We start from the raw sequence: 112,696 nt of genomic DNA on the forward strand, positions 1-112,696 counted from the left end.
GCCGACCCGACGGTGAAGCGGAAAACAGGCTTTCTTGCTCCAAGTTTCCGCTATTCGGATGAAACAGGTTTCGGCGCGTCGATCCCCTATTTCATTGCTCTCGCCCCGAATGCCGACCTTCGGCTGACAGGTACAGGCATGACGCGCCAAGGGTTCCTCGGCGAGGCGGAATTCCGTCACCGGCTGACCAACGGCATGTACTCGTTGCAGATCGCTGGCATCCATCAGATGGCGCCGGGCGCATTCAGTACGCCGCAGGACTCATCGAATACCAATCGCGGCATGATTGGCACCAAAGGCCGGTTCGAGGTCAATCCGCGCTGGACCTTCGGGTGGGACGTGCTCGCCCAGACCGACAAGAACTTCTCGCGCACCTACGAGATCAAGGGCTTCACGGACAGGGTACAGCGCAACGACATCTACCTGACCGGGCTGAACGACAGGAACTTTTTCGACCTGCATGCGATGAGCTTCGATGTGCAGGAGAGCGACGCAGACGGCTCGGGGCGCGACGCTTTGCAGCCGTGGGTGTTGCCGACCTTCGACTACAACACGATCAGCGACTATCCGCTGGCCGGCGGCGAGTTGTCGTTCAACGTCAATGCGCGGGGGATCTGGCGCGACGACGAAGATCAGACCGCCAGCGCAACGCACGGCCTGGATGGCCAAAACACTCGGATTACCGCCGACACGGAGTGGCGACGCACGGTGGTTGCGCCGGGCGGGCTTGCGATCACGCCGATACTGGCGGCGCGGGGCGACTTTCTGACGCTTGATACGGATACGACAGGCCCCTACTCCGCCACGGGGGCGTCGCTGACGGGCAACGGTTCCGATTCTCGCTGGATGGCGACAGCCGGCGTGGAAGTGCGGTGGCCGGTTCTCTTCACCACCGCCCAGTCGAGCCATGTGATCGAGCCGATCGGACAGATTTTCGTGCGGCCCGACGAGACGGACGCCGGCATGTTCGCCAACGAGGACGCACAGAGCTTCGTCTTCGACACGACCAACCTGTTCGAGCGCGACAAATTCTCCGGCTACGACCGCGTCGAGGGCGGGACACGCGCCAATCTCGGCGTCAGATATACTGGCGCCGTGGGCGACGACATCGCGCTGTACGGAATGTTCGGTCAGTCCTATCACCTCGCCGGCATGAATTCCTTCGCAGCGCCGGATATGGTGAATGCCGGCGCCGACTCCGGTCTTGAAACCGATGTGTCCGATTTTGTCGGCATGGCGGGTGCATCCTATCAGGACACGTTCTCCACCGCTGTTCGCGGGCGTTTCGATGAAAAGACGTTCGATGTGCGCCGGGCGGAAGCGGAACTGGCCTACACGTCTCACGCGCTCGTGGCGTCTGCGGGCTACGCCTATATCGACGCGCAGCCGACATACGGATTCGCGACCGAACGCCAGGAGGTCAACGGCAGCGCCACATTGCGTTTCGAGGAGTTCTGGCGGGTCTCCGGCAACGCGACCTACGACATCACCAATCGGCGGCTAGCGCGAACCGGAATTGGCCTCGCCTATGACGATGAGTGCTTCGCCATCGGCCTGCACTGGCTGCAGACCCGCGACAACACGAACGTGAAAACGAACACGTTCGGCTTCAGGATCGCATTGCGCACGCTTGGCGATTTCGGGACCGACATCAACGATTCCAGCAACTACTAGAGTTTCGTGCCGTCATGCTTTCGCCCAAGATATGAGGCATCGCGACGATCAGAAGCCCGCATAACGGGGCGGCAACGACAAACAGAATGGCGGATTGGACATGACTGGCTGGACCAAAGCACTTCGCAAACCGAGAACCATGGCTGCCGTGCTCGCGCTGACGATGGCCATTCCCGCGACATCGCTCGTTTCGGTTCCCGCGGCCCAAGCCTCGGATATCAAGGTCGTTGTCAACGATCAGGCCGTAACGTCCTACGACATCGCGCGCCGCAAGGCATTCCTGCAGTTGCAGCGGCGCAAGGGCAACCTCACCCAGATGGCGACCGACGAGCTTATCGAGGAAGCGCTAAAGCGCAGTGCCGTCCAACGCGCCGGGTATCGCATTCCCGAGAACCGTGTGAACGAGGCCTTTGCGAATTTCGCGCGCGGCAACAAAATGTCGACGAAGCAGATGACGCAGATCCTGAATCAATCGGGGGTCACGGCGAAGCACTTCAAGGAGTTCATCAAGCTTCAGATCGGATGGGGACAACTCGTTCAGGCGCAGTCCGGCCGACGCGCCGGGCTGATGAACGAGCAGGAAGTCGTCGCCAAGATGCTGGAGCGCGGCGGTCCCAAACCGACTTCGACGGAGTACACGCTCCAAAAGGTCATCTTCGTGGTTCCGAAATCGCAGCGCGGAAGGCTGGCCCAGCGCCGTTCCGAGGCGAACTCCATGCGCGGCCGTATCGGCGACTGCTCGAACACGATCGCCGTGGCAAGCCAGTTGCGCGACGTGACCGTTCAGGATCTCGGCCGGGTGCTTGAACTGCAATTGCCGGATGGCTGGAAAGACGAGGTCAGCGGTTTGCAGGCGGGTCAGACCACCCGTACCAAGGATTCCGAGAACGGCGTCGAATTCCTGGTCGTGTGCCGTGCGCGGCAGGTCTCGGACGACCGTGTCGCACAGTTGCAGTTCTCCACCGAGGAGCTCAAGAACGGCGGCAACTCCGGCGAAGACCTGCTGAAACTGCTGCGCGAAAACGCCCGTATCCAGCGCCGCTGACAGATCAAGGCCAGGGGATGCAATGAACACGGTTTCACCGCTGCCGCTGGCCGTTTCGATCGGAGATCCCGGCGGCATCGGTCCCGATGTCATCCTCGCGGCCTGGAGAATGCGCCGCGAAGCGGAGCTTCCGCCCTTCTACGTCCTTGCCGATCCCTTTCAGCTTGCTGCGCGCGCGCATGAATTGGGGTTCGATCTCCCGATCATCGAGTGCGCGCCGAGCGACACAGCCGTGCATTTCGACACCGCGCTGCCCATTGTCGCCCTTCAGAACCGGTTTTCCGCCGTATCAGGCGCGCCGGACGCCGCCAATGCGCCGGGTATCATCGAAGCCATAGATAGGGCCGTCGCCGATGCAATGGAAGGCCGGGCGGCCGGAATCGTGACCGCACCGATCTCCAAGAAGCCGCTTTATGATGCGGGTTTTCGCCATCCCGGACACACCGAATATCTGGCGGCGCTGGCGAAGCAGCATACCGGCAGGGACGCGCTGCCGGTGATGATGCTTGCCGGACCGAAGCTGCGCGCGGTGCCGGTGACGATCCATATCCCGCTCCAGCGTGTGTTCGACGACCTGACCACCGAGCTGATCGTCGAGACCTGCCGCATCGTGCATCACGACCTCGCCGCGCGGTTCGGCATCGCCTCGCCCCGGCTCGCTGTCGCCGGCCTCAATCCGCATGCCGGCGAAGGCGGCGCGCTCGGCTCGGAGGACAACGACATAGTCCTTCCGGCGATCGAGCAACTTGTCGCTTCGGGCATCGATGCACGCGGCCCCCTGCCCGCCGACACGATGTTCCACGACCGCGCGCGTGCGACCTACGATGCGGCGATTTGCATGTATCACGACCAGGCGCTGATCCCGGCCAAGACGCTGGGTTTCGACGACAGCGTCAATGCCACGCTGGGGCTTCCCTTCATACGCACCTCGCCCGACCACGGAACGGCGTTCGACATCGCCGGCACGGGCAAGGCACTGCCCGACAGTTTCATCGCGGCCCTGCGCATGGCCGCCGAAATGGCCGAACACAGCCGGAGGGCGGAAGCGGCTTGACCGACGCGGCGGAACAGAAAACGGCGATCGACGGGTTGCCGCCGCTTCGCGCGGTAATCGAGAAGCACGATCTCGCGACGAAGAAATCGCTCGGTCAGAATTTCCTGCTCGACCTCAATCTTACCGGGCGTATCGCGCGGGCGGCAGGCGACCTTGCCGATCACACGGTCATCGAAGTCGGCCCCGGCCCCGGCGGACTCACGCGGGCTCTGCTGATGCATGGCGCGGCGGAGGTGGTCGTTATCGAACGCGACGCCCGTTGCCTGCCCGCGCTGGAAGAAATCTCAGCGCATTACCCCGGCAGGCTCGAAATCGTGGAAGGCGATGCGCTCAAGGCGGATTTCGCAACGCTCGCCGGCGAAAAGCCCGCCAAGATCGTCGCCAACCTGCCCTACAATGTCGGCACGCAACTGCTCGTGAACTGGCTGGAAACCGAGCCCTGGCCGCCGTTCTTCGACTCGCTGACGCTGATGTTCCAGCGCGAGGTCGCGGAACGCATCGTCGCGGCGCCCGGCAGCGGTTCATATGGACGTCTCGGCGTGCTCGCCGGGTGGCGAACGGAGGCGCGCATCCAGTTCGACGTGCCGCCGCAGGCCTTCTGGCCACCGCCCAAGGTCACGTCCTCGGTCGTGCATCTGGTTCCGCGCCAGGCCCTCATCGCTACGGATGCGCGTCGCCTGTCGCTGACGACGCAACATGCCTTCGGCCAAAGGCGCAAGATGCTGCGCCAGAGCCTGAAAGCGATCGGCGGTCAGGCGCTGCTGGACGCCGCCGGCATAGATGGGGCGCGGCGCGCAGAAACGCTGTCTATCGAGGAGTTCTGCCGTCTGGCGAACGCTTCGACCTGAGGAATCAGGGTTTCTCTTTCAGCAGGCCATCGACGAAGTCGAAGAGGCCGGGGCGGCGGTCCCGGCGCAGCCGCTCGGCCTTGACGATCGCGCGGACGTTATCGAAGGCGCGATCGAGATCGTCATTGACGATGACGTAGTCGTAGGTGCGCCACTGCTCGATTTCCGTGGCGGCATTGGTCAGGCGCTTCTGGATCGTCGCTTCGTCGTCTTCGGCCCTGCGGTGCAGGCGCGCTTTCAGTTCCGCCATCGTCGGCGGGAGCACGAAGATCGAGACCACATCGGCGCGCATCTTCTCGGCAAGCTGGTGCGCACCCTGCCAGTCGATATCGAACAGAATGTCACGGCCATCGGCCATGGCCTGCTCGACCGGGTCGCGTGGCGAGCCGTAATAATTGCCGTGCACCTCCGCCCATTCCAGGAGGTCGTCATTGTCACGCATCCGCTCGAAGTCGCGCGGTGTGATGAAGTGATAATGGACACCGTCGATCTCGCTTGCGCGCCGGGCGCGCGTCGTCACGCTGACAGAAAGTTCCAGCCCCCCATCCGTTTCGAGCAGATTGCGCGCGATGGTGGACTTGCCCGCGCCCGACGGCGAGGACAGGACCAGCATGAGACCGCGCCGCCGGATCGAGGCGGAAGGCGGTCGTTTGTCTCCGGCGTCGGTCATGATTTTCTTCTCACTGCAAATTCTGAACCTGTTCGCGAAACTGGTCGATGACCGCTTTCAGATCGAGGCCGATGGCCGTCAAGGCGGCGGACGACGATTTCGAGCAGATCGTGTTGGTTTCGCGATTGAATTCCTGGGCAAGGAAGTCGAGCTTGCGACCGATCGGGCCGCCTTCGGCCAGCATGCGCTGCGCTGACGTCGCATGCGCACGCAATCGATCCAGTTCCTCGCGGATGTCGGCCTTGGTCGCCAGAAGCGCCGCCTCGGCGTGCAGGCGTGCCTCGTCGAAGCCGGAGCCGTCCAGAAGCGCGCTGACCTGTTCCTTGAGCCGCTCCCGGATCGCTTCGGGCCGGCTGCCGGGATCCGCTTCCGCGCGATCGGTGAGATCGGAGATCGTCGCGACATGGCCAGAGAGAATGGAGCGCAAGACTTCGCCCTCGCCGACCCGTGCGATCACAAGCGCGTCGAGCGCTTCGTTGAGCGCGTCGAGGCAATGCTGCTCAGCGATCTCGGGATCGAGGTTCACTTCGGTGTCGTCGGACAGTACCACGCCGCGCAGCGACAGGAGGCCATCGGCTGTCGGCGGCGCGATCGCGCATTCGTCCGCCAGCTTCCTTGCGGTTTCCGCGATCAAGCGAAAGCGCTCTTCGTCAACGGGCGTGACGACTCCGCCGGACACCGGTTTGGCGGAGAGGAAAACCTGCACGCTGCCGCGCGCGACGCGCTCGGAGACACGTTTCTTGATCGCCGATTCCAGCCTTTCCAGGCCGGATGGCAAGCGCAGGCGGATATCGAGACCCTTGTTGTTGACGGAGCGGATATCGCACGCCGCCTCGACGCCATCGGCACGGCGCACGGCGCTGGCGAAACCGGTCATGCTCTGCACTTCGGTCATTGTTCGCTCCACGCCGCAATCGAACGCGCGCGCCGCAGACCGGTCATCAGTTCCCGGCCGGCTGGCTTTCGCCGTTCGCTGCCGCTTCCTCCGCAGCCTTCGCTGCCTCTGCCGCGCGCTGACGTTCGATCTCGCGCCAGCGGCGCACATTGGCGTTGTGCTCGGCCAGCGTCTTGGCGAAGACGTGCCCGCCGGTTCCATCGGCGACGAAATAGAGATCGTCGGTCACCGACGGGTTGGCGACGGCTTCGAGGGCGGCGCGGCCCGGGATCGCGATCGGGCCGGGCGGCAGGCCGACGATCTGGTAGGTGTTGTAGGGCGTCGGCTTGTCGATATCGGACCGATAGATCGGGCGATCGGACGGTTTGCCCTCGCCGCCGAACAGGCCGTAGATGATCGTCGGATCGGACTGCAGTTTCATGCCCTTGCGCAGACGGTTGATGAAGACTCCGGCGACACGCGAGCGTTCGTTCGGGACCGCGGTCTCCTTCTCGACGATGGAGGCCAAGGTGACGAACTCGTTGATGTCTTCGATCGGAAGATCGGCGCGCCGGTTCGCCCATGTCTCCTCGATGATCGCGCGCTGCTGCGCTTCCATCGTGCGGATCAGTTCGGCGCGTGTCGTGCCGCGAGAAAACTTTTGCGTGTCGGCGACAAGCATGCCCTCTTCCGGCAAGGTTTCCGGCATCTCGCCCGTCAGAAGCTCGTTTTCCGCGACGCGATCGAGCGCCTGTGCGACGGTCATGCCCTCGACCACGGTCAGAGGATGAAGGATCGCCCTGCCCGACACGAGGATATCCATGATTTCCTTCATGGAGGCATTCGCCTTGAACTCGTACTCGCCGGCCTTGAAATCGGACTCGTGACCGTAGACGCGGACGCCCGCCTCGAAGATGCGCGCGTTGGAAATGATGTTGCGGCTCTCGAGGCTCGACGCGATCTGCCCGAGGCTGGCACCGGGACGCACGGCGTGGGTGACGGCGAGCGAGCTCGGTCCGGCTTCCTCGAAACGCACTTTGCCATAATACAGCGCGCCGCCGATGGCGATCATGCCAACGACGACCAGAGTGATGAGGAAGTTGAAGAAAACGACGACCTGGCTGCGAGCCTGACGGGCTCGGCTGGGCGGACCTACGGCCGGTTCGGGGCGAAGCGCCTGTTTCGGCGATTGCAGGATAATGCGTTCGTCGCGCGTATCGCGAAAGCCGCCCGGCTGACTTCCATCCATCGGCCTGCGCCCAAATTGCTGATCGGTGCTCACGTCGAAACCCTATGCTGATCGCCGATTTTCACAGCGTAATCGTGTCGATACAAGTGTCCGGGCCGCGTCAGACGTATCTATCCATATGATTCATTACGCGCCGGAAGCCGGTACCGTGTAGAAATGAATATGGCGAAACCTTGCTGTGCGGTCACGCCTGATAGCGGCGCAGGACCAGCGAGGCATTGGTTCCGCCGAAACCGAACGAGTTCGACAGCGCCACATTGATCTCGCGCTCACGCTTGACGTGCGGCACGAGGTCTATCGCTGTCTCGACGTCCGGATTGTCGAGATTGAGCGTCGGCGGCGCGACATTGTCGCGGATCGCGAGCATGCAGAAGATCGCTTCGACGGCACCGGCCGCGCCGAGCAGGTGGCCGATCGACGACTTGGTCGATGACATGGAAACCTTCGAGGCCGAATTTCCGACGACCCGTTCGACGGCGCCGAGCTCGATCGTATCGGCCATCGTCGAAGTGCCGTGCGCGTTGATGTAATCGACGTCGGCCGCCTCGATGCCGGCGCGCTTGAGGGCGGAGCGCATGCAGCGTTCGGCGCCCTCGCCGTCCTCGGACGGCGCCGTGATGTGATAGGCATCGCCGGACAGGCCGTAGCCGATCACTTCGGCATAGATCTTCGCGCCACGCGCCTTGGCGTGTTCGAGTTCCTCAAGAACGACGATACCGGAGCCCTCGCCCATGACGAAACCGTCGCGGTCGCGGTCATAGGGCCGCGAAGCGGCGGTCGGATCATCGTTGCGGTCGGTCGAAAGCGCCTTGCAGGCCGCGAAGCCGGCCAGCGAAATGCGGCTGATCGGCGATTCCGTGCCGCCGGCGACCATCACGTCGGCGTCGCCCAGGGCGATCAGACGGCTGGCATCGCCGATGGCGTGCGCACCGGTCGAGCAGGCGGTGACGACCGAGTGGTTCGGACCGCGAAGCTTGTGGCGAATGGATACCTGGCCGCCGGCCAGATTGATCAGGCGGCCCGGAATAAAGAATGGAGAAACACGGCGAGGCCCGCGGTCGCGCAGCGTGTAGCCCGCCTCCACGATTCCCTCGATACCGCCGATGCCCGATCCGACAAGCACGCCCGTCGCGATCTGATCCTCGTCGGTCTCGGGATGCCAATCGGCATCGGCGAGCGCCTGATCGGCCGCAGCCATCGCGTAGAGAATGAAGGGATCGACCTTGCGCTGTTCCTTCGGCTCCATCCAGTCGTCAGCATTGAACGTGCCATCGGAGCCGTCGCCAACCGGAATGCGGCAGGCGATTTGAGCGGGCAGATCACTCACATCAAACTCGGTTACTCGACCGGCGCCACTCTGGCCGTCGAGAATTCGTGTCCATGTGTGATCGACATTTCCGCCCAATGGCGAAACCATGCCGATGCCGGTAACGACAACGCGCCGCATATTCATCGCACTACACCTGAAAACGCCGGCGGATCTGCCGCCGGCGTGGGTAAGCTACAACGCCGATCAGGCGTTGGCTTTTTCAATGAACTTCACGGCGTCGCCGACCGTCAGGATGGTCTCGGCCGCATCGTCGGGGATTTCGACGCCGAATTCTTCTTCGAAAGCCATCACGAGTTCGACGGTGTCGAGGCTGTCCGCGCCGAGATCGTCGATAAAGCTCGCGCTTTCGGTTACTTTCTCGGCATCGACGCCCAGATGTTCAACAACGATCTTTTTGACCCGTTCTGCGATGTCGCTCATGTCGGTTCCCTCGACTTTGGAGTTTTCAGATTGTGGTTATCTTCAAGGTTCGGGCTAATCAAGTCGCAACAGGCAGTTTGAGACAACTTTGTTAGCCCGAGGAAAGGGCAAAACGCCCTTAAATCATTGCCATTCCGCCATTCACATGGACAGTCTGACCGGTGACGTAGGCGGCTTCCTCAGCCGCAAGGAACGCAACGGAAGCAGCCACTTCCGGGCCAGTTCCCATGCGTTTCATCGGAATCGCACCCATGATCGCGTCTTTCTGCTTGTCGTTGAGCTTGTCGGTCATCGCGCTTTCGATGAAGCCCGGAGCAACGCAGTTCACGGTGATATTGCGCGAGGCGACTTCCTGCGCGAGCGACTTTGAAAATCCGATCATGCCCGCTTTGGAGGCGCAGTAATTGGCCTGGCCGGGATTGCCGGTGACGCCGACGACAGAGGTGATGTTGACGATGCGGCCGTAACGGCGACGCATCATCGGATGGGTGAGTTGGCGGGTCAGCCGGAAGACCGAGGTCAGGTTGACCTCGAGCACGGCGTCCCAGTCATCGTCCGACATGCGCACGAACAACCCGTCGCGGGTGATACCAGCATTGTTGATCAGGATGTCCACACCCTCGAGGGTTTCCTCGGCGGTTTCGCCGAGCGCCTTGACGGCGTCACGATCCGTCAGGTCGGCGGGAAAGACGTGCACGCGGTCGCCGAGATCGCCGGCAAGCGCATCGAGCTTCTCGCGGCGCGTTCCGTGCAGCCCGACAATCGCGCCCTGGGCGTGCAGCGTGCGGGCAATCGCCTCGCCGATGCCGCCGGATGCGCCCGTCACCAGGGCCTTGCGGCCGGTCAGTTCAAACATATCGTCGTCCTTCCGCTTTCGGGTCAGGCGTTCGTCTGGAGGAACGCTTCTATATCGGCGGGGGTGTTTATGGCAACGCCGGCAAGCGACCTGTCGATACGGCGCGCCAGACCGGTCAGCACCTTGCCGGAGCCGGCTTCAGCCAGTGTCGCAACGCCGTTTCCCGCGAACCATTCGATCGTTTCGCGCCAGCGCACCTGCCCGGTCACCTGCTCGACCAGCCGGTCGGCGATGGCCGCGGGTTCGGTCGCCGGGGCGACAGTTACATTGGCGACAACCGGCACCGAGGGGACGTTGATCGTCACGTTCGACAGCGCCTCGCGCATGGCATCTGCGGCCGGCGCCATCAGGGCCGAATGGAACGGCGCGGAGACGGGCAGCATCAGGGCGCGCTTGGCGCCCTTGTCGGACGCGAGCGCGGCAGCCCGCTCCACGGCGGCCTTCGCGCCGGATATCACGAGCTGGCCGCCGCCATTGTCATTGGCGATCTGGCAGACGCCGCCGGTTTCACCCGCTGCCGCTTCGCAAACGAATTCCACATCATCGACTTCGAGGCCGATGATCGCGGCCATCGCGCCCTCGCCGACCGGAACGGCGGCCTGCATGGCATTGCCGCGAACGCGCAGAAGGCGCGCCGTGTCGGCGAGCGAAAACGTGCCCGCCGCGCAATGGGCGGAATATTCGCCGAGGGAATGGCCGGCGACATAGGCCGCCTTTTCCGCAAGCGTGTAGCCATTCGCCTCAAGCACCCGCACGACCGCCACCGAAACCGCCATCAGCGCCGGCTGCGCGTTCGCCGTCAGGGTGAGCTTGTCTTCCGGGCCGTCCCACATCGTGGCTGTGAGTTTCTCGCCGAGTGCCTCGTCGACCTCCGCGAACACGTCGCGGGCTTCCGAAAAACTGTCGGCGAGCTCCTTGCCCATGCCAACGGCCTGGCTGCCCTGTCCGGGGAAGGTGAATGCGATGGTCATGTGCGGCCTCGTTTCGAAATTCGCGCCGGTTTGGTGAATACGCCTCGCCGTGTCAAGACCGGGATATGGTGGTCGCGGCATTGCGATTGCAAGGGAGCCCCGCGAGCGTATCATGCCGGACCGGTCCGGCGCGGGAGGAATTCTTGGACTCTTCATACGATGTCATCGTTGTCGGCGCGGGCCTTGCCGGCCTTGCCGCGGCCGCGGAACTGAGCGATCGCGGCAAGCGCGTCCTGATCCTCGACCAGGAGGGCGAACAGTCGCTCGGCGGGCAGGCTTTCTGGTCGCTTGGCGGCCTCTTCATGATCGACACGCCGGAACAGAGGCGCATGCAGATTCGCGACAGTCTCGATCTCGCGACCATCGACTGGATGGGGTCCGCCGGTTTCGACCGGCCGGAAGACCACTGGCCGAAAAAGTGGGCGCAAGCCTATCTCGATTTCGCCGCCGGCGAGATGCGGCCCTGGCTGCATGCGATGGGAATGCGGTGGTTTCCGGTGGTCGGGTGGGCCGAGCGTGGCGGCGCGTTCGCCGACGAGCACGGCAATTCCGTCCCGCGCTTTCATATTACATGGGGTACCGGCCCGGGCACGCTGGCGCCTTTCATCCGGCGGGTCAGGGAACACGAGGCCGCGGGTCTCGTCGCCTTCGCCTTCCGGCATCGCGTCAACGCAATCGAGACGACAGACGGCGCGGTAACCGGCGTCTCCGGGGACGTCCTCTCACCAACGGATGTCGAGCGCGGCAAGGAATCAAGCCGCGATGTCAGCGGCGATTTCCGTTTCACAGCTGCCAATGTGATCGTGACGACCGGCGGGATCGGCGGGGATTTCGAGGCCGTGCGCGAGGCGTGGCCGCGCGACCGACTTGGCGAACCGCCCGATCAGATGGTCTGCGGTGTGCCCGCCCATGTCGACGGGCGCGGCATCGCCATTGCCCGGGCGGCGGGCGGCGCGACTATCAACGAGGACCGGATGTGGCACTACACGGAGGGCCTGCGCAACTGGAACCCGATCTGGCCGAATCACGGCATCCGCATCCTGCCAGGCCCTTCCTCCATGTGGTTCGACGCCACGGGCAACCGCCTGCCCGCGCCGTGCCTGCCCGGCTTCGACACGCTGGCGACCCTGAAACATCTACGCAGCACCGGCCACGATCATTCATGGTTCATCCTGACCCAGAAGGTGATCGAGAAGGAATTCGCGCTGTCCGGGTCGGAGCAGAATCCCGATCTGACCTCCGGCAAGTGGGCGGCCGTATTGAAATCGCGGCTCGGCAAGGGAGCAACAGAAGCCGTCGAGGCCTTCAAGGAGCATGGCGAGGACTTCATTGTCCGCGACAATCTGGAGGAACTTGTTGCAGGCATGAACCAGCTTTCCGGCGCGCACCTGATCGATCCGGCGGCGATCCGGGCGCAGATCGAGGCGCGGGACGCGCAGATCGCGAACCCCTATTCGAAAGATGCGCAGATGACCGCGATCAACGGCGCGCGCAACTATCTCGGCGACAAGCTGATCCGAACCGCGAAACCGCATCGCTTCCTCGACCCCGCCAACGGCCCGCTGATCGCCGTGCGGCTGCATATTTTGACCCGCAAGACGCTGGGCGGACTGCACACCGATCTTTCCTCGCGCGTCTTTGGACCGAATGGCGAGCCGGTGCGGGGGCTTTATGCGGCCGGCGAAGCCGCCGGTTTCGGCGGCGGTGGTTATCACGGCTACAATGCGCTGGAAGGCACGTTTCTCGGCGGCTGTATCTTTTCGGGCCGCGCCGCCGGGCGGGCCGCGGGGTAAAAGGAGAAAATTTCATCTCCCGCTCCATCGGGACTTGAAATTGTCGTGAGGCAGGCGGAAATCTATCGACGCACAGCCCCGCGTGGTGGCTCTTTCGAGTATCAGACATGTCGCAACAGACCGCGATCACCCCTTCCCGTTCCCGGGACATTTCCCAATCCGACCCCCTCATGCCGCTTTCCCTGCCGATCCTGATCGGAATCACGGGGATGGTCCTCTTCGTCGTCTCGCAGATGCTGGTCGTCACGGGCCTCGCCATCTGGGCGATCGGTGGCTATTTCCACCTGCACCTCATCGGATTTTCCATCCTGATCGCGCTTGCCTCCATTCCGGTTGGCCTGGCGAGCTGGAAAGTCCTGATCATGGCGATTGCGGCGGAACGGGATCCCGCGAACAACTAGGGCTGCCGCGAGGCTTGCGCTTCGGGACGAATTCTGTATAAGCGCCCAATCTGCCGGTCAGCTGGGGGCTGAACGGAGGATGGCTTGTTGCCATAGTCGGGCCTGAAGGTCCGCGCCTCCGGTGTCTCCGCTCTCGACCCGTCAAGTTCGAAGCGCCTTTCTCTCCCTCTTCAAGAGGTCCGGGACAGTCGCAGAGGCTTAGCCGCTGACCAGCCGATGAAAGAGAAACGAAAGGCAAGAAACAATGGCTTATTACGAGCACGTGTTCCTTGCACGTCAGGACATCTCGTCCCAGCAGGCTGAAGAGCTTGTTGCGCATTTCAAGGGTATCCTCGAAGAGCGCGGCGGCAAGGTTGGCAAGGTGGAAAGCTGGGGGCTCAAGTCGCTCCAGTTCCGCATCAACAAGAACCGCAAGGCGCATTTCGCGCTGATGAACATCGACGCACCGGCAGACGCCGTGCAGGAGATGGAGCGCCAGATGCGCATCCACGAAGATGTTCTGCGCTACATGACCATCCGCGTCGACGAACTCGATGACGGCCCGTCGGCCATGATGAAGCGCAACGACCGTGACGACCGTGGCCCGCGCCGCGATCGCGACGATCGTGGCCCGCGTCGCGACCGTGACGATCGTCCGCCGCGTGACGACCGCCCTTCGCGCGAAGACCGTAACGAAAACCGTGGGAGCGCCAACTGATGGTCGACATCAACCAGATCCCGACCCGCCGTCCGTTCCACCGCCGCCGCAAGACCTGCCCGTTCTCCGGCGCCAATGCTCCGGTGATCGACTACAAGGACGTTCGCCTCCTGCAGCGCTACATTTCCGAGCGCGGCAAGATCGTTCCGTCCCGCATCACGGCGGTCAGCCAGAAGAAGCAGCGCGAACTGGCCAAGGCCATCAAGCGCGCCCGTTTCCTGGGCCTTCTCCCCTACGTGGTGAAGTAATTTTTCGAGGCCGGGGCGTTCGCGCCCCGGCTTTCGACCGCACGTCCGCAACCGGGTACGGACGTGACACGAAAATCCCGAGTTGGGGCCAAGACGCCTCTAACTGCTGAAGCGGCAGGACAGCGACCAGATGAACCAGACGCAGACATTGCAGATTTATGGCATTGGCGCGCTTGCCGGCGCGACAACGGCCCTTCTGTGTCTCGGTATGGCCAGCGGTTCGATGCTCGCCGTCATCATGTTCTTCATTTCTCCAGTCCCGCTGATGGTCGCGGGCCTCGGCTTCGGGCTGAAGGCCGCGCTGACCGGCGCATTGTTCGCCGTCGGGGGCACGTTCCTGTTCGCAAACGGCCTCGTCGCGGCACTTGTCGCGCTCGCGATCGCCGGACCGGCCTGCGCGACCGGCTACTGGCTCAACATGGCCCGGCCCGCGGAAGAGATCGGCGGACCGTCCGGACAACTCGCCTGGTATCCCCTTGCCGACGTCCTGTTCGCGAATGCCCTGTTTACAGGTCTCGCCTATGTGGTGCTCGGCGCGCTGATCGGTTTCGGACCGGACCTTGCCCGGGAACTGGCCGCGGAACTGATCGCGCGGTTTCGGGAAACCAATCCGGAACTCGTCTTCTCGCCCGAGGGCGAGGCCAGCCTGCGCGACTTCCTTCTGACGATCGTCCCCATTGCCCAGCCCTTCTTCTGGATGTTGACCCTGACGCTGTCGATCCGCATCGCGACGGCGATCGCGCGGCGCTCCGGTCTGATGAAGCGCCCGCAGGAGGACTGGCCGCTTGCGCTGCGCATGCCTCGCACGGCGACCTTCGCCTTCCTGGTTGCCGTTCTGATCAGCCTCGTACCCGGCGGCCTGGGTCTGGCCGGCAGCAGTATCGCCGGCGCGCTCGGCGCGGGCTTCACAATGGCCGGTCTCGCCGTCGTGCACGCCCGCACCCGCGGAATGAGCGGCCGCTTCGTGATCCTGCTGCTGGCTTATCTCAGCATCGTGCTGATCGGTTTTACCGTTCTCGCCTTTTTCGTCATCGGCATCTTCGGCGCGGGCCGGCATATCGCGCTGTCGAAGCCGGCCCCACCCAATCCAACACCCAAATCCTAGACACCGAAAGGAACCACAACCATGCAAGTCATTCTGCTTGAACGCATCGCCAAGCTCGGCCAGATCGGCGACGAAGTCGCCGTCAAGGACGGTTTCGCGCGCAACTACCTGCTTCCGACCGGACGTGCCCTGCGCGCCAATGCGGCCAACCGTGCCCGTTTCGAAGCCGAGCGCAGCCAGATCGAGGCACGCAACGCCGAGCGCAAGTCCGCCGCCTCGACCATCGCCGAAGGCCTCAATGGCAAGACTGTCACGGTCGTTCGCTCCGCCGGCGAAACCGGTCAGCTTTACGGTTCTGTCTCGACCCGCGACATCGCCGATATCCTCACGAGTGAAGGCTTCCAGGTTTCGCGCAACCAGGTCGACCTGAAGAACCCGATCAAGGCGATCGGCCTGCACGAAGTCGAAATCGTGCTTCACCCGGAAGTCGAGACCAAGGTGACGCTGAACGTCGCCCGCTCCTCCGACGAAGCCGAGCGCCAGGCCGCCGGCGAGGATCTGACCTCGGCCGAAGCGATCTACGGCGTCGATGAAGACGCGCAGCTCGAAACCTTCGACCCGGATGCGGAAGAATTCTTCGAGGAAGGCGCAGAGCCGACCAACGAAGAGGCCGAGGAAGCAGCGGACGAAGAAGACGCTTCCTGATCCCGGCAAGCTGCCGACCATGTCAATTCAAACGGCTCCGGTTTCACGACCGGAGCCGTCTTGACTCACGAGGGCCAAATTTCGTTCAATAACAGTCCTTTCGGACGAACGGCATGTCTACGTCGATACTGAAGCTTTTGCATCGGTTCCTCGACCGGCTCGACCTAAAAGGCTCGCTGCTGGTCACCTTTCCCGATCAGGAGACCCGCCGCTACGGCGACGGGACCGGTGACTCCGTCCATATCGAAATCCGGGAATGGCGTACCCTGTGGCGCATCGCGCTCGCGCCCGATCCTGCAGTCCCGGAAGCCTATATGGACGGCGATCTCGTCTTCCTGGAGGGCGACCCGATCACATTCCTCAAGATCGTGTATTCCGGTCGGACGATGGCGCCCGGCCAGGAAATCCACCCGGTGCTGCCGGCGGACAAGCTGCGCTTTGTGCTGCGACGGGTCCACCAGTTCAATCCGATCGGCCGCGCCCGGGCCAATGTTCAGCACCACTACGACCTTTCGCGCAGTCTCTACGACCTGTTCCTAGACGAGGACCGGCAATATTCCTGCGCCTATTTCGAGAACCCGAACGTCTCGCTTGAAGACGCCCAGATCGCCAAGAAGCGGCATATCGCCGGCAAGCTGTTGCTGGAGCCTGGCATGCAGGTGCTCGATATCGGATCGGGATGGGGCGGACTGGGGCTCACACTGGCGCAGGAGCATGGCGCGCAGGTGCGTGGCGTTACGCTTTCCGACGAGCAGTTCCGGCTCTCGCGCAAACGCGCCAAGGAAGCGGGATTGACGGACCGGGTGCAGTTCGACCTGATCGACTATCGCGAGATCGACGGCCAGTTCGACCGGATCGTCTCGGTCGGCATGTTCGAGCATGTCGGCGTCAATCACTATGGCGAATACTTCAACAAATCGCGCGCGCTGCTCAAGGATGACGGTGTCATGCTTATGCACACGATCGGGCGGACGGGACCGCCCAGCGTGACCTCGGCCTTCATTCGCAAATATATCTTCCCCGGCGGCTATATTCCGGCGCTGTCGGAAATCATGCAGCCGGTCGAAAAATCCGGCCTGCATGTCACGGATGTCGAGGTGCTGACCGACCACTACGCTGAGACGCTGAAGAACTGGCGCGAGCGCTTCATGGCGCGACGCGACGAGGCCGTCGCGCTCTATGACGAGCGATTCGCCCGGATGTGGGAATTCTACCTGGCAGCGTCGGAAGCCGCGTTCCGCTACCAGGACATGGTGGTGTTCCAGGTTCAGTTGGCGAAAAACAAGCTTTCGATACCGCGCACCCGCGACTACATCACCGAATTCGACCATGGCGGCACCGCGAAACAGGGCGAAATACGCGCCGCGGAATGATCCCCAAAAGGGGTTTCGAATCATCTAGAATCGTCAAGCGGAAAAAATAAATATTCCGAGTTTGTGCACCGGCTGTGAATCACGGGCGTGAAGCGCAATGCGTTCCCATCACCCGGGGATCAGAAGCTATAGGTGAGCCCCCAAGGCAGGAGACGCTAATGGCTGACGCAGCCCTTAAATTCGACGACGACACCAATTCGGGCGGCGAGCTGTATCGAGAGGCTCCCAACAATATAGAGGCGGAGCAGGCCCTTCTCGGCGCGATCCTCGTCAACAACGACGCCTTCTACCGGGTTTCCGATTTCCTGAAGCCGGAACATTTCTACGAGCCGTTGCATCGCCAGATCTACGCCGTTGCGGCCGACCAGATTCGCATGGGCAAAATCTCCAATCCGGTGACGATCAAGACCTTCCTGCCGTCCGAGGAGAAACTGGGCGATATCACCGTCTCGCAATATCTCGCTCGCCTTGCCGCCGAAGCCGTCACGATCATCAACGCCGAAGACTATGGACGCGCGATCTACGATCTCGCAACGCGCCGTGCGCTGATCGGCATTGGCGAGGACATGGTCAACATCGCCTTCGACGCGCCGGTGGAAATGGCCCCGCAGCACCAGATCGAGGACGCCGAACGCCGGCTGTTCGAACTGGCGGAGACCGGCCGCTATGACGGCGGGTTCCAGCCCTTCACCGACGCGGTTCGAATCGCCATCGACATGGCCAACGCCGCCTTCCAGCGCGACGGCCACCTGTCCGGCATTTCGACCGGCATCAATGCCCTGGACGCGCGCATGGGCGGGTTGCAGCCATCCGACCTTATCATCCTCGCCGGACGCCCGGGCATGGGCAAGACATCGCTTGCCACCAACATCGCCTTCAACATCGCCAATGCGTTTCACGGCGAGCAGCAGTCCGACGGTTCGGTCAAGGCCGTCGATGGCGGCGTGGTCGGCTTCTACTCGCTGGAAATGTCGTCCGAACAGCTGGCGACGCGTATCATTTCCGAGCAGACCGAAATCTCCTCCTCCAAGATCCGCCGCGGCGAGATCACCGAAAGCGACTTCGAGAAACTGGTCGCCTGCTCCAACATGATGCAGCGCTTGCCCCTCTATATCGACCAGACAGGCGGTATCTCCATCGCCCAGCTCGCTGCACGCGCGCGGCGCCTGAAGCGCCAGCGCGGCCTCGACGTGATGGTGATCGACTACGTTCAGCTGATGACCGGTTCGTCCGCCAAGGCCAGCCAGAACCGCGTGCAGGAAATCACGGAGATCACGACCGGGCTCAAGGCGCTGGCGAAGGAACTCAACGTACCGATCATCGCTCTGTCCCAGCTGTCGCGTCAGGTGGAAAGCCGCGACGACAAGCGACCGCAGCTTTCAGACCTGCGTGAATCGGGGTCCATCGAGCAGGACGCCGACGTCGTGATGTTCGTCTACCGCGAGGAATATTATCTCAAGAACAAGGAACCGAAGCCCGGCACCGAGGAATATGTGGCCTGGGAAGGCGAGTTGGCCGAAGCCATGGGCAAGGCCGAAGTGATTATCGCCAAGCAGCGCCATGGCCCGACGGGCTCCGTGCCGCTCGGCTTCCAGGCCGAATTCACGCGTTTCTCCGACCTTGCTTACGAAGACCGCCTGCCGGAACGGTTCGAGTAGCCGTGCAGGTCACCTCAACCGGAGCGGATCCGCGTCTCGCAGGCGCGCGCCTGACCATCGATCTGGACGCGCTCGTGGCCAATTGGCGCGACCTGTCGGCGCGCTCCCGCCCTGCCAAATGCGCCGCCGTCGTCAAGGCCGACGCCTACGGGCTGGGTGTGGAGCATGTCGTTCCAGTGCTGACGAAGGCCGGGTGCGAGACGTTTTTCGTCGCGCTTCCGGAGGAAGGCGTGGCCGTGCGCCGGATCGCGCCAAAGGCCGATATCTTCATCCTCAACGGCGTCCACGCGCAATCGGCGGCGACGATGGTCGAGGCCAGCCTGATTCCCGTCCTCTCGGGCATCGAGCAGATCGAATTGTGGGCGCGGTTCTGCCGCGAACGCTGGCTGCACGCGCCCTGCGCAATCGGCGTCGACACCGGCATGAACCGGCTTGGCCTGACCGTCGAGGAAGCCTTGGCCTTCCGTGCCCGCAATATCGCCGACCATCTCGTTTCGCCGGTGCTGGTGATGAGCCACCTGGCTTGTGGCGACGCGCCGGACCATCCGCTCAACAAGAAGCAACGCGAATCTTTTCAGCGGGTTGCGGCAGCTTTTGATGATATCGATTCAAGCCTCGCCAATTCGGCCGGTATTTTCCTCGGCGACGGTTTTCTCTTCGATGTGACGCGCCCAGGCATCGCGCTGTATGGCGGGCGGGCGTCGGGCACCGGGGAAAATCCGGTGCGCCCGGTGGTGAGCCTGCATGCGCGCATCGCGCAAATACGGCAGGTATCGAAGGGCGAGACCGTCTCCTATGGCGCGACGCAGACGCTTGCGCGCGACAGCAGGATCGCGACCGTGTCTGTCGGCTATGCGGACGGCTATCCGCGCGCGGGATCAGGCGCCGGCGTGCCCTTGCGCGAAGCCGTCACCGACGGACAATCCGGCTTCATCGGCGGCCGTCGCGTTCCGCTGGTCGGCCGGATCACCATGGACCTGACGCTCTTCGACGTCACCGATGTGGACGAGGAATCGCTCGCCGAAGGCTGGATCGAGCTGATCGGCCCAAACATTCCTTTGGACGAAGCGGCGCAAGTGGCCGGAACCATCGGCTACGAACTTCTCACCAGCCTCGGCAAACGCTATGAGCGGCGTTATCTGAAGTCCGCCGACGCCTGATTCCCGGAAAGCCGACTGCTTGGCCAAGGTCCGCACCCAATTCATCTGCCAGAACTGCGGCACCGTGCATGCCCGCTGGGCGGGCAAGTGCGATTCCTGCGGCGAATGGAACACAATCGTCGAGGAGGATCCGTCCGGCGGTATCGGCGGCGGTCCGGGGCGCCAGCCCAAGAACAAGGGCCGCGCGGTCGCGCTGACGACGCTGTCCGGCGATATCGAGGACGCCCCGCGCATCCTGACCGGCATTCCCGAACTCGACCGCGTCACCGGCGGCGGCATCGTGCGCGGTTCGGCTCTGCTGGTGGGCGGCGATCCGGGGATCGGCAAATCGACGCTTCTCATGCAGGCTGCCGCGGCGCTTTCCCGCAACGGACATAAGGTTATCTACGTGTCCGGCGAGGAAGCGGTCGCGCAGGTGCGGCTGCGCGCGCAACGGCTTGGCGCAGCGGACACCGACGTCATGCTGGCCGCCGAGACCAATGTGGAAGACATTCTCGCCACGCTGGCGCTCGAGCAGCGGCCCGACCTCGTCATTCTCGATTCCGTGCAGACGCTGTGGACGGATGCGGCGGAATCGGCGCCGGGCACGGTAACGCAGGTGCGCGCGGCATCGCAATCGATGATCCGATACGCCAAGTCGACCGGCGCGGCCGTTATTCTTGTCGGCCACGTCACCAAGGAAGGCCAGATCGCCGGGCCGCGCGTGGTCGAGCACATGGTCGATGGCGTTCTCTATTTCGAGGGCGAAGGCGGCCATCACTATCGCATCCTGCGCACCGTGAAGAACCGTTTCGGGCCGACCGACGAGATTGGCGTGTTCGAGATGGGATCAGGCGGGCTGCGCGAGGTGTCGAACCCGTCGGAGCTGTTCCTCGGCGAACGCAACGAAAGCGCGCCGGGCGCCGCGGTTTTTGCCGGTATGGAAGGCACGCGGCCTGTGCTGGTGGAAATCCAGGCGCTGGTCGCCCCCTCCTCTCTCGGTACACCGCGCCGCGCAGTCGTCGGCTGGGATTCGGCGCGGCTATCGATGATCATCGCGGTGCTGGAAGCCCATTGCGGTATTCGCCTTGGTCAGCACGACGTTTACCTCAACGTGGCGGGCGGATATCGCATATCCGAACCCGCCGCGGATATCGCCGTCGCGGCAGCGCTGGTCTCTTCCCTTGCCGGACTTGCCCTGCCGTCCGATTGCGTTTATTTCGGCGAAGTCAGCCTCTCGGGCGCAATCAGGCCTGTCGCACATGCCGCGCAACGCCTGAAAGAGGCCGAAAAGCTGGGATTCAAGTCCGCCGTAATGCCAAAAGGCAGTCAAGATGTTCCCGAGGCCAGCAAGCAGAGCTCTGTCGAGATCGCGGCTCTTCCCGATCTCGTTGCACGCATTGCCGGCGGAACTGTTTTGACTCGCGAGCGCGACGAGGACGATATTTAGTGGCGCGCAAGCGTCGGGGACAAACACGGCACGCGATCGGGTCAGGGGCCCAATAAACGCGTCTGCTTCGGAGACCAGAATTCATGCCCATTACCCTGCTTGACGGCCTCTTGCTGGGTCTGACGCTCGTTTCAGCGGTTCTTGCAATGGTTCGCGGCCTTTCACGCGAACTGCTCTCGATCGTTTCCTGGGGCGTCGCCGCTGTGGTCGCCTTCTTGTTCTACAAACAGGCGGCGCCGCTGGTGCAACCCTATGTCGATCATGAACTCATCGCCCAGCTCGTCGCCGGCGGACTGATCTTCCTGGTGACGCTGATCGTGGTGACCATCATCACGATGCGCATCGCGGACCTGATCATCGACAGCCGTATCGGGCCGCTCGACCGTACGCTCGGTTTCGTGTTCGGCGCGGCGCGCGGGGTCCTGATCGCGGCTGTTGCCGTGTGGTTCCTCGGCTTCTTCGTCGGTGACCGGGAAATCGCCTGGATCGAAGGCGCGAAATCGAAACCGTTCCTCGATTCGCTGGCGCAAAGCATCGTCAACATGTTGCCGGAAGATCTCGATAACATCATCCCGGGCGGAGACAACGCGGACAGCACCGAGGCATGACCTTGACCGACGCAGTCACGGCGGAAGCCGACGACCATTTCCATGACGAATGCGGCGTGTTCGGCATTTTCGGACGCGCCGATGCGGCCTCCTTCGTGGCGCTCGGACTGCACGCCTTGCAGCATCGCGGCCAGGATGCGGCGGGCATCGTCACTTTCGACGGTTCGCAATTCCACGCGGAACGCCATGTCGGCCTGATCGGCGACAATTTCACGAAAGCCTCGGTCATCGCCCGTCTCGACGGCGACCGCGCGATTGGCCATACGCGTTATCCGACGACAGGCGACACCGGCCTTCGCAACGTCCAGCCCTTTTTCGCGGAACTCGAATCGGGCGGCCTCGCCCTCGCCCATAACGGCAACGTCACCAACGCGATGACCGTGCAGCGCGAGTTGCAGCGGGCTGGCGCGATCTTCTCGTCGACCTCGGATACGGAGACGCTGTTGCATCTCGTCGCCGTCAGTCCCGAGAAGGACCTGCTCTCGAAGTTCATCGACGCGGTGAAGAAACTCGAAGGCGCCTATTCGTTCGTGGCCCTGTCGTCGAAGAAGATGATCGGCTGCCGCGACCCGCAGGGCATTCGCCCGCTCGTTCTCGGCGATCTCGACGGGTCATGGATCCTCGCGTCCGAGACATGCGCGCTCGACATCATGGGCGCGCGCTACGTTCGCGACGTCAAGCCGGGCGAACTGGTGGTGGTGACCGAAACCGGCATCACCAGCCATTTCCCCTTCGAGCCGCAAAAGCCCCGTTTCTGTGTGTTCGAGTATGTCTATTTCGCGCGGCCGGACTCCTATATCGAAGGACGCAACGTCTACGAAGCACGCAAGCAGATCGGCGTCGAACTCGCGAAGGAAAACGTCGTCGAAGCCGATATCGTCGTGCCCGTGCCCGATTCCGGCGTGCCGGCGGCTATCGGTTATGCCCAGGAAGCGGGCCTGCCCTTCGAACTCGGCATCATCCGCAACCACTATGTTGGGCGCACCTTTATCCAGCCGACCGACGCGATCCGCCACATGGGCGTGAAGCTGAAGCACAATGCGAACCGGCACTATATCGAGGGCAAGCGCGTGATCCTCGTCGACGATTCCATCGTCCGCGGCACGACCAGCCAGAAAATCGTGCAGATGGTGCGCGAAGCCGGTGCGAAGGAAGTGCATATGCGCATCGCCTCTCCGCCGACGGTTTCGTCCTGCTATTACGGCGTGAACACGCCGGAAACCAACAAGCTGCTCGCCTCGCGCATGAGCGTCGATGAAATGGCCGACTTCATTCGCGTCGACTCCCTCGGCTTCCTGTCGATCGACGGGCTCTACCGCGCGGTCGGTGAATCCGCCCGTGACGCCGAACAGCCGCAATTCTGCGACGCCTGCTTCACCGGCGCCTATCCGACCCGGCTGCTCGACCGCGACGGCACAGACAATGTCCGCCAGCTTTCGATCCTGGCCGGCGGAAACTGATCTCCGAACGAGCGATATGATGGATATGAAACCCGACCTCTCCGGCCGCCTGGCCCTCGTGACCGGCGCGTCTCGCGGCATCGGCCGCGAAATCGCATTGCAGATGGCGGCTCTCGGTGCTCACGTTATCGCCGTCGCGCGGACCGCCGGCGGGCTGGAGGAACTCGACGACGAAATCAGGGCCGGTGGCGGCGAAGCAACGCTGGTCCCCCTCGATTTGAGGGATTTCGACGGGATCGACCGGCTCGGCGGTGCGATTCACGAGCGCTGGGGAAAACTCGACATCCTGGTCGCCAATGCCGCGATCCTCGGACCGATCTCGCCGATTGGCCATATCAAGGCGAAGGATTTCGATCAGGTGATGGCGATCAACGTCACCGCGACATGGCGGCTGATGCGCACGACCGATCCGCTGCTGCGCGAATCCGATGCCGGTCGCGTGATCGTCATGTCGTCCGGCTCCGCTCACAGCTGCAAACCGTTCTGGGGCGCTTATTCGGCCTCGAAGGCGACCGTCGAGGCACTGGCGCGGACATGGGCCGCCGAAGCGCAAAACACGCCGCTGCGCATCAACAGCGTCAATCCCGGCGCGACGCGCACGAAAATGCGTGCGCAAGCGATGCCGGGAGAAGATCCCGAAACGCTGCCCACCGCCGCGGAGATCGCTTCGAAGATCGTTCCGCTTGCAGGATCCGGCATTACCGAGACCGGAAAATTCTGGGACGCGCCTACCGAAAAGTGGCTGGATTATATCCGGCCGGCCTGAGGCGAGATCGCTGAAAGCTCGAATTCGAGCTTGAAACACCTATATTTTTAACGATTGACCTATGGTGAGCAACCGCTATCGTTTTTTACGAAAGCGGGCGGGAAGATCCGCGTACATTCTCCGGGAGGAGCCATATGGGACTGGTTATCGCCTTGATCGTCGCGGTTTTGGCCGCCGGGCTGATCGCCGCTGCACTATACGAGACCTTTACACGCGGGATCAGATTCCGGCAGGCGCTGTATTTTGCGCCGCTGAAACTGCTCTACCGCATAGACACGCGCGCCATTCGCCACGCGCATGCATCCGGCCGTCCGGTTATCTACGTGATTTGCGAGCAATCGAAGCTCGACCCCGTGATTTGCCAGGCGATCCTGCCGGAAGACACGTTGCATGTTCTCGACCCGGAATCCGCGACCAGTTGGCTGGTCCAGACCTTCCGGACCCTCGCCAAGTCGGTCGTCTTCGACAAGGAACACATGGTGACGAACCGCCGCCTCGTCCGTCATCTCAAGGGCAAGGGGCGCATGGCCGTCTATCTGCCCGACGCGGTGGAACCGGACGCGGCCGGGATGCGGCTTTATCGGGCGGTGACCCTGCTTGCGCGCAAGTCGAATGCGCAAGTCGTGCCGATCTTTGTGCGGAACAGCCGGTTCCTTCCCTCCTCCTTCACGCCGGCCTCCATGGCGCCGCGCAAGCTGCTTCCAAAGCTCGTCGTCCACGCGCTGCCCGCCGAGCGAATCGACACGCTGGTCGAAAAGGCCGGACGCCGCTTCGTCACGCCGCCCAACGCCCTGTTCGACCACATGGCGCGTGTGCGCTACGAGGCGACGAATTACTCCGTTGGCCTGTTCGAGGCCTTCGTGGAGGCGGCGCGGACATATGGTCCCAAGCGAGTCATCCTCGAGGATACCGTCACGGGATCACTCTCCTACAAGATGATGCTGATCGGCGCGCGGGTACTCGGCAAGCGATTCATCGCCATGTCGAAACGCGGCGAAGCGATGGGGATTCTCCTGCCCAACGCAAATGGCGTCGTCGTCACCTTCCTGGCGCTGCAAACGGCTGGCCGGGTCGCCGCGATGCTGAACTATTCCGCCGGCGCGGCGAATATCGTTTCCGCGATCAATACGGCGAAGATCAGCACCGTGCTGTCGTCACGCGTCTTCATCGAAAAGGCTGAACTGCAGACGATCGTGGACGCGATCGAGGCAAACGGCACGACAATCATCTGGCTCGAAGATGTCCGTCAGACCGTGACAACCATGGAGAAACTCTCCGCGGCGCTGCAGTGGACGCGTCCGCTGGTCGCCGTCGATCCGGAAGAGCCCGCGGTCATTCTGTTCACATCGGGCTCGGAAGGAACGCCGAAGGGTGTTGTGCTGTCGCATCACAATCTGCGCGCCAATGCCGCGCAGGCGGAATCGCGTTTCTCGATTTCGGTCGAGGACACGCTGTTCAACGTGTTGCCCGTCTTCCATTCCTTCGGGCTTCTTGGCGGTACGATCCTGCCGCTTCTCTATGGCGTTCGGCTGTTCCTCTACCCCTCGCCGCTGCATTACAAACTCATCCCCGCCGCGGCGGCCAAGGTGCGCCCGACCATCATGTTCGGGACAGACACATTCCTGATGGGCTATGCGCGAACCGCCAAGGATACCGATTTCGAGAGCCTGCGTTTTGTCGTGGCGGGTGCGGAGGCGGTGAAGGCACAGACGCGCGACCTCTATCGCGACCGTTTCGGCTGCCGGGTTCTGGAAGGGTTCGGCATGACCGAAGCCTCGCCCGTCGTCGCCGCCAACACTTGCTCGCAGGACCGTCCAGGCACGGTCGGCCGGTTGTTCCCCGGCATATCGGTACGCATCGAGCCTGTTGAAGGTATCGACGAAGGCGGCCGCCTCTGGGTCAATGGACCGAATGTCATGCTCGGATACATGAAGGCCGATCGGCCCGGCGAGTTGCAACCGCTTTCCGACAAATGGCACGATTCCGGCGATATCGTCGCGATCGACCGGGAGGGCTATGTCGCGGTGCGTGGCAGGGCGAAGCGTTTCGCCAAGATCGGCGGCGAAATGGTGTCGCTCGGCGCGGTCGAGATGCTCGTCCAGTCCCTGTGGCCGGAGGACCAGCATGCGGCGGTTTCCGTGCCCGACCGTCGCAAGGGCGAACGCATCGTGCTGGCAACAACGAAGAAGGATCCGGACAAGAAGGAAGTCGTCGCCTACGGCAAGCGCAACGGGGTGACCGAACTCATGCTGCCTTCGGAGATCCTTCCCTTCCCGGATATCCCCGTTCTCGGTTCCGGCAAGGTCGATTACGTGACGACGCTGAAGCGCATCGAGCAGAAGCTGGGGAACAAGGACAAGGCGGCCTGAGGGTTCAGTCCGCGTTGTTCTTCGCGGCCGCGGCATGAGCCGCTGCCTGCTTGCGCCACATGCTCAGGCTGTATGGCAGGAAGGCGAGATAGGCGAGAACCGACAGGGTCAGTGTTTCCCAGGTGTATGTCGCCAGCATCGCGACGTAGAAAACCACGCCGAGGATAAGCGGCATCACCTGGGCGCGCGGGATGCGCGCGCCGAGCGTCTTGCCCGACCAGACCGGCAAGTTCGACACCAGAAGGAACGCGACGAGCAGCGTGTAGCAGGCCACGCCAGTTGCGTAGTACCAGTCGGGCGCGATGCCGAGAAAACCGAGATAGACCGGCAACAGGACGAGAAATGCGCCGGCGGGGGCCGGAACGCCCGTGAAATAGGCGCTCTGCCATTTCGGGCTGTCCTTGTTTTCCATCATCACGTTGAAACGTGCGAGGCGCAGGCCGCAGGCGATGGCATAAAGCAGCGCGGCGATCCAGCCGAACGATCGGGCCTGATCCAGTACGAAGGAATAAAGAACCAGCGCCGGCGCGACGCCGAAATTGACGATATCGGCCAGCGAATCCATTTCCGCGCCGAATTTCGAGCTGCCCTTGACCAGCCGGGCGACGCGACCGTCGACGCCATCGAGAAGCGCGGCGAGAAGGACCATCAGCACGGCGTCGTCGAAACGGTGCTCGAAGGCGAGCCGCACACCGGTCAGGCCGGCGCATATCGCGAGAACCGTGATGATGTTCGGCAGGACGAAGCGCAGCGGGATGTCGCGCAAGCGCTTGTTGTTGTTCGCCGACTCGCCGTTTTCTCCGGGACCATCGGGTTCGAACGGGGGAAACGGGCCCTCGATCTCCATGCCTTACCTCAACTCGTCCGGCTCAACGGGGTTTCCGTGTCGTCGCGATAATCCGCGATCACGGTCTCGCCCGCTATGGCGGTCTGACCGACAAAAACCCGCGTTGTCGCCGCTGCGGGCAGATAGAGGTCGACACGAGATCCGAAGCGGATCAGGCCGAACCGTTCGCCGGCCGAGAGATCCTCGTCGTGCTTGACCCAGCAAAGGATACGGCGCGCGACAAGACCGGCCACCTGCACCACGCCGAGCGGACCATGCGCGGTCTCGATTACCAGTCCGTTGCGCTCATTCTCCGTGCTGGCCTTGTCGAGATCCGCGTTCAGAAACTTGCCCGGGCGGTAGGCGATGGTGGTCACCTTTCCCCGCACGGGGGCGCGATTGATGTGGACGGAGAAGACGTTCATGAAGACGGAGACCCGGGTCATCGGCGTATCGCCGAGACCGAGTTCCACGGGCGGCACGGCAGGACCGACAGCCGACACAATGCCATCGGCGGGGCTTATCACGAGCGCATCATCGACCGGCGTCACGCGCTGGGGATCGCGGAAGAAATATGCGCACCATGCCGTCAGGACGAGGCCAAGATAGAAAAGCGGCGACCACAGCCAGCCGATGATGATCGTGCCGACCGCGAAGGCCGCTACAAAGGGCCATCCCTCGCGATGCACGGGCACCATAGTCTTCCTAATCGTATCAGCCAGGCTCACGGCCATCCTCCGGTAATTCTCCTGCACCAATATGGGCAAGCTTCCCACGATGCAATGCGCCGCATGAATCAGCGGCGGATGGAGCAGGAACAACGGCGTGCGGAACTGACATTACGACGCTTGTTTTAAGGTCGTGGACGGCACAAACTACCCTTAAGGCAAGCGGGGAGCCCATTCATGATCATTCTGGCAAAGATCATCCACTTCTTGTGCTTCAGCGTCGGCATCGGCGGTGGGGTGGCCGCGATGCTGGCCGGCATTCGGGCGAAGGGCGCGGCTCCGGACGCGGTGCCAGTTCTGCGCGGCATCCAGAAAACGCTCGGACGCATCTCCTTCGTCGCGATCATGCTGCTTTGGGTGACCGGTCTTTACATGGTCTACGCGATCCGGGACGGCTGGGCCGGGCTCGGCGTCTTTTTCTGGCTCAAGATTCTCGCCGTCCTGGTGCTGACGGGCGCATCGCTGACGGCGCAGTATTTCACGTTGACGGCGGCGAAGCGCGATCCGGCCGTGATGGGGCCGCGCATGGCGAAGATCGGCATGACCGCGAGCGGTTCGGCAGTCGTGGCACTGATCTTCGCCGTGTTCGCCTTTACCGGCTAGTTGTCCGAGCCCGAAGGCGTCCCGGTATCGCCGGGCAATGGAAACCGCTTTCGTACGACGATGCCCATCTCGTCGGTTTCGCGCGCCTCGCGCAGCTTGCGCTCGGCCTCGATGGCTTCGGACTGGCGCGCCCACATCTGCGTGTAGAGACCGTTCTGGTCCAGCAGGTCAGCATGCGTGCCGCGTTCGGCGATCAGGCCTTCCTTGAGCACGATGATTTCGTCGCAGCCGATCACCGTCGACAGACGGTGTGCAATCACGAGGGTCGTTCGTCCCTCCGACACGTAGTCCAGCGCCTGCTGGATTTCCTGCTCGGTCGCCGTGTCGAGGGCGGACGTCGCCTCGTCGAGGACCTGGATCGGCGGGGCTTTCAGGATGGTACGGGCAATCGCGACACGCTGTTTCTCGCCGCCCGAGAGCTTGAGGCCGCGTTCGCCGACCATCGTGTCGAACCCGTCCGGCAGAGAGCGGATGAAATCGCCGATCTGCGCCAGTTCGGCCGCCTGTTCGACCTCGGCATCGCTCGCGTCGATACGGCCGTAGCGGATGTTGTAGCGGATCGAATCGTTGAACAGCACCGTGTCCTGCGGCACCATGCCGATCGACGAGCGCAATGATTTTTGCGTCACCTCGCGCACATCCTGCCCATCGATCGTGATGGAGCCGTCCTGCACATCGTAGAAGCGGTAGAGCAGCCGGGAAATGGTCGACTTGCCCGCACCCGACGGGCCGACGATCGCCACGGACTTGCCTGCCGGCACCTTGAAACTGATGCCTTTCAGGATCGGGCGCTGCCGGTCATAGGCGAACTTGACGTCATCGAAGACGATATGCCCGTCCCGCACGACGAGGTCCTTCGCCTGAGGCTTGTCCGTTACCTCCGGTTTCACATCGAGCAGATCGAACATCTGCTCGATGTCGGTCAGGCCCTGACGAATCTCGCGGTAGATGAAGCCAATGAAATTGAGCGGGATGGACAGCTGGATCAGCATAGCGTTGATGAAGACGAAATCGCCCAGCGTCTGCTCGCCCGCCTGCACAGCGCGCGCCGACAGCCACATCATCGCCAGCATGCCGACGCCGAAAATGAAGGCCTGACCGAAGTTGAGCCAGCCAAGCGAGGTCCAGACCTTGGTGGCGGCCCGCTCATAGCCGGCCATGGCCCCGTCGAAACGGCGGGCTTCCATGTCCTCATTGCCGAAATATTTCACGGTCTCGAAATTGAGCAGCGAGTCGATCGCCTTGGTGTTGGCGTCCGTGTCCGAGGCGTTCATGTCGCGGCGGATCTGGATGCGCCAGTCGCTCGCGCGGATGGTGAACCAGCCATAGAGATAGATCGTCACGGCCGTCACCGCGACATACTGCCAGCCATAGACGAAACCGAAAATGATCGCGACCAGAACGAATTCGAGGATGGTCGGCGCGGTGTTGAGGATCGTGAAGCGGACAATGGCCTCAATGCCCTTGGTGCCGCGTTCGATGATACGCGACAAGCCGCCGGTGCGGCGCTCGAGATGGAAACGCAGCGACAGTCCGTGCATGTGCACAAAGGTTTTGTAGGCGAGTTGGCGAACGGCGTTCTGCCCCACGCTGGCAAACAGCGCGTCGCGCAACTGGTTGAGCCCGGCCTGGGCGACGCGAAACACGTTGTAGGCGACGACCAGCATGACAGGACCGAGCAGCAGCGCAGGCATCCAGCCGGGCGCCTTCATTTCGCCGTCGAGCGCGTCCGTCGCCCATTTGAACCCGTAGGGCACCAGCATCAGGACAAGCTTGGCAAGCACTAGAAAGACGGTCGCCTGGACGACCCGCAATTTCAGGTCCGGGCGTTCCGCCGGCCACATATAGGGCCACAGATTGCGAATGGTCTGCAGCGTCGATCCGCTTTCGGCGGAAACGGTCTTAGAGGGCAAGGATCACTCCGATCAGTCGTGTTTCGACGTGCAGCAATTGGCCGCGCAGCATTCGTCGATCATCGAGTTCAATTCCCGCGATACGCTGCGCAGCGCTTCGCGATTCAGGCGGTAGGTCGAACGCGGCATCCTGCGTTCATGGGTAATGAGCCCCGCTTCGAGCAGGACCTTGAGGTGCTGGGACACGGTCGACTGCGCGAGCGGCAGGCTGTCGACGACGTCACCGCAGCCGCAGCCTTCAAAACGGGAAAGATGGTTCAGAATTGCGAGACGCGCCGGATGGGATAGCGCAGCGAGGCGCCCGGCGATTTCTTCGTTTTGTGCAGGATCTGATTTCATCGTAGATCGACGATATACGATGCATTGGACCGACCCGCAACCCGTTCGAATGACAAACGGGCCGGATTTCTCCGGCCCGTCGCGTCAAATCAGTCTTGGGGCTCCGCGTTTTCGGGTAACGCGAAAATCTGACCCGGCCATATCCGGTCCGGATCCTTGATCTGGTCCTGGTTCGCCAGATAGATCGTGGTGTAGCGCGTCCCCTCGCCATAAACCCGGCGCGAGATGTGCCAGAGCGTATCGCCACGCCGGATGATTACGGATGACTCCGTTTGCCGCAATTTCCCCGTGACGGTGATGTCGTCCGACACTTCCGGCGGACCATCGGTCTCGGCTGCGGCAATTTCGGTTTCGGCCTCGACGGCGGGTTGGGCTGCGGTATCAGCCTCCCCTACTCCGGGCTCGTCCGGTGCAGTTTCCGATGCGGCGGAAGCCATGTCGGTCTCTGCAGCGGGTTCCGTGGTCGCCGCTTCCGGCGCGGATGCTGTTTCGGCGTCCGGTTCAGATGCAGAGCCGGATTCGGCGGTCGCGGAGGCAGGCTCGTTGCCGGTCTCCGCGGACGCGGATGCCGTGTCCGTTTCCGTGGATGCTTCCGCAGTCGCGGCTTCCGATGCCGGTTCATCGGCGGGTTCGCTTGCGGCGGCAGCGGAAACGTCGGCTTCCGCGCCCTCATCGCCGGAGGTTTCGGCCTCGGCCATTTCAGGGGCAGTTCCCTCCGTATCGCCGGCGGCGGTCTCGGACGTTGCGGCTTCGGACGGTTCCGTCACTTCCTGTTCCGCGCCGGACTCTGATTCCGCAGGTGCGGCTTCTTCGGGCTCAGCTTCGTTACCCGTCGAGGCGGCAGCGGTTTCCGTTTCCGCCATCGGTTCGCTCGAGGCTTCTTCCGCTTCAGCGGGTTCGGCCGCAGCGGCGGAGGGAGGCGTCGCATCCTCGGCAATCGCCGCGAGACGCTCGCCTTCGCTGCGCGTGAACGGCACCGCCGCACGGGCAATGACATCCGCCGTTGCCGGGTCGATCACGTCCGCACGGATGATGTAGTCGCCGATCGCCAGCTCGCGGCGAACCTCGACGAGGAACCGTCCGCCCGGGCTCGCGGTCGTGTCGCCTAGGAGGAACTCATTCGCATAGACGCGGACCTGCGCGCCGGGCGAAGCCGAGCCAGCAACAAAGACGATGTCGTTGTCAATCTCCACAGCCTCGATACGGATTGGCACGGCCGGTTGTTCCGGCGTTGAGCCGGCGGCATCACCATCTTCGGATGCTTCTGCTTCGGCCACCTCATCGGTGGCTTCGGGCGCCGCGCCGTCTTGCGTCTCGACCGCCGTGACTTCCGTTTCCTCTTCCGCTTCCGGAACGGCGGTAGGAGCCGGTGTCTCGGCACTGCCTTCCGGTTCGGAAGCGCTTTCCTGCTGCGTTTCCGCGGCGACTTCCTGCTCGCTGTCCGGCATTTCTGCCGCGGCAACTTCACTTTCTGCGGCTGCCTCTTCGTCGGCCTCGGGCGTGTTGATCAGGCGGGACGGAGCACCGGGCCGTTCGACCAGCGCCAGAAGCTCACCCTCGCGACCCGGTTCGGGAACCGAAACGATCGCCGTTTCCTCCGACATCGCCACGTCGCCATCTTCCTCGATCGAGCGCAGCACGATCTCGTAGTCGCCGGGCGGCAGTGGCTCATCGAGAACGGCGACGAAATCACCATTCGGCTCGGCCTTCGCCTCGGCAAGGGTTTCCGATCCGCTCAAGACCTCGACATCGGCATTGGGACCGGCCTGCCCCGCGACCAGCGTGGAGCCGTCCGGTTCGACGCGCAGCAATCCGAAGCTCGGAACCACCACTTCGGCTTGCTGGGCGGCATCGCCGTCATCGGGCGACTGCGTCGAATCCGTTTCGCCGGCGGGCGTGTCACCAGCGTCAGGCGTATCGGTTGCATCGGGCGTATCGGGAGCGTCGGCTTGCGCAGCTTCGTCTCCGGCTTCGGACGCTTCGTCCGTTTCCGCTTCGCCGGCCGGCGCGCTATCCGTCTCCGCTGCGTCCATTTCCGAGGAGTCGTCCGCCGGCGCGCTTTCCGCAGCCGGTTCCTCTTCCGTCGAAGCAGATGGCGCCATGGCCTGGTCTTCACCATCTCCGCTTTCGGCGTCTGCCACAGCCGGTCCGGAGAATTGGTCGAGATAGGCGTTAATCCGGCTCGAAATGCTCGGAGTGTTCGCAGCTGCAACAAGCGCCAGGACAGCGCCGAAAAGCCACACAGAAATCTTGTTGTTCATTGTTTTCTACCAGTTTGCAGACTCTTCCTTACCACCGCCGGTCCGGCAGGCTCAATGTTTGTCAACAGCAGTTTTGCTGCATTGCGTCATTTTACACAGAAGCCTTGACGCCGCCGCATGTCAAAGCAATAGGAAGGCATGACTTCCAAACCGATCCAATCCATCTGCGTCTATTGCGGTTCGTCTCCCGGCAACGACCCGGCCTATCTTGCCGCAGGCCGAACACTCGGCCGTGCCATCGGCGAGGCCGGGCTGCGGCTTGTCTATGGCGGCGGTACGAAGGGCATCATGGGCGCAGTCGCCGACGGCACGATGGAGGCCGGCGGCAAGGTGCTCGGCATTATCCCGCGTTTCCTGATGAACAAGGAAGCGACCGAGAAGGCGCTCGGCGCGCTCGACGAGTTGGTCGTCACCGAGGACATGCATGAACGCAAGCATCGCATGTTCGAGGAGTCGGACGCCTTCGTGACCCTGCCGGGCGGAATCGGCACGCTGGAGGAAGTGATCGAGATCATGACCTGGGGCCAGCTCGGCCGCCACACCAAGCCGATCGTGCTCGCCAATATCAACGGATTCTGGAACCCGCTGTCGACGCTGCTGGATCACATGGGGAGCGCCGGCTTCATCCATACGGCGCATCGCGTCAAACCGCTCGTGCTGGACACGGCCGAAGAGATCGTGCCGGCTATCCTGGTCGCGCAAAACCATGACGACGGCGACACGGCCGTCATCGAGAAGCTCTAGGGCTTCGCGAGACGTGTTGTGACCGGCAAGAAACACGCCCACGCCGGACATTTCCACGACCAAGCCGGCAAGCTCTATTCATACGCCATCGGCGCGGACGGCAAGATCGTGCCGGAAGACGGCGACGTCCGCTGGCGCTGGACCGGCTTCGCGCTGAGCGACGCGCGGGCCCGCACCGCCATCGCCGCGATTCCCGACCTGCCGGCGGAAGCGCAACGCTGCCTGCTGTCGAGCGGCCGGCGCGTCTACATGAAGCGGTCGGGAGACTGGCTGTTCGGAACCCTGCCGGATATTCACCACCGCCATTATGCAGACTCCGAGGAACTCGGGCTGTTCCACTTCGCGTTCAACCGCGAGACACTGCTGACCTCGCGCAAGAAGCCGCTGCAGACGATCGACGACATCAGGCGTAAACTCGAGGAAGGGCAAGACCCGCTCCCCTCGCCCGCGCGTTTTGTCGACGCGGTCATAACCCATCTGCTCGATCTGCTGGAAGACAAGCTCGAAGACTTGTTCGAGGCTCTCGACTCCATCGAGGACCGCATCATCGGCGGGCGCTGGGCGGGCGAACGCGAACGGCTCGCGCCGCTACGCCAGCGCGCCATCGTCGTGCACCGGCATTTGTTTCTTGTCACCGGGCTGTTCCGGCCGCTGACCTCGGCCGACATCGCCGCGACCGCGCCGGAGATCGCCTCGGCGCTCGACAACAACGCTGCCCATGCGAGCGCCCTGCTGCATGACAGCGAGCAAGTGCAGGCGCGCGCGCTGCTGCTGCAGGAAGAGATCATGGCGCGGCTGTCGGAACGCACCAACAAGCTCCTCTATCTCCTGTCGGTGCTAACTGCGGTGCTGATGCCCGCGACGATCATCTCGGGCCTGTTCGGCATGAACCTGCACGGTATTCCCTTCACGGAATCCCATGTGGGGTTCTGGAAAGCCGCGTTCCTCTCGGCTGTCGGCTCCGCGGCCGTGTTCCTGTTCGTGCGCCGGCTCGGCAAGAAGGACTAGGCCCGCTTCGGCGAACGGCGGAACAGGGAAATCGTATAGATTGCGACTGCCGCCCAGATGAACAGGAATGCGATCAGCTGCCAGTGCGAAAACGGCTCGCCGAATATGAAAACGGCGGTCAGGAAGATGAGCGTCGGCGTGATATATTGCAGGATGCCCATCGTCGCGTAGCGCAGTTCCTTTGCTCCGAAGGCATAGAGGATCAGCGGAACGGCCGTCACCGGGCCGGCAAGCATCAGGAGCCCCATATCGGCGGCGCCCGTCTGGCCGAAATGGCCCGTGCCGGTCGCGGTCAACCATGCGATGATCGCGAGCGCCGGGACAGAAAGCAGCATGACCTCCAGCATGAAGCCCTGCGTTGGCCCGATCGGCAGCGTTTTGCGCAGAAAGCCGTAGAGGCCGAACGTGGAAGCCAGGGCGAGCGATACCCATGGCAGTCCGCCCGCCTTGAAGGTCAGTATCGTGACGGCGATGACAGCGCAGGCGATGGCGATCGCCTGCAGCCGCGTGAATCGTTCGCCGAGAAAGATGGCGCCCAGCACCACATTGGCGAGTGGATTGATGTAGTAGCCAAGCGCTGTTTCGAGGGCGCGGTCGGCCGCGATTGCCCAGACATAGATGCCCCAGTTGATGGAGATCAGCCCCGCCGTCAGGGCCGCGAGCGCAAGCGTCTTCGGAGACCGCAATGCGTTGCGCAGATCCGCGGTGCGCCGAAGCGCGATCAGAAGCACTCCGGCCACGGGAACGGACCACAGGACGCGGTGCGCGACGACCTCAAAGGGCGGAATGTGGGAGACGGCCTTCATGTAGAAGGGTAACACTCCCCAAAAGAAGAAAGCGCCGAGCGCAAAGGCGAAACCGGCCAGCGGTTCGGCGGGCTGGGCGTTTGCGCCGGTGTTCTTGCTGGCCATGGTGTCGGACATTTCGGTGACCTACACCCTGCCCAAATTCCGGGCAATCGGCCGATTGTCACCGCGACAATCGGCAAGCGGCCAGATCAGTTGTTGGCCGAACCTATTCCGCTGCGGCCAGCCCGGCGTTGCCGCGGTTCTTCATCAGCTTGAAGGTGATCGAGTCCATCAACGCCTCGAACGAAGCGTCGATGATGTTCTCCGAGACACCGACGGTCCACCAGCGCATGCCGGACGCATCGGCGGATTCTATGAGGACGCGCGTGATGGCCTCGGTGCCGCCGTTAAGGATGCGCACCTTGTAGTCGACCAGTTCGAGGTCGGCGATTTCGGCCTGGTATTTGCCAAGGTCCTTGCGCAACGCCATGTCGAGCGCATTGACCGGACCGTTGGAGCTTTCGGCAACCGACATGCGCTCCTCGCCGTCGATATTCACCTTCACAACCGCCTCGGCGACCGTGATGATCTTGCCGACGGCATTGTGACGCCGTTCGACGAGAGACCGAAACGAAACGACCTCGAAGAAATCCGGCACTTCGCCCAGCGTGCGCCGCGCCAACAGTTCGAAGCTCGCATCGGCACCTTCATAGGCATAGCCGACCGCCTCGCGGTCCTTGACGATGGCGATCAACGTATCGAGACGGGGATCGGACTTCGCGACGACGACGCCTCGGCGGTTCAACTCACTGACGAAATTGGATTTGCCGCCCTGGTCGGACACCATGATGTGGCGGATATTGCCAACCTTTTCCGGTTCGACATGCTCGTAGGTCGACGGATCCTTGATCAGCGCGGAGGCGTGGATGCCGGCCTTGGTGGCGAACGCCGTCGACCCAACATAGGGCGCCTGTTGCGCCGGCGAGCGGTTGAGCAGCTCGTCGAACCAGCGCGACAGGCGCGTCAGGCCTTCCAGTTTCTCCGTCGAGACTCCGATCTCGAAACGCTCCGACCACGCCGGCTTGAGCGCCAGCGTCGCGATCAGCGTGACGATATTGGCATTGCCGCAGCGCTCGCCGATGCCGTTCAGCGTGCCCTGGATCTGGCGTACGCCGGCATCGACCGCCGCGAGCGAATTGGCGACAGCCTGTTCGGTGTCATTATGGGCGTGGATTCCGAGCCGCTCGCCCGGAACGCCTGCGGCAATCACCGTGGCGATGATCTCACGCACCTCGTGCGGCTGGGTGCCGCCATTGGTGTCGCACAGCACGATCCAGCGCGCGCCGGCCTCGAAGGCGGCCTTGGCGCAGGATAACGCATAGTCCGGATTGGCCTTGTAACCGTCGAAGAAATGCTCGCAATCGACCAGCGCCTCCTTGCCGGCGGCGACAGTCGCCTCGACGGATTGGCGGATGGATTCGAGATTTTCCTCGTTCGTGCAGCCGAGCGCGACGCGGACATGCAGGTCCCAGCTTTTCGCCACGTAGCAGACGGCGTCCGACTTGGAGCCGTTGAGCGCGGCGACGCCCGGATCGTTGGAGACAGAGACCCCTGCCCGCTTGGTCATGCCGAAGGCGACGAACTGCGCCCTTGCCGTGCGCTTGCGCTCGAAAAACGCGGTGTCGGTCGGGTTGGCGCCGGGATAGCCACCTTCGACATAGTCGAGGCCAAATTCATCCAGCATCTGCGCAATCGCAATCTTGTCGTCGACCGAGAAATCGATGCCGGGCGTCTGCTGCCCGTCACGCAATGTCGTGTCGAAGAGATAGATGCGTTCGCGTGTCATGTCTTTTCCCGTCACGGCCTTTCTGGCCCTTTACTTCCCAGCGAAACGATCCGTCGCGCGGATCAGCCGATCGAGGATGCCGGGTTCGGAATAGGCATGCCCCGCGCCCTCGACCAGGTGAAACTCCGCTCCGGGCCATGCCTTGTACAAGGCCCAGGCATATTTCGCCGGGCACGGCATATCATAACGGCCATGAACGATGACACCCGGAATTTCGCCAAGGCGATGTGCGTCGCGGATCAACTGATTATCGTCCAGCCAGCCTCCATGGACGAAATAGTGGCATTCGATGCGCGCGAAGGCTTCCGCGTAGTCCTCTGCCGAAAAGGCGGCGTCGAGTTCGGGATCCGGGAGAAGCGTGATGACGCCGCCTTCCCACGTGCTCCACGCCTTTGCCGCTTCCATACGGATGGAGCGGTCATCGCTTGTGAGGCGGCGGTAGTAGGCAGCCATCATTTCGTGGCGCTCGTCCGGCGGGATCGGCGCGACAAAGCGCTCCCACTTGTCCGGAAACATCTCCGAAACGCCGAATTGATAGAACCAGTCGAGTTCGGGCCGGGTGAGCGTATAGACGCCACGAACGATCAGCTCGCTGACGCGATCGGGGTGTTTCTCGGCATAGGCCAGCGCTAGCGTCGATCCCCACGAGCCGCCGAAAACCTGCCATTTCTCCACGCCGACCATCTCACGAAGGCGCTCGATATCGGCGACCAGATGCCAGGTGGTGTTGGCTTCGAGCGAGGCGCGCGGAACAGACTGGCCGCAACCGCGTTGGTCGAACAACAGCACGTCGTAACGTTCGGGATCGAACAGGCGGCGATGATCGGGTGAGAAGCCTCCTCCCGGGCCGCCGTGGAGAAAGACCGCCGGTTTGGCACCCGGTGTGCCCGATCGTTCCCAGTAGACGGAGTGACCGTCACCGACGTCGAGATGGCCTTTCGCATAGGGTTCGATGGCCGGATAAAGCCCGCGCAGATCGCTCATGCGCATCCTCCCGAGGGCTATGAAAAGATTCCGGCGTAGTACAGCACTGCGAGCACGATCACAACGACCAGCACGCCCTTGCCGATCAGGCCATAGAGCAGCCATTTGGGCATTTGTGTCTGCGGGTTGCGTTCCGTCATCGCGGAATTCCTATTCGGGCTTGTGGCACACGGCTTCGATGTTGTGGCCGTCGGGATCGCGCACGAAGGCGCCGTAATAGTTCTCGTGATAGTAGGGCCGCAGGCCGGGGGCGCCATTGTCGGTTCCGCCCGCGGCCATCGCCGCGGCATAGAACGCATCGACATCGGCGCGGCTGTCTGCGGTGAAGGCGATGTGGATCGGCGGGGTCTGTTTCTCGCCCTCGTGCAGCCAGAAGACCGGCCGTTCGCGCCCATAGCCGCCGACCTTGACGCCTCCGGTGAATTCCGGCGGGACCATCATGAGGAACGATGCACCGACGGGCGCCAGCGCCTGGTCATAGAATGCCCTCGCCGCCTCGAAGTCGGCAACGCTCAGCCCGATGTGGTCTATCATCGCATAATCTCCGTTGATTCATCGGCCCTTATATCGGGTCGGCAACCGCCTTGCGCCACGCGGCGAAACGTCCCGTCAGGCAGGCGGCCAGTCGTCGGTATCGTGATCAGGGTGCTGGTGGTTGCTGTCGCGGATCGCCTTCAGCTCCTCGCCGGTAAAATCGTTTTCGCTCACTTTCTGGCGCACGCCGGTCCATTCGGCGACGAAGGGCACCCGCGATTCTACCGAGTCTTCCGACACCGGCTTGTAGCGTGACGGATCGTCGAGGCTGCCGAGCGTTACGAGCATGTGCCCGCTGTCGACAGGATCGAAGAATAGCGGGGTGCCGCAATCCCGGCAGAAGCCGCGCCGGACGATGTCGGAGGAATGAAACCAGCCGGGGTCTCCGCGCGTGACCATAACGGCCTCGCGCGCCGCGCCCGCCAGCGGCATGAAATAGTTGCCCGCCGCCTTCTGGCACATGCGGCAATGGCAAAGATGCGGATTGTCGAGTTCCGTCTCGACGCGGTAGCGCACGGCGCCGCATTGGCAGCCGCCGGTGATTTCCTCAGCCATGATCATCCTCCGGTGGCCATGTGTCGGTGTCGCGATCCGGGTGCTGGTGGCTTTGCAGCGTCGCAAGGAACCCGGCAGCGTCGGCGTCCTCCATCGTGTGACGTTCGGGCAGCGAAGGGATCGCATCGCAGAAGGACAATTTGCCTTCCACCCCATAAGAGACAGTTGGCGGGCAGGCTTCGGGATCGTCGAGCGCGACCACTGCGAGCGACAAGCCATCCGGTGCGTCATAGGCAAGCGGCGTGCCGCAGGCGGCGCAAAATCCGCGCCGCGCCGCGTTGGAGGATTGAAACCAGGCCGGTTCGCCGCGCGTCCATTCGACCTCGTTGCCGCGCACCGAAACGAGGATCAATGCGTGGCTGACCGAGGCTTTCTGGCACATGCGGCAATAGCACACCGAGGATTCCCCCGGCTTGCCGTGGATGCGAAAACGCACCGCGCCGCACTGGCAGCCGCCCGACAGGGTTTGCGAGGTCAACGCCTGACTTCCCAGGTCGTAATACGCTCGCCGGTTTCGGAGTCCTTTCCGTCCTTTAGCTGGATTCCTTCAGACAGGAGTTCATCACGGATGCGGTCGGCCTCGGCCCAGTTCTTGTCGCGGATGAAGGCGAGACGTTCATCGATGCGCGTCTGGACGGCGTCCATGTCGATATCGCCGGTCGGCGCGGTTTCCGGCAGGCCGAACAAGGACAGCGCCGCCCGCAAGGGTGCCCCCGACAGCGCGTTCATAGCGCGGAAGGCATCGACCGTGTTCAGGTCGTCGGACAGGCTTTCGATGACAGGGCCAAGATCGCCGCTGTCGACCGTCTCCCCGGCCCGGCGCCACAAGCGCGCCATGACGGCTTCCGCCTCTTCCAGCCGACGCTGCGAGAAGTCGATAGGCTCGCGGTAGTGGGTCATCAGCATGGCGAGGCGGAGCACTTCGCCCGGCCATTTGCGGCCGCCGAAATTCTCCGTCGCCATCAGTTCGTGGATGGTGAAGAAGTTGCCCTCGGACTTGGACATCTTCTTTCCCTCGACCTGCAGGAAGCCGTTGTGCATCCAATAGTTCGCCATGCGGTCATTGCCGTGGGCGCAGCAGGATTGCGCGATCTCGTTTTCATGGTGCGGAAAGATGAGGTCGAGGCCGCCGCCATGAATGTCGAACACAGGACCGAGATGATGCTCGCTCATCACCGAGCACTCGATGTGCCAGCCGGGGCGGCCGTGGATGGTGAGATCGCCCTCGGCGGAGGGGAATTTGCCGTCCCAGCCGGGCTCGTTGGCTGCGGATTCTTTCCACAGGACGAAATCGGCCGGGTTCTTCTTGTGCGCCTCGACGGCGATGCGCGCGCCGGCCTGCTGCTCGTCGAGATTTCGCTTCGACAAGCCGCCATAGGCCGGCATGGAGGCGACGTCGAACAGGACTTCCCTGCCCTCGCTTCCCGCCGCGACATAGGCGTGGCCGCCGTAGATCAGCGTGCGGATCATCGCGACCATGCCCTCGATATGCTCGGTCGCGCGGGGTTGGACCGTCGGCTCTAGGCAGCCGAGCGCGGCGGTGTCTTCCAGATATTGCGCCAGCGTCTTCTCGGTCACCTGCCGGATCGCGGCGTTGAGGCTCATGCGGCCGGCGTCGATCTCGTCGGAATAATCACGCAGGGCGCGGGCGTTGATCTTGTCGTCGACGTCCGTGATGTTGCGGACATAGGTGACATGATCCGCACCGTAGACGTGGCGCAGCAGACGAAAGAGCACGTCGAAGACGATCGCGGGACGCGCATTGCCGATATGAGCGTAGTCGTAGACCGTCGGGCCGCAGACATACATGCGCACATTCGCGGGATCGATAGGCGTGAACCGCTCCTTTTGGCGCGTCAGCGTGTTGTAAAAGGTCAGGACTGGCGTCTCGGTCATTTTGGGTGTGTCCCGGGGTTTCCTGCAATCGCAGAGGTCATTGACAAGGCTTGGACGCAAACGCAACCCGTCCGCCTCGCGATGCGTGACAGGGTGAGGCCGCCGGTCATCAATCCACGTTCATTTTCGCTTATTAGACATGGCGAAAAAGGAATGCGGGCAGACTACAATAAGTTGCCTTCTCGAAGGCACGGCAACGGGTATTCGCCTCGGCATGTCTCCGGCATCCTTTGCGACCGGCCTTCTCCACGCCCGCGGACCAGGGGAACAAGGAAGGTCGGGCCCGTCGCCACCCTCACCAGGCAAGTTTCCGCCCACAAAATGTTGCGGTTAAGCAAGGTGCGCGCTTTGGGTGCCTCGCCGACGGCAATCTGCGGGTTCCGCTGAACTGATCACCTCAGCAGGGTGATCGCCAGCGCGAACATGACGAGGGCGATGGCGACGTCGAGGACGCGCCATGCCTGCGGACGGGCAAAAAGCGGCTGCAGCAGCCTTGCGCCGTAACCGAGTGCATAAAACCACACGAAGGAGGCCGAAACCGCACCAATCCCGAAGGCGAGACGCGCAATGCCTTCGAAGCCCGCCGAGATTCCACCGACCAGCACGACCGTATCGAGATAGACATGCGGATTGAGGAAGGTGAAGGAAAGACAGGTCGCCACAGCCTTGGCCAGTGACGTACTGCCGCTGCGTTTCGCGGTCATCGCACCCGGGTTCCAGGCGCGGCGAAGCGCGATCAACCCGTAGACGGTCAGGAAGGCCGCGCCGGCCCATGTCACCAGCCGGATGGCGGTGGCGCTCGTCGCGATCAGCGTGCCGAAACCACCGACGCCAAGCGCGATCAGGAGCGCATCGGACAGGCTGCATATCAGGCAGAGGACGAAAACATGCTCGCGCAACAGCCCCTGGCGCAGGATAAAGGCGTTCTGCGCACCGATGGCGATGATCAGCGACCCGCCGAGCAGGAAGCCGGACAGTCCGGCGGACAGGATCGGCAGCTGTGTCATGGAAAATTCTCAGAGAAACGACATCTGGCCGTCATCGGACGACGGCGTGCTATCGCCCGGTTTGTCGCTCTTCGCAACGAATTCCTTGGGCTCTACGCGGTCCTGAACGTCGGGGCTCGTATTCGCCACCTTGTTGACCTTGTCTGAGACAGGGATCGCTTCGAAGTATCCCAGGGGCGCGGGCTTGATCAGGTCCGCGACGTGGCGCGGCTCCTGTGTTCGGCAATCGAGCCAGCGTGCGAAATCCTCAGGCATGATCGTGACCGGCATACGGTCGTGAACGAAAGAGACGTCGGCATTCGCGGCGGTGGTGATGATCGCCGCCGAGTCCATCTCGCTGCCCTCCGGCGCCATCCAGTTTTCCATCAGGCCGGCAAAGGCGCAAATTCCGCCGCCGGCGGGGCGCACCCAATAGGCCTGCGACTGGCCCGTGGCCTTGTCACGCTTCCATTCATAGAAACCGGAGGCCGGTATCAGGGCGCGCTTGTGACGCATCGCCGTGCGGAAGGAGGCCTTGGTCGCCGCGGTCTCGCCGCGCGCATTGATCAGCAGCGGGAAGTCCTTCGGATCTTTCACCCATGACGGCAACAGGCCCCAGCGCACGAGATGTGCTTCGCGGTCCGGCCGGTTCGAGCCCGGTTCGAGCGGCGGTCCCGCGGTGACGACGAGGATCGGCTGCGTCGGCGCGATGTTGTAGCGCGGCGGAAACGCCTCCAGCCCGTCGAGGGCAAAGAAAGCCTCCACCTCCTCGGGTGACTGCAACAGGGAAAAGCGGCCGCACATCAGCCGGACGTCGCGAGCCGAAGCTTGTACAGGTCGGCTTTCCGCTCGGCGCGGTTCAGACGGTTCTGCGCCCGGAACAGTTCGCTGCGCTTCAACTCGATCTCCACCTGGGCCGCCTGCCGATCGTCAGGTCCGGCCACGGCCAGCGCCTTAATGGCATCGTCCAGTTCATCCTCGAGGCGCTCGACGTCTTCCTTCGCCCAGTGGACGTCCCGCCCGATATCGTAGGCCTCGCGATAGGCAAAGGCGAGGTCGGCGGGACAGGCGCTCGAATACCCCCTGCCCTTCAGGCCGATATCCAGACCGTTGCGCGGCGTGCAGTGGCGGCGGATACCGTCCTGCCATCCCGCCTGCCAGGCGGTCACGTCGACGGTGATGCCGAACCGGTTGCACGCTTCCTGGTGTCGCGCGACGTGGGATTGCTGGCGTCCGGCGAAGCCGTCCGTCGCTCCGAGCGTGCGCCAGTCGGAAGACGTGCATTCCTTTTCGTTCAGTGTCTGGCAGGATGCCAGTGCAAGCGCCCCGACGAATGCCAGGATCAGAAAACTCAGTCTCGCAATCATCGTTAGCCCCTTTTCACCCACTGCACCTTGCGCGCCGACGATGCTACATACGTGCCCCAGCCGGAGTACGAATTGCAATATGAACGACACGCAACCCTTGCCACGTATCGCCGTTTCCGTGGCGGCGCGACACCCTGAAACGGGGAGTTTCCTGCTGGTGCGGCGGGGCCGCCCGCCCGCCAAGGACCTTTGGGCCTTCCCGGGCGGACGCCTCGATTTCGGCGAGACGCTCGCCGACGCGGCGCTGCGTGAGTTGCGGGAGGAAACCGGCTTGTCGGCGACAGGCATCGTTTTTCACACGCTCTATGAACTGATGAGCGACGGCTCGGACGGCGACACGCCGCATCATTACGTTCTTGCCGTCCACCGCGCGACGGCGAGCGGCGAGCCGGTCGCCGCGGACGATGCGGACGATGCCGGCTGGTTCACCGTGCCGGAAATGCAGGAGATCGACATCACCGCCTCGACACTCGCGGTCGCGCGGGAGATCGACGCGGAGTATGAATAGCGTCTTGGCGCAAGCCGGCGATATCGGATAGGAAACAGGCGGAGCGCGGGCCGTCATCACCCGCGCCGTGGAGCGAGATACGTGTTCACCGCCCGAAAATACATTGGCGCCATCGCGGTCGCCGGAACTCTGTTGTCGTCAGCGACACTGCCGGCGCGCGGCCAGATTTCGGCGACCGTCCCCTATGACGAAAAGCTGACGCGGCTCGCGGAGGTGCTGGGATCGATCCACTATCTGCGCAATCTGTGCGGCGAGATTTCCAACGACTGGCGCGACGAGATGCAGGATATGCTCGTTGCCGAAAATCCCGAGCCGTTTCGGCGCGCGCGCCTTATCGCGAGCTTCAATCGCGGCTACCGGACCTTCGACAGCATATACGTGACTTGCACCGATCAAGCCCTTGCCGCTATCGAACGCTACATGGCCGAGGGGCTCGGCCTTTCGCGCGAGATCAACAATCGCTACGGCGAATAGCCGAATGTGATCGGCAATTAAGCCCCCATTAACGGTTTTGCCGCTTGCCACTTTTTTTCCTGCGCCAGTGCCGATATGTTAACGGCTAGTAAATGGGGTGTGCCAAATTGGCGTGGTGTGACAGAGTATGATGGACGTTACGATCAACGAGATGGATGAGATCATCGAGCGCGAAAAGAGGATCGCGGCGCTCGAATTCCACAGCGAAGCCTGGGCCGACGGGGCCATGGAAGGCATCGAGCCGTCCATTCTCGCGGATGCGGCGATCGCGACGGCTCTCGAAGAAACCATCCGCGAACAGGGCGAGGACGCCGCTCTGACCTTGGTCGAATCCTTGCGCGATCGGATCCTTTGCGGAGAATTCACGCCGAACCGGACGGTGCAGTAGACTTCGTATCGGGCGGCCAACGGGGGCGACATGGCGGTCTTCGCACAATGTGTTCGCAAACGAACGCGCCGCCTTGCGCCGCCGGTCATGGCTCTGGCGCTCTTCCTTCCAGCTTTCGCGTTCGCGCAAACCGGCGATCTCGCACCGCCGCCTTCCGACGCCGTTCCACTGCCCGACCCCATCATGCGACCGGCGACGCCCGATCCCGATAACCCGCTTGCTCCGCCCGGCGGCTCGCAGGGTGGCGTATTGCAATCGGCAGAACCCATCATCGGCGGGTCGGTGGAAGATCTTCCCGTCCCTGTGCAGCGCATGCGCAGCCTCATCATGGAGGCGGCGCGCAACGCGGATTTCGAGGCGTTGCGTCCACTGATCGGAACCGGCCAGAACAGGACGCAACTCTCTTTCGGGGTCGTCGATGGCGATCCGATCGAGTACATCCGCAGCCAGTCCGGCGATCCGGAAGGTTACGAGATCCTCGCGATCCTCCATGAGGTATTGGAGGCCGACTACGCGATCTATGACCCCGGCACACCAAACGAGTTTTTTGTCTGGCCCTATTTCATGGCGACTTCTCTCGAGACGCTGACGCCCGTTCAACGCGTCGAACTTTTCAAGCTCCTGACGGCCGGCGACTACGAGAACATGCGCGAATTCGGCGCATATATATTCTATCGCGTCGGTATCACGCCCGACGGCCGCTGGCGCTTCTTCGTGGCGGGCGACTAGGGCGCCCCGCCGCGAACGACCGTCGGCGGCACACCGGACAGGGAGGCCCTTCGATCCGGGAACAGGAAACCGGTCCGGCGGCCTTGAGCGGCGCCGGGCCGGAATGGTGTCATAAACTTAGACCTATTGCCGCGAAACGCATGGCTGCGCGCCGTCATTCAGCGGCGACAAGCTGCGGCTCGATTGCGTTCGCGCGCTTCAGGAAACGCGCGTTGACCGGACTATGCGGCTTCACGGCGAGGCGTTCGTTGCTCAACGCTTCCGCAACTCCGCGATTGCCCGACCGCACCGCGGCTTCGGTCAGCGTCCAGTCGATGATGTCACGCTGCGCGTGGCTGCCCCCGAAGGAGTTTACCACAAATCTTGCCCGGTGGAGCTTTTCGACGGCATCGCCGTACCTTCCCTCCCAGAACGCCCGGAAGCCCTCGATCAAAGGCAGGCCGGTCGCCTTGGCCCAGCGGGCGGTCTCGTCGCGGCTCTCCGGCGCCGAGCGATACTGATTCAGGATCCGGTCCACCTCTTCGGTGCGCCCGGCTCCAAGATAGGCCATTGCGGCGTGCCAGTCGTTGAAAGGATAAAGCTTTCCATCAGCATGATTGCGCCAGCTTTCTGCGACCCCGGACCAGCGATCGCCGACATCGTGATCGTCCAGGTGCAGACGCCAGAGCAGTGCGGACGCATCGACCAGGTCGAGCGCCACCTGGCTTTCCTCGCCGCGAACCCTGGTGTCGTAGAGCTCGATCACCTTGTCGGACTGGCCGAGATCCAGGTGATACAGCGCGTTGTGCCACCAGTTGTGCACCTTGAAGAAATTGTCATCGCCGGTCCAGTGAGGTTCGCGCGACGCCATCCATTCGATGCCGTCCTCGGCGCGGCCCTGCATTTCAAGGACATGCGCGACGGCGTGATGCGCCCAGCAGTCCAGCGGTTCGCGCTCGACCGCTTCACGGCCGATCTCTTCGGCGCGGGCATAGTCCCCGGCCTCCTCCAGACCAAACGCATACATGCCGAGCAAAACGGCGTAGCCCGGCTGGTCGGCCGACCACTGCGGCAGCACCCGCGCAATCCGGTCACGCAGGTTGCGTGCGTTGGCGCGGTAAAAGTCCATCAGGTGCCCGGCCTGCAAACCCAGGATGTCGTGCGGAAAATCCATGCTATGGCGATCCAGCCGGACGGCCGCCTCGGTCCAGTTGTTGGCGAGAAGCGCCTCAAGCGCCGAAACATGCGATGTCTCGATATCGGTCTTGGCGAAGTTGCGAGCGGTCGACAGTATCGACCTTGCCTCGGACGCCGCCTCGGGCTCTGTCGCCAATCCGAACAAATAGGCCTTCAGGATGTGGGCCATGGCGTATTCGGGCGCGATTTCGACCGCCTGATCAACCAGCGCAACCGGGTCACCGCGATAGATGTTAAGGGCCCGCACAGCGGCGTTGAAATGCTGCGCGGCTTCGGCGTTCGAACCGCTTGCATCGGCGGAAAAAATACCATCTTTCATGTCCGTCTCCTTCATCAGGGTCTTGTGTTTCCGATCCGGCGAATGGCCGCTGAAACCTCGATGGGCGCGGCAGCATCCGGTCCGAATGTGCAGCAACCCAATACCGGCTTTTGCAAACGGAACGCAGTGAACTCATGGGTCAGTCGTAGATCTTTATTTTTTTGTATAAAAACCAATATCTTATCAACTCCCAACCTAGCGGCCGGCGACGAGAACGGCAATAACGCTCCAGCAAACTGGACCGCAGGTACAGTACCTGTGGTACAGTTTCGGCAAGTACTACCGGCGTCAAGGAATGACTGGATGGCAAATCTGGACGTGCCAAAGAAGCAGCAAATCCTGGAGGCCGCGCAGGCGGCCATCCTGGCGAAGGGATTTTCGGCAACGTCAATCGACGAACTGATCGCCGAAGTCGGAATTTCGAAAAGCGGATTCTTCTACCACTTTCGCGACAAGACGATTTTGGCTCGTGCCCTGCTCGAGCGGTACATCGAACAGGATGACGTGGTTTTCGACCGCGCTTTCGACGAAGCCGACGCGCTGAGCGAAGACCCGTTGCACAGCTTTCTGATTGCGCTGAAGCTGCTGGCGAAGGTCTTCGACGACATGCCGAACGGACACCCTGGCTGCATGGTGGCGTGTATCTGCTATCATGAACAGCTGTTCGACCAGGAAGTCCGGAACATCAATGCCAAGGCGGTGCTGTCGTGGCGCACCCGCTTTCGAAAGCGCATCGAGAGAATTGCCGAGCGCTACGAGCCCAGGATCAATATCGATCTGGACGACCTTGCCGATATGTTCTCGGTCGTGGGGGACGGCGGAATCATCCTGTCCAGGGTGGTTGGCGACAAGTCCCTGCTGCCCCGGCAATTGCTACTATACCGCGATTTTGTCCGGCTCATTTTCGAACCCGTGCAGGTCTCGGACAAACCGTAGGTTCGGCTGGCGAAATTTCGCCGCTTCGGCGCGGATCGATGGCCAAGAGACAGATTATCGGAGTGGATCGGACGTCGCCAAATGCCGTATCGGGGCATAAAGACCGGAGCGCCCTTGGATTCCGGACCCGGTGCTCTGATATAAAGCGGAGCGGACGATACGGAGGGGTATCATGACGACCATGCCACGGCTGACCGGGCGGGATTTCGACATTGTCAGGAAAGAGCGTTCGTCGCGCTGGTCCCTTGTCCGGCGACTCCTCATCTTCCAGGTCAAGCTTTTCACCGATGGACTGCGGGACCTGTTCCTCAGCCCGATCTCGTTTTTGTTCGCCGGCATCGGCATCGTTTTCGGCGGCCGCGATCCTCACGCCGCCTTCAACCGGCTGATGAACGCGGGCCAGATCACGGACAATTGGATCGATCTGTTCAGCCACCACGCGCGCGAAGGCGACCGTCCGAGCCTCGAACGCATGATCGACGAAGTGGAAAATGCGTTGCGCGCCGATCATGCGCGGGGCGGCGTCACGGCGGAAGCCGAACGCCGGTTCAGGACGCTTGCCGAGGAACTGATGCGCCGCGCTCAGCCGGGCAGAGCCTCGGAGAACTGAACCGGCTCGCCGCGTGACGGCGTCGCGATTTCGCCTTCCCACATCACCCGTGCGCCACGAATGACCGTGCCAACGGGCCAGCCGGTCACCTGCTTGCCGTCATAGGGCGTCCAGCCTGCTTTCGAACCGGCCTGCTCGTTGCGGAGCGTCTCGACGCGCTTCATGTCTACAATTGTGAAATCGGCGTCGTAGCCGGCGGCGATGCAGCCCTTGCGTGCAATGCCGAACAAACGGTTCGGGCCATGCGAGGAGAGATCGACGAAGCGCTCCAGCGTCAGTTTCCCCGCGTTCACATGGTCGAGCATGATCGGCACCAGCGTCTGGACGCCAGTCATGCCGGACGGCGATGCGGGATAGGGTTTTGCCTTCTCTTCCAGCGTGTGCGGCGCGTGATCCGAGCCGAGCACGTCGATCACGCCCTGCTCCACGCCGCGCCAGATGCCGTCGCGGTGGTGCGGCGCACGAACCGGCGGGTTCATCTGGATCAACGTGCCGAGCCGTTCGTAGTCGTCGGCGGTCAGGGTCAGATGGTGCGGCGTCGCTTCGGCGGTGGCGACATCCTTGTGCTGCTGCAGAAACCCGATTTCCTCGGCGGTCGAGATATGCAGGACATGGATGCGCGCACGCGTTTCGCGGGCGATGCGGACAAGGCGCTCGGTGCATATCAAAGCCGCGACCTCGTCACGCCAGACCGGATGGGACGACGGGTCGTCATGAACCCGCAGGTCTGCCCGGTCTCGCAGACGGAACTCATCCTCGGAGTGGAATGCTGCCCTTCTGCGCGTGTTGCGCAGTACGGCGGCGACCCCTTCGTCGTCCTCCACCAGGAGATCGCCGGTCGAAGACCCCATGAAGACCTTGATGCCCGCCGCGCCGGGAAGACGCTCGAGTTCGCCAACGATGCCAGCGTTCTCGCGCGTGCCGCCGACCCAGAATGCGAAATCGCAATGCATGCGGTGGCGCGCACGCGAAACCTTGTCGGCAAGCGCTTCCTCGCTCGTCGTCAGGGGGGTGGTGTTCGGCATCTCGAAGACAGCCGTGACGCCACCGAGGACGGCCGCGCGCGAACCGCTTTCGAGGTCTTCCTTGTGTTCCAGCCCCGGTTCACGGAAATGCACCTGGCTGTCGATAACGCCCGGCAGGATGTGCAATCCGGTGCAGTCGATGGTTTCCCCAGCGTCAGCCGCCGATAGCGAACCGATTTCCGCGATACGTCCATCGCGCACGCCGATATCACGTTGCCCCTGCCCGTCGTGGTTCACCACGGTGCCGTTCTTCAAAACGAGGTCGAATGTTCCGCTCATGCCTGTCCATCTCTTGCCGCGCCGATGCCCCGGGCTTACGTAGCACATACCCTGAAAGCAAGCGCGCGAAGCGAATCTGGTACCATGCCCTTCTATTATCCAACGGATCGGAGCGTCTTTTCGATAAGCGGCGAGGATGCGGAGCATTTCCTGCAGAACCTCGTCACCTGCAATATCGAAAGCCTGCCTGAAGGTGTCGCGCGGGCGGGTGCCCTGTTGACGCCGCAAGGCAAGATCATGTGGGACTTCCTCGTCCTGCGGGACGATGCAGGCGGCTATCTCATCGACCTCCGCTCCGACCTTGCAGACGATTTTGTTCGCAGGCTCACGATGTACAAGCTGAGGGCCAAGGTCGAAATTGCCGAGTCCGCGAAGGCGCTTGCGGCGATTTCCTGGCAAAATGATTCAACGGCGTCCGGCCTCGTGGCGCTCGACAGCCGGTTCCCGGAAGGCCTCCAGGTCATGCGGCACTATGGATCTGCGCCCGACGGCACCGACGACCGGGACGGATGGACCGCCTTGCGCATCGCCCATGGCGTCGCCGAAAGCGGTCCGGATTTCGAACCGGGCGACGTGTTTCCGCATGATGTCTCCTACGACCAGAATGGCGGCGTCGATTTCCGCAAGGGCTGTTATGTCGGACAGGAAGTCGTGTCGCGCATGCAGCATCGCGGAACCGCGCGGCGACGGCTGGTGATCGCGTCCTCCGATGCTCCGCTTCCCGCTCCCGGAACAGTGCTTGAAGCCGGTGGCAAGACGGTGGGCGCACTCGGTTCGGTCGCGGGCGAGACAGGGCTCGCCCTGGCGCGGCTGGACCGGGCCAGGGATGCGATGGACGCCGGCACGCCGATCACGGTCGACGGACATGCCGTCGCCCTGTCGCTGCCGCCCAATGTCGGCTATCGGTGGCCGGACGAAACGGCCGACAAGGGAGACTGAGCATGCCGGATCGCGAGGGGGCGCCTCCGCGCGCATGGCAACGGATGCTGTCCGGGCGACGGCTCGATCTGCTCGATCCCTCCCCGCTCGACATCGAAATCTCCGACATCGCGCATGGGCTTGCCCGAGTGGCACGCTGGAACGGCCAGACACATGGCGATCATGCCTATTCCGTCGCCCAGCACTCGCTACTCGTCGAGGAGATCGTCGGGCATCTGTCGCCGGGATGCTCCGCCGGCCTTCGGCTCGCGGCGCTATTGCACGATGCACCGGAATATGTGATCGGCGACATGATCTCCCCGTTCAAGAAGGTGCTTGGCGGAAATTACAAGGCTGTCGAAGCGCGGCTAGAGGCATCGGTTCACATCCGTTTCGGGCTTCCTCCAAATCCGGCGAAAACAATCAAGACCAAGATAAAGCGGGCCGATCAGGTCTCCGCCTATTTCGAGGCGACGATTCTGGCCGGGTTTTCGGACAAGGAAGCGGTGACCTATTTCGGCGGGCCGCGCGGTTTCGCGCCGGACGGGCTGGACCTGACACCATTGCCGGCGGCCGACGTGCAGGCCGCTTATCTCGAACGTTTCGCGGCAGTGGAAGCCGATTTCCAGGCCGAACAAGCAAACAGGAAAAGAGCCTGACATGCCCTATCTCGTCGTCTGCCCGCTTTCCAGGGTGCGAGACACCGCGACCGCCACCGGCGCGAGGCGCATGCTGACAGTCATCAATACCGGCACACCGGTGGAAAGGCCGCAGCAGATCGACGAGGACCAGCATCTGTTCCTCGGGTTCAACGATATTGCGATGCCGATGGAAGGCATGACCCTGCCCGGTGAGGAACATGTTCGCGCGATCCTCGACTTCGGCGCGGCGTGGGACCGGGCAACGCCGATGATCGTGCATTGCTTTGCCGGGATTTCACGCTCGACGGCATCGGCCTACATGATCGCGCTGGCGCTGAACCCGGACCGCGACGAGCGCGAACTGGCACAGGAACTGCGCTTCCGCGCGCCGTCGGCGACTCCCAATCCGAAACTGGTCGAAATCGCCGACGCCGTGCTCGGGCGGCAGGGACGGATGGTCGACGCGATCCGGGAAATCGGACGCGGAGAGGATGCTTTCGAAGGCGTGACCTTCAAATTGCCGCTCGCAGCCGACGATACGGATTACTGACGCGAAAAAGCGCCGAGGGGCGGCCGAATTCGACCGCCCCCGGCACTTGCGGACCGGTCCAGCCTCGTGGTCATGCCCCTGAACCACGCTGCCAGACTGTCCTTTGAAAATTACCAGCCGAAGACGAGCGTCGCGCCGGTTCCGCCATTGCCGTTCTGGACGACATCGGTGTTTGTGTTCTCGCCGAACTGGAACACGCCGTAGGCGTTGTCGTTTCCGTTCTGCTGCAAGGTGCCGGAATGTCCGTTGCCCTGCTGGTGCACGACGCCAAAATTGCCGCCGCCGTTCTGGGCAATGCCGGCCATGTTGTTGATGCCGAGCTGGTTGATGTTGGCGCCGTTCTGCAAGCCGTTGACGATCGAGTAGATCTGGAGGCCGGCGCGCATCGCCTGCTCTTCCTCGGCGCTGCCGGGCACGATGTCGATGGCGATCTGTCCACCGGCGTGGGCCGGAGCGGTGTAGCCGGAAACGGCGATGAGAGCGGCGGTAAGGCCTGCGATCAGTGTGTTGCGGGGCATTGTCATTCTCCTCTTTGAATTGCCAGGCTTGGCCTGTTTTCTGTTTTGAGAATGCCCGAACCGCGCTGAACCGAATTGGAATCGGCCGTTCAGGAGCCGTTCATCGCCACCGCCCGCCCAAAGCGAAACGGGCCCCGCCGAAAGCGGGACCCGTTTGGCATCGACGTGCGGGGGAGGTCAGATGACGCCGCCGACGCGCTTCTCGCAGACATAGGACTGGCCGCCGGCCGAGATATCGACGCGGACGTCATAGACGCCGCCGCGATTGCCGAGCATCAGTTTGCCGATGCGCGCATCGTCGCCCGGTCCGGCATTGAAGCCGCCTCCCTGGGAGACGTTCGCGCTGCCGCCGGAGCCGCCGCCATTCACCTGGAAGCGGTAGGAGCCGGTGACGTCGCGATCGGCATGAATGACCGCCTGCAACACGAGGGTGCGGCCGGACGCATCGGCGTCGATCTCGCAGCTGACGGAATCGCCGGACATGGCGGTTTCCGTGGCGCCCGCCGAACACCCGGCGACGGCGACGAGGGCGAGAAGCGCAGCGTGCGCGGGCTTGAACTTACTGGTCTTCAACATGGCTTTTCTCCTCTTGGAGGGAACGGGACGCTGCCGGGCGGAGATCATTCCGGCCCGGCAGCGGTTCGCGGGTGTTTCGCGATTACGGGCAGGTCTGGACGAAGGCCGCGACGTTGCCGCCACCGGTCTGGCTCACGCCGGCCGAGCAACCGTCACCGACCTGGACACCGGCGGCGATGTTGCCGTTGCCGTCCTGGCTCATGATCGCGTTGTGGTTGGTACCGAACTGGCCGACGCCGGCGGCATTGCCGTTGCCCTGCTGCCAGGTCTCGCCGTAGTTGTTGAAGCCGTCCTGGCCGACGGCTGCGGTATTGCCGTTGCCGTACTGCTCGCTGACGGCGCCGTTGAAGATGCCGTTCTGCATGATGCCGATCTGGTTGCCGAAGCCGGTCTGTGCGCCGCCGGCCTGGTTGCCGAAACCGAACTGGTCAAGGAACACATCGTTGGCGGAAGCCGGGACGGAAACGATTCCGATCAGGGCGGCGAAGGTGGTTGCGATAAGGGTCTTGCGGGGCATGTCATTTCTCCTCTTGGATGCGGCTCCAGACCGCGTTTCGATGCCCCAGTTGTAGAAAGCCGCCTCCGAACCGACGCTGAACCCTGCGTTCACATGGCGTTCAGGAAAAAACTCGGCATCGGTCCACAGCGGAATCCCCTTTCCCGCCGCCGGAATGAAACCGATGCGGGTGGAATCGCGTAGTATCGACTGTGGTTCAGTCTGGAATGAAGGAGACCCTCTTGGAAAACGAAGCAGCAACGCAAATCGGGGCCGCGGCCGCGACCATCTGGGAAAAGGCGAGCGCTCTCATCATCGAGTATACGTTTTCCGTCATCGGGGCGATCGTGATCCTGATCATCGGCTTCATCGTCGCGGGCCTGGTCAAACGCTGGGTACAGTCGGCGCTGTCGCGGCTGAGCCATAGCGACGAAACTCTGACGATGTTCCTTGCCAAGGCGGCGCGCTACGCGGTGCTGGTGCTCGTCTTCGTAATGGTGCTGACCCAGTTCGGAGTGCAGACGGCCTCGATCATCGCCGCGCTCGGCGCCGCCGGCCTCGCCATCGGCCTGGCGCTGCAGGGCACGCTGCAAAATATCGCCGCCGGCATCATGCTGCTGTTTCTCAGACCGTTCCAGGTCGGCGACTTCATCTCGACGTCGAGCGCCAGCGGCGTGGTCAAGGAGATCGGCCTTTTCGCGACCGAATTCGAGACACTGGACGGGCTCTATCTATTGGCGCCCAATTCAGAGATCTGGAACAGCGCCGTGACCAACTATTCGCGCAAGCCGAAACGGCGCTTCGATCTGGTGGTCGGGATCGGCTACGACGACGACATCAACAAGGCCTTCGCCGCCTTCCAGTCGATCGTCGATGGCCATGAGAAGGTGCTGCAGGATCCAGAACCCTTCATCTATGTCTCCAATCTCGGCGACAGCGCGGTGGAAGTGACCTGCCGCGTCTGGATGAACACGGCCGATTGGTGGACCGTGTCGCGCGAGCTGACCAAGATGGCGAAGGAACGCTTCGACGCCGACGGGCTGTCGATCCCCTTCCCGCAACGCGACGTGCATTTGTATCAGGCGGCCTGAGGCAGTCTCTCCCCGTTATTCCGGGGCGCGTCGGGCTGGGTTTATCCGATCCGGATATCCAGCCCGACATCAAGCGTCGGGGCGGCCATGGTGATCTTCGAGGTTGAGATGTAGTCGACGCCCGTTTCCGCGATGGCGCGGATGGTTTCGAAGGCGACGTTGCCGGAAGCTTCGAGCGCAACGTGGCCGGCATTATCGGCCTGGTTGATGGCGACGGCTTCGGCCAGTTGATCGTTGGTCATGTTGTCGAGCAGCACCGCGTCGGGCGACGCGGTAAGCGCTTCGCGGAACTGGTCAAGCGTGTCGACCTCGACCTCGACCTTGACCAGATGGCCGGCATAAGCGCGCGCTCTCTCGACGGCCTTGGCGACACCGCCGCAAACGGCGATGTGGTTGTCCTTGATCAGGATAGCGTCATCGAGGCCATAGCGGTGGTTGGAGCCGCCGCCGCAGCGCACGGCATATTTCTCGAAGGTGCGATGGCCGGGGATCGTCTTGCGCGTGCAGGTGACCCTGGCCGAGGTGTGGGCGATCTCGTCGGCGAAGCGGGCCGTGTAGCTGGCGATGCCCGACATGTGCATCAGGAAATTGAGCGCGACACGTTCAGCCGACAGGATCGCGCGGGCATTGCCGGAGATCGTCGCGACGGCGTTGCCCGGTTCCACCCGGTCGCCATCCTTGACCTTGGCGTCGAAGACGAGCGTCGGGTCCATGAGCCGGAACGCCGTTTCCGCAAGGCCGAGGCCGGCGATCACGCCGTCCTCGCGCGAGGCAAGTTCGGCAGTGGCGGTGGCGGCGGGGGCGATGGTCGCGTTGGTGGTGATGTCACCCGCATGGCCGAGATCCTCCAGGAGCGCCGCGCGCACGGCATCCTCGACCATCAGGCGCGGAAGGCTGGGCATCAGGGCTTCGACGGGCATGATCAGCTCTCCAGCAAGGCGGGAATGGTCGCTTCGGCCTGTTCCAGCGTCACGAAGGTGCGCCGTTTCCAGGCCGGGTCTTCATTTGGATAGTCGGTTCGGAAATGGCCGCCGCGGCTTTCGGTGCGGTTGAGTGCGCACACGGCGACGAGCTTGGCTGTCGCGAGCACGTTGTGGAAGCGCTCGGTATTGGCATCGCGCTCCAGCTCCATGATCGTACGCAGCGCGTTCCTCATGCCCTCCCCGTCGCGCAGCACGCCGAGATGGGCGCTCATGGTTTTGCGCAGCAGCTTCATAGGCTCGGAATCGGGGCGCGGCTCGATGCGGCCGCTGTCCTTGGACCCCTTCGACCAGTCGGCCGGGGCATCCGCCAGCGTCTCGCCGCCAAGCGCGGCGGCGACGCGCGAGGAAAAGACCACTGCCTCTAGCAGCGAATTGGACGCCAACCGGTTGGCGCCGTGGGCACCTGTGGAAGTCACCTCCCCGCAGGCCCAAAGGCCGGGAAGCGAGGTGCGGCCATCCATGTCCGTCCAAATACCGCCCATAAAATAATGCGCCGCTGGGACAACGGGGATCGGCTGGACGACAGGGTCGATACCGGCCTCCATGCAGTAGCCGTAGACGGTCGGGAACTCCTCGGCGAAGGTCTTGCCGACGGCCTTGGTGCAATCGAGGAATGCGCCGCGACCTGCCTGGACCTCGCGGAAGATGCCGCGGGCGACGACATCGCGGGGGGCCAGTTCGGCGTCGGGATGGAGCGGCACCATGAAGCGCTCGCCATCCTTGTTGAGCAGCGTCGCGCCATGGCCGCGCAGCGCCTCGGTGGCGAGCGGGGCCGGATCCTTGCCGACATTGATGGCGGTCGGGTGGAACTGGACGAATTCGAGGTCGGCCATGCGGGCACCGGCGCGCGCCGCCATGCCGACGCCGCCGCCGCGCGCTTCCGCGGGATTGGTGGTCACCTCGTAGAGATGGCCGATGCCGCCGGCGGCGATGACCACCTGCGAACCGTAGATGGCCGTGATCTCACCGTCATGCTCGCCATTGCCGTTGCCAAGCGCCTCAAGACCTACAATGCGGCCGTCCTCGACCAGAAGCCGTTCGACGACATAGCCGCCGAGGACGCGGATGGATGGTGTGTTCTTCACCGTCTCGACCAGCGACTGCATGATGGCGCGACCCGCCATGTCGCCGCGAACGCGCACGATGCGGCTTTCGGAATGCGCTGCCTCGCGACTGACCTGCAAACGGCCTTCAAGATCGCGATCGAATGGCACGCCGTAGTCGAGAAGGTCGTGGATGCGATCCGAGGCCTGCGAGGCCATCATGCGGGCGACCGCCTCGTCGACGATGCCGTCGCCAGCGACCAGCGTGTCGGCGACATGTTTCTCGACGGTGTCACCCTCGCCCACCGCTGCAGCGATACCGGCCTGCGCCCAGGCCGACGAGGCGCCGCGCCCGATCGGCGCGGCGGTGATGACGGTTACCGCCTTCGGCGCCAGCTTCAATGCGCAGAACAGGCCGGCGAGCCCGCCGCCGATGATCAGCACGCTATCGTCTTGTCTATCCAATCGCCTTCCATCCCCTCGCCGTCACGCGCTCGATGCGCGTGACATCAAACTGTCATGTTCCCCATACGCCGGAGACGCATGACTGCGCCAGCCCCTACACGGCCGGCGACCTGACCCTAGTGCTTCAGGTTGACCATACGCTCGACGGCGAGACGTGCGCGGTCGGCGATGGCGGGATCGACGAGGATTTCCTCTTTCATCTCGCAGATCGAATCGAGGATCTTTGGCAAGGTGATGCGCTTCATGTGCGGGCACAGGTTGCACGGCTTGACGAACTGCACCTCGGGCACCTCGGACTCGATGTTCGAGGCCATCGAGCATTCCGTCACCAGAAGCACCTTGGGCGGTTTCTGGTCCTTGACGTAGTTGATCATGCCGGAGGTCGAGCCCGTGTAATCCGCGACCTCGACAACTTCACGCGGACACTCGGGATGGGCGACGATCTCGATCTCGGGGTCGGCTTCCTTGTAGGCCAGGAGTTCGGCGGCGGTGAAGCGTTCGTGGACCTCGCAATGGCCCTTCCATGTGAGGATCTTCACCTTGGTCTGGGCGGCGACATTCTGTGCCAGATACTCATCGGGAATGCACAGGACCGTGTCGACACCGAAGGATTCAACCACCTGCACCGCATTCGAGGACGTGCAGCAGATATCCGTTTCGGCCTTCACCTCGGCGGAGGTGTTCACATAGGTGACGACCGGTACGCCGGGATAGCGCTCGCGCAACAGGCGGACATCGGCGCCGGTGATCGACTCGGCAAGGCTGCAGCCTGCCTTCATGTCCGGTATCAACACCGTCTTGTCCGGATTGAGCAGCTTCGACGTCTCGGCCATGAAGTGAACGCCACACTGAATGATGACCTCGGCGTCGACCTTGGTCGCCTCCTTGGCGAGTTGCAGCGAGTCGCCGACAATGTCGGCGACGCAGTGATAGATCTCGGGCGTCTGGTAATTATGCGCCAGAATGACCGCGTTGCGCTCCTTCTTCAGCCGGTTGATGGCGGCGATGTAGGGCGCGTAGACCGGCCACTCGATCTTCGGGATATGATCCTTGACCTTTTCGTAGAGATGGGCGGTTTCTTCCGCGATCTCGGGGGTCCACTCCAACTCGGGGCGCTCGATGACGCCGAAACGCTCGGCGGCACTCGGCGTTGCGGTTGTCCGCTGTTCAGTTGCGGTTTCGGTGGATTGACTCATCGCATTCTTCCCGTCGGGGCCGGTTTTACGGCCCGTTTTCCATTGCGCGCCCTCGGGCCACAAGCGTTTTACGCTCTGCGAAAGGGTTTTGGCCAGCGCTTACGCAATGTAGTTGCTCACAAACTCGCGCGATTTCAATCCTTTCCCCTTCGCATGGGCAGCAGCCATGCGTGCTAACCGGCAAGGGCCCAGAGAAGCAGGCTGACGGTCACGAAGGAGACCACCGTGGTGGCCAGCAGCGCGATAGCGCTGAACCCTTCGCGTTCGTATTTCTGCGCGAGGATCGGATAGATACCGAAGATCGGCATGGCCGCCGACAGGATGACCGCCTCGCGGAACGGTGACGGGATCGGCGCAAGCCCCGATAGGGCGACAAGCGAGACCGAGGCGAGCATGATCAGCGGATGAGCCACCAGCTTGCCGATTACCACGGGGACGACCCGGCCCGCCATCCCGGCCACGGGAAGCCCGACCAGGGTCCCGCCGATAAAGAACAGCGAAAGCGCAGCGCTGGACGACGCGAAGAGATCGACCGATTTGACGAACGGCTGCGGGAGCGGAAGGCCGGAGATGGAGACAGCGAGACCGGCCGCGAGCGCAATCACGATCGGATTGACCGCGAGCCGCTTCAATGCGCCCCACAGCACGGCCAGTGGATGCGCTTCGGCGCCCCTCGCCCTTTCCGCCAGCATCAGGAGCAATGGCACAATGAAGACATTCTCGACGAACATGTTGAGCGCCAGTACCGTTCCGGCGATCTGCGGAAACGTCAGCAGGAGAATGGGATAGCCGACGAATCCACTGTTCGGGCAGGACATCCCCATCGCCGAAAATGCGGCGGTGGCGCGGTCCTGGCCCAGCACCTTCCGGGTGACGAGATAGCCCAAAACGACCATCGCCAGCGTGCCGCCGAGATAGGCGGCCACGTAGGATGTATTCACGATTTCGGTGAACTGGCGCTGCGAGAGAGCGCGGAAAAGCAGCGCGGGCAATGCCAGAAAAAGTACATAACGGCCAAGGACCCGCATATCGGACGCTTCAAACAGGCCGAATCTTGTAGCCAGATAGCCGACAGCGATTGTTATATAAATCGGACCGGTTACGGAAAAAACTTCAAGCACTGTTCGACACGCTTCGCGGAAACAAGGATGACCAACCTCTGCATGGCATTGCTGACGGGTTCAAGCGCTATGTCAAGCGAACCGCCTGAACAGACCGGCAACGGCCGGAATGTATACGCATGACGGGGCTGGCCGTTTATGCCGGGCTTTTCGGTATCGCCTTTCTCGCGGCGACGATTCTGCCCGCGCAATCGGAACTCGGGCTGGCGGGCCTTCTGGCATCCGGCGATTATCCGGCCTGGGCCCTTCTCGCGGCCGCGAGCACGGGCAACACGCTTGGGGCGGTGGTCAACTGGTTTCTGGGCGGCGCAATCGAGCGGTACGGCACGCGGCGGTGGTTTCCCGCGAGCGCGAAACAGATCGAACGCGCCAGGCGCTGGTACTCCAAATGGGGCCGCTGGAGCCTTCTTCTGAGCTGGATGCCGATCGGCGGCGATGCGCTCACCGTGGTGGCCGGCGTGCTGCGCGAGCCGCTGCCCTCTTTTCTCGTGCTGGTCGCGATCGCCAAGACCGTTCGCTATCTCGTGGTCGCCACCATCGTGCTGCGATGGATGTGACGGATCACATCATCCATGGGACGAGCCGCTTGAGCAGCCGCAGCGGCATTTTGTAGGGCGGGTATTTAAGCGAGGGGTCGATGCGGGTCGAACGCCTGACCACGGCGCGCATATGCGAGAAGGTTTCGAAGCCCACCTTGCCGTGATAGGCGCCCATTCCGCTTGCGCCAACGCCGCCGAAAGGCAGCTCCATGTTGATGAACTGGGCGAAGACATCGTTGATCGCAGCGCCGCCGGACGACAGCGTTTCGAGGATCTTGTCGGCACGGGCTTTGTCCGCAGTGAAAGCGTAAAGGGCGAGCGGCTTCGGACGGGCCTGCAACGCGGCGATCTCCGTATCGAGGTCGTCAAACGGGATCACAGGAAGGATCGGCCCGAAGATCTCGTCGGCCATCACCGGATCGTCCCAGCCAATCCCCGACAGCACGGTCGGCGCGATGTAGCGCTGCTCGCGTGAGGTCTGGCCACCATGAACGGCCCTGCCACGTTCGAGAAACGTCTCCAGCCGATCGAAATGGTGTTCGTTGACGATACGGGCATAGTCCGGGCTTTGCACCGGGTCCGTGCCGTAGAAATCGCTCAACGCCTCGCCGATCGCATCCAGCAATGTCTTTTCGACCGATCTCTCGACGAGAACGTAATCGGGGGCAATGCAGGTCTGGCCGGCATTGTAGAACTTGCCCCAGACGATGCGCCGTCCGGCGGTCTTCAGGTCGGCGTCAGCCGCGACGATACACGGGTTCTTGCCGCCCAATTCGAGCGTGACGGGCGTCAGGTGTTTCGCAGCCTCCGCCATCACGATCTTACCGACCCGCGTGCTGCCGGTGTAGAACAGATAGTCGAAATCCTGCCTGAGCAACGCCTGCGTCGGCTCTATGCCTCCCTCGACGACCGCGAGAACCTCCGGATCGAATGTCCGGCCGATCATCTCCGCGACAAGCGCGGACGTGGCCGGCGCGAGTTCGGATGGCTTGATGACCGCGCAATTGCCCGCCGCCAGCGCCGAGATGGCGGGCGCGAGAAGGAGAAGCAAAGGATAGTTCCAGGGACCGATGATCAGCGCAGTGCCATAGGGTTCCGGCACGATCCGGCTCTTGCCGGGAAAGATGAGCCAGGGGGTCCCGACCCGTCTGGGCCGGGCCCAACCTGCGAGCCGTTTGAGCGCGACATCGATTTCGAGTGTCACGACCGCGATTTCGCTGGAAAAGGCCTCGAATGCCGGACGGCCAAGATCGTGACGCATCGCTTCGATAACATCATCTTCGCGCGACGCGAGCATGTCCCGCATTGCCTGGAGCTGGCGTCGGCGAAACGCGAGATCGCGGGTCGCGCCAGTCCGGAAAAACCGGCGCTGTCTTTCGGCGATATCATCAATTGCGATCGCGTCCATCATCCAATCCTCCCCGCGGCCTGCTTCTTGTCATCGTCAAGATAAACTGCTCGGCCCGCGCATACGGATGCGGGGCGCGCACTCGCCCACTGCTATCAGCAGTTGTTGACTTTTCCCAATATATCAATATTTCTTGAAATATGGATAAATCAAATGCAATCGAAGCGCTTCACGCGCTCGCCCAGGATACACGGCTCGATGTCTTTCGGCTGTTGGTGAAACAAGGCGCCGAAGGCATGGCGGCCGGCGATATCGCGGAGGCGCTCGGCGTGCGCCAGAACACGATGTCGGCCAACCTCTCGGTCCTGGCCAAGGCCGGCATGGTGCGAAGCGAGCGCGAGGGCCGCGTAATCCGGTATTTCGCGAATTTCGACGGCATGCGCAGCCTGCTCGCCTTCCTGATGGAGGATTGCTGCGGCGGAAATCCGGAGCTGTGCAAGCCCGTTTTGGATGAAATCGTCTGTGCCTGTTGAGGAAAAAAGGAGGCCACCATGGCCGCTGACATCTACAACGTCCTGTTTCTCTGCACCGGGAACTCCGCCCGGTCGATCATCGCCGAGGCCATTCTCAACCGGGAAGGCATGGGGCGCTTCAAGGCCTACTCGGCGGGCTCGCATCCGAAGGACGCGGTGCATCCCTATACGCTCGATCTTCTCGGCGGACTGAACTTCGACACATCGTTTGCCCGCTCTAAAAGCTGGGAGGAATTCACCGCCCCCGATGCGCCGGTGATGGATTTCGTCTTTACGGTATGCGACCAGGCGGCGGCCGAGGCCTGCCCGGTCTGGCCCGGACAGCCGATGTCGGCGCATTGGGGCGTTCCCGATCCGGCGGCGGCGGAGGGCAACGAGGCCTTCAGGCGGCTCGCATTTTCCGACACGTTCCGCATGCTCAACAACCGTATCTCGATCTTCACGAGCCTGCCGCTTTCGTCGCTGGACAGCCTGTCGCTGCAAAAACATCTCGACGAGATCGGCCAGAAGTCGGACCACGCAAACCCTTCGGAACCTGCATGAAAAACATCCTGATCCTGTGTACCGCCAATTCGGCGCGGTCGATCCTCGGCGAGGCGATCCTTGCGAAACTGGGCGTCGGCCGCGTGCGGGCATTTTCGGCCGGGTCGACGCCGCGCGGTACGCCCAATCCGGACGGGATCGCCCTTCTGAAGGAATACGGCCACGAGACATCCGGCCTCCGATCGAAGAGCTGGGACGAGTTCGACGGCGCTGACGCGCCGAAGATGGATGTCGTTATCACCGTCTGCGACAATGCGGCGGGCGAGAGCTGCCCGATCTGGCCAGGCGCGCCCATACAGGCACATTGGGGCATCCCCGATCCGGCAGGCCGGGGCGAGACCGAGGAAGATCGCCGCGCCGCCTTCGCCGAGACCTACCGGCTGCTCGAAATGCGAATCACGGCGCTGATGGCTCTCCCCTTCGAGGAGATGAATCCGAAAGACCTGAAGGTGGCTCTGAACACGATCGGTCGTCTCGAAGGCGCAACCGACCTCGCCATTTCCTACGCAAGCTGACTTCATGACCTGGAAAGACGATTTGAGCCTGCCCAACGTGCAGGACGACCTCCTGAACGCGATCGATGTCGACGCGCTGACCGGCCCGAATGCCTCCACTCACAAGCCGCGAGTGCTGATGCTCTACGGCTCGCTGCGCGAACGCTCCTATAGCCGTTTCATGACCTACGAGGCGGCGCGGCTGCTGGACCGGTTCGGCGCGGAGGTGCGGGTGTTCGAGCCGCAGGGGCTGCCGATGCTCGATTCGGAGCCGGCGGATCATCCGAAGGTGCAGGAGTTGCGGGAGCTGTCGCTCTGGTCCGAGGCGCAGGTGTGGTGCTCGCCGGAACGGCACGGCGCGATGACGGGCATCATGAAAACCCAGATCGACTGGCTTCCGCTCGCGCCGATCGGCGGCATCCGGCCGACACAGGGGCGAACCCTGGCGGTAATGCAGGTCAATGGCGGCTCGCAGAGCTTCAACGCCGTCAACCAGATGCGCATTCTCGGCCGCTGGATGCGGATGATCACGATCCCGAACCAGTCCTCGGTGCCGAAAGCCTGGCTGGAATTCGACGATGACGGCCGGATGAAGCCCTCCTCCTATTACAACCGTGTCGTCGATGTGATGGAGGAACTGATGAAATTCACCATCCTGACGCGCGACCGCTCCGCCTATCTGACAGACCGCTATTCAGAACGCGTCGAGAGCGTCGAAGAAGTGCACAAGCGGGTCGGCCTGAAGAACATCTGACGCGAAGGCTGTCGAATTCGCGGCGGTCGATGACGCGCGAACTCATTGTCACGGGCTTCGCGTTTCGATAGGATTCGCTTGTTCGGGTTCCAGGGAGGCCAAGCCTCCCGGATGAAAAGGGAACACGGTAGGGATGACCCAAAGGGGGCCTGATCCGTGACTGCCCACGCAACTGTGAGCGTGAGCCGCATCCATATGCCACTGGGTTTGACCTGGGAAGGCGGATGACGGCGACGAAGCGCGAGTCAGGAGACCTGCCCGGACAGACCTGAAACGGTGACGCATTGCGTCGCCAACTGCACGATGGGTGCAAGAAAGGAACTGTCATGCATATCGAACCCGGCGTCGTCGACGGCGCCAAGATCGTTTTGTCCTACGCAACTGCGGCGGCCTCTCTCGGGCTGGCCGGCAAGATGGCGCTCGACACTATCCGCAAGGATGGCGGTGTCGTATCGCTGGCCGCACGCTCGGTGATCACCACCGCGCTGGTCTTCACATTCTTCGAGGTGCTGCCGCATCATCCGGTCGGCGTCTCGGAAGTCCACCTGATCCTCGGCTCAACGCTGTTCCTGATCTTCGGCGGCGGTGCTGCAGCGATCGGCCTTGCGCTCGGCCTGCTGCTCCAGGGCGTATTCTTCGCGCCCTTCGACCTGCCGCAATATGGCATGAACGTCACCACATTGCTGGTTCCGCTTTATGCGATGAGCCTGCTGGCCCACAAGATCATCCCGGAAAAGACGGCCTACAAGGACGTGAAGTACCTGCAGGCACTGGCGCTCTCGACGTCCTATCAGGGTGGCATCGTCGTCTGGGTGGGTTTCTGGGCGCTCTACGGCCACGGCTTCGCCGCCTCGAATCTCGCGCAGGTCGCCTCCTTCGGCGCTGCCTACATGACCGTGATCATCCTCGAGCCGCTCGTCGATCTCGCGGTGCTTTGGGTCGCAAAGAACACCTCGAAGCTGACTGACAATGGGCTCTTCAACGGCAGGCTGCATAACGCGCCCGCTTGATCGGATATCCTGATCTGACATGACGGCCTTCGGCGGCATACGCCGGAGGCCTTTTCACGCGGCGACCTCACCCTCGCCTTCCGGCGTTCCAAGCCGGACAAGACCGCGCGCAAGCGCTTCCACGCAATCCCCGTCGAATGCCGCGCCGATACCCTGCCTGAGGATGGCAAGCGCCCTGGCGACCGGCATAGCCGCACGGTAGGGCCGTTCCGCGGCCAGCGCGTCGAAAACATCCGCGACGGTGAGAATGCGCACTTCCAGGACGATTTCGTCTCCCCGCAACCGGTAGGGATAGCCTTCGCCGTCGAGCCTTTCATGATGCGCGCCAGCGATCGGTGCGATGTCGGCAAAGGCCGATACGCGTTCGAGGATGCGTTCGCTGTGCCAGGGATGGCTGCGCACCGACTGCCATTCCTGATCGTCGAGCTTGCCCGGCTTGTCGAGGATCTGGTTGCTGACGGCAAGCTTGCCGATATCGTGCAGCAGCGCGGCGCGGCGCAGCCAGCGGCGATGGTCCGGCGCGAGGTCCAGTTCCTCGGCGATCATGTCCGCGTAGAACATGACCCGGCTGGAGTGATTGGCGGTAAAGGGGCTCTTGGCGTCGACCACGTCGGCGAAGGCCGACGCGACATCATCGAGATAGTCCTCGTCTCCATCCACTTCGCGATTTGCGGGGTCCATCGAATAGACCGCCTCGGCGAGGTCATCGCCAACCATCGCGGTCCAGAATTCCTCATCCTGCTGGACCGCGACAAAGGCTTCCACCAGCTCGGGATCAAACCAGACCCCGGAACGCGCGGTGATTTCGGTGATCGCGGCCTCTCGCCCCTGCTCCCACGCAAAAACATCGGCCACCTGCGCGAGCAGCGCGATATTCGCTGCGCGGGGAATGGCGTCCGCCGCCAGCCGGTCCGGCTTGCCGGAGCCGTCCCAGCGCTCGTCGAGCGAGCGGATACCGTTCTGGACACGCTTTGAGAATCCCAGCTTGGCGGCGATGTCGGCACCGCGATGGCAGCGCGTCTCGATCAGTTCGCGCGAAATCTCGCCGCCATTGCGGAGGATGTTGACGATGGCGCGGATGCGTTCCGTCAGGCCGGATTCGAGCCCGGTCCTGGCGAAAACGAACCGAAGCGCGGCCGAAAGGCTGCCATCGACGGTCTTGAAATCGCGTTTGAAGCCGATGTCGTCGCTCAAATAGAGTTCGCAAATGCGCGCCGCATTGCTCGAACAGCCGAGATCCTTCAACAGAAGCGTGTAGTAGAGGTCGCCAAGTTCCTCGGCATCCATCCCGACCGCCCGGCCGATATGGGTGCCGATCCAGCAACAGCGCAGGCAATGGCCTGCGGGCTGTCCCTCCGTCATGTCGAGCGCGTAGGACAACGCGCCCAGGATCTCCGAAAGGCGGAAGCTTGCCGTGCCGGCGCGTCGGCCGAGTTCGAGGTAACGCGATTTCACGCCGCCAGTCTCCATGGTCGGAGGCAAAGTAGACAGCGACGTGTTAAACAATCGTGAGGCCCCAATGGGCTCAACAGAATTGTAACGGGCACATTTGCCTGCTTGGCGCTTACGGCGAAGCCGAATAAATCTCTGCAGGTCTACGGGCCCAGAGGAGAATGCGGGATGAGCACCGCGACAGTTTCCAGAAGCGAACCGGGATTTCCCTGGCTGATCATCGCCAGCGGCTGCCTGATTACGGCGCTGACTTTCGGCCCGCGCTCGGCGATGGGGTTCTTCCAGCTGCCGATGCTGGCGGATACCGGATGGTCGCGTGCCGATTTTGGTCTCGCCATGGCAATCCAGAACCTGATGTGGGGCCTTGGGCAACCTCTGTTCGGCGCGCTTGCCGACAAGAAGGGTACATGGCGTGTCCTGGCGCTTTCCGCCATACTCTACGCCACCGGGCTCGCGATGATGGCGGCACCCCAGAGCATCTGGTTCCTACACGCAGGCGGTGGCGTTCTCGTCGGGCTGGGCGTTGCGTCCGGCTCCTTCGGCATCATCCTCGCCGCCTTCGCGCGCAATGTTACGGCGGATCAACGTTCCCTGGCATTCGGAATGGGCACCGCAGCGGGTTCGGCCGGCATGTTCCTTTTCGCGCCGATCAGCCAGTCGCTGATCGACTCCTTCGGCTGGTCGGACGCGTTGCTCGTCATGTCCGCGATGATGCTGATCGTCCCGGTCCTGGCGGTGCCTTTGCGAGGCAATTCATCCTCCGGCACGCAAAAGCAGACCGACATCGACCAGTCGATCGCCGAAGCACTGCGCGAGGCATTCGGGCACCAAAGCTACCTTCTGTTGACGGCCGGTTTCTTCGTCTGCGGTTTCCAGGTGGCATTCATCACCGCGCATTTTCCCGCCTATATCGGCGACATCGGTATCGACGCGCGCTACGCGGTGATCGGGATCGCGTTGATCGGATTCTTCAACATCATCGGTTCGCTGGCCTCGGGCGTGATCGGTCAGAAATACTCCAAACCGATCTTCCTGACACTGATCTATATCGGCCGATCCATAGCGGTGACGGCCTTCCTGCTGCTGCCGCAATCGGCGACGTCGGTCATCATCTTTTCGGCGGTGATGGGCATTCTGTGGCTCTCGACAGTGCCGCCGACCAATGCGCTGGTCGCGATCATGTTCGGCACGCGCTATCTCGGCATGCTGGGCGGGATCGTTTTCCTGTCGCACCAGATCGGCTCGTTCCTCGGCGTGTGGCTCGGCGGTTATCTTTATGACATTTTCGGCACCTACGATCCCGTCTGGTGGCTCGGTGTCGCGCTCGGCCTGTTCGCGGCCGCGGTCCACTGGCCGATCAAGGAGCAACCGGTTCCCCGGCCGGCTCTCACCGCAGCGGAGTAGTCTCTCATGCTAAAATCCATGTTTGCCCTTGCCCTCCTCTGCTTGCTGCCGGGCGTGGCGCGAGCCGATGGAGCCTTTGTCATGAGCGAACCACGCGTCGTCTCCAGCGCGGATGTCGACGTGGTCAACGAGATCGGGCGGACGCATGTGCTTGCGGATTTCCTGCCGTTCGGCAAACCCGGCATCCTGCATTTCTGGGCCACATGGTGCGGCCCGTGCCGCGAAGAATTGCCAAGTCTCGACGCCTATTCGAACGCACTGACAGAAGACGAGCTCGCAACGCGCCTGATCGTCGTGGCCGTGGAGCCCTCGCCGCGTGAAAAGATCGACCGTTTTCTCGACGATCTGGGCCTGCCCGATTTCGCGACCCTGCAGGATGCCGGAAACCGGTCAGGCGCCGTTTTCGGCCTGTTCGGTATGCCTGCGACCATTCTGATCGATGCAGAGGGCCGCGTGGTCGGGCAGCATTCAGGCCCGCTCGACTGGAGCGACGAAGCCGTGCGCGCGGAACTCGCCGCCCATCTGGACGGCTGAGGCTTAACCGCGATCAGTGCTGGTGGCCGACATGGCTGTGATGGCGCGCGTCGGAGGCTTCGACCTGGAAGAACATCTCGATATGGCCGAAATCGAACTCGATCTCGATTTCATGTTCCTCGCCCTGAACCAGCGGCATGGACAGGCCGTTCAGGCGCAGGACAAGGCCATCGGGCGTCAGCGTCATTTCGGTGCCGGCCTTGATCGGCACCGGCGGCAGGACGACATAGTCTGGCTCGCCATCCTTCAACTGAAAGCCCACCAGTTCGACCGATGAGGCGATCTCGCTCTCGCCGCCGGTGATGGCGATGTCGCGGTCCGACTCGTTCTCGATATCGACGAAGACAAATGCCGTCTTGCCGGTGGTGGCGCGTGCCCATGCGTGGACAGTGCGCACGCCGTCCACCTCGCCTTCGTGATGCGAATGGTCTTCGTGGTCCTCGGCGAGCGCCGTCGCCACAAAGACCGGCTGGGAAAAGCAGATAGATGCCGTCAGAACGGCGGAAAGCACACGGATCATGAAACGCCCCTTGATGTAATATTGTTACGCCCGCAGGTCAGTAGCGATGTTGCGTGACAGAGCCATGAAGGCAGGCGTCAGGGCGAGAATGACCGTGAGGCTGACGAAGCCGGCAACGAGGTGGAATTCCGGCCAGCCGAGCGTCGCGGTGACCAGAATGTCGGTGCGCGCGGTGACGACGCGCGAAATCGCGCCGACCGCCGCAAAGCCCACGGCGACACCCAGCAGTGCACCCGCCCCGATCAGCACCGCCGCATAGGACCAGACGACGGAGAAGACGAAACGGTCCGGCGCACCCAGCGCGCGCAGCAGCGCGAGACGGCGGGCGTAAAGGCGGGTCAGCACGACGAGCCCGGCGAGCACGCCGGCGGTCACCAGAACCTGGGTCAGAACCGCCATGACGCTCATGACCTGACGGACATCGCCAAGCATGGAGTGCAGCCCGGACAATACGGCGCCGGGGAAGAAGGCCATCGTCTTGTCGGTGGTGAATTCCGAGCGCAGCGCGTAATTCGCCCAGAGCTGGTCGGCGCGCACGAGGACTGCGGGCGTGCCCGGGAAATAATCCGGATCGAAGGGCGGGCCGATCTGCCCGGCATCGCCCGGCGCATGGCCGGATGCAAGGCCGTGGACAGCCCAGACATCCTCCACCGGCACGAGGATCGCCTTGTCCCACGGGCTGCCGGTCAGCCGCATCTTGCCGACGACGGTGATGTCATGACCCTCATGGGCGTCGTGCTCGGCGGCTTCGCCAACGCCGTGGGCGGGCACGAAACTGTTGCCGACCTGCAAGGGAACACGCGCACCCGCGACTGCCTCGCCCATGGCCGCGAACATGCGACCCTCTACGAGTTCGCCGGCCAGATGCGTGACGAATTGCGGCGTCGTGCCGATGACCGGCGACGCCTGATAGCTGTCGCCATAGGCGATCGGCGCGGCGAGCGAGACATTCTCGTGGGTGGCGATGCGGTTGTAGGTGGGGCCGTCGATCAGGGGCACGTCGACGGGCTGCAGATAGACGGCGGCCATCAGCATCTGCACTTCGGATCCGGGCGCGGCGACGACAAGATCGAATTTCTCGGCGGCGCGCGCCGTGCCCTTTCGCAGCCCGCGCTCCTGCGCGATCAATCCTACGCCGATGCCAACCGAAATGGCGATCAGCGCGATGAAGAGCGCATTTGTCCAGCGGTAGCGCCACATCATCGCCCGCACGAGGCCGAAGGGGCGGTAGCCGCGCGTGACGATGAGGCCGGTCACGAGCGCGGGCAGCAACAGGACCACGAACCAGAGCACGTCCTGCGCGGAGGCGGGCAGAGAGTTCCAGAGATCGGTTACCGACGCGAACACGAATCAGCCCTCGCCCGTCCAGCAGCCATCGACGATATCGATGACGCGATCCATGCGTTCATGCAGGGCGGCGTCATGGCTGACCGCGATCAATGTCTTGCCGCGCGTCTCGGCCAGCTCCGCGAGATCGCCGATCAGCCTGTCGGCTGCGGCCCGGTCGAGGCTGGCGGTCGGTTCGTCGGCGAGAATGACCGGCGGATCGGCCGCCAGCGCCCGCGAGACCGCGACGCGCTGGCGTTCGCCGCCCGAAAACGTGTCGACTGCGCGGTCGGCGTGGTCGCCGAGGCCCAGATGGGCAAGCATCGCGGCCGCGCCACTGGCGATGCGGTCACGTTCGGACCTTGCCGCATAGGACGCCGCGAGCGCGGCGTTGCCGAGCGCCGGCAATTCCTCGAACAGGAGGAAGTCCTGGAAAATCATGCCGACGCGCTCGCGCCGGAACCGGGCGCGTTGGGGGGCGTTCATGGCGGAAATCGCCTCATCACCCCATGTCACCGTCCCGGCCTTCAGAGCGATGAGGCCCGCGATCGCGTAAAGAAAGGTGGACTTGCCGGCACCCGACGGGCCGCGTACGCCGATACAGCTTCCAGCAGGAATGTCGAGCGCGCCGATGCGCAAAAGCCGGCGTCCGCGGTCGCCCTCGACGACGAGGTCGCGGACAGACAGGGCGAGACCCATCAGCCGAATCCTTTTTCCGGTTTCGGGGCGAAGCAGCGCCCGGCTCGGGCCTGCGATGGCGCGCGCTGATCGCGCGACGCCCGGTCGGGCTTGCGAACCTCGCGGTTCGCGGAAACACCCATCAGCCTCTCCCGTATGTGGCGTCGACCAGCCGCACGCGGCTGACGAAACCCAGTTCCGGATCGGTGTAGGTGCCGAGCGCGAGTTCGCCGCTTGTAACGATGCGGATATTGAAAGGCACCGTCTTCAGGGTGCGTTTGGTGTAGACGGCGAGGATGTCATCCGGCCACTCGGCCTCGGTCTCGCAAAACGGGCAAACCGCCATCGGCCGCTTGGTCAGCACGAAGAATGACGATTCGGCCTTGAGCGGCGGCGCCATGAAACCCTGAACGGAAATGCGGCTGCCCTCCATGGATTTCGCGTAATCGGAAAAGGACAGATCCTTGTTGTAGAGATCGCGCATGCGCACGACGCCATCGTCCTGCGCCAGCGCGTGCGGCGCAAATCCAACAGCGAGGCTCGCGCCGAGAAAGGTTCTCCGGTCCATTCGTGTCCTCACTTCAACGATCGTTTCAGCTTAAAGCCATATCAGTCGGGGACGAGGAAAGGCCCGCAACGTGGCGGGCCTTTCCCCTTCGCGTATGCGCCGGTTATTCGGCGGTGACCGCCTGGTGCATCACGTGGAAGATCACGTTCTGCTCAAGCGTGCCGGTCAGCAGATGCGCCCAGGGGCCCTTGGCGAAGGAGACAACGTCCTCGCCCGAATGGGTCTCGGAAGACATCGGGATCAGCGCCTGCTGCAGATATTCCGGGTCGGTCGCGGTTTCTTCGTCGACATTCGGGCGGGTGCCGAAATAGTCGCCGTCGGCCTGTTCGGTCATGACCGAGCCGGCGCCGTTCAGGTAGCCGATGACGGTGTAAGGCTTGCCGTCGGCGCCGAGCAGCGGCTCGCCGGAGTTCTCGACCTGGCCAGCCTTGATGCCCATGCAGAGGCCCAGAACGCTGGAACCGCGGCCGCAATAGCCGTTGAAGGCGATCGCGTGTTCGTGGTCGGCGGTGACGATGATCAGGGTGTCCTCGTCATCGGTCAGCTCGTCCGCCAGAGCGACGGCCTTGGCAAATTCCTGACCGTCCGTGAGGGTGCGGTAGGCGTTGCCGGCATGGTTCGCGTGGTCGACGCGGCCCGCTTCGACTTCCAGGTAGAAGCCGTCGCCGTTCTGGCTCAGTTGCTCGATGGCGGCCTTGGTCAGGTCGGTCAGGGACGGCTCGTCATCGTCGGCGCGGTCGTATTCGTATTTCATGTGGCTGTCTTCGAACAGGCCGAGAACCGGCGTGGAGCCGTCGAGCTTCAGCGCGTTGAAGGACGCGGTGTCGTAGGCGTATTGCGCGCCGGCGGCCTGAGCTTCCTCAATCAGGTTGCGGCCGTCGATGCGGCGCCCCTTGCCGCCATCCATGGTCTCGACATCCTTCGGCGCGAAGTAGCGCGAGCCGCCGCCGAAAGCGAGATCGACCGTGCCGGCGGACATGGCGTCGAACAGCTGCTGGGCGATATCGGTGCAGCCTTCCGGGGCTTCGCCTTCCCAGTTGCGGTCAGCCGTCTTGGCGTATACGGCCGCAGGCGTGGCGTGGGTGATGCGCGCGGTGGAGACGATACCGACCGACTTGCCCATGCCCGTGACGATTTCGGAGAAGGTGGTCAGCTTGTTGCCTTCCTCGGAGGCGCAATCCTTGTTCACGCCGGCTTCGGAGAGGTTGATCGTGTTGAAGATCTGCTTGACGCCAGTGTTCATCGAACCGGCGGTCGGGGCGGAATCCGGTGTCTGGGCGTTGATGTTGTAAGTCTTGATCAGCGCGGTATAGGGATAGGTCTCGTAGGGCAGGACGTTTTCGGAACCGAGCATACCCTTGGACTGGCCGTCGAACAGGCGGACGGCGTAGTTGGTGCCGACACCGTTTCCGTCAGCCACGAACAGAATGACATTCTTCGCCTTCTTCGTGTTGGGCTGTGCGGCAATCTTTTCCTGAATGACTTTCAGTGCCGAGGTGAACCAGTCGCTGCTGGCTTGGGGCAGGTCCTGGGCGAAGGCGGCGGATGCGGAAAGCGTCGCGAGAAGCGCCGCGGTGACGGTCGTTTTCATGGGTGTCTCCCTGTGTGATGGATGACGGTGGTCGTCTTCCGCCTCGTATCCGCCGTGCATGACAATTGAATAACGGCGACAGGGAAAAGTCCTTCGATTTCAATATGTTATTTTATAACATTTCGCTCTCATCAAGGTTACGATACGGAATGAGAGATAAGAAATTTCGAGGTGTTTCAGGACTTTGCGCGCGCCGGGAAGATCGAGCAGGTTTCGGTGCCGAAGGCGAGCAGCCGACCTCGGCTGTCGGTCAGGCGGGCTTCTGACACGCCGATGGTGCGCCCGCGGCTGACGATATTCGCCTCGCAGGAGAGCTCGCCCATATCCGGCAGGACCGGGCGCAACATGTTGACCTTGAACTCGGTCGTTGCGAGCGCCTCGCCCTTCTTCAAAACGGAGTGGACGACGCAGGCAAGCGCGGAATCCATGATCGTCGCTGTCCAGCCGCCATGCACTGTCCCGCCGGGATTGAGGTAGTCGGTTTTGGGCACACCCCTGAACACCACCCTGCCCTCGTCGGCTTCCGTGAGGGCGAATGTCAGAACCTTCGAGATGGGGGGCGCGGGCAGATCGCCGGAGATGATGGCCCGCAGGATCTCCAGCCCGGTCATTTCGTGATAGGCAGCGATAGGTATCGGGCCGAAGCCGCCGATTGCCGCTACGCCCGGCATGATCTCGTCATTCGATACACTCACGTACTGTGCTCCCTGCTATCCGAAAAAGCCCGACCGACCGCGTTGATGAAGCCTGCGCGTGCATCGGGCTCCTTGATGGCGCGCGGCTCATAGACATGCCGGCGTAGAAAAAAGGCCGTCAGATCGAAGGCGGCCGCCATTTCCGCCGCCGTCGGCACGGCGGAGGGCTGGCCGCCAAGGAAAGCCGGCAGCGCCATGAGCTTGTCTTTCCAGGGGTCACCGGCCAGACGGCTGACCGCGCGGCCGGTTTTCGGCGACACGTAGATCAGGTCGTTGCGCTGGCCGGTTCCCGCGCAGGCGGTGAGATCGAGACCGAAGCCCAGCTCCTCCAGCAGGCGCAATTCGAAGCGAACCATCAGAGGACCAGCGAGTTCCGGTTCGCACAAATGTTCGATGATGACTTCCATCGCGCGGAACAATTCCGAGTGTCGGTCGCGTTCCGGCAACAGGCGCAGATGGCCGGCGAGCAGCTGGATACCGTAAATGCCGGAGGGGTGTTCCATCAGCCGCGCCGCGGCAAGCGCCATGGGCTCGACCTGGAACGTACCGAGATGGTCCTCAAGGCGTGCGCGCCATGTGAGATCGACTTCGTTGCCGGGCTGTAGCACAGGCTGCTGGCGGCGCGAGCGCCCGCCGCGGACCAATCCGAGGTGCCGGCCGCGCTGCTCGGTCATCACTTCGAGGATCAGGCTGGTCTCACCATGCCTTCGTGTGCCGATAATGATGCCGCGGTCCCGCCATTCCATGGCGCGGAGATTGCGTCAGTCGGCGGAAAAGTCCAGCCCCATCTCGCGATAACGCTCCGGATCATTGCCCCAGTTCTCGCGCACCTTGACGAAGAGGAAGAGATGGACGGGCTGCTCGAGGATCTCCGCGATCTCCTTGCGTGACGCCTGGCCGATTGCCTTGATCGTCTCGCCCTTGTGTCCGAGCACGATCTTCTTCTGGCTGTCGCGCTCGACAAAGATCACCTGCTGGATCTTCACCGAGCCGTCCTTCTTTTCCTCCCACGTTTCCGTCTCGACGGTGGAGGAATAGGGCAATTCCTGGTGTAGGCGCAGATAGAGCTTCTCGCGGGTAATCTCGGCCGCGAGCTGGCGCATCGGCAGGTCGGAGATCTGGTCCTCCGGATAGTACCAGGGCCCCTCCGGGACAGTCTCCGCCAGTTTCTTGAGAAGATCCTTGCAGCCGTAACCTTCCGAGGCCGAGATCATGAACGTCTCGGCGAATTCCGCGCGCTCGTTGATTTCCTTCGCCAGTTCAAGAAGCCGCGGCGGCTCGACGGTGTCGATCTTGTTGAGCACCAGATATTTCGTCTGACGGATATCCGGCAGCACCTCGAGGATGCGTTCCTCGTCCTCGCGGATGCCTTTGCGCGCATCGACAAGCACGAGGACGATGTCTGCATCGCGGGCACCGGACCAGGCCGACGTCACCATGGCGCGGTCGAGGCGGCGCTTCGGTGCGAAGACGCCCGGCGCATCCATGAAAACGAGCTGGGTGCGATCGACGGTGGCAATGCCGCGAACCAGCGCGCGCGTCGTCTGTACCTTGTGGGTGACAATCGACACTTTCGTGCCGACAAGCTGATTGACCAGCGTGGACTTGCCGGCGTTCGGGGCGCCGATCAGCGCGATGAACCCCGAACGTGTCGGGGCTTCTTTTGTCTCAGTCATTTTCACGCACTTTCTCACGCTGAAGCAGCCGTTCCGCGGCCGCCTGCTCGGCGATACGTTTCGAGCGCCCTTCGGCGATCTCGGGTTTCAATCCACCGACAGTCACCGAAACCGTGAAGACGGGATCGTGATCCGGACCGACGCGCGAAACGACTTCATATACGGGTGTCGCAGCGTGCGCGCGATGCGCCCATTCCTGCAATTCGGTCTTGCCGTCGCGGCGCGCGGCCTCGGCTTCCGCCGCCCGGCCCTTCCAGTAACGGCGGATAAAAGGCCGTACGGCGTCGAGACCGCCGTCGAGATAGATCGTCGCGATGAGCGACTCGACAACGTCGGCGCGCAGATTCTTGCGGTGGCTGTCGCGAAGCTGGCGGACATCTGATCCGGTCCGGATGAAATCGCCGAGCGACAGTTCATCCGCCACCGCAGCAAGCGTGTTCGCGTTGACCAACTGGTTGAGCCGCACCGACAATTCGCCCTCGTCAGCCGACTGGAACTCCTCGAACAGCATTTCGGCGACGCAAAGGCCAAGCACCCGGTCGCCGAGAAATTCGAGACGTTCATAGTCGCGCCCGGCGCGCCCGCGGGCGCTGGCATGCGTCAGAGCGCGGTCGAGGCGGGCGGCATCGACGAAACGATGCCCCGTGATCTCCTCAAGCCGCCGCAGCATTTCGGGCGAAACCGCCGCCTTCGTCATTTCGAGGCGGAATGGAAGAACCGGTCGAACCGCAATTCGGACGGCCAGCGCCAGATCTCGAGCGGCGACGCACCGCCGGCGATGGAGAAGAAGATGATATTCGCCCGTCCGACGAAATTCTCCAGCGGGACGTAGCCGACGCCAAAGCGGCTGTCGTTGGAGTTGTCGCGGTTGTCGCCCATCATGAAATAATGGCCTTCCGGCACAATGAATTCGCGGGTGTTGTCGGCGCTCGAATTGGGCGACAGGTCAAGCGTGCGGTAGCTGACCCCATTGGGCAGCGTTTCGGTGTAGACGTCGACCGGACCGAATTTCTCCGTCACGTCAGGATCGTCGATCTGGCCGGCGGATTCGCGCTTCACCGCTTCGCCGTTGATATAGAGCTGCCCGTCGCGCATCTGGATGGTATCACCCGGCAGGCCGATCACGCGCTTGATGTAATCGACATTGGAAACGGGGTGCTTGAACACCGCGACATCGCCGCGTTCCGGCGTACCCGACCAGATGCGGCCGGAGAAGATGTTCGGCGAAAACGGCAGCGAATGGCGCGAGTAGCCATAAGCGAATTTGGAAACGAACAGGTAGTCGCCTTCCAGCAGGGTCGGGCGCATCGAGCCTGACGGGATGGAAAAGGGCTGGAACAACAGCGTGCGGATGAGCAGCGCGAGAATGAGCGCCTGGACGATGACCGAGACGATCTCGCCCAGTGAATTTTGTTTGGTTTCGGTCTTTTCAGCCACGAAATTTCATCCCGTTGTCGTTATTTTCCCGGTCGTGCGACCGGTCTTATCCTTTCGGACCCAAGGCCGCAATTCCAGATGCGGGAACACGCCGGCGCGAATCTACTCCGGCACAGCCTCAATGATGACGAAGGCCTGCGCAAGCGGCATATCGTCCGTGATCGTGACATGGATGACGGGCTTGTGCCCCTGCGGCATCATGGCGTGAAGACGCTCCGCCGCACCGCCCGTCAGTTGCATTGTGGGTTTGCCGCCCGGAAGGTTCACGACGCCCATGTCGCGCCAGAAAACACCACGCGAAAGGCCCGTTCCCAAAGCTTTTGCACAAGCCTCCTTGGCAGCGAAGCGCTTGGCGTATGACGCGGCCCGCAGGCGACGGCGATCCGACTTGGCGCGCTCGACTTCCGTGAAGACCCGCTCGGTGAAGCGCGTACCGAAACGTTCGAGAGATTTCTCGACGCGACGGATGTCGATGAGGTCGCTGCCAAGCCCGATAATCACGCTTCGAACTCCGGATTTTCTCCCGCAGCGCGGCGATGCGATTCGAAATGCATGCTGCGGCGGCTCTGGAAGGCAGTCACGGCAACGCGCGTCAGAACGTAGAGGAATGCGGCGACGAGCAGCCCGAGCGGCACGCCGCCGATCAGCATCGGCTTGAGGATCGGATCCCAGATCGCGAGGATCTCACCATTGTGCAGGAGCGAGCCGACATTGACGGGCTTGGGCGATGCCCCCGCTTCCGCCATTCCGAGGATCGCGGTTCCCGCGCCGTGCGTTGCCGCCCAGATCGCGGGGAACGTCAGAGGATTGCCGACGGCTGTGCCGAGTGCCGCAGCGATCATGTTGCCCGCGAGAAGCCAGGCCAGAACGAAGGCGAGAATGAAGTGCAATCCCATGAAGGGTGTGAAGGATGCGAAAGCGCCAGCCGCGACACCAGCGGCGATGGCATGCGGCGTCGCCTTGATGCGAAGCATCCGCTTCCAGTAGTAGCGGAAGGAACGCGCGTAGTTGCGGCGTGGCATCATCCAGACACGCAGTCTGCTACGCCAATTCTCGCGTTCCCTGCGTCCAAAAATCATAGAGGCCACACCTGTCGAAAACCGGTCTTCCCACGCGTAGCGGCGAAATCTCTACGCAAGGTAACCGCCCATGAGATAGTCAGCCCCGCCCCCGGCATCAAGCTTCGCTGTGCGGGCCGCAACGGTCACAGGCTCCGGCTGCCCGGCTTGATCGCCGGTATGGCAGCCAAATCCGGCGGCAATTTGTCTGCCGGATAGGCCGGCACCTCGTATTCGGCCAGCGCGATGAGCGGGACGCCGACATCGGCCTTGCCTGCGGACCGGTCAATCAGGCAGCCGGCCGCCAGCACCTCCGCACCGAGCTCCTTCAGGCTTTCCACGGTCTCGCGGATGGACAGGCCCGTCGTGACGATATCCTCGATGATGACGACGCGTGCGCCCTTCTCCATCTCGAAACGGCGCAGCTTGAAGACCCCTGCCTCGCGCTCCACCCAAATTGCCGGCGCGCCCAGATGGCGCGAGGTTTCATATGCGGGGATGATCCCGCCGACCGCCGGGCCAACAACATAATCAATTCCGCCCAGTCCCGCGGCTTCGATCTTCGCGGCGAGCGCCTTGCAGAGAATCTCGGTCTTGTCCGGATGCATGAAGACACGCGCCTTTTGCAGGAAGACCGGGCTTCGGAGGCCCGACGTGAGAATGAAGTGCCCGTGCAGCACCGCTCCCGCACTCTCGAAAACGTCAAGCACGTCCTGCGTTGTCATTTCATGCGTCATGCATCGTCCCCGTTTTCCGTCTCGTATCCTGACCAGCGACCGTCATCCATTCGCGCGCTCGACCGTCGATACCGCCTCCGCGTCCCGCAGCCGCGCAATCAAACCATTGAGATGCTTCAAATCCCAGACCTCGAGATCGAAATTCATCTCCGTGAAATCGGGCGCGGTGCGAACCATGGAGAGCGTGTGAATATTGGCATCCATATTGCCGATGATCTGCGCGATTTCGGCCAGCGAGCCCGGCGCGTTGATCGCCGTGACCACGATCTGGGCGGAAAAGCGCTGGCGGTCCAGGCCGTCGAGATCCCAGCGCACGTCGATCCAGCGCTCAGGCTGGTCGTCATAAGCCGCCAGCGAGGGAGACTGGATCGGATAGATCGTGATTCCCTTGCCCGGCGTGGAAATCCCGATGATGCGGTCTCCGGGAACCGCACCTTCGGGCGAAAAACGCACCGGAATATCGCTCGCAGCACCGCGGATCGGGACCGCGCGATCGATCGCGTCACGCGTCGCCACGCCCTTGTCGTCCTCGGGGCCCGTATTGCCCGGGATGCGGAACATCATGCCTGTCGCGCTGGTGAGATTGAACCAGCCGTCGCCTTCGACGCCGCCAGCCGGGAGAGCGGAACTGCGCGCATCCTGGTAGTCGGGGAAGACGGCGCGCACGACATCATCGGAGGGGATCTCCCCTCGCCCGACCGCAGCCAGCACGTCGTCGACCTCCTTCTGGCCAAGCCGTCTGACACCCTGTTTCAGAATGTCTCGGGAGAACTCCTTGCCGGCCCGCTCGAAGGCGCGCTCAAGGATGCGATGGCCAAGGCCGGCATATTGCTTGCGAATCGCCATGCGCGAGGCGCGGCGGATTGCCGACCGGGCCTTTCCGGTCACGACGACATGCTCCCACGCCGCCGGTGGCGTCTGGGCGTTCGAGCGCACGACCTCAACCTCATCGCCGTTTTGCAGGCGCGTGACCAGCGGCATGATGCGGCCGTTGATCTTGGCGCCGACGCAGGAATTGCCGATGTCGGTATGAACCGCATAGGCGAAATCGACCGGGGTCGCACCGCGCGGCAGCGCGATCAAACGGCCCTTCGGCGTGAAACAGAAAACCTGGTCCTGGAACAGTTCAAGCTTGGTGTGCTCCAGGAACTCCTCGGGATTGTCACCTTCGGAAAGCGACTCGATGGTCCGGCGCAGCCATGCGTAGGCATTCGAATCACGCGACAGGGCGACACCGGCCTCGTCGTGACCGTTCGTCTTCGCCGCGGCGGACTTGTCCTTGTAGAGCGCATGCGCGGCGATGCCGTATTCGGCGACCTCGTGCATCTCGCGGGTCCGTATCTGCAGTTCGACGCGCTGTTTCGACGGGCCGACAATGGTGGTGTGGATCGACCGGTAATCGTTTTGCTTCGGCGTCGAGATGTAATCCTTGAAGCGGCCGGGCACGGTGTTCCACTTGCGATGGACGATGCCAAGCGCGCGATAGCAGTCATCGACCTTCTCGACGATGATGCGGAAGCCGAACACATCCGACAATTGTTCGAAGGACAGCGCCTTCGATTCCATCTTGCGAAAGACCGACCACGGCTTTTTCTGACGGCTGTAGACCTCGGCATTGATGCCGTTCGCGGCAAGCAGGTTCTGCAGGGTCTCGGTGATCTCACCCAGCGTTTCGCGGTTGTATTCGCCCAGTTCCGCGAGCCGGTCGGTGATGGTGCGATAGGCCTCCGGATTGATATGGCGAAATGCCAGTTCCTCCAGCTCCTCGCGCATGTCCTGCATGCCCATGCGGCCGGCAAGCGGCGCATAGATGTCCATCGTCTCCTCGGCAATGCGTGCGCGCTTGTGCGGCGGCACGAAATCGAGGGTGCGCATGTTGTGGAGACGATCGGCGAGCTTGACGAGCAGGACGCGCACGTCATCGGCGATTGCGAGGAGGAGCTTGCGGAGGTTCTCCGCCTGCGCGGCGCGCTTGGAAACGAGATCGAGCTTCTTGAGCTTGGTCAGCCCATCGACAAGGCGACCGATATCTTCGCCGAACATCTCTTCGATTTCACGGCGCGTCGCGGATGTGTCCTCGATCGTGTCATGCAGCAGACCGACAGCGACCGTGCTCTCGTCGAGCCGCATGTCCGTCAGGATGGCGGCAACTTCGAGCGGATGGGAGAAATAGGGATCGCCGGACGCCCGCTTCTGGTCGCCATGCTTCTGCATGGCATAGACATATGCCTTGTTGAGCAGCGCCTCATTGACCTGCGGCTTGTAACGCTGGATGCGTTCGACCAGTTCGTACTGGCGCATCATTGACGCAAAATCCCAAAAGAAAAGACGCGCGGACCGATCCGTCCGCGCGCCTTGAAAAAACCATCCATGGCAATGCCTTGAAGGTCGGCGAACCGATCAGAGATCGTCGGATTTTTCCGGCGGGACAAGTCCCTCGATTCCGGCGAGCAGTTCTTCTTCCGACATCCGGTCGAAGGTGATCGCTTCGGGAGCATCCTCGGATTCCGCGGCCTCGGCGGTGTCGACGACATCGCTCTCCGGCTCGTCCACTTCGACATGCTTCTGCAGCGAGTGGATCAGGTCTTCCTTCAGATCGCCCGGAGAAAGCGTCTGGTCGGCGATTTCGCGCAGTGCGACCACCGGATTCTTGTCGTTGTCACGATCGACCGTGATCGGCGCGCCCTGCGACACCTGGCGGGCGCGATGCGCAGCCAGGAGTACGAGATCAAAACGGTTCTCGACCTTGTCAATGCAGTCTTCGACGGTAACGCGAGCCATATTGCGTTTCCCTTACGTCAATAATTATGTGGAGGTTCATATCCATCAGGACTATGATGGCTATACCGCTTTATGGCGGACAGCGCAACTCGAATGGCAGCAAGCCCGCGAATGCGGCGCAATCAAGGCGGCAGACACAAAACAGCCCGTTTTCCGGCGCATGAGCCAAATTGCAGGGTTTGATTCAATCCGGCATTCATGGGATGCCGATACTATTCGCACAACAACAATTTTCGGGCAAAGGCCTACAAGATGTTTGATCCACGCGAGAAGATCGCATTGTTCATCGACGGTGCCAACCTTTACGCTGCGGCCAAGTCACTCGGATTCGATATCGACTATCGCAAGCTGCTGAAGGCGTTCCAGTCCCGCGGCTACCTGCTTCGCGCGTATTATTACACCGCGCTCGTTGAGGATCAGGAGTATTCCTCTATCCGGCCGCTGATCGACTGGCTCGATTACAATGGCTACAAGGTCGTCACCAAGCCGGCGAAGGAATTCACCGACTCCGCGGGCCGTCGCAAGATCAAGGGCAACATGGATATCGAGCTGACAATCGATGCCATGGAACTCGCCGATTCGGTGGACCATTTCGTGATCTTCTCCGGCGACGGCGACTTCCGCTCGCTCGTCGAGGCGCTGCAGCGGCGCGGCCGCAAGGTTTCCGTCGTTTCGACGATGTCGACACAGCCGCCGATGATCGCCGACGACCTTCGCCGCCAGGCCGACCATTTCATGGACCTGAAGGGATTGCAGGGCGAAATCGGACGCGACGCGTCGGAACGCCCTGCCCCGCGGCAGTCGGTCACCGCGCGTGACCACGACGAAGACGACGATACAGACTACTGACCGAAGGCTCCTTGACTGTCTCCGCCGCCGAGCCCGATAGGGACTGCGCGCTTTGTCCGCGCCTGCACGACTTCATCGCCGAATGGCGGGTGCGCGAGCCCGACTGGCACAATGCGCCGGTTTCCGCATGGCTGCCGCCGGAGGGCCCGCAAAGCGTTCGTCTCCTGATCGTCGGTCTCGCACCCGGCCTGCGCGGCGCAAACCGGACCGGACGGCCGTTTACCGGCGATTTCTCCGGCGACATGCTTTACGCGACACTCAAGGCGCACGGATTTGCGACCGGAACGTTCGAATCCCGCTCTGACGATGATCTGCGCCTCTCTGGAACAGCCGTCACGAATGCAGTTCGGTGCCTGCCGCCGGGGAACAAGCCCATTGCGGCGGAAGTCAATACCTGCCGGCAGTTCCTGACGGCGACGATCGATCGGTTCGCAAACTTGCAAGCGATCGTGACGCTCGGAAAGATCGCGCATGACTCCACGATCCGGGCCTTCGGCGAACGTGTCGCCGCGCATCCGTTCAAGCATGACGTGGCGACTGAAATCGGCGAAATTTCAATCATTTCCAGCTATCATTGCTCGCGCTACAACATCAATACCGGTGTGTTGACGCCGGCGATGTTCGACGCCGTGTTCGCCCGGGTCAGGAAACACCTCAACGGGTAGACATTCGACCCGACGGACGAGCCTCAGCCGTGTTCCTTGAGAATTCGCGCCTTCTGGCGGTCCCAATCGCGCTTCTTGACTGTTTCACGCTTGTCGACGGTCTTCTTGCCCTTGGCGATGGCGACCGCCAGCTTGGCGCGGCCGCGATCGTTGAAATAGAGCTTCAGCGGAACCAGGGTCATGCCTTCCCGGTCGGCCGCCTGCGCGAACTTCGCCATTTCCCGCTTGTGCAGCAGCAGTTTCCGGCGGCGGCGCGGCTCGTGATTGAAGCGGTTTGCCTCGAGATATTCCGGGATGTGGGAATTGATCAGCCAGATCTCGCCGCCTTCTTCCGAGACGTAGCTCTCGGCAATATTGGCTTCGCCATTGCGCAACGACTTGACCTCGGTGCCATGCAGCACGAGGCCCGCCTCAACCGTATCCTGGATATCGAAGTTGAAGCGCGCTCTGCGGTTTTCGGCGACGACCTTGTTCGCCGGATCTGTCTTTTTTCTGGGTGCCATTTGCGAAAGGTGTGGTTTCGCCGGCTCAGTTCAAGAGACCGGCGTGCCGCATCGCCTCGTCGATGGCGTTCGCCGTCGATTCCTCGACCGGCACCATCGGCGAGCGCAGCCGGTTCTTGACCCGGCCCAGCCGCGAAAGTGCGTATTTTGACCCGGCCACGCCGGGCTCGATGAACAGCGCCTTGTGCAGCGGCATCAGCTTGTCCTGGAGTTCCAGCGCCTTGGCGTAGTCCCCTGCCTGGCAGGCCGCCTGGAATTCCGAACACAGCCGTGGGGCGACATTGGCCGTCACGGAAATGCAGCCGACGCCGCCATGGGCGTTGAAGCCGAGTGCGGAACCATCCTCGCCGGAAAGCTGGATGAAATCATGCCCGCAGGTGATGCGCTGTTCGGAAACCCGCTCCACCTTGCCGGTCGCATCCTTGACGCCCCAGACATTGGGAAAGTCAGCCACGAGCCTCCCCATGGTCTGCGGCGTCATGTCGATGATCGAACGGCCGGGAATGTTGTAGATGATGATCGGAACGTCGATCGCCTGAGCGACAGCCGCGAAATGCTCGTAGAGACCGCGCTGGTTGGGCTTGTTGTAATAGGGCGTAACGACGAGCACCGCGTCCGCGCCGGCGCTTTCGGCATGCATCGCCAGATCGACGGCTTCATGGGTGTTGTTGGACCCGGCACCCGCGATGATCGGGGCGCGGCCAGCCGAAGCTTCGATGCAGACCTCAATAACGCTCTTGTGCTCGTCATGGCTCAGTGTCGGCGATTCGCCGGTCGTGCCGACCGGAACCAGGCACTTGGTGCCCTCCGTCACCTGCCAGTCCACCAGTGCACGAAACGACGCCTCGTCGAACGCGCCGGACGTATCGAACGGGGTAACCAGCGCGGTCATAGACCCGCGCAACGCCGAACGCTCAACCATAAAAACCCGTCTCCCGCATGCACTTGCGCGCTTTGCCGCGCATCTGTCTTGAAATTTCGGCGCACCATAGTCGGGCGGCCTGTCGGCGGCAAGCGCCGAGATCACGCCGAATTGTGCGCTTCTTCACTGTCCGTTCACCATAAACGGGTCATTGTTGTAGAATATCTGCAAGGAGGAACCGGAGCCGGGAAGAGCCATGCCATTGTCACGCCGCCCAGCCATATTCGCCGCAGTCGCAGGTCTGCATGCCGCCGTGATCGGAGCGCTGGTTTTCAGCGATTCGACGCCGGGGGTGGATCAGCGCACGACCGCCTCCATCGCGATGGACGGACCGGAAGAAGCTCCGGCACGAACACATCTCGTCGAAGCGCTCGAAGCGCTGGAGGGAGGCGACTTCGAAAGCCTACGGAAATTGAGGCGCAACCTGCCGGAAGACAGCCTCGACGGGCGGATCGTCGATTGGGTCGCCGCGTATTCCGGTCGCGCAGCGATCAGCTCGGATGAAATTGCGGCTACGATGCGCGCCCTCGAAGGCTGGCCGGACATGTCCCGGTTGCGCGCCAATTACGAGCGGGCGCTGGCACGCGAAGATCATTCTCCGAAGGAAATCGCCACCGCCTATGCCGACAAGACGCCACAAACGCTGGCCGGCGCGATTTCCTTGGCGCGCGCCAGCATCAGCCTCGACGACGTCGAGGGCGCCCGCGCGGCGCTGCTGCCCTGGTGGACGACCGAGCCGCTCGATGTGCGCAGCGAATTGCAGATATTGTCCGAGTTCTCCGAAGTTCTGACAGAGGACGATCACCGCCGACGTTTCCTAGCGCTGATGTATCGAGACCGTATCCGGGCCGCCGAGCGGGTTGCGCAATCGGCCGGAATGGCGCCGTTCCTCGATCCGTGGTCGGCGGCGATCCGCCTCCACAAGAATGCGCTCGAACTCCTCGACGAAGCCGACGAGAGCGTGCGCAATTCGCCGCATCTCCTCTTTGCGAAGATCAAATGGCTGCGCCGCAAGGAACGCGATGACGAAGCCGCCAAACTGCTGCTCGAATCACCGGTCGAGCCGGACGAACTGGTCGATCCGGACGAATGGTGGACGGAACGGCGCATCATCTCGCGCGACGCATTCGAGCACGGAAACCACGAGGCGGCCTACCGGATCGCCTCGATGCATCGCGGCGGCTCTGCGGAGACGCAGGTGGAAGCGGCTTTTCACGCCGGCTGGTACGCGTTGCGCGGCCTGAAGGATCCAAAGAAGGCCGCAGCCCATTTTGCCCTGATCGAGAATCTCTCCAGCGGCGCGATCTCGCGGGCCCGGGGTGCCTACTGGCTCGGCCGTGCCTATGAAGCGATGGAATCGCCGGAGGCGGAAACGCACTACAAGCGCGCGGCCGAATTGGAGATGACCTTTTACGGCCAGCTCGCCCGCCAACGCCTCGGCCTTGACCTTTCCGGTATCAAGCGGCCTTCGGTGACACCCGACGACACCAGCCGCTTCCGTTCGACGGAACCTGTAGCGGCCATGCAAAGGCTGCAGGAGATCGGGCGCACCGATCTCGCCCGCAAGATGGCCTATGGGCTCGGCCGCAAACTGGAAAACACGCCGTCGGTCACGCAACTGGTCGCGCATTGGGAGAAGATAGAAGAGCGCTTCACTGCCCTGCGCATCGCCAAGGCGGCCCAGTGGCGTGGCGTCGAAACGGGAGCACTGACGCATCCCATCGGCGCAATTCCGGCCTCGACCCCGATCAAACCGGAGGAAAGGCCCCTCGCCTATGCCATCGCGCGCCAGGAAAGCGAGTTCAACGTCGCCGCAAGATCGCGCGCGAACGCACTCGGTTTGATGCAATTGCTGCCGGGGACGGCCAAGGAGGTCGCCCGACAGGCCGGACTTGCCTATCAGCCGTCACGTCTCAATTCGGACGGCGCCTACAACGCGACACTGGGCACGGAATACCTGAAGCGCCAACTCGATCGCTTCGGCGGCTCCTATATCCTGACCTTCATCGCCTACAATGCCGGCCCCAGCCGCGTTGGCCAGTGGATCGAGCGTTTCGGCGACCCGCGCGGCAAGCCGCTGGACGAGGTGGTCGACTGGGTCGAGCAAATCCCCTTCACGGAAACTCGCGGTTACGTGCAGCGCGTGATGGAAAACCTGCAAGTCTACAAGGCGCGCTTCGGCGAACCCACGGATATTGCAAACGACCTCCGGTTCGGTTGGACAGATTGATTCCGAAAATCTTCGCAACCGGCTGAAAACCATAAACAATCGGCCTCATCTCGCGCCTGCCCCCGAAACCTGTAGACAATCACTTCGTACAATGGTCATCAACGAAACGAAGCGCGGCAAGAGTGTCTTCTATCCCGCGCCCGACGGTCTGAAACTGCATGCGGTCGATTACGGCGTGCGAAACGACGAGACGCTGCCGGTTATCTGTCTTGCCGGTCTTAGCCGAAACGCGCGGGATTTTGCCCGTCTCGCGGTTCATCTCGCAGAAGACGCTGCGCCGCCACGCCGGGTCATCTGCTTCGACTATCGCGGCCGCGGATTGTCCGATCATGACAGCGACTGGACGCGCTACAACATCCTGACGGAAGCCGAGGACGTGATTGCCGGTCTCGACGAGTTCGGTATCGATCGGGCAACGCTCATCGGCACCTCGCGGGGCGGCCTGATCGCCATGGCGATCGCCGCGATGCGACCCGGGCTCCTGCGCGCCGTCATCCTGAACGATGTCGGCCCGGTCATCGGGATCGAGAGCCTCCTGGCCATTCGCGCGATGCTCGCAAATCCGCCCGAACCGAAGGACTGGTCCGAGGCCATCGCGATCCAGAAATCCCTTATGGGCAAGGCCTTTCCCGCGTTGAATGAAGAGGACTGAATCTACGAGGCGCATGCGAAGTTCAGGCAGATCGGAGACACGCTAGTGGCCGATCACGACCCGGCGCTCGGGAAAACGCTCGACGCTCTGGTACCCGGTGAGGAACTGCCGGCACTCTGGCCGCAATTCGACGCGCTACGCGATATACCCGTGATGGTTCTTCGGGGAGAGAATTCCGGACTGCTGTCGCAAGAGACCGTCGATGAAATGGCGGCGCGCCACCCCGGGCTGCAATGTGTCGATGTCGAAGGCCAAGGGCATGCGCCTCTGCTCCACACGGCAGGCTTGCCTCAAATGATTCAGCGTTTTCTGGATCAGGCCGGGACATAGCCCGCCCGATCAATTACCGCTCGCAGCTGTCAGCCTTCGGGCCGTTTCAGGTTTGCGAGAGAGCCAATGGCCTGTTCAGGCGGCGGTACGGCAGCAGGCCCCTTTCCGCGACAGAGGACCGGATAGGTCGCGCGGAAAACGGTGTCATCGATCGCGACATCGGGATCGAAACAGGTGACGCGCCCTTCCCCATTCGCCCAGAGGCGATGCGGATCGATCGGGATCAGCCCGCGTCCGCCCGGCTTGATCTGGCGGCGAATTTCGAAATGCAGATGCAGGATACCAGCCGCCAGTGCTCCCGTGCGGCCCAGCGTTCCGATCTGATGCCCGCGAACCACAGTGTCTCCGACAGAGACCATCCGCTTGTCCAGATGCTTGTAAACCGTCTGGGTCCTGCGCCCGGTGCCATCAATGCCGTGATCGATGACGACCTGATTTCCGTACATCGGCTCCACATAGGAACGGGTCACGCGCCCGGGTGCTGCGGCAAGAACCGGCGTACCGATCTTCGCGACGACATCGATGCCTTCGTGACTATAGGGCACGCCGTTGTCGGATCCGGGGATATTGCCAATCCGGAATTCCTGCCGGATCGACGGAGCGTTGGCCGGCATAGAGACCGCGATCTTGGCTTTCACGTCGCCCAGATACTTCGCCGCATCGCCGTATTCAGAGACGCAACTGCTGACACAAACGCAACACGCGAATATTATCGCTATTTTTATTCTTTCTGTACACATTTTTCCTACATTCGTGATATCTGATCCCTAATTTGCACCATCACCTCCTCTCGCTTTACTTTACCGCCGGCAGTCCGAGGAATCTCTTCGACGCTAAATAACGTACGTATTTTAAATTTATAATTCAGTTCCAATATTTTCTTATTTATAGTCTCAACTTCCGGCCTTTCTTCCGAACAAACCAGAGCATATATTTCGTCAAATCCAGATGACCCGGTGACACCTGCGACAGCAATATCAGATACCAAGTCCAATTGCCTCAGCAAATCTTCTATACGCTCCGGATCATGCTTATTCCCCCCAATATTGATCACGTTCTTTTTCCGACCGGTCGTCACCAACAAACCGCTCGATTCGATATGACCGAAATCACCAGGGCTAAACCAATCCCCATCCATGATCTCTATTCGGCGATTATTCTGGAATAATCCCAGCGGCGCAGCCGAGGGCGGCCTAATCCGAATCTCCCCTACCTGACCTTCTGGCAGCCGCTTACCTGCATCATCCACAATCTCGACCTCCATTCCCGATACAAGCTTGCCGACCGCCCCTTCGATACCCTCGATCTCCCTCAGGGGAGACATCGCAACCAAGCCCAATTCCGTCAAACCATACGCCGGAACAATATTATCGGTAATTAATTCATTCGCAGCAGCGAGAATTTCGGGCGCACAATAAGACCCACCCGTATATAATTGATCTATCTTTCGCATTTTTCGCGGGTATTTTCTAATAATTTCAACCATTTCTGTAATCGTAAATGGAGATGCTGCAACATAGTTGGGCTGATAAATGGCGACAGCATCTAACGCCTGTGCGGAAGACATGGAAGGCAGATAAATTACCTGACCACCTTTCGCTAGCGTAATCATGATATCAATAACACTGACCATTGAACTAGAAAGCATTAGGGGAAGGTAGCGAGGAACCCCTTCAAAAAATTTTTCCGAAGCCTTCAGGTTTATTCTAAAATCTATGTTCTTCTTGTTCGCGTGATATAGCTTATTCGTACCGGTTGACCCTGAGGAAGCGAAAAGCGCGCCGAACGGTTTGCTTTTTATAGGACGTCTCGAGAACTGATGCGGCTGAGTCCAATCCTTTGTAAACGGCAATCTTTTTCTGAATCCGAACCTCTGATCAGGGGGCGGAACGACATCAGATATCAACACATCAAAAACAATGTCGTGACTGATGTAAGCGGACGGACTGTTGCTGAAGGCAACGGTCATACCCGCTTTCATCAATGCGAGATTTGTCAATAAATCTATGTTGGGGTTTCTTGAATGAACGGCGACAAGACTGCCCGGCTCAATTCCGAGCGATAAAACCCGTGTGGCTATATTATTAATCGACTGCGACAGACCTTCATAGCTGAGATGAATACCCGGCCCTATCAGCGCTATCGATGCCGGAAAATGCTTGGCCTGGCGATTGATTTCACTGAAAAAGTCGATCATTTTTTGGCTCATATGGCTCTCGTGCTCCCGCGAAATTACTTAATAGCAATTTCTGAAGCAGGCTAAAAATCATTTCGAATTCCGTACACGGGTCTCATAGCAATCATAGCAGCAGTCAAGGTAGCGCCGAAATCCCACCACCACTAAAAACACAGGTACCACGCCACAAAAAAACCCGGCGGTTGCCCGCCGGGTTTCATCAACTGACTTGCGTCAGACGATTAGAACGAAGCCTGGAAGCGCAGGAAGCTGTTCCAGCCCGTGCCATCTTCCGGAGAGCCACGGTTTCCATCGCGGAAATCGTAGTACTCCACATTGGCCTTCAACGCCAGATTGGCCGCGATCGTATAATCGGCGGTCAGGCCGGCAGTCCACATGCGATCTTCCGAGGAATTGCCGTTAGCGTCGTACCACTGCACCCAGGAGAAACCAGGGGTCAGCGTCAGCTTGTCGCCAACCTGAGCAGCGTAAGAAGCCTCAGCAACCCAGTGGAGATTGCCGTTGTCGTCCGGGCTCTGCGCGCCGCCGGTATAACCAGTAGCGACATTTTCAGCCCAGGTAAAGCGCCCCTGCAGCGTGCCCATACCGATATCGGCAGAGCCGCGAACCACAAAACCACCACCGTCAGCGCCAAAGTCATAGAAACCTACGACAGACGCACCGATTGCTCCAGAGGTGAAACCGAGCATGCCTTCGAGGCCGAATTTGGCGCCATCGTCCTCAGCCCAGACAACACTTTCTTCGAACTGATCGATCTGAGCACCGAAGCTGATCGCACCAGCAGTACCCATGTACTGGATCGAGTTAAACTTGTCGGCGAGACCATTATTGTCGGTTTCACCGTTGATGCCGTTGTCCAGGAAGCCACCGAAGTAACCCATGGTCAGGCCAGCGAACGACAGCTTCACAACGTCGAGATCGACAGTACCGCCACCTGCGGTTTCAAACTCGACATAGGTTTCGATCGGGCCGATTTCGCTGTCGGTCCAGGACGAGATATTGAACTGACCGGTCGATGCGAACGAAACATGGCCATCTTCATGAGGATCGTCGTAACCAATCCAATCTTCGCTATTTCCGTCCATGTGGTCGAAATCGTAGCTATTATGGTTGATCTGGAAACGCGCCCAGCCTGCGATCTTCAGGCAGGTTTCGGAACCCGGGATGTAGAAGTAGCCGGCGCCGGCCGCGTCGCAAACGCGAACATATTCGACCATTTCCGGTTCCGGAATGATCACGGCGTCGGCAGCGCGAGCGCCGGAGACAGCGACGAGAGCCGCTGCGGAGCCGAGGAGAAGGCTCTTGATTTTCATTGTCTGACCTCCAGTCAAAGTTAAAAACGGGTCTGGGTAATTTGCTGAAGGACAGCGACCTGTCCCATCCCCTGGTTCGAAAGAAGCACACTTCCATGTCCAACTCTCGAAACGATAAATACCGAAAGCAGATTCCTGCGCAACAGGCTAAGGCCTTGAAAATGCGGATCGGCACACCTTCCTTGAGGTAATGTTGCAGAAATGACACGGCTTTCGCAGGCACCTCCGCGCAAAAACGCCGGAATCCGGTCAAACCCTAACAAACAGATAATTTGTCAGACGAAAGAGTTCGTAAACGATTCGATTCGAAACGGCAGTCGAGCTGCGGGCCGTCAAAACGACTCATCATAATAAACTCCGCTGACGGCGACTCTCTTTCGTTCATCCTGCGGGAATGAAGAAATCAGATCGTGCGCAATCGACATCAACCGGATGCAGCGCGGATTGCCCCCGCAAATTGGCACGGGAGCCTCGATCTAAATTCAAACCACTCAATTCCCCCTGACCGAGCTCCTGAACTCGGGCCGATTCGGCCGAATTACGAACATCTATCGGCATTGCGATCCGGGATGGGCGAAGTTCGTCGATCTTTCAACCATGGGGTGAAGTTGCTAATGCCGGCTGGGGGCAACCCGTTTGATAAAGCATTGGCGCCTTGATCCGTCGAAACTTTGACTGGAGGTCAGACAATGAAAATCAAGAGCCTACTTCTCGGCTCCGCAGCGGCCCTCGTCGCTGTATCCGGCGCTCGAGCTGCCGACGCCGTGATCATTCCGGAACCGGAAATGGTCGAATACGTCCGCGTCTGCGATGCGGCCGGTGCCGGCTACTTCTACATCCCGGGTTCCGAAACTTGCCTGAAGATCGCAGGCTGGGCCCGTTTCGAGATTGGCCATGTGTCCTTCGACAGCGAAGTCGGCGATAACTGGGCTACCGAGGTTGGCGACGAAGCCGAGGTTTCCTTTTCTTCGACCGGCCAGTTCAACATTTCGTCCTGGACCGACAGCGAAATCGGCCCGATCGAAACCTATGTCGAGTTCGAAACCCCGGGTGGCGGTGATGTCGATCTCGACGTTGTGAAGCTGTCGTTCGCTGGCCTGACCATGGGTTACTTCGGTGGCTTCCTGGACAACGGCATCAACGGTGAAACCGACTCGAACGGCCTGACCAACAAGTTCAACTCGATCCAGTATTCCGGTACTGCCGGTGCGATCAGCTTTGGTGCGTCGATCGACCAAGCTGCAGATAGTGTTGTCTGGTCTGATGACGATGGCGCCAAGTTCGGTGTGACCGGCATGCTCGGCTTCTCGTCGGGTGCCATCGCAGCGACTGTGGTCGGTTACTACGATCTCGGCATGGAATCGGGCGGCGTAGTCGTTCGCGGTTCGGCCGATATCGGTCCGGGCACGCTGCAGGGTCGCTTCACCTGGAACCAGGGCGGCAACCTGACCGGTACGGGAACGTCCATGTACGCCACAGCGACGTCTGACAGCCCTGATCCGGGCGACGATGGTCACCTGCATTGGGTCGCCGAGGCGTCCTATGCGGCCCAGGTCAGCGACAAGATGACTGTTACTCCGGGCTTCTCCTGGGTGCAGTGGCGCAACGACGAGTTCGGCAGCGAGTCTGACGACCGCATGTGGACCGCCGGTGTGACCGTCGATTACGCCCTGGCCGCCAACCTGGCGATCAAGGCCAATGTCGAGTACTGGGATTTCCGCGACGCCAATCGCGTTGCCGGTCCGGGCGGACTTGACGACGGCACGGGCTGGAGGAACTTCCTCCGCTTCCAGGCTTCGTTCTAATCGCCTGACGCAAGTCAGTTGATGAAAACCCGGCGGGCAACCGCCGGGTTTTTTTGTGTACGCTTCATACCGTCTGCGTGATTGGAGCCCTGTCTACGGAATCGGCGTGACACGCACCTTTCCCCGCGCTAGTCTCCAACCAGCTCACGGGTTTCGGCCCGGTCCGTCAGTGGGAGAGCGCCGAAAGGCCGCCGAAGGGGAAATCGCCCGAAATCTCTCAGGCAAAAAGAACCGCTGACTGATCAAGGCACTCTGGAAAGTCGGGGCATATGCCCCGCGCCGAAGGTGTAAGTGTTCCCGACAGAGTTCCGGGAATGCGAGTCTCTCAGGCTTCCGACAGAGGGGCACATCCCGCCATCGCCGATGGCCGGGTCGTGCTGACTGACGGAAAGGTTGCCGATGACCGAGAGTGATTCGCCGAAACAACTGCCACTTCACACGCTGCATGAACGCGCGGGCGCGAAATTCGGCCCGTTTGCCGGATGGTCCATGCCCCTCTCCTATCCGCTTGGCGTGATGAAGGAGCATCTGCACACGCGGACCCATGCCGGATTGTTCGACATTTCGCATATGCGGCTTTTCGAGGTGGCTGGCGCCGACGCCGCGGCGTTCATTGCCCGAATCTGTCCGGTGGACGCCAGCTCACAAGCGATCGGGGCGAGCAAATATACCTTTCTGCTCAACACCGAAGCAGGAATCCTCGATGACCTGATCGTCACCCGCCTTGCCGACGACCGCTTCATGATTGTCGCCAATGCGGCGCGTGCCGAAGCGGACGAAGCCTGGATGCGCGATGCGCTCCAGGGCATGAATGCGACGATCGAACCGCTCGATCGGGTGTTTCTGGCGCTACAGGGGCCGGACGCGGCCGAGGTCATGGCCGATTCGGGTTTCGACATTACTGGAATGTCCTTCATGAGCGGGATGGAACCGCGGCCCGGCTGGTTTCTGACGCGCTCCGGCTATACCGGCGAGGACGGATTCGAGATCGCCCTGCCCCATGACCGCGCGGAGGCCTTCGCCGACAATCTCGTCATGGACGAACGCGTCGAATGGATCGGCCTTGCCGCGCGCGACAGCCTGCGCCTCGAGGCCGGTCTTTGCCTCTACGGAAACGATCTCAACGAATCGACCGACCCGATCAGCGCGGGACTGACTTGGGCTGTTCCGAAAAGCCTGCGCGAGGGTGGCTCCTATATCGGCGCCGAACGGCTGGCGGAAATCCACGCCTCCGGCCCGGTGGAAAAGCGCGTCGGGCTGCAAGCCGAAGGCCGGCAACCGGTGCGCGCCGGAGCGATTCTGACCGACGGCGACGGCAAACCGGCCGGACGCGTCACCTCTGGCGGGTTCGGCCCGTCCGTCGAGCACCCCGTCGCCATGGGATATGTGCGCATCGATCTGGCTGAGCCCGGCTCCGAGGTCACCGCTGATGTCCGCGGACGGCCAGTGCCGATGCGCGTGACCAAACTTCCCTTCATCGTCAAACGCAGCCAAAAAGGATGAACCCTTGAGCACCACCTATTACACCGAAGACCACGAGTGGATCCGCGTCGAAAACGGCGTGGCGACCGTCGGCATCACCGAACATGCCCAGGAGCAACTCGGCGACCTCGTCTTCGTCGAACTGCCGTCGCCCGGAGCCAGTGTCTCGAAAGGTGACGCACTGGTGGTGGTCGAATCGGTCAAGGCGGCGTCCGACGTCTACGCGCCGGTCGATGGCGAGGTGAAGAGCGTCAACGAGGCGCTGACCTCCGAGCCCGGTCTCATCAATTCGGCTGCGGAGGCCGATGGCTGGCTGTGGACGATGAGCATCGCCGACGAAAGCCAGCTCGAAGGCCTGATGGACGCCGACGCCTACAAGAACTCGCTGGACTGAGGATCGCCATGAACGCCGCGACAAGCGCATTCGACCGCCGTCATATCGGCCTGTCCAAGGCGGATATCCGCGCCATGCTGACGAAGATCGGCATACCTTCCGTTGAGACGCTGATTTCCGAAACCGTGCCGGCGGCTATCCGGCTCGATCGCCCGCTCGACCTGCCGGAGCCCGCGAGCGAGGCGCAGGCGCTCGGCGAATTGCAAGCCGTGATGGCGCGCAACACGGTGAATAAGAGCTTCATCGGCCAAGGCTATCACGGATGCCACGTGCCGCCGGTGATCCAGCGCAACCTGTTCGAGAATCCGGCCTGGTACACCGCCTATACGCCCTACCAGCCGGAAATCAGCCAAGGACGACTGGAACTCCTGTTCCATTTCCAGACGCTTGTGGCGGAACTGACCGGCCTGCCCGTCGCATCCGCCTCGCTGCTGGACGAGGCGACGGCGGTGACGGAAGCCGTCGGCGTGGCGTTGCGCCATCATCGCGACAAGCGGCGCGAAATCGGCTTTGTCGGCGAACCGCATCCGCAGACACTCGATGTCGTGCGGACGCGTTGCCATGCGCTTGGCATGACCATCGCAGACGATATCGGCGAGAACACCGCTGCCGTGGTCGTCTCATGGCCGGATACCAAAGGTGTGTATGGCGATCATGAAGACACGATTGCGCGCGCGAAGGATGCCGGCGCATTGATCGTCGCCGTCGCCGATCCGCTGGCGCTGACGCTGCTCGAAACACCCGCGTCATGGGGTGCGGATATCGCGGTCGGCTCGATGCAGCGTTTTGGCGTTCCGCTTGGCTATGGCGGGCCGCATGCCGGCTATATGGCGGTGTCGGATGCGCTAACGCGGCTATTGCCGGGCCGTCTGGTCGGCGAATCGGTTGATGCCATGGGCCGGCCGGCCTACCGCCTGGCCTTGCAGACCCGCGAACAGCACATCCGCCGCGACAAGGCGACCTCCAATATCTGCACCGCGCAGGCGCTGCTCGCCAACATGGCGGCGGCCTATGCAATCTGGCACGGGCCGAAAGGACTGCGCGCCATTGCAGAGCAGGTGCACGGGTTGGCGGCGCGCTTCGCGACAGCCGCCGGCGTGACGGGCACCAGGTTCTTCGACAGCGTTACCGTCCCGGCTCCGGGCAAGGCGAAGGAAATCTCCAAGGAAGCGGAAGCCGGCGGCAGACTGATTCGCGTGATCGATGAAGACACGGTCTCGGTCACCTTCGACGAGACCTCGACCGACGCCGATCTTGACGCGCTGGCAGCACTTTTCGGCAAGAAACTGCCGGCTTCCGCTTCGGAAGCGCTGCCCCTGCGACGAGACGAAGCTCACTTCCTCACCCAGCCGGTCTTCCATGAAAACCGGTCGGAAACCGAGATGATGCGGTTCCTGCGGCGGCTCGCAGACAAGGATCTGGCGCTCGACCGGGCCATGATCCCGCTCGGCTCCTGCACGATGAAGCTGAACGCGGCAGCGGAAATGCTGCCGGTGAGCTGGAACGAAGTGGCCAATCTGCATCCCTTCGCGCCGAAGGCGCATGCGGAGGGCTATCACGCGATGTTTGCCGATCTGGAAAACTGGCTCGCGGAAATCACAGGGCTCGACGCGGTTTCACTGCAACCCAATGCCGGCAGCCAGGGCGAATATGCGGGCCTTCTTGCAATCCGGCGCTACCATGAATCGCGCGGGGACGATCAGCGCACCGTCTGCCTGATCCCCTCCTCCGCGCATGGAACGAACCCGGCATCCGCCCATGTCGCCGGGCTCGACGTTGTCGTCGTCAAATGCACGGATACTGGCGATGTCGATATCGGCGACCTGACGGAGAAGGCCGAGGCCAATGCGGACAGTCTCGCCGGACTGATGATCACCTATCCGTCGACGCATGGCGTCTTCGAGGAAGGTATCCGCGAAATCTGCGATATCGTCCATCAACACGGCGGACAGGTCTATCTGGACGGAGCCAATCTGAATGCACTCGTGGGGCTGGCGCGGCTCGGCGATTTCGGCGCCGACGTCTGCCACATGAATTTGCACAAGACCTTCTGTATTCCGCATGGCGGCGGCGGACCGGGCATTGGCCCGATCGGGGTCAAGGCGCATCTCGCTCCGTTCCTGCCAGGACATGTCTCTGAGGGCACCGACAATGCGGTGGCCGCAGCGGCTTATGGCAGCGCGTCGATCCTGCCGATCACCTGGATGTATATCCGCATGATGGGCGCGCAGGGCCTGAAACGAGCGTCGGAAATGGCGATTCTTTCGGCCAACTACATCGCGACGCAGCTCGAACCGCATTATCCCATTCTCTACAAGGGCCGGAAGAACCGTGTCGCGCATGAGTGCATCGTCGACACGCGCATCTTCAAGCACACGGCAAGCGTGACGGTGGAAGACATCGCCAAGCGCCTGATCGACTACGGTTTTCACGCGCCGACCATGTCCTGGCCAGTCGCCGGGACACTGATGGTCGAGCCGACGGAATCAGAACCGAAGGCGGAACTGGACCGGTTCTGCGACGCGATGATCTCGATTGCGGGCGAAGCCGAGCGGGTCATGCAGGGAGAATGGCCGCGCAGCGACAATCCGCTCATCAACGCGCCGCACACCGCCGACGATGTGCTGGCCGATGACTGGGCCCATCCCTACCCGCGCAAACTGGCTGCGACGCCCGGAGGCGATACGGCGGCCTCGAAATACTGGCCGCCGGTCGCACGCGTCGACAATGTGCATGGAGACCGGCATCTGGTGTGCACCTGCCCGCCGGTCGAAAGCTACGCGGCCAGCGGCTGAGGCGAAAGGTAGCGGCAAGCAGGCTTGTCCCGGCGCATCGCTAACCGCATATGCGCCGGGAAGGAGAAACCCGATGACGCAACCAGCCGACAAGAACCGTGCCATGCTGCTCGGCGCGGGCATTCTGGGGATCGGCGGCGTTGCGGCGGCCGCGGCAAGCGCGCATGCGGCGAGTGATCCGCGCTTGCTCGGTTCGGTAGCTCTCGTCTGTCTCGCGCACGCGCCAGCGATGCTGGCGCTTGGCCTTTCCGGCCGAAAAGACCTTATTCTCCGGCTCGCCGGCCTGCTGCTCTTTGCCGGCGCGGCCCTTTTTTCCGCGGATATCGCCATGCGGGCCTTTGCCGGCGACCGGCTTTTTGCCATGGCCGCGCCAAGCGGTGGTATCGCGATGATGGCGGGTTGGCTCGCTGTCGCGGCTTCGGCGTTCAGCCCGTCACGGGAAGCATGACGCCTGCCCCTGTCAGTTTTGGTTTCTGAACAGCTTCGTCTTTCCGAACATCGACTCGAGTTCCTCGATACGATCCTTGGACTCCTCCCACCTCGCCGCCTGAACGTCGGCGATCAGCGCTTCGACAAGCAACATGATGGCGATGGTCGAGTCCCAGCTCGACGGCGCCTCAACGAGCGCATGGAAGCAATGATCGGCAAGACGGCTGATCGGCGATCCCCACTGGTCCGTGAACAGGACAATGCTGCAGTCGCGATCGCGCGCCAGCCGCGCCAGCTTGAGCATGTCCGATTCGTAGCGGCGAATATCGAACAGGACGAGCACCGCCGTGTCGTCGATATCGAGCAGATATTGCGGCCAGACATTCGGCGACTGGCTGAGCAAAGTCACGTTCGCGCGAATGATCTGAAGGTGATTGAAGAAATAGTCCGCGTTTGACCGCGTGATGCGGCCGCCCGCCAGATAGACGTGGCGTTTCGGGTCGGCGAGGATCGAGACGACCGCGTCGAACGCCTCGGGGTTGAGACGTTGCAGCGTGTTTCGAATATTCGAGGAGACAGAGTCGGCGAACTGGTTGAGCGTGTGTTCGTCGGAGACATTGGCGCGCCCCGCGTCGCGCCGCGAAATCGGCTCCTTGATCTGCGCGGCGATTTCCTCTCGGATCGCGCCCTGCATGTCCGGAAAGCCATCGAAGCCGAGCTTCCGCGCCGTTCGGATCACGGTCGGCGTCGAAACGCCCGCCATTCGCGCCACCTCGGTGATCGATCCAAGGCCGGAAACCGGGTAATCCTGCAACAACACGCTGACCAGCTGACGCTCGGATGGCGTCAGTGTTTCCATGCGCTCCTGGATGCGCATTTTCACCGATGGCAGCGTTTCAGCCACGGGCGCTCCTTTCGTGTCGGGAGGTAACTCCGAAAATGTAGCGTTGTCTACTGAAACGATGTTGACAGAAACTTTTTTGTTGTAATGAATTATACGCATGGAAGCCCACGCACACAGAGCCGCCATCCTCGCGCCGTCAGAGGAACCTGCCGCCGAGGTCATCAACCCGGACGGCGGCGCGCCTATCGTGCTCGTTTGCGAACATGCCAGCGCCTACATGCCCGAGAGCACCGCCGGTCTCGGCTTGCGCTCGGAAGACCGGCTGTCGCACGCGGCCTGGGACATCGGTGCGCTCGCAGTCGCATCGCGCCTTTCCGCCCTGCTCGACGCCCCACTGGTCGCCTCGCGCGTCTCGCGCCTTGTCTATGACTGCAACCGGCCGCCGGAAGCGCCGGATTCCATTCCCGCGAGAAGCGAACTGATCGAGGCGCCCGCCAACGCCAACCTCACGACCGCCGAGCGGCAGGCGCGTATCGCGGAAGTCTACGAGCCTTTCAGGGCGCTTCTCACGGAAACCATCGTCGGTCGCGGACCAGCGCTGCCCGCGGTCGTCACGATCCACAGTTTCACACCGAGCTTCTTCGGCGTCGAACGCAAGGTGGAACTCGGCCTGCTGCACGACACCGACGACCGGCTGGCGACCGCCATGCTGGCCGCCGCACCGGAATTCACGTCACTGAAGACGGCCCTCAACGAGCCCTACGGTCCAAAGGACGGCGTCACCCACACCTTGAAAGAACACGCGCTGGAGGCCGGGCTTCTCAACGTGATGATCGAAATTCGCAACGATTTCGTCGCTGATGACGCAGGCGCCGAGCAGGTGGCCTCGTCGCTCGCCAAAATGATTGAACGCGGGCTGGAGGCATGTGAGCATCCGGTGCATTCAGCAGTCGGAAAGAGGCAGTCGGGATGAGTTCGCTTGCCCGCAGTTACGTGCGCATCGTGGATGCAATCAACCGCCGGCTCGGGCGGATCATGATGTACGGCATCTTCGTCATGATCGCGATCCTGCTGTGGTCATCGATCTCGAAGACCTTCTTTCTCCCTTCGCTCTGGACGCTCGAAACCGCGCAGTTCGCGATGGTCGCCTACTACATTCTCGGCGGCCCCTACTCCATTCAGTTGGGATCCAACGTGCGCATGGACCTTTTCTATGGCGGATGGTCCGACAAGACGAAGGCGTGGTTCGACTGCTTTACCGTGATGTTCCTGATCTTCTTTCTCGTCGTCCTGCTTCTCGGCGGCATCGAGAGCACGGAATACTCGCTGAAATACGGTGAACGCAGCCCGACCGCCTGGCGGCCCTATCTCTGGCCCATCAAGATTGCGATGTGCGTCGGCTTCGTGCTGATGATCCTGCAAAGCGTTTCCGAACTCATCAAGGACATCTTTCGCATCCGCGGAGAGGCCATCTGATGTCCTACGAGATGATCGCCATCACGATGTTCTCCGCGATGATGCTGATGCTGCTGACCGGGCAGCGCGTCTTCGGCGCGATCGGCTTCGTCGCGGCGGCGGCAGCCATCCTGCTGTGGGGCACGGGCGGCTTCAACATCCCCTTCTCCGCAGCCATGAAGCTGATGAAATGGTATCCGCTTCTGACGCTGCCGATGTTCATCTTCATGGGCTACGTGCTGTCGGAATCGAAGATCGCCGACGACCTCTACAAGATGTTCCACGTCTGGATGGGGCCGATAAATGGCGGGCTCGCCATCGGCACGATCCTGCTGATGGTGCTGATCTCGGCGATGAACGGACTGTCGGTCGCCGGCATGGCGATCGGCGCGACCATCGCCCTGCCCGAGCTGCTCAAGCGCCGCTACGACAAGCTGATGGTGACCGGCGTTATACAGGCCGGATCGTCGCTTGGAATCCTCGTGCCGCCATCCGTCGTGCTCGTGCTTTACGCGATGATCGCCCGCCAGCCGGTCGGACAATTGTGGCTCGCCGGGATCATTCCGGGCCTGCTGATGGCCGGGCTTTTCGTGCTCTACATCGCGATCCGCTGCCGCATCAATCCCGAACTCGGCCCGGCTCTGTCAAAGGAAGAGCGCGACGTGCCGATGGCGGAGAAGCTGAGGCTTCTGCGCGCCGGCATCCTTCCGCTTGTGATTTTCGCGACGATGATGGTGCCCTTCGTCAACGGATGGACCTCACTCGTGGAAAGTTCAGCCATCGGCGCGGTAACGGCATTCCTGGCTGCGGTCGTGAAGGGCCGGATGACAAAGGAAGTCTTCGAGACCTCCGTGCGGCAGACGCTGGCGATCTCCTGCATGTTCATGTGGATCATTCTCGCCGCGCTCGGTTTCGGCGCGGTCTTCGACGGACTCGGCGCGGTCAAGGCGATCGAGAGCTTCTTCACAGAACAGCTCGGGCTGTCTCCCTGGGCGATCCTCATCCTGATGCAGCTCAGCTTCATCCTGATGGGAACGTTCCTCGACGACACCGCCATGCTGGTGATCGTCGCGCCACTTTATATTCCGCTGGTGCGGGCGCTCGGCTTCGATCTGATCTGGTACGGCGTGCTCTACACGATCACCACGCAGATCGCCTACATGACACCGCCATTCGGCTACAACCTGTTCCTCATGCGCGCCATGGCGCCGCCGGAAATCGGTCTGCGCGATATCTATCGCTCGATCGTGCCCTTCGTCTTCGTGATGGTTTTCGCGCTGGCGATCGTGATGGCGTTTCCGCAGATCGCGCTTTGGCTGCCGGAACAGGTTTACGGGAGATAAGGAGACCCCGGTCCACGGGGCGAGTGCATAAACTCAGCAACCACCCAGGAGGTGACCATGACCACGAGACGCAGTTTCATCAAGAATGCCGGTATCGGCGCAGCCGGCGTTGCGGCCGGCAGCACCCTCGCCGCACCCGCGATCGCCCAGTCCAAGATCACGTGGCGGCTTCAGACCTATGCAGGTCCGGCGCTGGCCGAGCATGTCATCAAGCCGGCCGTCGACAGCTTCAACAAGATCGCCGGCGACGAGATGGAGATCGAACTCTTCACCGCCGATCAGCTGGTCCCGACCGGCGAACTGTTCCGCGCCATGCAGAACGGCACGATCGACGCCGTTCAGTCCGACGACGACTCGATGGCCTCGCCGACAGAAGTCACCGTCTTCGGCGGCTACTTCCCCTTCGGCTGCCGCTATTCGCTCGACGTGCCGGTGCTGTTCAACCAGTATGGCCTGAAGGAAATCTGGGACGAGGAATACGCGAAGGTCGGCGTCAAGCACATCTCCGCCGGCTCGTGGGATCCGTGCCACTTCGCGACCAAGGATCCGATCAACAGCCTCGAGGACCTGAAGGGCAAGCGCGTCTTCACCTTCCCGACCGCCGGGCGCTTCCTTGCACAGTTCGGCGTCGTGCCCGTGACCCTTCCGTGGGAAGACATCGAGGTCGCGGTGCAGACCGGCGAGCTTGACGGCATCGCCTGGTCGGGCATCACCGAGGATTACACGGTCGGCTGGGCCGACGTGACAAACTACTTCCTCACCAACAACATCTCGGGCGCCTGGATCGGCCATTTCTTCGCCAATATGGATCGCTGGAACGAAGTGCCGGACCACCTCAAGGAACTGCTGATGGTGACGTTCGAAAGCTCGCACTACTACCGTCAGCACTGGTATTGGGGCGGCGAGGCAAATCTGCGCGTCAACGGCGACAAGATGCAGCTGACGACGATCCCGGACGCCGAATGGCAAACGGTCGAAGACGCTGCCGTGAAGTTCTGGGACGAGATCGCGGCCGAGTCCGAAACCAAGGCAAAGGTCGTCGAGATCTTCCGCAAGTACAACTCCGACATGGCCAAGGCGGGACGTCCGTACCGCTACACCTGATCGGCATAAAACATCCAAGCGGCGGGGCGCATGTGCGCCCCGTCCTTCCGTTTGAAGAGGTTCCCCGAAATGCCCGGTAACATGACTTTCGACACGCTGAAGAAACTTGTCGGCGACGGCAGCATAGACACGGTGCTCGTCTGCATCATCGATATGCAAGGCCGGCTCATGGGCAAGCGTTTTCACGCGCAGAATTTCGTCGAAACGTCCTACGAGGAAACCCATTGCTGCAACTACCTGCTGGCGACGGACCTCGAAATGGCAACGCCGGACGGATACGCCTCGACGAGCTGGCGCTCCGGCTATGGCGATTATGTCATGAAGCCGGATCTCGATACGCTGCGTCCGGTGCCGTGGCTGCCCGGCACGGCCATGGTGCTGTGCGACCTGCTCGATCATCACACGCATGAACCGGTTCCGCACTCCCCGCGGGCCGTGCTGAAGCGGCAACTCGCCCGCCTCGAAGCCATGGGCTTCGATGCCATGATGGCGACCGAGCTCGAGTTCTTCCTGTTCGAGAAAAGCTTCGACGACATCCGCAAGGGCGGCTTCCGCGAGCTCGATCCGATCAGTGGCTACAACGAGGACTATCATATCCTCCAGACCACCAAGGAAGAGGCGATCATGCGGCCGATCCGCAATCATCTCTATGCCGCCGGCATTCCCGTCGAGAATTCCAAGGGCGAAGCCGAATCCGGACAGGAAGAGCTGAATATCCGCTACGCCGCGGCTCTCGATTGCGCCGATCATCATACGATCGCGAAACATGCGGTGAAGGAAATTGCCTGGCAGCAGGGCCACGCGGCGACGTTCCTTCCGAAATGGCACCACGACCGCGTCGGCTCGTCCTCACATGTCCATCAATCCTTGTGGAAGGACGGAAAGCCCGCCTTTTACGAGAAGGATTCCGAACTCGGCATGTCGGAACTCATGCGCAATTACATGGCGGGACTGATCGCCTATGCGCCGGATTACACCTTCTTCCTGGCGCCCTATGTGAACAGCTACAAGCGCTTCATGAAGGGTACCTTCGCCCCCACGAAGACCGTCTGGTCGGTCGACAACCGCACCGCCGGCTTCCGGCTCTGCGGAGACGGCACGAAAGGCATTCGCGTCGAATGCAGGATCGGCGGCTCCGACATCAATCCCTACCTGGCGCTCGCGGCCATGCTGGCAGCCGGCATCAAGGGAATCGAGGACAAGATGGACCTCGCACCGCCCACCAGCGGCGATGTCTATGAAGACAAGAAGGCGGGCGAAATCCCCTCCACGCTGCGCGCAGCCACGGAAACCCTGCGCAATTCCGCATTTCTCCGCGAGGCGATGGGCGACGACGTGGTGGACCACTACACAAGAGCTGCCGAATGGGAGCAGGAAGAGTTTGACCGCGTCGTGACCGACTGGGAAATCGCCCGCGGCTTTGAAAGGGCATAACATCATGACTGTATTGAAATGTATCTCGCCGATCGACGGCGCGATTTTTGCCGAGCGTCCGGTGGTTTCGCTGGCGGATGCCGAGGCGATGCTCGCCCGTGGCCGCGCCGCGCAGAAGGAATGGGCGAAACGGCCGCTGGCGGAACGCATCGCGGTTGTGCAGGCGGGTGTCGAAACACTCGGCGCTATGGGTGACGAAGTCGTCACCGAACTGGCGCACATGATGGGCCGCCCTGTCCGATATGGCGGCGAGTTCGGCGGCGTGAAGGAACGCGCCGATTACATGGCCGGGATCGCCGAGAGCGCGCTTGCCCCGATCGTCACCGAGGACAGCCCCGGTTTCGAGCGCCGCATCGAACGCGAACCGCACGGGATCGTCTTCGTCATCGCGCCGTGGAACTACCCCTACATGACGGCGATCAACACGGTGGCCCCCGCCCTGATCGCGGGCAACGCGGTCATTCTCAAGCACTCGACACAGACCCTGTTGGTCGGCGAGCGCATGGTGCGCGCCTTCGTCGAGGCCGGTGTTCCGGAAGACGTGTTCCAGAACATCTTCCTCGACCACCAGACAAGCGAAACGCTGATCTCGACGGGCAGCTTCGATTTCATCAACTTCACAGGTTCGGTCGGCGGCGGACGCGCCATCGAACGCGCCGCGGCGGGCACCTTCACACCGATCGGGCTTGAGCTCGGCGGCAAGGATCCGGGCTATGTCATGGACGATGCCGATCTCGACTGGGCCGTCGACACGCTGATGGACGCGGCGCTCTTCAATTCCGGCCAGTGCTGCTGCGGCATCGAGCGCATCTATGTCGCCGAGCCCCTTTTTGACGAATTCGTCGAGAAGGCAACAGCTTGGGCGTCGAATCTGAAGCTCGGCAACCCGCTCGATACGGAGACGACCATCGGGCCGATGGCCAATGTCCGCTTTGCCGAGACTGTTCGCGCACAAATCGACGACGCGATGTCGAAAGGCGCGAAAGGACTTGTCGATCCGGCACTGTTCCCAGCCGATGACGGCGGCGCCTATCTTGCGCCGCAGATTCTCGTCGACGTCAATCACGACATGGAAGTCATGCGCGAAGAAAGCTTCGGTCCCGTCGTCGGCATCATGCCGGTCAAGGATGACGAGGAAGCGCTTCGGCTGATGAACGACTGCAAATACGGCCTGACGGCATCGCTCTGGACGAATGACGCGGACCGCGCTGCGCGGATCGGGAGAAAGATCGAGACCGGCACGGTCTTCATGAACAGGGCCGACTATCTGGACCCCTCGCTGTGCTGGACAGGCTGTAAGGAAACGGGGCGCGGCGGCGCGCTGTCCGTCATCGGCTTCCACAACCTGACCCGGCCGAAATCCTACCATCTCAGGAAAACGAAATGAACCTCAAAGCCAACTGGTCCTATCCCACTGCAATCCGTTTCGGCGCAGGCCGCATCGCCGAGATCGGCGAAGCCTGCGCGGCGGCAAATATCAAGAAACCGCTGCTGGTCACCGACCGGGGCCTCGCCTCGATGGAGATCACCCTTCGCACGCTGGAACTGATGGACGATGCGGGCCTCGGTTCGGCAATCTTCGCGGACGTCGATCCAAACCCCACGGAAAAGAACCTCGAAGCCGGCGTGAAGGTGTTCCGCGACGGCGGGCATGACGGTGTTATCGCGTTCGGCGGCGGGTCCGGCCTGGATCTCGGCAAGATGGTCGCCTTCATGGCGGGCCAGACCCGGCCGATCTGGGATTTCGAAGATGTCGGCGACTGGTGGACCCGCGCCGACGCGGACGCCATCGTGCCGAATATCGCCGTGCCGACAACGGCGGGCACGGGGTCGGAAGTCGGCCGCGCCAGCGTGATCACCAACTCCGAAACCCATGTAAAGAAGATCATCTTCCATCCGAAGGTGCTTCCCTCGGTGGTGATCGCCGACCCTGAACTGACGGTCGGCATGCCTGCCAAGATCACGGCGGGTACCGGCATGGACGCATTTGCGCATTGCCTTGAAGCCTATTGCTCGCCGCATTTCCACCCGATGAGCCAGGGCATCGCTCTGGAAGGCCTGCGCCTTGTGAAGGAATACCTCCCACGCGCCTATGCCGACGGGACCGATATCGAAGCGCGTGGCCAGATGATGGCGGCTGCATCCATGGGTGCGGTGGCGTTCCAGAAGGGTCTCGGCGCGATCCACGCGATCTCGCATCCGATCGGCGCCGTCTACAACACTCACCACGGCACGACCAATGCGGTCGTGATGGCCGCCGTGCTCGATCTCAACCGGCCGGAAATCGAGGAGCGCATCGAGCGCGCCGCCGCCTATCTCGGCATCGAGGGCGGCTTCGACGGCTTCCGGGCTTTCGTGGTTGCGCTGAACGACTCGCTCGGCATTCCGAAAAAACTGTCGGAGATGGGTGTCGACACGTCCCGGCTCGATGAGCTGGTGCCCATGGCGCTGGATGATCCGTCCTGCGGCGGCAATCCGGTGACGCTGAACGCGGAGAATGTGCGCGCTCTGTTCGAGGCAACCATCTGACGACAGCCCGTCCCGATGGAATAGCCAGCGTCAATGTGCTGTAACGAAGGCGGGGTCCAGTGGCCCCGCCTTTCGTTTTCGGGGACCGACGTGACCGACAACCTCCAGACACCGCAGACCGCTTTCGATCACGAAACGGCGGCGACGCACATGGTGCGCGGGATCCCGATCGCCACGATGAAGACACCCGTGGACAGCGTCATTGCTTCGCTGCGCGGACGGAGATTCGACTGTGCCGACACGATCTTCGTCACCGATGACGACGGCCGACTGGAAGGCATTGTGCGGGTCAACGACCTGTTTCTGGAGACGGACTGCCTGATCGGGCAGATCATGGAGGAGGAACACGAAGCCGTTCGTCCCGACGACGATCAGGAGGCGATCGCCGTTCTCGCCATGGAACTCAACATGATCGCCGTGCCCGTCGTCGACGACGAAGGCCGGCTGATCGGGGCAGTGCCGCCGGAATCGCTCCTGAAAATCCTGCGCGCCGAGCACATGGAGGACCTGCAGCGCCTCGCGGGCATCACGCCGCATGAGCGTGGCTCCGATGTCGGTTTCGACGCGCCTCTCGGCAACCGTATCCGCAGACGCCTTCCGTGGCTGCTTTTCGGCCTTCTCGCGTCGTCGCTGATCACGATCGTCATGGCGGGTTTCGAGCATTCGCTGGCCGCCAATGTCTCTGTGGCCTTCTTCGTGCCGGCAATCGTCTATATCGCGGGGGCCATCGGAACGCAGGCGGTCTCCGTTGCTGTGCGCGGCCTGCTGGACGAGGATATCCCCATTTTCAAACTGCTGCGGGGCGAACTCGTCGTGGGCACCGGGATCGGTGCGGTGCTCGGCATCATCGCCGCCATTCTGGTCCTGGCGAGTTTCGGCGATCCCCGGCTCGCCGCAGCTGTCGGGCTGGCCGTCCTCGGCGGCGGCATCGTCTCGGCTGTTGTCGGGTTCGGGCTGCCGTGGGCCTTTACGCGTTTCGGTTCCGATCCGGCGCTCGGCTCGGGACCAATCTGCACGATCATCCAGGACGTCTCCAGCCTGCTGATCTACTTCTTCTTCGTCACGATCCTGCTCTAGATTTCGACCCGCACCGTGACCCCGAACTCCCCGACCATGGGCAAGGTCGCGGGGCGAGCCTAACCGCTTACCGCGACATCGCCCGGCACCCAGTCGACGCAGACCGGCAAATCCCGGTCGAGTGGCAGATGGACATGGGCGCCACTGCGCGCAGCGTGGTAAATCGCCGCGACAAGCTCTATGGAGCGCACACCGTCCTCGGCGGTCACCACCGGGGCCGGCCTGCCTTCCAGACTGTCGGCAATCGCAGCGAACTGGCCGACATATCCGGACGGCATCCGCGCGATTTCCGCCTCCATCTCGCCCAGCGCCGCATCGATCGACGGTTGCTCGTCCGGATTTCTTGCGGTGAATGTCCAGTCATCCTCGCCGGGCGCGTAGGGGTTGCGGCCGCTCTCCGCGCTCAGCCCGTCGAAGACGAGCCGCAGGCGCGACCGGTCGTCCGCGCCGCCCAGTGTGATCGAAGACGTCACCAACCCGCCCGACATGGTGCGCATCGAGATGGCGGCGCAGTCTTCCGTTTCGATCGCGTTGACACGGGTGTCGAGAATGGCCGCGACCTCGGTGACGGGGCCAAAAAACGCGGTGACGAGATCGTGGATGTGGATGGCGTGGCCGAGCACGGCACCGCCGCGTTCGCTTGCCCATTTGCCGCGCCAGGGCACGGCGTAGTAATCCGCGCCTCTGTTCCAGTGCGTTTCCAATGTCGCGACAAGAGGCTTCCCGGCAAGCCCCCTCTCCTGCAGCGCAGCAAGCTGGTAGAGGCCCCGGCCGTACCGATACTGGAAGATCGGCGCTAACATACGCCCGGCATCGCGCGCCGCCTCGAGCATTCGGTCGGCCTCCGCGACGCTTCCCGCCACCGGCTTTTCGCAGATGACGTGCTTTCCGGCAGCGAACGCCTTGAACGCGACCGGTCCGTGCAGGTGCGGCGGGAGACAGATATCGATGATGTCTATTGCCGGGTCCGCAATCACGGCATCCGCGTCGGAGACGGCGGCGCAATCCGGGGCTTTCGCCGCCAGAGCACCCGCCTTTTCCAAGTCGAGATCGCAGATCGCGGCCACGCGGTAGCGGTCCGGCAAGCCGAGATAGCCGTCCAGGTGCTTCGCGCCGATTCCGGCGCCGAGGATCGCGACATTCAGCATCATGCGCCCTTCAGATTGCCGAGCCGGGCGGCCTGTGCCTGCGCCTTCAGCGCCAGTTCCATGACCTTGAAACAATGCGCCTGGCTCATCGCCGTTTCGGTGCGGTCGCGAATGTCATTTGCGAGGTCGCGGAAATAGGTCAGCGGCGCGGCGGACCCGTCGATATGCTCGTAGCGCTCGCCATTGACCAGGAACACGTGGTCCGTGCCAGGGCGTCCCGCGATATCGACATATTTGCGTAGTTCGATGGTGCCTTTGGTCCCGAGGATCGTCAGGCGCCCGTCGCCCCAGGTCGGCAGCGCGTCGGGCGTATACCAGTCGACACGGATATAGCCCTGTCCCTTATCACTGCGCAGAAGAATCTCGCCGAAATCCTCCAACCCCGGATCGCCAGGATTGGCGAAATTGCCGACGCTCGACGCCACGATCTCCGCATCATCCGAACCGGTAAAGAAGAGGAACTGGTCGATCTGGTGGGAAGCGATGTCGCACAGCACGCCGCCATACTGATCGCACTCGAAGAACCAGTCCGGCCGGGTCGGCCGGTTGAGCCGGTGCGGTCCGAGACCGACCGTCTGAACAACGTCGCCGATGAGGCCTTCGCGGACGAGTTCCGCCGCCTTGCCGACCGCCGGCACTTCGAAACGCTCGGAAAAATCGATGGACCAGATGCGCCCCGTCTCGGCTACGACTTTCCTGATCTCGTCGAGTTGTTCGAGGGTCGTGCATCCCGGTTTGTCGGTCATCACGTCCTTGCCGGCGCGCATCGCCTCGATCGCACGCCCGGCACGGCGCGCCGGAATATCGGCTATCAGAACGAGATCGATATCCGGATCGTCGAGCAGTTCACGCCTGTCGGCGACACGCGGAATGTCGGGAAACCGCTTGACGAACCCTTCGACGGGTTGAGGCTCGCCCTCCGTCCACCAGCCCTTGCAGGTACAGCCGAGGTCGAGCATGCCGGCCAATTGGCCGAAGATGTGGCGGTGATCGATCCCGATCACGGCGAGTTTCAGGTCACTCATGAGACACCTTCAGGTGGTTGAGATTTCGATTTCGACCGCCCGGCGCTCGCGCGACGAGAGGACAAGCGCATCGATCAGGCGATGGACATGCAAGGCTTCGCGACCCGGGACGCCGGGTTCGCAGTTCTCCCGGACAGCATCCGCGAAATCGGCGATCAGGTCCTGGTGCCATCCGTAGGGGAAGGCCATCGGATCGGCGCCGCCGCCCGTGCCGCCGGTTTCTCCGAACTGTTCGACACGGCCGTCGCGCCAGTTGACCGTCAGCACGCCCGATTGCAGATGCGCGCTCGCCTTGTCGCAGTCGAGCGTGATCGATTCCGCGTCGCCGGGATAGGCCGCGGTCGTCGCCATAGCCGATCCCGGAAACCCGCCTGCAAACCGCATGCCGCCGGCGACGAAATCCTCCGATTCCATTTCGTGGAACCTAGTGGTCGCCGATACGGCCTGCACCTCCGCCACGGGGCCTGTGAGGCTTAGCATCAGGTCCAGCGTGTGGATCGCCTGGCTGATCAGCACACCGCCACCGTCGCGCTCGTAGGTACCCCTGCCCGGCTCGTCGTAATAGGATTGCTCGCGCCACCACGGCACGCTGGCGCGCACCAGGCCGATATCGCCAAGCGCACCATCGTCGATCAGGCTTCTGAGCTTCAGCGACGCTTCACGGAACCGATGCTGGAAGACGATGCCAAGCCTGACGCCGTTTGCTTCGCAAATCCGCACGATCTCCTCGGCAGCCTCTGTGGTTCGCTCGACGGGCTTCTCCATCAGGATATGTTTGCCGGCTCGCGCAAAGATGCGAACCAGATCCAGCCGCTGGTTCGGCGGTGTGATCAGGATCACCGCATCGATATCGGGATCGCCCGCGATCGCCTCAATGCTATCGGCCGGGGGAAAGCCAAACTCCGTCGCGAAAGCCTCGCGCTTCTGCACGTTGCGCGAAAACACGCCGCGCACATCGATACGATCCGACAGATCGCATAGGGCACGGGCATGCGGCGTCGCCGCCATGCCCGTTCCGATGACGCCGAAACCAAGCCTGTCTGCGCTCATGCCTTAAATCCGTTGACGATGACGCCACCATCGGCCGCGAAGAGGTGCATCGAGGACCGATTGAGACGCAGATGCACTGTTTCGCCCCGGTGAACCGGCAACTGGCCGACCTGGTGCACAGTCAGTTGCGGTAGCCCGTCAGCCGTACAGTAGACATAGGTTTCGCCGCCAAGCTGCTCGGTCAGATCGACCGAAGCGGTGATGTCTCCTTCGCCCTCGCCGACGATTGCCATGTGCTCGGGCCGCGCTCCGAAAGTGACCTTCTGTCCCGGCGCGATTCCTTCCTGCGCCGGTATGGCGATGCGTTGCCCGCCTACCTGAAGTGCCACTCCGCCATCGTCGCCGACGACCTCCGCCTCGATGAGGTTCATGCGCGGCGAGCCGATGAAGCCGGCGACGAAGGTGTTGATGGGGGCGTTGTAGAGATCGAGTGGCGCGCCGATCTGTTCGACCCGCCCCGCATTGAGCACGACGATCTTGTTGGCGAGGGTCATCGCCTCGATCTGGTCATGCGTGACATAGATCATCGTGCCGCCCAGCTTGGCATGCAGGGCCGCGAGTTCCTTGCGCATGGCGACGCGCAATTCGGCATCGAGGTTGGACAGCGGCTCATCGAACAGGAAGGCCTTCGGATCGCGCACGATCGCCCGCCCGATCGCTACGCGTTGGCGCTGACCGCCGGAAAGCGCCTTGGGGCGACGGTTGAGATAGGGCGTGATCTGCAGCATCGCGGCGGCATCATTGACGCGGCTCTCGATCTCGGAACGCGGCATGCGCGAGTTTTCCAGTCCGAAGGCCATGTTCTTGTAGACCGACATGTGCGGGTAAAGCGCATAGGACTGGAAGACCATCGCAAGACCGCGTTCGGAGGCCGGGATGGCGTTGACCACGTCGCCGTCGATGACGACATCGCCGCCCGATACCTTTTCCAGACCGGCGATGATGCGAAGAAGCGTGGACTTGCCGCAGCCGGACGGACCGACGAAGACCACGAATTCTCCGCTTTCCACATGCAGATCGATGCCATGTATGACCTCGACCTGACCATAGGATTTCAAGACGTTGTTGAGGCGGATTTCGGTCAAACGATCGTTCCTTCTATCGGCTGCGCGCCATCGCCGCGAGGCGCGGCTCGGCCTTTTGCATGCGCAGCGGCGGCAGACCGCCGAGGATCTGCCTGATGTCATCCATCATCATGTCGCGGATGCGGGCATAGGAAGCTTCCAGCCCGCCGGCGAGATGCGCGGAATAAAGGATGTCGGGCGCATCGCGCCACGGTGAACCGGCGGGAACCGGCTCTTGCGGAAATACGTCGATGGC

General features: G+C 62.4%; 118 protein-coding genes and 2 riboswitches (2 of these 120 running past the window's edge). Of the genes, 57 read left to right on the top strand and 61 right to left on the bottom strand.

The genetic code is table 11. The annotated features are described in order from the left end of the window. The 4 genes from LC343_RS09600 to rsmA all read left to right on the top strand — a co-directional run. Positions 1 to 1,674, top strand: the 3' portion of a protein-coding gene (locus LC343_RS09600; protein WP_223476904.1) for an LPS-assembly protein LptD. The gene continues 609 nt to the left of window position 1, outside the view; only the last 1,674 of its 2,283 coding nucleotides appear in the window; its start codon lies off the left edge, out of view; it ends in the stop codon at positions 1,672 to 1,674. 100 nt (positions 1,675 to 1,774) lie between these two features. After that, positions 1,775 to 2,719, top strand: coding sequence for a SurA N-terminal domain-containing protein (locus LC343_RS09605; RefSeq protein ID WP_223476905.1), 945 nt, complete (start codon positions 1,775 to 1,777; stop codon positions 2,717 to 2,719). 22 nt (positions 2,720 to 2,741) lie between these two features. Further along, a complete protein-coding gene (gene pdxA / locus LC343_RS09610) occupies positions 2,742 to 3,773 on the top strand; it encodes a 4-hydroxythreonine-4-phosphate dehydrogenase PdxA (protein ID WP_223476906.1) in 1,032 nt (343 codons plus the stop codon). Next, positions 3,770 to 4,621: a 16S rRNA (adenine(1518)-N(6)/adenine(1519)-N(6))-dimethyltransferase RsmA gene (gene rsmA, locus LC343_RS09615; protein ID WP_223476907.1), complete on the top strand. Its 852-nt coding sequence runs from the start codon at positions 3,770 to 3,772 to the stop codon at positions 4,619 to 4,621. Before pdxA ends, rsmA begins: the two co-directional genes overlap by 4 nt. Positions 4,622 to 4,625: 4 nt before the next feature. Here the strand turns inward: rsmA and gmk are convergent, their stop codons facing one another. The 7 genes from gmk to fabD all read right to left on the bottom strand — a co-directional run bounded on the left by gmk (position 4,626) and on the right by fabD (position 10,991). Next, positions 4,626 to 5,291, bottom strand: coding sequence for a guanylate kinase (gene gmk, locus LC343_RS09620; RefSeq protein WP_223476908.1), 666 nt, complete (start codon positions 5,289 to 5,291; stop codon positions 4,626 to 4,628). 10 nt (positions 5,292 to 5,301) lie between these two features. After that, positions 5,302 to 6,186: a YicC/YloC family endoribonuclease gene (locus LC343_RS09625; protein ID WP_223476909.1), complete on the bottom strand. Its 885-nt coding sequence runs from the start codon at positions 6,184 to 6,186 to the stop codon at positions 5,302 to 5,304. 46 nt (positions 6,187 to 6,232) lie between these two features. Continuing rightward, positions 6,233 to 7,414, bottom strand: a complete 1,182-nt coding sequence (gene mltG, locus LC343_RS09630) for an endolytic transglycosylase MltG (RefSeq protein WP_223476910.1) — start codon at positions 7,412 to 7,414, stop codon at positions 6,233 to 6,235. A gap of 184 nt (positions 7,415 to 7,598) precedes the next feature. Further along, a complete protein-coding gene (gene fabF, locus LC343_RS09635; protein ID WP_223477269.1) occupies positions 7,599 to 8,861 on the bottom strand; it encodes a beta-ketoacyl-ACP synthase II in 1,263 nt (420 codons plus the stop codon). A 66-nt stretch (positions 8,862 to 8,927) separates the two neighbouring features. Further along, the gene (locus LC343_RS09640; RefSeq protein ID WP_223476911.1) at positions 8,928 to 9,164 is read right to left on the bottom strand and encodes an acyl carrier protein; all 237 of its coding nucleotides are present in this window, start codon (positions 9,162 to 9,164) and stop codon (positions 8,928 to 8,930) included. A gap of 118 nt (positions 9,165 to 9,282) precedes the next feature. After that, a complete protein-coding gene (gene fabG / locus LC343_RS09645; protein WP_223476912.1) occupies positions 9,283 to 10,020 on the bottom strand; it encodes a 3-oxoacyl-[acyl-carrier-protein] reductase in 738 nt (245 codons plus the stop codon). Positions 10,021 to 10,043: 23 nt separating this feature from the next. Then, on the bottom strand, positions 10,044 to 10,991 hold the full coding sequence (gene fabD, locus LC343_RS09650; protein WP_223476913.1) for an ACP S-malonyltransferase: 948 nt from the start codon (positions 10,989 to 10,991) through the stop codon (positions 10,044 to 10,046). A gap of 143 nt (positions 10,992 to 11,134) precedes the next feature. On the opposite strand from fabD, the gene LC343_RS09655 reads away from it, so the two are divergent. The 14 genes from LC343_RS09655 to LC343_RS09720 all read left to right on the top strand — a co-directional run bounded on the left by LC343_RS09655 (position 11,135) and on the right by LC343_RS09720 (position 26,703). Then, a complete protein-coding gene (locus LC343_RS09655) occupies positions 11,135 to 12,784 on the top strand; it encodes an FAD-binding dehydrogenase (RefSeq protein WP_223476914.1) in 1,650 nt (549 codons plus the stop codon). A gap of 107 nt (positions 12,785 to 12,891) precedes the next feature. Beyond that, entirely contained in the window at positions 12,892 to 13,185 is a 294-nt protein-coding gene (locus LC343_RS09660) for a hypothetical protein (protein ID WP_223476915.1), read from the top strand. Positions 13,186 to 13,429: 244 nt separating this feature from the next. Beyond that, the gene (gene rpsF / locus LC343_RS09665) at positions 13,430 to 13,882 is read left to right on the top strand and encodes a 30S ribosomal protein S6 (RefSeq protein ID WP_223476916.1); all 453 of its coding nucleotides are present in this window, start codon (positions 13,430 to 13,432) and stop codon (positions 13,880 to 13,882) included. Continuing rightward, positions 13,882 to 14,130 (top strand): 30S ribosomal protein S18, encoded by a 249-nt coding sequence (gene rpsR, locus LC343_RS09670; protein WP_223476917.1) that lies wholly within the window; start codon positions 13,882 to 13,884, stop codon positions 14,128 to 14,130. The genes rpsF and rpsR overlap by 1 nt, the downstream gene beginning before the upstream one ends. A gap of 130 nt (positions 14,131 to 14,260) precedes the next feature. Next, positions 14,261 to 15,235: a DUF2232 domain-containing protein gene (locus LC343_RS09675; RefSeq protein ID WP_223476918.1), complete on the top strand. Its 975-nt coding sequence runs from the start codon at positions 14,261 to 14,263 to the stop codon at positions 15,233 to 15,235. Positions 15,236 to 15,256: 21 nt separating this feature from the next. Further along, positions 15,257 to 15,880 (top strand): 50S ribosomal protein L9, encoded by a 624-nt coding sequence (rplI, locus tag LC343_RS09680; protein ID WP_223476919.1) that lies wholly within the window; start codon positions 15,257 to 15,259, stop codon positions 15,878 to 15,880. 113 nt (positions 15,881 to 15,993) lie between these two features. Next, the gene (locus tag LC343_RS09685; RefSeq protein ID WP_223476920.1) at positions 15,994 to 17,253 is read left to right on the top strand and encodes a cyclopropane fatty acid synthase; all 1,260 of its coding nucleotides are present in this window, start codon (positions 15,994 to 15,996) and stop codon (positions 17,251 to 17,253) included. A gap of 158 nt (positions 17,254 to 17,411) precedes the next feature. Then, complete coding sequence (locus LC343_RS09690; RefSeq protein ID WP_223476921.1) at positions 17,412 to 18,911, top strand: replicative DNA helicase; 1,500 nt, start codon at positions 17,412 to 17,414, stop codon at positions 18,909 to 18,911. A 2-nt stretch (positions 18,912 to 18,913) separates the two neighbouring features. After that, on the top strand, positions 18,914 to 20,071 hold the full coding sequence (alr, locus tag LC343_RS09695) for an alanine racemase (RefSeq protein WP_223476922.1): 1,158 nt from the start codon (positions 18,914 to 18,916) through the stop codon (positions 20,069 to 20,071). 19 nt (positions 20,072 to 20,090) lie between these two features. Further along, on the top strand, positions 20,091 to 21,500 hold the full coding sequence (radA, locus tag LC343_RS09700) for a DNA repair protein RadA (RefSeq protein ID WP_223476923.1): 1,410 nt from the start codon (positions 20,091 to 20,093) through the stop codon (positions 21,498 to 21,500). Between the two features lie 83 nt (positions 21,501 to 21,583). After that, a complete protein-coding gene (locus LC343_RS09705) occupies positions 21,584 to 22,108 on the top strand; it encodes a CvpA family protein (protein WP_223476924.1) in 525 nt (174 codons plus the stop codon). Continuing rightward, on the top strand, positions 22,105 to 23,568 hold the full coding sequence (gene purF, locus LC343_RS09710) for an amidophosphoribosyltransferase (protein WP_223476925.1): 1,464 nt from the start codon (positions 22,105 to 22,107) through the stop codon (positions 23,566 to 23,568). The genes LC343_RS09705 and purF overlap by 4 nt, the downstream gene beginning before the upstream one ends. A 16-nt stretch (positions 23,569 to 23,584) precedes the next feature. Continuing rightward, on the top strand, positions 23,585 to 24,334 hold the full coding sequence (locus LC343_RS09715) for an SDR family NAD(P)-dependent oxidoreductase (RefSeq protein ID WP_223476926.1): 750 nt from the start codon (positions 23,585 to 23,587) through the stop codon (positions 24,332 to 24,334). Between the two features lie 134 nt (positions 24,335 to 24,468). Further along, on the top strand, positions 24,469 to 26,703 hold the full coding sequence (locus LC343_RS09720; protein WP_223476927.1) for an AMP-binding protein: 2,235 nt from the start codon (positions 24,469 to 24,471) through the stop codon (positions 26,701 to 26,703). Positions 26,704 to 26,707: 4 nt separating this feature from the next. On the opposite strand, the gene pssA is transcribed toward LC343_RS09720, so the two are convergent. Together pssA and LC343_RS09730 are read right to left on the bottom strand one after the other, a co-directional pair. Then, a complete protein-coding gene (gene pssA / locus LC343_RS09725) occupies positions 26,708 to 27,544 on the bottom strand; it encodes a CDP-diacylglycerol--serine O-phosphatidyltransferase (RefSeq protein WP_223477270.1) in 837 nt (278 codons plus the stop codon). A gap of 14 nt (positions 27,545 to 27,558) precedes the next feature. After that, a complete protein-coding gene (locus LC343_RS09730) occupies positions 27,559 to 28,257 on the bottom strand; it encodes a phosphatidylserine decarboxylase (protein WP_223476928.1) in 699 nt (232 codons plus the stop codon). Between the two features lie 177 nt (positions 28,258 to 28,434). On the opposite strand from LC343_RS09730, the gene LC343_RS09735 reads away from it, so the two are divergent. Then, entirely contained in the window at positions 28,435 to 28,860 is a 426-nt protein-coding gene (locus LC343_RS09735) for a hypothetical protein (RefSeq protein ID WP_223476929.1), read from the top strand. Here the strand turns inward: LC343_RS09735 and LC343_RS09740 are convergent. The 3 genes from LC343_RS09740 to LC343_RS09750 all read right to left on the bottom strand — a co-directional run bounded on the left by LC343_RS09740 (position 28,857) and on the right by LC343_RS09750 (position 33,373). After that, complete coding sequence (locus tag LC343_RS09740) at positions 28,857 to 30,773, bottom strand: ABCB family ABC transporter ATP-binding protein/permease (protein ID WP_223476930.1); 1,917 nt, start codon at positions 30,771 to 30,773, stop codon at positions 28,857 to 28,859. The genes LC343_RS09735 and LC343_RS09740 overlap by 4 nt on opposite strands. 12 nt (positions 30,774 to 30,785) lie before the next feature. Then, on the bottom strand, positions 30,786 to 31,112 hold the full coding sequence (locus LC343_RS09745; RefSeq protein ID WP_223476931.1) for an ArsR/SmtB family transcription factor: 327 nt from the start codon (positions 31,110 to 31,112) through the stop codon (positions 30,786 to 30,788). 89 nt (positions 31,113 to 31,201) lie between these two features. After that, the gene (locus tag LC343_RS09750; protein ID WP_223476932.1) at positions 31,202 to 33,373 is read right to left on the bottom strand and encodes a LysM peptidoglycan-binding domain-containing protein; all 2,172 of its coding nucleotides are present in this window, start codon (positions 33,371 to 33,373) and stop codon (positions 31,202 to 31,204) included. Between the two features lie 138 nt (positions 33,374 to 33,511). Between LC343_RS09750 and LC343_RS09755 the strand changes: the two genes are divergently transcribed. Then, positions 33,512 to 34,117: an LOG family protein gene (locus LC343_RS09755; RefSeq protein WP_223476933.1), complete on the top strand. Its 606-nt coding sequence runs from the start codon at positions 33,512 to 33,514 to the stop codon at positions 34,115 to 34,117. Positions 34,118 to 34,135: 18 nt separating this feature from the next. Further along, entirely contained in the window at positions 34,136 to 35,125 is a 990-nt protein-coding gene (locus LC343_RS09760) for a CorA family divalent cation transporter (protein ID WP_223476934.1), read from the top strand. Here LC343_RS09760 and rarD read toward each other — a convergent pair. The 11 genes from rarD to LC343_RS09810 all read right to left on the bottom strand — a co-directional run bounded on the left by rarD (position 35,122) and on the right by LC343_RS09810 (position 44,081). Continuing rightward, positions 35,122 to 36,048 carry an EamA family transporter RarD gene (gene rarD, locus LC343_RS09765; protein WP_428982532.1) on the bottom strand — a complete coding sequence of 309 codons (927 nt, stop codon included), beginning with the start codon at positions 36,046 to 36,048 and terminating at the stop codon, positions 35,122 to 35,124. The two genes, LC343_RS09760 and rarD, sit on opposite strands and share 4 nt — an antisense overlap. A gap of 91 nt (positions 36,049 to 36,139) precedes the next feature. Further along, the gene (gene cimA, locus LC343_RS09770) at positions 36,140 to 37,759 is read right to left on the bottom strand and encodes a citramalate synthase (RefSeq protein ID WP_223476935.1); all 1,620 of its coding nucleotides are present in this window, start codon (positions 37,757 to 37,759) and stop codon (positions 36,140 to 36,142) included. Positions 37,760 to 37,789: 30 nt separating this feature from the next. After that, on the bottom strand, positions 37,790 to 38,743 hold the full coding sequence (pip, locus tag LC343_RS09775; RefSeq protein ID WP_223476936.1) for a prolyl aminopeptidase: 954 nt from the start codon (positions 38,741 to 38,743) through the stop codon (positions 37,790 to 37,792). Positions 38,744 to 38,760: 17 nt separating this feature from the next. Further along, positions 38,761 to 38,883, bottom strand: a complete 123-nt coding sequence (locus tag LC343_RS25135; RefSeq protein ID WP_274384750.1) for a hypothetical protein — start codon at positions 38,881 to 38,883, stop codon at positions 38,761 to 38,763. Positions 38,884 to 38,893: 10 nt separating this feature from the next. Then, complete coding sequence (locus LC343_RS09780; RefSeq protein WP_223476937.1) at positions 38,894 to 39,277, bottom strand: VOC family protein; 384 nt, start codon at positions 39,275 to 39,277, stop codon at positions 38,894 to 38,896. 75 nt (positions 39,278 to 39,352) lie between these two features. Further along, on the bottom strand, positions 39,353 to 39,838 hold the full coding sequence (locus LC343_RS09785) for a GFA family protein (RefSeq protein ID WP_428982533.1): 486 nt from the start codon (positions 39,836 to 39,838) through the stop codon (positions 39,353 to 39,355). Further along, positions 39,825 to 40,310, bottom strand: coding sequence for a GFA family protein (locus LC343_RS09790; protein WP_223476939.1), 486 nt, complete (start codon positions 40,308 to 40,310; stop codon positions 39,825 to 39,827). Before LC343_RS09790 ends, LC343_RS09785 begins: the two co-directional genes overlap by 14 nt. Continuing rightward, on the bottom strand, positions 40,307 to 41,728 hold the full coding sequence (gene cysS / locus LC343_RS09795; protein ID WP_223476940.1) for a cysteine--tRNA ligase: 1,422 nt from the start codon (positions 41,726 to 41,728) through the stop codon (positions 40,307 to 40,309). Before cysS ends, LC343_RS09790 begins: the two co-directional genes overlap by 4 nt. A gap of 392 nt (positions 41,729 to 42,120) precedes the next feature. After that, entirely contained in the window at positions 42,121 to 42,720 is a 600-nt protein-coding gene (locus LC343_RS09800) for a LysE/ArgO family amino acid transporter (protein ID WP_223477272.1), read from the bottom strand. Between the two features lie 24 nt (positions 42,721 to 42,744). Then, positions 42,745 to 43,518: an SOS response-associated peptidase gene (locus LC343_RS09805; RefSeq protein WP_223476941.1), complete on the bottom strand. Its 774-nt coding sequence runs from the start codon at positions 43,516 to 43,518 to the stop codon at positions 42,745 to 42,747. Further along, positions 43,518 to 44,081 carry a DUF2799 domain-containing protein gene (locus LC343_RS09810; protein ID WP_223476942.1) on the bottom strand — a complete coding sequence of 188 codons (564 nt, stop codon included), beginning with the start codon at positions 44,079 to 44,081 and terminating at the stop codon, positions 43,518 to 43,520. Before LC343_RS09810 ends, LC343_RS09805 begins: the two co-directional genes overlap by 1 nt. Before the next feature lie 79 nt (positions 44,082 to 44,160). On the opposite strand from LC343_RS09810, the gene LC343_RS09815 reads away from it, so the two are divergent. The 4 genes from LC343_RS09815 to LC343_RS09830 all read left to right on the top strand — a co-directional run bounded on the left by LC343_RS09815 (position 44,161) and on the right by LC343_RS09830 (position 46,180). Next, entirely contained in the window at positions 44,161 to 44,589 is a 429-nt protein-coding gene (locus LC343_RS09815) for an NUDIX hydrolase (RefSeq protein ID WP_223476943.1), read from the top strand. An 81-nt stretch (positions 44,590 to 44,670) separates the two neighbouring features. Beyond that, entirely contained in the window at positions 44,671 to 45,063 is a 393-nt protein-coding gene (locus LC343_RS09820) for a TIGR02301 family protein (protein ID WP_223476944.1), read from the top strand. A 130-nt stretch (positions 45,064 to 45,193) separates the two neighbouring features. After that, positions 45,194 to 45,451 carry a hypothetical protein gene (locus LC343_RS09825; RefSeq protein ID WP_223477273.1) on the top strand — a complete coding sequence of 86 codons (258 nt, stop codon included), beginning with the start codon at positions 45,194 to 45,196 and terminating at the stop codon, positions 45,449 to 45,451. A 30-nt stretch (positions 45,452 to 45,481) separates the two neighbouring features. Then, positions 45,482 to 46,180: a hypothetical protein gene (locus tag LC343_RS09830; protein ID WP_223476945.1), complete on the top strand. Its 699-nt coding sequence runs from the start codon at positions 45,482 to 45,484 to the stop codon at positions 46,178 to 46,180. 154 nt (positions 46,181 to 46,334) lie between these two features. On the opposite strand, the gene LC343_RS09835 is transcribed toward LC343_RS09830, so the two are convergent. Continuing rightward, entirely contained in the window at positions 46,335 to 47,675 is a 1,341-nt protein-coding gene (locus LC343_RS09835; RefSeq protein WP_223476946.1) for a tetratricopeptide repeat protein, read from the bottom strand. A gap of 42 nt (positions 47,676 to 47,717) precedes the next feature. Here LC343_RS09835 and LC343_RS09840 point away from each other — a divergent pair, with 42 nt between their 5' ends. Together LC343_RS09840 and LC343_RS09845 are read left to right on the top strand one after the other, a co-directional pair. Beyond that, positions 47,718 to 48,611: a TetR/AcrR family transcriptional regulator gene (locus LC343_RS09840; protein ID WP_338018579.1), complete on the top strand. Its 894-nt coding sequence runs from the start codon at positions 47,718 to 47,720 to the stop codon at positions 48,609 to 48,611. A gap of 172 nt (positions 48,612 to 48,783) precedes the next feature. Beyond that, positions 48,784 to 49,221, top strand: a complete 438-nt coding sequence (locus LC343_RS09845) for a hypothetical protein (RefSeq protein WP_223476947.1) — start codon at positions 48,784 to 48,786, stop codon at positions 49,219 to 49,221. Here LC343_RS09845 and LC343_RS09850 read toward each other — a convergent pair. Beyond that, on the bottom strand, positions 49,194 to 50,525 hold the full coding sequence (locus LC343_RS09850) for a dihydroorotase (RefSeq protein WP_223476948.1): 1,332 nt from the start codon (positions 50,523 to 50,525) through the stop codon (positions 49,194 to 49,196). The two genes, LC343_RS09845 and LC343_RS09850, sit on opposite strands and share 28 nt — an antisense overlap. An 84-nt stretch (positions 50,526 to 50,609) precedes the next feature. Between LC343_RS09850 and ygfZ the strand changes: the two genes are divergently transcribed. From ygfZ to LC343_RS09865, 3 genes are read left to right on the top strand one after another with little or no spacing between them, the layout of a single operon-like run. Then, entirely contained in the window at positions 50,610 to 51,464 is an 855-nt protein-coding gene (gene ygfZ, locus LC343_RS09855) for a CAF17-like 4Fe-4S cluster assembly/insertion protein YgfZ (RefSeq protein WP_223476949.1), read from the top strand. Beyond that, complete coding sequence (locus LC343_RS09860; protein WP_428982545.1) at positions 51,461 to 52,102, top strand: HD domain-containing protein; 642 nt, start codon at positions 51,461 to 51,463, stop codon at positions 52,100 to 52,102. The genes ygfZ and LC343_RS09860 overlap by 4 nt, the downstream gene beginning before the upstream one ends. Position 52,103: 1 nt before the next feature. After that, positions 52,104 to 52,634, top strand: coding sequence for a tyrosine phosphatase family protein (locus LC343_RS09865; RefSeq protein WP_223476951.1), 531 nt, complete (start codon positions 52,104 to 52,106; stop codon positions 52,632 to 52,634). 110 nt (positions 52,635 to 52,744) lie between these two features. Here LC343_RS09865 and LC343_RS09870 read toward each other — a convergent pair whose 3' ends face one another. From LC343_RS09870 to LC343_RS09880, 3 genes are all read right to left on the bottom strand, one after another. After that, complete coding sequence (locus LC343_RS09870) at positions 52,745 to 53,152, bottom strand: curlin (RefSeq protein ID WP_338018580.1); 408 nt, start codon at positions 53,150 to 53,152, stop codon at positions 52,745 to 52,747. A gap of 177 nt (positions 53,153 to 53,329) precedes the next feature. Beyond that, entirely contained in the window at positions 53,330 to 53,728 is a 399-nt protein-coding gene (csgH, locus tag LC343_RS09875; RefSeq protein WP_223476953.1) for a curli-like amyloid fiber formation chaperone CsgH, read from the bottom strand. A gap of 82 nt (positions 53,729 to 53,810) precedes the next feature. After that, on the bottom strand, positions 53,811 to 54,245 hold the full coding sequence (locus LC343_RS09880) for a curlin (protein ID WP_223476954.1): 435 nt from the start codon (positions 54,243 to 54,245) through the stop codon (positions 53,811 to 53,813). A 221-nt stretch (positions 54,246 to 54,466) separates the two neighbouring features. Between LC343_RS09880 and LC343_RS09885 the strand changes: the two genes are divergently transcribed. Beyond that, positions 54,467 to 55,315: a mechanosensitive ion channel family protein gene (locus tag LC343_RS09885; RefSeq protein ID WP_223476955.1), complete on the top strand. Its 849-nt coding sequence runs from the start codon at positions 54,467 to 54,469 to the stop codon at positions 55,313 to 55,315. Positions 55,316 to 55,356: 41 nt separating this feature from the next. Here the strand turns inward: LC343_RS09885 and nadC are convergent, their stop codons facing one another. The 4 genes from nadC to LC343_RS09905 form a co-directional block, all read right to left on the bottom strand. Then, positions 55,357 to 56,235 (bottom strand): carboxylating nicotinate-nucleotide diphosphorylase, encoded by an 879-nt coding sequence (gene nadC / locus LC343_RS09890; RefSeq protein ID WP_223476956.1) that lies wholly within the window; start codon positions 56,233 to 56,235, stop codon positions 55,357 to 55,359. A gap of 2 nt (positions 56,236 to 56,237) precedes the next feature. After that, a complete protein-coding gene (locus LC343_RS09895) occupies positions 56,238 to 57,806 on the bottom strand; it encodes an L-aspartate oxidase (protein WP_223476957.1) in 1,569 nt (522 codons plus the stop codon). Between the two features lie 116 nt (positions 57,807 to 57,922). Continuing rightward, positions 57,923 to 59,002, bottom strand: a complete 1,080-nt coding sequence (gene nadA / locus LC343_RS09900) for a quinolinate synthase NadA (RefSeq protein WP_223476958.1) — start codon at positions 59,000 to 59,002, stop codon at positions 57,923 to 57,925. 173 nt (positions 59,003 to 59,175) lie between these two features. Then, the gene (locus LC343_RS09905) at positions 59,176 to 60,123 is read right to left on the bottom strand and encodes an AEC family transporter (protein WP_223476959.1); all 948 of its coding nucleotides are present in this window, start codon (positions 60,121 to 60,123) and stop codon (positions 59,176 to 59,178) included. 119 nt (positions 60,124 to 60,242) lie between these two features. On the opposite strand from LC343_RS09905, the gene LC343_RS09910 reads away from it, so the two are divergent. Beyond that, a complete protein-coding gene (locus tag LC343_RS09910) occupies positions 60,243 to 60,680 on the top strand; it encodes a YqaA family protein (protein WP_223476960.1) in 438 nt (145 codons plus the stop codon). Between the two features lie 4 nt (positions 60,681 to 60,684). Here LC343_RS09910 and LC343_RS09915 read toward each other — a convergent pair whose 3' ends face one another. Then, the gene (locus LC343_RS09915) at positions 60,685 to 62,073 is read right to left on the bottom strand and encodes an aldehyde dehydrogenase (RefSeq protein ID WP_223476961.1); all 1,389 of its coding nucleotides are present in this window, start codon (positions 62,071 to 62,073) and stop codon (positions 60,685 to 60,687) included. A 137-nt stretch (positions 62,074 to 62,210) separates the two neighbouring features. Here LC343_RS09915 and LC343_RS09920 point away from each other — a divergent pair, with 137 nt between their 5' ends. From LC343_RS09920 to LC343_RS09940, 5 genes are all read left to right on the top strand, one after another. Beyond that, complete coding sequence (locus LC343_RS09920) at positions 62,211 to 62,543, top strand: ArsR/SmtB family transcription factor (RefSeq protein ID WP_223476962.1); 333 nt, start codon at positions 62,211 to 62,213, stop codon at positions 62,541 to 62,543. An 18-nt stretch (positions 62,544 to 62,561) separates the two neighbouring features. Beyond that, complete coding sequence (locus LC343_RS09925; protein ID WP_223476963.1) at positions 62,562 to 63,086, top strand: arsenate reductase ArsC; 525 nt, start codon at positions 62,562 to 62,564, stop codon at positions 63,084 to 63,086. Continuing rightward, positions 63,083 to 63,601: an arsenate reductase ArsC gene (locus LC343_RS09930; protein ID WP_223476964.1), complete on the top strand. Its 519-nt coding sequence runs from the start codon at positions 63,083 to 63,085 to the stop codon at positions 63,599 to 63,601. Before LC343_RS09925 ends, LC343_RS09930 begins: the two co-directional genes overlap by 4 nt. 4 nt (positions 63,602 to 63,605) lie before the next feature. Then, positions 63,606 to 64,334, top strand: a complete 729-nt coding sequence (gene arsH, locus LC343_RS09935) for an arsenical resistance protein ArsH (protein ID WP_223476965.1) — start codon at positions 63,606 to 63,608, stop codon at positions 64,332 to 64,334. A 67-nt stretch (positions 64,335 to 64,401) separates the two neighbouring features. Beyond that, positions 64,402 to 64,610: riboswitch (cobalamin riboswitch) on the top strand. Positions 64,611 to 64,660: 50 nt separating this feature from the next. Continuing rightward, positions 64,661 to 65,344 (top strand): energy-coupling factor ABC transporter permease, encoded by a 684-nt coding sequence (locus tag LC343_RS09940; protein WP_223476966.1) that lies wholly within the window; start codon positions 64,661 to 64,663, stop codon positions 65,342 to 65,344. Between the two features lie 54 nt (positions 65,345 to 65,398). On the opposite strand, the gene LC343_RS09945 is transcribed toward LC343_RS09940, so the two are convergent. Next, the gene (locus LC343_RS09945; RefSeq protein ID WP_223477275.1) at positions 65,399 to 66,706 is read right to left on the bottom strand and encodes an HD-GYP domain-containing protein; all 1,308 of its coding nucleotides are present in this window, start codon (positions 66,704 to 66,706) and stop codon (positions 65,399 to 65,401) included. A 258-nt stretch (positions 66,707 to 66,964) separates the two neighbouring features. Between LC343_RS09945 and LC343_RS09950 the strand changes: the two genes are divergently transcribed. Beyond that, the gene (locus tag LC343_RS09950; RefSeq protein ID WP_223476967.1) at positions 66,965 to 68,200 is read left to right on the top strand and encodes an MFS transporter; all 1,236 of its coding nucleotides are present in this window, start codon (positions 66,965 to 66,967) and stop codon (positions 68,198 to 68,200) included. An 81-nt stretch (positions 68,201 to 68,281) separates the two neighbouring features. After that, positions 68,282 to 68,734, top strand: a complete 453-nt coding sequence (locus LC343_RS09955) for a TlpA disulfide reductase family protein (RefSeq protein ID WP_223476968.1) — start codon at positions 68,282 to 68,284, stop codon at positions 68,732 to 68,734. A gap of 13 nt (positions 68,735 to 68,747) precedes the next feature. Here LC343_RS09955 and LC343_RS09960 read toward each other — a convergent pair whose 3' ends face one another. The 16 genes from LC343_RS09960 to rpoZ form a co-directional block, all read right to left on the bottom strand. Next, entirely contained in the window at positions 68,748 to 69,254 is a 507-nt protein-coding gene (locus tag LC343_RS09960) for a copper chaperone PCu(A)C (RefSeq protein ID WP_223476969.1), read from the bottom strand. Between the two features lie 24 nt (positions 69,255 to 69,278). Next, complete coding sequence (locus LC343_RS09965; protein ID WP_223476970.1) at positions 69,279 to 70,601, bottom strand: FtsX-like permease family protein; 1,323 nt, start codon at positions 70,599 to 70,601, stop codon at positions 69,279 to 69,281. 3 nt (positions 70,602 to 70,604) lie between these two features. Next, positions 70,605 to 71,279, bottom strand: coding sequence for an ABC transporter ATP-binding protein (locus LC343_RS09970; protein WP_223476971.1), 675 nt, complete (start codon positions 71,277 to 71,279; stop codon positions 70,605 to 70,607). Then, the gene (locus tag LC343_RS25140; protein WP_274384751.1) at positions 71,279 to 71,401 is read right to left on the bottom strand and encodes a hypothetical protein; all 123 of its coding nucleotides are present in this window, start codon (positions 71,399 to 71,401) and stop codon (positions 71,279 to 71,281) included. Before LC343_RS25140 ends, LC343_RS09970 begins: the two co-directional genes overlap by 1 nt. Next, positions 71,401 to 71,826 carry a hypothetical protein gene (locus tag LC343_RS09975; RefSeq protein WP_223476972.1) on the bottom strand — a complete coding sequence of 142 codons (426 nt, stop codon included), beginning with the start codon at positions 71,824 to 71,826 and terminating at the stop codon, positions 71,401 to 71,403. Before LC343_RS09975 ends, LC343_RS25140 begins: the two co-directional genes overlap by 1 nt. A 103-nt stretch (positions 71,827 to 71,929) precedes the next feature. Continuing rightward, positions 71,930 to 73,417: an alkaline phosphatase gene (locus LC343_RS09980; RefSeq protein ID WP_223476973.1), complete on the bottom strand. Its 1,488-nt coding sequence runs from the start codon at positions 73,415 to 73,417 to the stop codon at positions 71,930 to 71,932. A gap of 176 nt (positions 73,418 to 73,593) precedes the next feature. Beyond that, positions 73,594 to 74,112 carry a PaaI family thioesterase gene (locus LC343_RS09985; protein WP_223476974.1) on the bottom strand — a complete coding sequence of 173 codons (519 nt, stop codon included), beginning with the start codon at positions 74,110 to 74,112 and terminating at the stop codon, positions 73,594 to 73,596. Further along, on the bottom strand, positions 74,109 to 74,858 hold the full coding sequence (gene recO / locus LC343_RS09990) for a DNA repair protein RecO (RefSeq protein WP_223476975.1): 750 nt from the start codon (positions 74,856 to 74,858) through the stop codon (positions 74,109 to 74,111). The genes LC343_RS09985 and recO overlap by 4 nt, the downstream gene beginning before the upstream one ends. 15 nt (positions 74,859 to 74,873) lie before the next feature. Further along, on the bottom strand, positions 74,874 to 75,788 hold the full coding sequence (gene era, locus LC343_RS09995) for a GTPase Era (protein ID WP_223476976.1): 915 nt from the start codon (positions 75,786 to 75,788) through the stop codon (positions 74,874 to 74,876). After that, a complete protein-coding gene (gene rnc, locus LC343_RS10000; RefSeq protein WP_428982535.1) occupies positions 75,781 to 76,458 on the bottom strand; it encodes a ribonuclease III in 678 nt (225 codons plus the stop codon). Before rnc ends, era begins: the two co-directional genes overlap by 8 nt. A 23-nt stretch (positions 76,459 to 76,481) precedes the next feature. After that, positions 76,482 to 77,225, bottom strand: coding sequence for a signal peptidase I (lepB, locus tag LC343_RS10005; protein WP_223476978.1), 744 nt, complete (start codon positions 77,223 to 77,225; stop codon positions 76,482 to 76,484). 102 nt (positions 77,226 to 77,327) lie between these two features. Continuing rightward, on the bottom strand, positions 77,328 to 77,726 hold the full coding sequence (acpS, locus tag LC343_RS10010) for a holo-ACP synthase (protein ID WP_223476979.1): 399 nt from the start codon (positions 77,724 to 77,726) through the stop codon (positions 77,328 to 77,330). Beyond that, the gene (locus tag LC343_RS10015) at positions 77,723 to 78,250 is read right to left on the bottom strand and encodes a DUF2062 domain-containing protein (RefSeq protein WP_223476980.1); all 528 of its coding nucleotides are present in this window, start codon (positions 78,248 to 78,250) and stop codon (positions 77,723 to 77,725) included. The genes acpS and LC343_RS10015 overlap by 4 nt, the downstream gene beginning before the upstream one ends. 179 nt (positions 78,251 to 78,429) lie before the next feature. Beyond that, positions 78,430 to 79,008: an orotate phosphoribosyltransferase gene (gene pyrE, locus LC343_RS10020; RefSeq protein WP_223477276.1), complete on the bottom strand. Its 579-nt coding sequence runs from the start codon at positions 79,006 to 79,008 to the stop codon at positions 78,430 to 78,432. Between the two features lie 54 nt (positions 79,009 to 79,062). After that, on the bottom strand, positions 79,063 to 81,324 hold the full coding sequence (locus tag LC343_RS10025) for a RelA/SpoT family protein (protein ID WP_223476981.1): 2,262 nt from the start codon (positions 81,322 to 81,324) through the stop codon (positions 79,063 to 79,065). Positions 81,325 to 81,420: 96 nt separating this feature from the next. Next, complete coding sequence (rpoZ, locus tag LC343_RS10030) at positions 81,421 to 81,801, bottom strand: DNA-directed RNA polymerase subunit omega (RefSeq protein ID WP_223476982.1); 381 nt, start codon at positions 81,799 to 81,801, stop codon at positions 81,421 to 81,423. A gap of 252 nt (positions 81,802 to 82,053) precedes the next feature. Between rpoZ and LC343_RS10035 the strand changes: the two genes are divergently transcribed. After that, positions 82,054 to 82,650 (top strand): LabA-like NYN domain-containing protein, encoded by a 597-nt coding sequence (locus LC343_RS10035; protein WP_223476983.1) that lies wholly within the window; start codon positions 82,054 to 82,056, stop codon positions 82,648 to 82,650. Positions 82,651 to 82,661: 11 nt separating this feature from the next. Further along, the gene (locus LC343_RS10040) at positions 82,662 to 83,315 is read left to right on the top strand and encodes a uracil-DNA glycosylase (protein ID WP_223476984.1); all 654 of its coding nucleotides are present in this window, start codon (positions 82,662 to 82,664) and stop codon (positions 83,313 to 83,315) included. A 23-nt stretch (positions 83,316 to 83,338) separates the two neighbouring features. On the opposite strand, the gene smpB is transcribed toward LC343_RS10040, so the two are convergent. Further along, positions 83,339 to 83,818 (bottom strand): SsrA-binding protein SmpB, encoded by a 480-nt coding sequence (smpB, locus tag LC343_RS10045; RefSeq protein WP_223476985.1) that lies wholly within the window; start codon positions 83,816 to 83,818, stop codon positions 83,339 to 83,341. 25 nt (positions 83,819 to 83,843) lie between these two features. Then, positions 83,844 to 84,740 carry a 4-hydroxy-tetrahydrodipicolinate synthase gene (dapA, locus tag LC343_RS10050; protein ID WP_223476986.1) on the bottom strand — a complete coding sequence of 299 codons (897 nt, stop codon included), beginning with the start codon at positions 84,738 to 84,740 and terminating at the stop codon, positions 83,844 to 83,846. A gap of 196 nt (positions 84,741 to 84,936) precedes the next feature. Between dapA and LC343_RS10055 the strand changes: the two genes are divergently transcribed. From LC343_RS10055 to LC343_RS25250, 3 genes are all read left to right on the top strand, one after another. Further along, complete coding sequence (locus tag LC343_RS10055) at positions 84,937 to 86,970, top strand: lytic transglycosylase domain-containing protein (RefSeq protein WP_223476987.1); 2,034 nt, start codon at positions 84,937 to 84,939, stop codon at positions 86,968 to 86,970. A gap of 91 nt (positions 86,971 to 87,061) precedes the next feature. After that, a complete protein-coding gene (locus LC343_RS25245; RefSeq protein ID WP_338018581.1) occupies positions 87,062 to 87,622 on the top strand; it encodes an alpha/beta fold hydrolase in 561 nt (186 codons plus the stop codon). Between the two features lie 45 nt (positions 87,623 to 87,667). After that, positions 87,668 to 87,952 carry an alpha/beta fold hydrolase gene (locus LC343_RS25250; protein ID WP_338018582.1) on the top strand — a complete coding sequence of 95 codons (285 nt, stop codon included), beginning with the start codon at positions 87,668 to 87,670 and terminating at the stop codon, positions 87,950 to 87,952. A gap of 29 nt (positions 87,953 to 87,981) precedes the next feature. Here LC343_RS25250 and LC343_RS10065 read toward each other — a convergent pair whose 3' ends face one another. The 3 genes from LC343_RS10065 to LC343_RS10075 all read right to left on the bottom strand — a co-directional run bounded on the left by LC343_RS10065 (position 87,982) and on the right by LC343_RS10075 (position 91,462). Then, the gene (locus LC343_RS10065; RefSeq protein WP_223476988.1) at positions 87,982 to 88,590 is read right to left on the bottom strand and encodes a M23 family metallopeptidase; all 609 of its coding nucleotides are present in this window, start codon (positions 88,588 to 88,590) and stop codon (positions 87,982 to 87,984) included. Between the two features lie 107 nt (positions 88,591 to 88,697). Continuing rightward, positions 88,698 to 90,161 carry a class I adenylate-forming enzyme family protein gene (locus LC343_RS10070; protein ID WP_223476989.1) on the bottom strand — a complete coding sequence of 488 codons (1,464 nt, stop codon included), beginning with the start codon at positions 90,159 to 90,161 and terminating at the stop codon, positions 88,698 to 88,700. A gap of 209 nt (positions 90,162 to 90,370) precedes the next feature. Continuing rightward, complete coding sequence (locus LC343_RS10075; protein WP_223476990.1) at positions 90,371 to 91,462, bottom strand: porin; 1,092 nt, start codon at positions 91,460 to 91,462, stop codon at positions 90,371 to 90,373. 689 nt (positions 91,463 to 92,151) lie between these two features. Between LC343_RS10075 and LC343_RS10080 the strand changes: the two genes are divergently transcribed. The 5 genes from LC343_RS10080 to LC343_RS10100 all read left to right on the top strand — a co-directional run bounded on the left by LC343_RS10080 (position 92,152) and on the right by LC343_RS10100 (position 98,386). Further along, positions 92,152 to 93,267 (top strand): porin, encoded by a 1,116-nt coding sequence (locus LC343_RS10080; protein WP_223476991.1) that lies wholly within the window; start codon positions 92,152 to 92,154, stop codon positions 93,265 to 93,267. 160 nt (positions 93,268 to 93,427) lie between these two features. After that, positions 93,428 to 93,511: riboswitch (glycine riboswitch) on the top strand. Between the two features lie 155 nt (positions 93,512 to 93,666). Beyond that, entirely contained in the window at positions 93,667 to 94,770 is a 1,104-nt protein-coding gene (gcvT, locus tag LC343_RS10085; RefSeq protein ID WP_223476992.1) for a glycine cleavage system aminomethyltransferase GcvT, read from the top strand. Positions 94,771 to 94,774: 4 nt separating this feature from the next. Then, on the top strand, positions 94,775 to 95,143 hold the full coding sequence (gene gcvH, locus LC343_RS10090) for a glycine cleavage system protein GcvH (RefSeq protein ID WP_223476993.1): 369 nt from the start codon (positions 94,775 to 94,777) through the stop codon (positions 95,141 to 95,143). Between the two features lie 8 nt (positions 95,144 to 95,151). Continuing rightward, positions 95,152 to 97,938, top strand: coding sequence for an aminomethyl-transferring glycine dehydrogenase (gene gcvP, locus LC343_RS10095; protein ID WP_223476994.1), 2,787 nt, complete (start codon positions 95,152 to 95,154; stop codon positions 97,936 to 97,938). A 73-nt stretch (positions 97,939 to 98,011) separates the two neighbouring features. After that, positions 98,012 to 98,386, top strand: a complete 375-nt coding sequence (locus tag LC343_RS10100; RefSeq protein WP_223476995.1) for a DUF423 domain-containing protein — start codon at positions 98,012 to 98,014, stop codon at positions 98,384 to 98,386. A 12-nt stretch (positions 98,387 to 98,398) separates the two neighbouring features. Here the strand turns inward: LC343_RS10100 and LC343_RS10105 are convergent, their stop codons facing one another. Continuing rightward, the gene (locus LC343_RS10105; protein ID WP_223477277.1) at positions 98,399 to 99,244 is read right to left on the bottom strand and encodes a MurR/RpiR family transcriptional regulator; all 846 of its coding nucleotides are present in this window, start codon (positions 99,242 to 99,244) and stop codon (positions 98,399 to 98,401) included. A 124-nt stretch (positions 99,245 to 99,368) separates the two neighbouring features. On the opposite strand from LC343_RS10105, the gene LC343_RS10110 reads away from it, so the two are divergent. From LC343_RS10110 to LC343_RS10145, 8 genes are all read left to right on the top strand, one after another. Next, on the top strand, positions 99,369 to 100,184 hold the full coding sequence (locus tag LC343_RS10110; protein ID WP_223476996.1) for an N-formylglutamate amidohydrolase: 816 nt from the start codon (positions 99,369 to 99,371) through the stop codon (positions 100,182 to 100,184). Further along, positions 100,181 to 100,687, top strand: coding sequence for a TRAP transporter small permease subunit (locus LC343_RS10115; protein WP_223476997.1), 507 nt, complete (start codon positions 100,181 to 100,183; stop codon positions 100,685 to 100,687). The genes LC343_RS10110 and LC343_RS10115 overlap by 4 nt, the downstream gene beginning before the upstream one ends. Continuing rightward, complete coding sequence (locus LC343_RS10120; protein WP_223476998.1) at positions 100,687 to 102,009, top strand: TRAP transporter large permease; 1,323 nt, start codon at positions 100,687 to 100,689, stop codon at positions 102,007 to 102,009. The genes LC343_RS10115 and LC343_RS10120 overlap by 1 nt, the downstream gene beginning before the upstream one ends. Positions 102,010 to 102,066: 57 nt before the next feature. Further along, positions 102,067 to 103,113, top strand: a complete 1,047-nt coding sequence (locus tag LC343_RS10125; protein WP_223476999.1) for a TRAP transporter substrate-binding protein — start codon at positions 102,067 to 102,069, stop codon at positions 103,111 to 103,113. 69 nt (positions 103,114 to 103,182) lie between these two features. Continuing rightward, on the top strand, positions 103,183 to 104,547 hold the full coding sequence (locus LC343_RS10130) for a glutamine synthetase family protein (protein ID WP_223477000.1): 1,365 nt from the start codon (positions 103,183 to 103,185) through the stop codon (positions 104,545 to 104,547). Between the two features lie 4 nt (positions 104,548 to 104,551). After that, complete coding sequence (locus LC343_RS10135) at positions 104,552 to 105,934, top strand: aldehyde dehydrogenase family protein (protein ID WP_223477001.1); 1,383 nt, start codon at positions 104,552 to 104,554, stop codon at positions 105,932 to 105,934. After that, positions 105,931 to 107,076 carry an iron-containing alcohol dehydrogenase gene (locus LC343_RS10140; protein ID WP_223477002.1) on the top strand — a complete coding sequence of 382 codons (1,146 nt, stop codon included), beginning with the start codon at positions 105,931 to 105,933 and terminating at the stop codon, positions 107,074 to 107,076. Before LC343_RS10135 ends, LC343_RS10140 begins: the two co-directional genes overlap by 4 nt. Before the next feature lie 90 nt (positions 107,077 to 107,166). Further along, complete coding sequence (locus LC343_RS10145) at positions 107,167 to 108,153, top strand: magnesium transporter (protein WP_223477003.1); 987 nt, start codon at positions 107,167 to 107,169, stop codon at positions 108,151 to 108,153. 59 nt (positions 108,154 to 108,212) lie between these two features. Here the strand turns inward: LC343_RS10145 and LC343_RS10150 are convergent, their stop codons facing one another. The 5 genes in view from LC343_RS10150 to LC343_RS10170 are tightly spaced (at most 13 nt apart) and all read right to left on the bottom strand, a layout consistent with a single transcriptional unit that may run on beyond the window. Next, positions 108,213 to 109,304 carry a Gfo/Idh/MocA family protein gene (locus LC343_RS10150; RefSeq protein WP_223477004.1) on the bottom strand — a complete coding sequence of 364 codons (1,092 nt, stop codon included), beginning with the start codon at positions 109,302 to 109,304 and terminating at the stop codon, positions 108,213 to 108,215. Beyond that, complete coding sequence (locus LC343_RS10155; protein WP_223477005.1) at positions 109,301 to 110,326, bottom strand: Gfo/Idh/MocA family protein; 1,026 nt, start codon at positions 110,324 to 110,326, stop codon at positions 109,301 to 109,303. The genes LC343_RS10150 and LC343_RS10155 overlap by 4 nt, the downstream gene beginning before the upstream one ends. Positions 110,327 to 110,335: 9 nt before the next feature. Next, positions 110,336 to 111,376 carry a Gfo/Idh/MocA family protein gene (locus tag LC343_RS10160; protein ID WP_223477006.1) on the bottom strand — a complete coding sequence of 347 codons (1,041 nt, stop codon included), beginning with the start codon at positions 111,374 to 111,376 and terminating at the stop codon, positions 110,336 to 110,338. Continuing rightward, positions 111,373 to 112,461, bottom strand: a complete 1,089-nt coding sequence (locus tag LC343_RS10165; protein WP_223477007.1) for an ABC transporter ATP-binding protein — start codon at positions 112,459 to 112,461, stop codon at positions 111,373 to 111,375. The genes LC343_RS10160 and LC343_RS10165 overlap by 4 nt, the downstream gene beginning before the upstream one ends. Before the next feature lie 13 nt (positions 112,462 to 112,474). Further along, positions 112,475 to 112,696: the 3' end of an NAD(P)-dependent oxidoreductase gene (locus LC343_RS10170; protein ID WP_223477008.1), read on the bottom strand. The gene runs 795 nt beyond the window's last position; only the last 222 of its 1,017 coding nucleotides appear in the window; its start codon lies beyond the right edge, outside the window; the stop codon is at positions 112,475 to 112,477.

It is taken from the genome of Oricola indica, assembly GCF_019966595.1.
GTDB lineage: Bacteria > Pseudomonadota > Alphaproteobacteria > Rhizobiales > Rhizobiaceae > Oricola > Oricola indica.

Bases quoted from the DNA above. Each gene is read 5' to 3' on its own strand.
- rarD (WP_428982532.1), bottom strand. From the start codon at position 36,048: ATGTCCGACACCATGGCCAGCAAGAACACCGGCGCAAACGCCCAGCCC.
- rpoZ (WP_223476982.1), bottom strand. From the start codon at position 81,801: ATGGCTCGCGTTACCGTCGAAGACTGCATTGACAAGGTCGAGAACCGT.
- LC343_RS09960 (WP_223476969.1), bottom strand. From the start codon at position 69,254: ATGATCCGTGTGCTTTCCGCCGTTCTGACGGCATCTATCTGCTTTTCC.
- fabF (WP_223477269.1), bottom strand. From the start codon at position 8,861: ATGCGGCGCGTTGTCGTTACCGGCATCGGCATGGTTTCGCCATTGGGC.
- ygfZ (WP_223476949.1), top strand. From the start codon at position 50,610: ATGCCCTTCTATTATCCAACGGATCGGAGCGTCTTTTCGATAAGCGGC.
- smpB (WP_223476985.1), bottom strand. From the start codon at position 83,818: ATGGCACCCAGAAAAAAGACAGATCCGGCGAACAAGGTCGTCGCCGAA.
- LC343_RS09690 (WP_223476921.1), top strand. From the start codon at position 17,412: ATGGCTGACGCAGCCCTTAAATTCGACGACGACACCAATTCGGGCGGC.
- dapA (WP_223476986.1), bottom strand. From the start codon at position 84,740: ATGGTTGAGCGTTCGGCGTTGCGCGGGTCTATGACCGCGCTGGTTACC.
- LC343_RS09845 (WP_223476947.1), top strand. From the start codon at position 48,784: ATGACGACCATGCCACGGCTGACCGGGCGGGATTTCGACATTGTCAGG.
- purF (WP_223476925.1), top strand. From the start codon at position 22,105: ATGACCTTGACCGACGCAGTCACGGCGGAAGCCGACGACCATTTCCAT.
- LC343_RS09705 (WP_223476924.1), top strand. From the start codon at position 21,584: ATGCCCATTACCCTGCTTGACGGCCTCTTGCTGGGTCTGACGCTCGTT.
- LC343_RS09675 (WP_223476918.1), top strand. From the start codon at position 14,261: ATGAACCAGACGCAGACATTGCAGATTTATGGCATTGGCGCGCTTGCC.
- LC343_RS09780 (WP_223476937.1), bottom strand. From the start codon at position 39,277: ATGATAGACCACATCGGGCTGAGCGTTGCCGACTTCGAGGCGGCGAGG.
- mltG (WP_223476910.1), bottom strand. From the start codon at position 7,414: ATGGATGGAAGTCAGCCGGGCGGCTTTCGCGATACGCGCGACGAACGC.
- LC343_RS25245 (WP_338018581.1), top strand. From the start codon at position 87,062: ATGGTCATCAACGAAACGAAGCGCGGCAAGAGTGTCTTCTATCCCGCG.
- LC343_RS09750 (WP_223476932.1), bottom strand. From the start codon at position 33,373: ATGAACAACAAGATTTCTGTGTGGCTTTTCGGCGCTGTCCTGGCGCTT.
- LC343_RS10100 (WP_223476995.1), top strand. From the start codon at position 98,012: ATGACGCAACCAGCCGACAAGAACCGTGCCATGCTGCTCGGCGCGGGC.
- LC343_RS09605 (WP_223476905.1), top strand. From the start codon at position 1,775: ATGACTGGCTGGACCAAAGCACTTCGCAAACCGAGAACCATGGCTGCC.
- LC343_RS10135 (WP_223477001.1), top strand. From the start codon at position 104,552: ATGACTGTATTGAAATGTATCTCGCCGATCGACGGCGCGATTTTTGCC.
- pdxA (WP_223476906.1), top strand. From the start codon at position 2,742: ATGAACACGGTTTCACCGCTGCCGCTGGCCGTTTCGATCGGAGATCCC.
- gcvT (WP_223476992.1), top strand. From the start codon at position 93,667: ATGACCGAGAGTGATTCGCCGAAACAACTGCCACTTCACACGCTGCAT.
- rpsR (WP_223476917.1), top strand. From the start codon at position 13,882: ATGGTCGACATCAACCAGATCCCGACCCGCCGTCCGTTCCACCGCCGC.
- LC343_RS09825 (WP_223477273.1), top strand. From the start codon at position 45,194: ATGGACGTTACGATCAACGAGATGGATGAGATCATCGAGCGCGAAAAG.
- LC343_RS09835 (WP_223476946.1), bottom strand. From the start codon at position 47,675: ATGAAAGATGGTATTTTTTCCGCCGATGCAAGCGGTTCGAACGCCGAA.
- LC343_RS09625 (WP_223476909.1), bottom strand. From the start codon at position 6,186: ATGACCGAAGTGCAGAGCATGACCGGTTTCGCCAGCGCCGTGCGCCGT.
- LC343_RS10055 (WP_223476987.1), top strand. From the start codon at position 84,937: ATGCCATTGTCACGCCGCCCAGCCATATTCGCCGCAGTCGCAGGTCTG.
- fabG (WP_223476912.1), bottom strand. From the start codon at position 10,020: ATGTTTGAACTGACCGGCCGCAAGGCCCTGGTGACGGGCGCATCCGGC.
- gmk (WP_223476908.1), bottom strand. From the start codon at position 5,291: ATGACCGACGCCGGAGACAAACGACCGCCTTCCGCCTCGATCCGGCGG.
- cysS (WP_223476940.1), bottom strand. From the start codon at position 41,728: ATGACCGAGACGCCAGTCCTGACCTTTTACAACACGCTGACGCGCCAA.
- LC343_RS09720 (WP_223476927.1), top strand. From the start codon at position 24,469: ATGGGACTGGTTATCGCCTTGATCGTCGCGGTTTTGGCCGCCGGGCTG.
- LC343_RS09930 (WP_223476964.1), top strand. From the start codon at position 63,083: ATGAAAAACATCCTGATCCTGTGTACCGCCAATTCGGCGCGGTCGATC.
- LC343_RS09955 (WP_223476968.1), top strand. From the start codon at position 68,282: ATGAGCGAACCACGCGTCGTCTCCAGCGCGGATGTCGACGTGGTCAAC.
- LC343_RS10160 (WP_223477006.1), bottom strand. From the start codon at position 111,376: ATGAGCGCAGACAGGCTTGGTTTCGGCGTCATCGGAACGGGCATGGCG.
- LC343_RS09880 (WP_223476954.1), bottom strand. From the start codon at position 54,245: ATGCCCCGCAAGACCCTTATCGCAACCACCTTCGCCGCCCTGATCGGA.
- LC343_RS09660 (WP_223476915.1), top strand. From the start codon at position 12,892: ATGTCGCAACAGACCGCGATCACCCCTTCCCGTTCCCGGGACATTTCC.
- LC343_RS09755 (WP_223476933.1), top strand. From the start codon at position 33,512: ATGACTTCCAAACCGATCCAATCCATCTGCGTCTATTGCGGTTCGTCT.
- LC343_RS09715 (WP_223476926.1), top strand. From the start codon at position 23,585: ATGATGGATATGAAACCCGACCTCTCCGGCCGCCTGGCCCTCGTGACC.
- LC343_RS10130 (WP_223477000.1), top strand. From the start codon at position 103,183: ATGCCCGGTAACATGACTTTCGACACGCTGAAGAAACTTGTCGGCGAC.
- csgH (WP_223476953.1), bottom strand. From the start codon at position 53,728: ATGTTGAAGACCAGTAAGTTCAAGCCCGCGCACGCTGCGCTTCTCGCC.
- nadC (WP_223476956.1), bottom strand. From the start codon at position 56,235: ATGCCCGTCGAAGCCCTGATGCCCAGCCTTCCGCGCCTGATGGTCGAG.
- LC343_RS10110 (WP_223476996.1), top strand. From the start codon at position 99,369: ATGGAAGCCCACGCACACAGAGCCGCCATCCTCGCGCCGTCAGAGGAA.
- era (WP_223476976.1), bottom strand. From the start codon at position 75,788: ATGACTGAGACAAAAGAAGCCCCGACACGTTCGGGGTTCATCGCGCTG.
- pyrE (WP_223477276.1), bottom strand. From the start codon at position 79,008: ATGACAACGCAGGACGTGCTTGACGTTTTCGAGAGTGCGGGAGCGGTG.
- LC343_RS09735 (WP_223476929.1), top strand. From the start codon at position 28,435: ATGATCATTCTGGCAAAGATCATCCACTTCTTGTGCTTCAGCGTCGGC.
- cimA (WP_223476935.1), bottom strand. From the start codon at position 37,759: ATGACACGCGAACGCATCTATCTCTTCGACACGACATTGCGTGACGGG.
- LC343_RS09940 (WP_223476966.1), top strand. From the start codon at position 64,661: ATGCATATCGAACCCGGCGTCGTCGACGGCGCCAAGATCGTTTTGTCC.
- LC343_RS10150 (WP_223477004.1), bottom strand. From the start codon at position 109,304: ATGATGCTGAATGTCGCGATCCTCGGCGCCGGAATCGGCGCGAAGCAC.
- LC343_RS09685 (WP_223476920.1), top strand. From the start codon at position 15,994: ATGTCTACGTCGATACTGAAGCTTTTGCATCGGTTCCTCGACCGGCTC.
- LC343_RS25140 (WP_274384751.1), bottom strand. From the start codon at position 71,401: ATGGGTGTTTCCGCGAACCGCGAGGTTCGCAAGCCCGACCGGGCGTCG.
- gcvP (WP_223476994.1), top strand. From the start codon at position 95,152: ATGAACGCCGCGACAAGCGCATTCGACCGCCGTCATATCGGCCTGTCC.
- LC343_RS10080 (WP_223476991.1), top strand. From the start codon at position 92,152: ATGAAAATCAAGAGCCTACTTCTCGGCTCCGCAGCGGCCCTCGTCGCT.
- fabD (WP_223476913.1), bottom strand. From the start codon at position 10,991: ATGACCATCGCATTCACCTTCCCCGGACAGGGCAGCCAGGCCGTTGGC.
- recO (WP_223476975.1), bottom strand. From the start codon at position 74,858: ATGGAATGGCGGGACCGCGGCATCATTATCGGCACACGAAGGCATGGT.
- nadA (WP_223476958.1), bottom strand. From the start codon at position 59,002: ATGAGTCAATCCACCGAAACCGCAACTGAACAGCGGACAACCGCAACG.
- LC343_RS09925 (WP_223476963.1), top strand. From the start codon at position 62,562: ATGGCCGCTGACATCTACAACGTCCTGTTTCTCTGCACCGGGAACTCC.
- LC343_RS10120 (WP_223476998.1), top strand. From the start codon at position 100,687: ATGTCCTACGAGATGATCGCCATCACGATGTTCTCCGCGATGATGCTG.
- pip (WP_223476936.1), bottom strand. From the start codon at position 38,743: ATGAGCGATCTGCGCGGGCTTTATCCGGCCATCGAACCCTATGCGAAA.
- rnc (WP_428982535.1), bottom strand. From the start codon at position 76,458: ATGCTGCGGCGGCTTGAGGAGATCACGGGGCATCGTTTCGTCGATGCC.
- LC343_RS09950 (WP_223476967.1), top strand. From the start codon at position 66,965: ATGAGCACCGCGACAGTTTCCAGAAGCGAACCGGGATTTCCCTGGCTG.
- LC343_RS09840 (WP_338018579.1), top strand. From the start codon at position 47,718: ATGGCCGCTGAAACCTCGATGGGCGCGGCAGCATCCGGTCCGAATGTG.
- rpsF (WP_223476916.1), top strand. From the start codon at position 13,430: ATGGCTTATTACGAGCACGTGTTCCTTGCACGTCAGGACATCTCGTCC.
- LC343_RS09640 (WP_223476911.1), bottom strand. From the start codon at position 9,164: ATGAGCGACATCGCAGAACGGGTCAAAAAGATCGTTGTTGAACATCTG.
- LC343_RS25135 (WP_274384750.1), bottom strand. From the start codon at position 38,883: ATGACGGAACGCAACCCGCAGACACAAATGCCCAAATGGCTGCTCTAT.
- LC343_RS09975 (WP_223476972.1), bottom strand. From the start codon at position 71,826: ATGGACCGGAGAACCTTTCTCGGCGCGAGCCTCGCTGTTGGATTTGCG.
- LC343_RS09945 (WP_223477275.1), bottom strand. From the start codon at position 66,706: ATGACGGAGGGACAGCCCGCAGGCCATTGCCTGCGCTGTTGCTGGATC.
- LC343_RS10070 (WP_223476989.1), bottom strand. From the start codon at position 90,161: ATGAGCCAAAAAATGATCGACTTTTTCAGTGAAATCAATCGCCAGGCC.
- LC343_RS10115 (WP_223476997.1), top strand. From the start codon at position 100,181: ATGAGTTCGCTTGCCCGCAGTTACGTGCGCATCGTGGATGCAATCAAC.
- LC343_RS10015 (WP_223476980.1), bottom strand. From the start codon at position 78,250: ATGATGCCACGCCGCAACTACGCGCGTTCCTTCCGCTACTACTGGAAG.
- LC343_RS09815 (WP_223476943.1), top strand. From the start codon at position 44,161: ATGAACGACACGCAACCCTTGCCACGTATCGCCGTTTCCGTGGCGGCG.
- LC343_RS10155 (WP_223477005.1), bottom strand. From the start codon at position 110,326: ATGAGTGACCTGAAACTCGCCGTGATCGGGATCGATCACCGCCACATC.
- rplI (WP_223476919.1), top strand. From the start codon at position 15,257: ATGCAAGTCATTCTGCTTGAACGCATCGCCAAGCTCGGCCAGATCGGC.
- arsH (WP_223476965.1), top strand. From the start codon at position 63,606: ATGACCTGGAAAGACGATTTGAGCCTGCCCAACGTGCAGGACGACCTC.
- LC343_RS10075 (WP_223476990.1), bottom strand. From the start codon at position 91,462: ATGAAAATCAAGAGCCTTCTCCTCGGCTCCGCAGCGGCTCTCGTCGCT.
- LC343_RS10140 (WP_223477002.1), top strand. From the start codon at position 105,931: ATGAACCTCAAAGCCAACTGGTCCTATCCCACTGCAATCCGTTTCGGC.
- LC343_RS10105 (WP_223477277.1), bottom strand. From the start codon at position 99,244: ATGCGCATCCAGGAGCGCATGGAAACACTGACGCCATCCGAGCGTCAG.
- LC343_RS10035 (WP_223476983.1), top strand. From the start codon at position 82,054: ATGTTTGATCCACGCGAGAAGATCGCATTGTTCATCGACGGTGCCAAC.
- LC343_RS09915 (WP_223476961.1), bottom strand. From the start codon at position 62,073: ATGATGGACGCGATCGCAATTGATGATATCGCCGAAAGACAGCGCCGG.
- LC343_RS09910 (WP_223476960.1), top strand. From the start codon at position 60,243: ATGACGGGGCTGGCCGTTTATGCCGGGCTTTTCGGTATCGCCTTTCTC.
- LC343_RS09970 (WP_223476971.1), bottom strand. From the start codon at position 71,279: ATGGGTCTCGCCCTGTCTGTCCGCGACCTCGTCGTCGAGGGCGACCGC.
- LC343_RS09830 (WP_223476945.1), top strand. From the start codon at position 45,482: ATGGCGGTCTTCGCACAATGTGTTCGCAAACGAACGCGCCGCCTTGCG.
- LC343_RS09870 (WP_338018580.1), bottom strand. From the start codon at position 53,152: ATGCCCCGCAACACACTGATCGCAGGCCTTACCGCCGCTCTCATCGCC.
- LC343_RS09850 (WP_223476948.1), bottom strand. From the start codon at position 50,525: ATGAGCGGAACATTCGACCTCGTTTTGAAGAACGGCACCGTGGTGAAC.
- LC343_RS09810 (WP_223476942.1), bottom strand. From the start codon at position 44,081: ATGATTGCGAGACTGAGTTTTCTGATCCTGGCATTCGTCGGGGCGCTT.
- LC343_RS09980 (WP_223476973.1), bottom strand. From the start codon at position 73,417: ATGAAAACGACCGTCACCGCGGCGCTTCTCGCGACGCTTTCCGCATCC.
- LC343_RS09805 (WP_223476941.1), bottom strand. From the start codon at position 43,518: ATGTGCGGCCGCTTTTCCCTGTTGCAGTCACCCGAGGAGGTGGAGGCT.
- LC343_RS09785 (WP_428982533.1), bottom strand. From the start codon at position 39,838: ATGATCATGGCTGAGGAAATCACCGGCGGCTGCCAATGCGGCGCCGTG.
- LC343_RS09865 (WP_223476951.1), top strand. From the start codon at position 52,104: ATGCCCTATCTCGTCGTCTGCCCGCTTTCCAGGGTGCGAGACACCGCG.
- LC343_RS09920 (WP_223476962.1), top strand. From the start codon at position 62,211: ATGGATAAATCAAATGCAATCGAAGCGCTTCACGCGCTCGCCCAGGAT.
- LC343_RS10025 (WP_223476981.1), bottom strand. From the start codon at position 81,324: ATGATGCGCCAGTACGAACTGGTCGAACGCATCCAGCGTTACAAGCCG.
- LC343_RS09745 (WP_223476931.1), bottom strand. From the start codon at position 31,112: ATGAAATCAGATCCTGCACAAAACGAAGAAATCGCCGGGCGCCTCGCT.
- LC343_RS10125 (WP_223476999.1), top strand. From the start codon at position 102,067: ATGACCACGAGACGCAGTTTCATCAAGAATGCCGGTATCGGCGCAGCC.